The organism is Kineococcus anabasis (genome assembly GCF_054590795.1).
Window position 1 is genome coordinate 358501 of the sequence record NZ_BAAIHU010000002.1, and the last position, 115343, is coordinate 473843.

Annotated in this window: 101 protein-coding genes, 1 tRNA gene and 1 pseudogene (1 of these 103 running past the window's edge); 55 read left to right on the plus strand and 48 right to left on the minus strand. The window is 77.0% G+C overall.

What is annotated here, in order from left to right:
• Window positions 1–51: 51 nt before the first annotated feature.
• The gene (locus tag ACYQBY_RS05100) at window positions 52–1722 is read left to right on the plus strand and encodes a leucyl aminopeptidase family protein (RefSeq protein ID WP_459642742.1); all 1671 of its coding nucleotides are present in this window, start codon (window positions 52–54) and stop codon (window positions 1720–1722) included.
• On the opposite strand, the gene ACYQBY_RS05105 is transcribed toward ACYQBY_RS05100, so the two are convergent.
• Window positions 1719–2366 (minus strand): O-methyltransferase, encoded by a 648-nt coding sequence (locus ACYQBY_RS05105; RefSeq protein WP_459642743.1) that lies wholly within the window; start codon window positions 2364–2366, stop codon window positions 1719–1721. The two genes, ACYQBY_RS05100 and ACYQBY_RS05105, sit on opposite strands and share 4 nt — an antisense overlap.
• A 197-nt stretch (window positions 2367–2563) precedes the next feature.
• Between ACYQBY_RS05105 and sigE the strand changes: the two genes are divergently transcribed.
• The 4 genes from sigE to ACYQBY_RS05125 all read left to right on the plus strand — a co-directional run bounded on the left by sigE (window position 2564) and on the right by ACYQBY_RS05125 (window position 5833).
• Window positions 2564–3247 carry an RNA polymerase sigma factor SigE gene (gene sigE, locus ACYQBY_RS05110; protein WP_459642744.1) on the plus strand — a complete coding sequence of 228 codons (684 nt, stop codon included), beginning with the start codon at window positions 2564–2566 and terminating at the stop codon, window positions 3245–3247.
• Window positions 3244–3816: a zf-HC2 domain-containing protein gene (locus ACYQBY_RS05115; protein ID WP_459642745.1), complete on the plus strand. Its 573-nt coding sequence runs from the start codon at window positions 3244–3246 to the stop codon at window positions 3814–3816. The genes sigE and ACYQBY_RS05115 overlap by 4 nt, the downstream gene beginning before the upstream one ends.
• A gap of 466 nt (window positions 3817–4282) precedes the next feature.
• Entirely contained in the window at window positions 4283–5419 is a 1137-nt protein-coding gene (locus ACYQBY_RS05120; RefSeq protein ID WP_459642746.1) for a S1C family serine protease, read from the plus strand.
• A 9-nt stretch (window positions 5420–5428) separates the two neighbouring features.
• Window positions 5429–5833: a sec-independent translocase gene (locus ACYQBY_RS05125; protein WP_459642747.1), complete on the plus strand. Its 405-nt coding sequence runs from the start codon at window positions 5429–5431 to the stop codon at window positions 5831–5833.
• A 70-nt stretch (window positions 5834–5903) separates the two neighbouring features.
• Here ACYQBY_RS05125 and ACYQBY_RS05130 read toward each other — a convergent pair whose 3' ends face one another.
• The 4 genes from ACYQBY_RS05130 to ACYQBY_RS05145 form a co-directional block, all read right to left on the minus strand.
• A complete protein-coding gene (locus ACYQBY_RS05130; RefSeq protein ID WP_459642748.1) occupies window positions 5904–7040 on the minus strand; it encodes an Mrp/NBP35 family ATP-binding protein in 1137 nt (378 codons plus the stop codon).
• Between the two features lie 83 nt (window positions 7041–7123).
• Complete coding sequence (locus ACYQBY_RS05135; protein WP_459642749.1) at window positions 7124–8854, minus strand: GspE/PulE family protein; 1731 nt, start codon at window positions 8852–8854, stop codon at window positions 7124–7126.
• A 106-nt stretch (window positions 8855–8960) separates the two neighbouring features.
• Window positions 8961–9695, minus strand: a complete 735-nt coding sequence (locus ACYQBY_RS05140) for a DUF1003 domain-containing protein (protein WP_459642750.1) — start codon at window positions 9693–9695, stop codon at window positions 8961–8963.
• Window positions 9688–10998 (minus strand): magnesium transporter MgtE N-terminal domain-containing protein, encoded by a 1311-nt coding sequence (locus ACYQBY_RS05145; protein ID WP_459642751.1) that lies wholly within the window; start codon window positions 10996–10998, stop codon window positions 9688–9690. The genes ACYQBY_RS05140 and ACYQBY_RS05145 overlap by 8 nt, the downstream gene beginning before the upstream one ends.
• 100 nt (window positions 10999–11098) lie before the next feature.
• On the opposite strand from ACYQBY_RS05145, the gene ACYQBY_RS05150 reads away from it, so the two are divergent.
• Entirely contained in the window at window positions 11099–11704 is a 606-nt protein-coding gene (locus ACYQBY_RS05150) for a Dps family protein (protein ID WP_459642752.1), read from the plus strand.
• Between the two features lie 133 nt (window positions 11705–11837).
• The gene (locus ACYQBY_RS05155) at window positions 11838–12680 is read left to right on the plus strand and encodes a YflT domain-containing protein (protein ID WP_459642753.1); all 843 of its coding nucleotides are present in this window, start codon (window positions 11838–11840) and stop codon (window positions 12678–12680) included.
• A 100-nt stretch (window positions 12681–12780) separates the two neighbouring features.
• Here ACYQBY_RS05155 and ACYQBY_RS05160 read toward each other — a convergent pair whose 3' ends face one another.
• Entirely contained in the window at window positions 12781–14418 is a 1638-nt protein-coding gene (locus tag ACYQBY_RS05160) for an aminopeptidase P family protein (RefSeq protein WP_459642754.1), read from the minus strand.
• Between the two features lie 82 nt (window positions 14419–14500).
• Between ACYQBY_RS05160 and ACYQBY_RS05165 the strand changes: the two genes are divergently transcribed.
• On the plus strand, window positions 14501–15178 hold the full coding sequence (locus tag ACYQBY_RS05165; protein ID WP_459642755.1) for a DUF6758 family protein: 678 nt from the start codon (window positions 14501–14503) through the stop codon (window positions 15176–15178).
• A 59-nt stretch (window positions 15179–15237) separates the two neighbouring features.
• Here ACYQBY_RS05165 and ACYQBY_RS05170 read toward each other — a convergent pair whose 3' ends face one another.
• Genes ACYQBY_RS05170 through ACYQBY_RS05180 form a run of 3 tightly spaced genes read right to left on the minus strand, consistent with a single transcriptional unit; the run spans window position 15238 to window position 18190 of the window.
• Complete coding sequence (locus ACYQBY_RS05170) at window positions 15238–16329, minus strand: amidoligase family protein (protein WP_459642756.1); 1092 nt, start codon at window positions 16327–16329, stop codon at window positions 15238–15240.
• The gene (locus tag ACYQBY_RS05175; protein WP_459642757.1) at window positions 16326–17672 is read right to left on the minus strand and encodes a hypothetical protein; all 1347 of its coding nucleotides are present in this window, start codon (window positions 17670–17672) and stop codon (window positions 16326–16328) included. Before ACYQBY_RS05175 ends, ACYQBY_RS05170 begins: the two co-directional genes overlap by 4 nt.
• Window positions 17669–18190, minus strand: a complete 522-nt coding sequence (locus ACYQBY_RS05180; protein WP_459642758.1) for a SigE family RNA polymerase sigma factor — start codon at window positions 18188–18190, stop codon at window positions 17669–17671. The genes ACYQBY_RS05175 and ACYQBY_RS05180 overlap by 4 nt, the downstream gene beginning before the upstream one ends.
• A 229-nt stretch (window positions 18191–18419) precedes the next feature.
• On the opposite strand from ACYQBY_RS05180, the gene ACYQBY_RS05185 reads away from it, so the two are divergent.
• From ACYQBY_RS05185 to ACYQBY_RS05250, 14 genes are all read left to right on the plus strand, one after another.
• Window positions 18420–19115: an SAF domain-containing protein gene (locus tag ACYQBY_RS05185; RefSeq protein ID WP_459642759.1), complete on the plus strand. Its 696-nt coding sequence runs from the start codon at window positions 18420–18422 to the stop codon at window positions 19113–19115.
• A gap of 3 nt (window positions 19116–19118) precedes the next feature.
• Window positions 19119–19982: a hypothetical protein gene (locus tag ACYQBY_RS05190; protein WP_459642760.1), complete on the plus strand. Its 864-nt coding sequence runs from the start codon at window positions 19119–19121 to the stop codon at window positions 19980–19982.
• Window positions 19979–21292 (plus strand): CpaF family protein, encoded by a 1314-nt coding sequence (locus tag ACYQBY_RS05195; protein WP_459642761.1) that lies wholly within the window; start codon window positions 19979–19981, stop codon window positions 21290–21292. The genes ACYQBY_RS05190 and ACYQBY_RS05195 overlap by 4 nt, the downstream gene beginning before the upstream one ends.
• Window positions 21289–22239 carry a type II secretion system F family protein gene (locus tag ACYQBY_RS05200; protein WP_459642762.1) on the plus strand — a complete coding sequence of 317 codons (951 nt, stop codon included), beginning with the start codon at window positions 21289–21291 and terminating at the stop codon, window positions 22237–22239. Before ACYQBY_RS05195 ends, ACYQBY_RS05200 begins: the two co-directional genes overlap by 4 nt.
• Window positions 22236–23162, plus strand: a complete 927-nt coding sequence (locus tag ACYQBY_RS05205; RefSeq protein WP_459642763.1) for a type II secretion system F family protein — start codon at window positions 22236–22238, stop codon at window positions 23160–23162. The genes ACYQBY_RS05200 and ACYQBY_RS05205 overlap by 4 nt, the downstream gene beginning before the upstream one ends.
• Before the next feature lie 146 nt (window positions 23163–23308).
• The gene (locus tag ACYQBY_RS05210; RefSeq protein ID WP_459642764.1) at window positions 23309–23578 is read left to right on the plus strand and encodes a hypothetical protein; all 270 of its coding nucleotides are present in this window, start codon (window positions 23309–23311) and stop codon (window positions 23576–23578) included.
• 5 nt (window positions 23579–23583) lie between these two features.
• Entirely contained in the window at window positions 23584–24012 is a 429-nt protein-coding gene (locus ACYQBY_RS05215) for a TadE/TadG family type IV pilus assembly protein (RefSeq protein ID WP_459642765.1), read from the plus strand.
• Between the two features lie 11 nt (window positions 24013–24023).
• The gene (locus ACYQBY_RS05220; RefSeq protein ID WP_459642766.1) at window positions 24024–24464 is read left to right on the plus strand and encodes a TadE/TadG family type IV pilus assembly protein; all 441 of its coding nucleotides are present in this window, start codon (window positions 24024–24026) and stop codon (window positions 24462–24464) included.
• Window positions 24461–24943 (plus strand): pilus assembly protein TadG-related protein, encoded by a 483-nt coding sequence (locus ACYQBY_RS05225; RefSeq protein WP_459642767.1) that lies wholly within the window; start codon window positions 24461–24463, stop codon window positions 24941–24943. The genes ACYQBY_RS05220 and ACYQBY_RS05225 overlap by 4 nt, the downstream gene beginning before the upstream one ends.
• A 50-nt stretch (window positions 24944–24993) precedes the next feature.
• Window positions 24994–25704 carry a hypothetical protein gene (locus tag ACYQBY_RS05230; protein ID WP_459642768.1) on the plus strand — a complete coding sequence of 237 codons (711 nt, stop codon included), beginning with the start codon at window positions 24994–24996 and terminating at the stop codon, window positions 25702–25704.
• On the plus strand, window positions 25704–26885 hold the full coding sequence (locus ACYQBY_RS05235; protein WP_459642769.1) for a hypothetical protein: 1182 nt from the start codon (window positions 25704–25706) through the stop codon (window positions 26883–26885). The genes ACYQBY_RS05230 and ACYQBY_RS05235 overlap by 1 nt, the downstream gene beginning before the upstream one ends.
• 52 nt (window positions 26886–26937) lie before the next feature.
• Complete coding sequence (locus ACYQBY_RS05240; RefSeq protein WP_459642770.1) at window positions 26938–29964, plus strand: LysM peptidoglycan-binding domain-containing protein; 3027 nt, start codon at window positions 26938–26940, stop codon at window positions 29962–29964.
• A 55-nt stretch (window positions 29965–30019) separates the two neighbouring features.
• Window positions 30020–30859 (plus strand): PHP domain-containing protein, encoded by an 840-nt coding sequence (locus ACYQBY_RS05245; RefSeq protein WP_459642771.1) that lies wholly within the window; start codon window positions 30020–30022, stop codon window positions 30857–30859.
• Window positions 30856–31461 (plus strand): MarC family protein, encoded by a 606-nt coding sequence (locus tag ACYQBY_RS05250; protein WP_459642772.1) that lies wholly within the window; start codon window positions 30856–30858, stop codon window positions 31459–31461. The genes ACYQBY_RS05245 and ACYQBY_RS05250 overlap by 4 nt, the downstream gene beginning before the upstream one ends.
• A 66-nt stretch (window positions 31462–31527) precedes the next feature.
• Here the strand turns inward: ACYQBY_RS05250 and ACYQBY_RS05255 are convergent, their stop codons facing one another.
• Entirely contained in the window at window positions 31528–32484 is a 957-nt protein-coding gene (locus ACYQBY_RS05255) for an oxygenase MpaB family protein (protein ID WP_459642773.1), read from the minus strand.
• Window positions 32485–32635: 151 nt separating this feature from the next.
• Window positions 32636–34492, minus strand: a complete 1857-nt coding sequence (locus ACYQBY_RS05260) for a DEAD/DEAH box helicase (RefSeq protein WP_459642774.1) — start codon at window positions 34490–34492, stop codon at window positions 32636–32638.
• A gap of 274 nt (window positions 34493–34766) precedes the next feature.
• Here ACYQBY_RS05260 and ACYQBY_RS05265 point away from each other — a divergent pair, with 274 nt between their 5' ends.
• Entirely contained in the window at window positions 34767–35474 is a 708-nt protein-coding gene (locus ACYQBY_RS05265) for a ferritin-like fold-containing protein (RefSeq protein WP_459642775.1), read from the plus strand.
• A gap of 38 nt (window positions 35475–35512) precedes the next feature.
• On the opposite strand, the gene ACYQBY_RS05270 is transcribed toward ACYQBY_RS05265, so the two are convergent.
• Both ACYQBY_RS05270 and ACYQBY_RS05275 read right to left on the minus strand, forming a co-directional pair.
• On the minus strand, window positions 35513–35785 hold the full coding sequence (locus tag ACYQBY_RS05270) for a GlsB/YeaQ/YmgE family stress response membrane protein (RefSeq protein WP_459642776.1): 273 nt from the start codon (window positions 35783–35785) through the stop codon (window positions 35513–35515).
• Window positions 35786–35951: 166 nt separating this feature from the next.
• Window positions 35952–36176, minus strand: coding sequence for a DUF3107 domain-containing protein (locus ACYQBY_RS05275; protein WP_459642777.1), 225 nt, complete (start codon window positions 36174–36176; stop codon window positions 35952–35954).
• Window positions 36177–36736: 560 nt separating this feature from the next.
• Between ACYQBY_RS05275 and ACYQBY_RS05280 the strand changes: the two genes are divergently transcribed.
• Entirely contained in the window at window positions 36737–37345 is a 609-nt protein-coding gene (locus ACYQBY_RS05280; protein ID WP_459642778.1) for a DUF3152 domain-containing protein, read from the plus strand.
• Here the strand turns inward: ACYQBY_RS05280 and ACYQBY_RS05285 are convergent.
• Both ACYQBY_RS05285 and ACYQBY_RS05290 read right to left on the minus strand, forming a co-directional pair.
• Window positions 37342–38115: a uridine kinase family protein gene (locus tag ACYQBY_RS05285; RefSeq protein ID WP_459642779.1), complete on the minus strand. Its 774-nt coding sequence runs from the start codon at window positions 38113–38115 to the stop codon at window positions 37342–37344. The two genes, ACYQBY_RS05280 and ACYQBY_RS05285, sit on opposite strands and share 4 nt — an antisense overlap.
• Before the next feature lie 17 nt (window positions 38116–38132).
• A complete protein-coding gene (locus ACYQBY_RS05290) occupies window positions 38133–38654 on the minus strand; it encodes a pyridoxamine 5'-phosphate oxidase family protein (RefSeq protein WP_459642780.1) in 522 nt (173 codons plus the stop codon).
• An 86-nt stretch (window positions 38655–38740) separates the two neighbouring features.
• Here ACYQBY_RS05290 and ACYQBY_RS05295 point away from each other — a divergent pair, with 86 nt between their 5' ends.
• The 6 genes from ACYQBY_RS05295 to ACYQBY_RS05320 all read left to right on the plus strand — a co-directional run bounded on the left by ACYQBY_RS05295 (window position 38741) and on the right by ACYQBY_RS05320 (window position 49064).
• On the plus strand, window positions 38741–39103 hold the full coding sequence (locus ACYQBY_RS05295; protein ID WP_459642781.1) for an MGMT family protein: 363 nt from the start codon (window positions 38741–38743) through the stop codon (window positions 39101–39103).
• A gap of 85 nt (window positions 39104–39188) precedes the next feature.
• Window positions 39189–42407 carry an ATP-dependent helicase gene (locus tag ACYQBY_RS05300; RefSeq protein ID WP_459642782.1) on the plus strand — a complete coding sequence of 1073 codons (3219 nt, stop codon included), beginning with the start codon at window positions 39189–39191 and terminating at the stop codon, window positions 42405–42407.
• Window positions 42404–45802, plus strand: a complete 3399-nt coding sequence (locus ACYQBY_RS05305; RefSeq protein WP_459642783.1) for an ATP-dependent helicase — start codon at window positions 42404–42406, stop codon at window positions 45800–45802. Before ACYQBY_RS05300 ends, ACYQBY_RS05305 begins: the two co-directional genes overlap by 4 nt.
• Window positions 45803–45950: 148 nt before the next feature.
• Complete coding sequence (locus tag ACYQBY_RS05310) at window positions 45951–47870, plus strand: ABC transporter ATP-binding protein (RefSeq protein WP_459642784.1); 1920 nt, start codon at window positions 45951–45953, stop codon at window positions 47868–47870.
• Between the two features lie 44 nt (window positions 47871–47914).
• Window positions 47915–48598 (plus strand): SDR family oxidoreductase, encoded by a 684-nt coding sequence (locus tag ACYQBY_RS05315; RefSeq protein ID WP_459642785.1) that lies wholly within the window; start codon window positions 47915–47917, stop codon window positions 48596–48598.
• Window positions 48599–48662: 64 nt separating this feature from the next.
• Window positions 48663–49064, plus strand: a complete 402-nt coding sequence (locus ACYQBY_RS05320) for an MmcQ/YjbR family DNA-binding protein (RefSeq protein ID WP_459642786.1) — start codon at window positions 48663–48665, stop codon at window positions 49062–49064.
• A 5-nt stretch (window positions 49065–49069) separates the two neighbouring features.
• Here ACYQBY_RS05320 and ACYQBY_RS05325 read toward each other — a convergent pair whose 3' ends face one another.
• Window positions 49070–49855, minus strand: coding sequence for an endonuclease/exonuclease/phosphatase family protein (locus ACYQBY_RS05325; protein ID WP_459643117.1), 786 nt, complete (start codon window positions 49853–49855; stop codon window positions 49070–49072).
• Window positions 49856–49895: 40 nt separating this feature from the next.
• Window positions 49896–50813 (minus strand): phosphotransferase, encoded by a 918-nt coding sequence (locus tag ACYQBY_RS05330; protein WP_459642787.1) that lies wholly within the window; start codon window positions 50811–50813, stop codon window positions 49896–49898.
• A gap of 204 nt (window positions 50814–51017) precedes the next feature.
• Between ACYQBY_RS05330 and nudC the strand changes: the two genes are divergently transcribed.
• Window positions 51018–52052 (plus strand): NAD(+) diphosphatase, encoded by a 1035-nt coding sequence (gene nudC / locus ACYQBY_RS05335; protein WP_459642788.1) that lies wholly within the window; start codon window positions 51018–51020, stop codon window positions 52050–52052.
• Window positions 52053–52074: 22 nt separating this feature from the next.
• Here nudC and ACYQBY_RS05340 read toward each other — a convergent pair whose 3' ends face one another.
• Together ACYQBY_RS05340 and ACYQBY_RS05345 are read right to left on the minus strand one after the other, a co-directional pair.
• Window positions 52075–52608: a nucleoside/nucleotide kinase family protein gene (locus ACYQBY_RS05340; RefSeq protein ID WP_459642789.1), complete on the minus strand. Its 534-nt coding sequence runs from the start codon at window positions 52606–52608 to the stop codon at window positions 52075–52077.
• Window positions 52609–52742: 134 nt separating this feature from the next.
• Window positions 52743–52967 (minus strand): mycoredoxin, encoded by a 225-nt coding sequence (locus tag ACYQBY_RS05345; RefSeq protein ID WP_459643118.1) that lies wholly within the window; start codon window positions 52965–52967, stop codon window positions 52743–52745.
• Window positions 52968–53129: 162 nt separating this feature from the next.
• On the opposite strand from ACYQBY_RS05345, the gene ACYQBY_RS05350 reads away from it, so the two are divergent.
• The 4 genes from ACYQBY_RS05350 (at window position 53130) to ACYQBY_RS05365 (ending at window position 56520) form a co-directional block, all read left to right on the plus strand.
• A complete protein-coding gene (locus ACYQBY_RS05350) occupies window positions 53130–55253 on the plus strand; it encodes an ATP-dependent DNA helicase UvrD2 (protein ID WP_459642790.1) in 2124 nt (707 codons plus the stop codon).
• Window positions 55254–55400: 147 nt separating this feature from the next.
• The gene (locus ACYQBY_RS05355) at window positions 55401–55664 is read left to right on the plus strand and encodes a hypothetical protein (RefSeq protein WP_459642791.1); all 264 of its coding nucleotides are present in this window, start codon (window positions 55401–55403) and stop codon (window positions 55662–55664) included.
• 311 nt (window positions 55665–55975) lie between these two features.
• Window positions 55976–56257: a WhiB family transcriptional regulator gene (locus ACYQBY_RS05360; RefSeq protein ID WP_459643119.1), complete on the plus strand. Its 282-nt coding sequence runs from the start codon at window positions 55976–55978 to the stop codon at window positions 56255–56257.
• Window positions 56258–56337: 80 nt separating this feature from the next.
• Window positions 56338–56520, plus strand: coding sequence for a hypothetical protein (locus ACYQBY_RS05365; protein ID WP_459642792.1), 183 nt, complete (start codon window positions 56338–56340; stop codon window positions 56518–56520).
• A 236-nt stretch (window positions 56521–56756) separates the two neighbouring features.
• Here the strand turns inward: ACYQBY_RS05365 and ACYQBY_RS05370 are convergent, their stop codons facing one another.
• A complete protein-coding gene (locus ACYQBY_RS05370) occupies window positions 56757–57884 on the minus strand; it encodes a hypothetical protein (protein WP_459642793.1) in 1128 nt (375 codons plus the stop codon).
• Window positions 57885–58016: 132 nt separating this feature from the next.
• A complete protein-coding gene (locus ACYQBY_RS05375; protein WP_459642794.1) occupies window positions 58017–58172 on the minus strand; it encodes a DUF5679 domain-containing protein in 156 nt (51 codons plus the stop codon).
• Window positions 58173–58409: 237 nt separating this feature from the next.
• Between ACYQBY_RS05375 and ACYQBY_RS05380 the strand changes: the two are divergent.
• A pseudogene (locus tag ACYQBY_RS05380) lies at window positions 58410–58865 on the plus strand (M48 metallopeptidase family protein); the annotation flags it as partial.
• A 253-nt stretch (window positions 58866–59118) separates the two neighbouring features.
• Here ACYQBY_RS05380 and ACYQBY_RS05385 read toward each other — a convergent pair.
• Complete coding sequence (locus ACYQBY_RS05385; RefSeq protein WP_459642795.1) at window positions 59119–59673, minus strand: NUDIX hydrolase; 555 nt, start codon at window positions 59671–59673, stop codon at window positions 59119–59121.
• 5 nt (window positions 59674–59678) lie between these two features.
• Window positions 59679–61286 carry a zinc-dependent metalloprotease gene (locus ACYQBY_RS05390; protein ID WP_459642796.1) on the minus strand — a complete coding sequence of 536 codons (1608 nt, stop codon included), beginning with the start codon at window positions 61284–61286 and terminating at the stop codon, window positions 59679–59681.
• Between the two features lie 174 nt (window positions 61287–61460).
• On the opposite strand from ACYQBY_RS05390, the gene ACYQBY_RS05395 reads away from it, so the two are divergent.
• Entirely contained in the window at window positions 61461–62510 is a 1050-nt protein-coding gene (locus ACYQBY_RS05395) for a YlbL family protein (protein WP_459642797.1), read from the plus strand.
• 25 nt (window positions 62511–62535) lie between these two features.
• Here the strand turns inward: ACYQBY_RS05395 and ACYQBY_RS05400 are convergent, their stop codons facing one another.
• Entirely contained in the window at window positions 62536–63117 is a 582-nt protein-coding gene (locus tag ACYQBY_RS05400) for a PPA1309 family protein (RefSeq protein ID WP_459642798.1), read from the minus strand.
• A 169-nt stretch (window positions 63118–63286) separates the two neighbouring features.
• Between ACYQBY_RS05400 and ACYQBY_RS05405 the strand changes: the two genes are divergently transcribed.
• From ACYQBY_RS05405 to ACYQBY_RS05420, 4 genes are all read left to right on the plus strand, one after another.
• Window positions 63287–66352 (plus strand): UPF0182 family membrane protein, encoded by a 3066-nt coding sequence (locus ACYQBY_RS05405; protein WP_459642799.1) that lies wholly within the window; start codon window positions 63287–63289, stop codon window positions 66350–66352.
• Window positions 66353–66465: 113 nt separating this feature from the next.
• A tRNA-Met gene (locus ACYQBY_RS05410) sits at window positions 66466–66542 on the plus strand.
• A gap of 149 nt (window positions 66543–66691) precedes the next feature.
• Window positions 66692–67597, plus strand: a complete 906-nt coding sequence (locus ACYQBY_RS05415; RefSeq protein WP_459642800.1) for an ABC transporter ATP-binding protein — start codon at window positions 66692–66694, stop codon at window positions 67595–67597.
• The gene (locus ACYQBY_RS05420; protein ID WP_459642801.1) at window positions 67594–69243 is read left to right on the plus strand and encodes a polyketide antibiotic transporter; all 1650 of its coding nucleotides are present in this window, start codon (window positions 67594–67596) and stop codon (window positions 69241–69243) included. Before ACYQBY_RS05415 ends, ACYQBY_RS05420 begins: the two co-directional genes overlap by 4 nt.
• A gap of 10 nt (window positions 69244–69253) precedes the next feature.
• Here ACYQBY_RS05420 and ACYQBY_RS05425 read toward each other — a convergent pair whose 3' ends face one another.
• Genes ACYQBY_RS05425 through ACYQBY_RS05445 form a run of 5 tightly spaced genes read right to left on the minus strand, consistent with a single transcriptional unit; the run spans window position 69254 to window position 76854 of the window.
• Window positions 69254–70420, minus strand: coding sequence for a VWA domain-containing protein (locus ACYQBY_RS05425; RefSeq protein ID WP_459643120.1), 1167 nt, complete (start codon window positions 70418–70420; stop codon window positions 69254–69256).
• A 56-nt stretch (window positions 70421–70476) separates the two neighbouring features.
• On the minus strand, window positions 70477–72807 hold the full coding sequence (locus ACYQBY_RS05430) for a DUF5682 family protein (protein WP_459642802.1): 2331 nt from the start codon (window positions 72805–72807) through the stop codon (window positions 70477–70479).
• A complete protein-coding gene (locus ACYQBY_RS05435; RefSeq protein WP_459642803.1) occupies window positions 72804–73913 on the minus strand; it encodes an ATP-binding protein in 1110 nt (369 codons plus the stop codon). Before ACYQBY_RS05435 ends, ACYQBY_RS05430 begins: the two co-directional genes overlap by 4 nt.
• A complete protein-coding gene (locus ACYQBY_RS05440; RefSeq protein WP_459642804.1) occupies window positions 73910–75526 on the minus strand; it encodes a DUF5691 domain-containing protein in 1617 nt (538 codons plus the stop codon). Before ACYQBY_RS05440 ends, ACYQBY_RS05435 begins: the two co-directional genes overlap by 4 nt.
• The gene (locus ACYQBY_RS05445) at window positions 75523–76854 is read right to left on the minus strand and encodes an SWIM zinc finger family protein (protein ID WP_459642805.1); all 1332 of its coding nucleotides are present in this window, start codon (window positions 76852–76854) and stop codon (window positions 75523–75525) included. The genes ACYQBY_RS05440 and ACYQBY_RS05445 overlap by 4 nt, the downstream gene beginning before the upstream one ends.
• Window positions 76855–76938: 84 nt before the next feature.
• On the opposite strand from ACYQBY_RS05445, the gene ACYQBY_RS05450 reads away from it, so the two are divergent.
• Entirely contained in the window at window positions 76939–78372 is a 1434-nt protein-coding gene (locus ACYQBY_RS05450; RefSeq protein WP_459642806.1) for a 3' terminal RNA ribose 2'-O-methyltransferase Hen1, read from the plus strand.
• Window positions 78369–80939 carry a polynucleotide kinase-phosphatase gene (locus tag ACYQBY_RS05455; RefSeq protein ID WP_459642807.1) on the plus strand — a complete coding sequence of 857 codons (2571 nt, stop codon included), beginning with the start codon at window positions 78369–78371 and terminating at the stop codon, window positions 80937–80939. Before ACYQBY_RS05450 ends, ACYQBY_RS05455 begins: the two co-directional genes overlap by 4 nt.
• Window positions 80940–81200: 261 nt before the next feature.
• Here ACYQBY_RS05455 and ACYQBY_RS05460 read toward each other — a convergent pair whose 3' ends face one another.
• A complete protein-coding gene (locus tag ACYQBY_RS05460) occupies window positions 81201–83186 on the minus strand; it encodes an anthranilate synthase family protein (protein WP_459642808.1) in 1986 nt (661 codons plus the stop codon).
• A gap of 419 nt (window positions 83187–83605) precedes the next feature.
• On the opposite strand from ACYQBY_RS05460, the gene ACYQBY_RS05465 reads away from it, so the two are divergent.
• The gene (locus tag ACYQBY_RS05465) at window positions 83606–85012 is read left to right on the plus strand and encodes a glucose-6-phosphate dehydrogenase (RefSeq protein WP_459642809.1); all 1407 of its coding nucleotides are present in this window, start codon (window positions 83606–83608) and stop codon (window positions 85010–85012) included.
• A 336-nt stretch (window positions 85013–85348) separates the two neighbouring features.
• Here the strand turns inward: ACYQBY_RS05465 and ACYQBY_RS05470 are convergent, their stop codons facing one another.
• The 3 genes from ACYQBY_RS05470 to hisN form a co-directional block, all read right to left on the minus strand.
• Window positions 85349–86029 (minus strand): PQ-loop domain-containing transporter, encoded by a 681-nt coding sequence (locus ACYQBY_RS05470; RefSeq protein WP_459642810.1) that lies wholly within the window; start codon window positions 86027–86029, stop codon window positions 85349–85351.
• 86 nt (window positions 86030–86115) lie between these two features.
• Entirely contained in the window at window positions 86116–86895 is a 780-nt protein-coding gene (locus ACYQBY_RS05475) for a CPBP family intramembrane glutamic endopeptidase (protein WP_459642811.1), read from the minus strand.
• 38 nt (window positions 86896–86933) lie between these two features.
• Window positions 86934–87752 carry a histidinol-phosphatase gene (hisN, locus tag ACYQBY_RS05480; RefSeq protein ID WP_459642812.1) on the minus strand — a complete coding sequence of 273 codons (819 nt, stop codon included), beginning with the start codon at window positions 87750–87752 and terminating at the stop codon, window positions 86934–86936.
• A 119-nt stretch (window positions 87753–87871) separates the two neighbouring features.
• On the opposite strand from hisN, the gene ACYQBY_RS05485 reads away from it, so the two are divergent.
• Window positions 87872–88498, plus strand: coding sequence for a vitamin K epoxide reductase family protein (locus ACYQBY_RS05485; RefSeq protein WP_459642813.1), 627 nt, complete (start codon window positions 87872–87874; stop codon window positions 88496–88498).
• A gap of 51 nt (window positions 88499–88549) precedes the next feature.
• On the opposite strand, the gene ACYQBY_RS05490 is transcribed toward ACYQBY_RS05485, so the two are convergent.
• The 4 genes from ACYQBY_RS05490 to ACYQBY_RS05505 form a co-directional block, all read right to left on the minus strand.
• Window positions 88550–89068 carry an SRPBCC family protein gene (locus ACYQBY_RS05490; RefSeq protein ID WP_459642814.1) on the minus strand — a complete coding sequence of 173 codons (519 nt, stop codon included), beginning with the start codon at window positions 89066–89068 and terminating at the stop codon, window positions 88550–88552.
• 96 nt (window positions 89069–89164) lie between these two features.
• Window positions 89165–90244, minus strand: a complete 1080-nt coding sequence (rsgA, locus tag ACYQBY_RS05495) for a ribosome small subunit-dependent GTPase A (protein WP_459642815.1) — start codon at window positions 90242–90244, stop codon at window positions 89165–89167.
• Window positions 90245–90258: 14 nt separating this feature from the next.
• Complete coding sequence (aroA, locus tag ACYQBY_RS05500; protein WP_459642816.1) at window positions 90259–91593, minus strand: 3-phosphoshikimate 1-carboxyvinyltransferase; 1335 nt, start codon at window positions 91591–91593, stop codon at window positions 90259–90261.
• A gap of 112 nt (window positions 91594–91705) precedes the next feature.
• Entirely contained in the window at window positions 91706–92236 is a 531-nt protein-coding gene (locus ACYQBY_RS05505; RefSeq protein WP_459642817.1) for a DoxX family protein, read from the minus strand.
• A gap of 88 nt (window positions 92237–92324) precedes the next feature.
• Here ACYQBY_RS05505 and ACYQBY_RS05510 point away from each other — a divergent pair, with 88 nt between their 5' ends.
• The 3 genes from ACYQBY_RS05510 (at window position 92325) to rsrA (ending at window position 94290) form a co-directional block, all read left to right on the plus strand.
• On the plus strand, window positions 92325–93146 hold the full coding sequence (locus ACYQBY_RS05510; protein ID WP_459642818.1) for an SOS response-associated peptidase: 822 nt from the start codon (window positions 92325–92327) through the stop codon (window positions 93144–93146).
• Between the two features lie 92 nt (window positions 93147–93238).
• Window positions 93239–94000 carry a sigma-70 family RNA polymerase sigma factor gene (locus ACYQBY_RS05515; protein WP_459643121.1) on the plus strand — a complete coding sequence of 254 codons (762 nt, stop codon included), beginning with the start codon at window positions 93239–93241 and terminating at the stop codon, window positions 93998–94000.
• Complete coding sequence (gene rsrA, locus ACYQBY_RS05520; RefSeq protein ID WP_459642819.1) at window positions 93997–94290, plus strand: mycothiol system anti-sigma-R factor; 294 nt, start codon at window positions 93997–93999, stop codon at window positions 94288–94290. Before ACYQBY_RS05515 ends, rsrA begins: the two co-directional genes overlap by 4 nt.
• A 102-nt stretch (window positions 94291–94392) precedes the next feature.
• On the opposite strand, the gene ACYQBY_RS05525 is transcribed toward rsrA, so the two are convergent.
• A complete protein-coding gene (locus ACYQBY_RS05525; protein ID WP_371863679.1) occupies window positions 94393–94467 on the minus strand; it encodes a 50S ribosomal protein bL37 in 75 nt (24 codons plus the stop codon).
• Window positions 94468–94625: 158 nt separating this feature from the next.
• Between ACYQBY_RS05525 and ACYQBY_RS05530 the strand changes: the two genes are divergently transcribed.
• Window positions 94626–95726 carry a type IV pilus twitching motility protein PilT gene (locus tag ACYQBY_RS05530; RefSeq protein WP_459642820.1) on the plus strand — a complete coding sequence of 367 codons (1101 nt, stop codon included), beginning with the start codon at window positions 94626–94628 and terminating at the stop codon, window positions 95724–95726.
• 38 nt (window positions 95727–95764) lie between these two features.
• Here ACYQBY_RS05530 and ACYQBY_RS05535 read toward each other — a convergent pair whose 3' ends face one another.
• Window positions 95765–95911, minus strand: coding sequence for a hypothetical protein (locus ACYQBY_RS05535; protein WP_459642821.1), 147 nt, complete (start codon window positions 95909–95911; stop codon window positions 95765–95767).
• Window positions 95912–96011: 100 nt separating this feature from the next.
• Here ACYQBY_RS05535 and ACYQBY_RS05540 point away from each other — a divergent pair, with 100 nt between their 5' ends.
• Together ACYQBY_RS05540 and ACYQBY_RS05545 are read left to right on the plus strand one after the other, a co-directional pair.
• On the plus strand, window positions 96012–97031 hold the full coding sequence (locus ACYQBY_RS05540) for a GlxA family transcriptional regulator (RefSeq protein ID WP_459642822.1): 1020 nt from the start codon (window positions 96012–96014) through the stop codon (window positions 97029–97031).
• Complete coding sequence (locus ACYQBY_RS05545) at window positions 97028–97894, plus strand: YihY/virulence factor BrkB family protein (protein WP_459642823.1); 867 nt, start codon at window positions 97028–97030, stop codon at window positions 97892–97894. Before ACYQBY_RS05540 ends, ACYQBY_RS05545 begins: the two co-directional genes overlap by 4 nt.
• A gap of 22 nt (window positions 97895–97916) precedes the next feature.
• On the opposite strand, the gene ACYQBY_RS05550 is transcribed toward ACYQBY_RS05545, so the two are convergent.
• From ACYQBY_RS05550 to ACYQBY_RS05585, 8 genes are all read right to left on the minus strand, one after another.
• Entirely contained in the window at window positions 97917–98702 is a 786-nt protein-coding gene (locus ACYQBY_RS05550) for an amino acid ABC transporter ATP-binding protein (protein WP_459642824.1), read from the minus strand.
• Window positions 98699–99676, minus strand: a complete 978-nt coding sequence (locus ACYQBY_RS05555) for an amino acid ABC transporter permease (RefSeq protein WP_459642825.1) — start codon at window positions 99674–99676, stop codon at window positions 98699–98701. The genes ACYQBY_RS05550 and ACYQBY_RS05555 overlap by 4 nt, the downstream gene beginning before the upstream one ends.
• Entirely contained in the window at window positions 99673–100593 is a 921-nt protein-coding gene (locus ACYQBY_RS05560; protein ID WP_459642826.1) for an ABC transporter substrate-binding protein, read from the minus strand. The genes ACYQBY_RS05555 and ACYQBY_RS05560 overlap by 4 nt, the downstream gene beginning before the upstream one ends.
• 39 nt (window positions 100594–100632) lie before the next feature.
• Complete coding sequence (locus ACYQBY_RS05565; protein ID WP_459642827.1) at window positions 100633–102480, minus strand: DUF7800 domain-containing protein; 1848 nt, start codon at window positions 102478–102480, stop codon at window positions 100633–100635.
• Between the two features lie 62 nt (window positions 102481–102542).
• Window positions 102543–103166, minus strand: a complete 624-nt coding sequence (locus ACYQBY_RS05570; protein WP_459642828.1) for a GDSL-type esterase/lipase family protein — start codon at window positions 103164–103166, stop codon at window positions 102543–102545.
• 252 nt (window positions 103167–103418) lie between these two features.
• Entirely contained in the window at window positions 103419–107213 is a 3795-nt protein-coding gene (locus ACYQBY_RS05575; RefSeq protein ID WP_459642829.1) for a multifunctional oxoglutarate decarboxylase/oxoglutarate dehydrogenase thiamine pyrophosphate-binding subunit/dihydrolipoyllysine-residue succinyltransferase subunit, read from the minus strand.
• Window positions 107214–107347: 134 nt separating this feature from the next.
• Window positions 107348–108436: a sensor histidine kinase gene (locus ACYQBY_RS05580; RefSeq protein ID WP_459642830.1), complete on the minus strand. Its 1089-nt coding sequence runs from the start codon at window positions 108434–108436 to the stop codon at window positions 107348–107350.
• Window positions 108433–109218, minus strand: coding sequence for a response regulator transcription factor (locus ACYQBY_RS05585; RefSeq protein WP_459642831.1), 786 nt, complete (start codon window positions 109216–109218; stop codon window positions 108433–108435). The genes ACYQBY_RS05580 and ACYQBY_RS05585 overlap by 4 nt, the downstream gene beginning before the upstream one ends.
• 156 nt (window positions 109219–109374) lie before the next feature.
• On the opposite strand from ACYQBY_RS05585, the gene ACYQBY_RS05590 reads away from it, so the two are divergent.
• The 4 genes from ACYQBY_RS05590 (at window position 109375) to ACYQBY_RS05605 (ending at window position 114541) form a co-directional block, all read left to right on the plus strand.
• A complete protein-coding gene (locus tag ACYQBY_RS05590) occupies window positions 109375–110820 on the plus strand; it encodes a GuaB1 family IMP dehydrogenase-related protein (RefSeq protein ID WP_459642832.1) in 1446 nt (481 codons plus the stop codon).
• A 187-nt stretch (window positions 110821–111007) separates the two neighbouring features.
• Entirely contained in the window at window positions 111008–112432 is a 1425-nt protein-coding gene (locus ACYQBY_RS05595) for a hemolysin family protein (RefSeq protein WP_459642833.1), read from the plus strand.
• Window positions 112429–113472 carry a hemolysin family protein gene (locus ACYQBY_RS05600; protein WP_459642834.1) on the plus strand — a complete coding sequence of 348 codons (1044 nt, stop codon included), beginning with the start codon at window positions 112429–112431 and terminating at the stop codon, window positions 113470–113472. Before ACYQBY_RS05595 ends, ACYQBY_RS05600 begins: the two co-directional genes overlap by 4 nt.
• Before the next feature lie 142 nt (window positions 113473–113614).
• Window positions 113615–114541 (plus strand): hypothetical protein, encoded by a 927-nt coding sequence (locus ACYQBY_RS05605; RefSeq protein WP_459642835.1) that lies wholly within the window; start codon window positions 113615–113617, stop codon window positions 114539–114541.
• A gap of 3 nt (window positions 114542–114544) precedes the next feature.
• Here ACYQBY_RS05605 and ACYQBY_RS05610 read toward each other — a convergent pair whose 3' ends face one another.
• On the minus strand, window positions 114545–115343 hold the 3' portion of the coding sequence (locus ACYQBY_RS05610; RefSeq protein ID WP_459642836.1) for an NAD(+)/NADH kinase. 122 nt of this gene lie beyond the right edge of the window; the window shows 799 of its 921 coding nt (coding positions 123–921); its start codon lies off the right edge, out of view; the stop codon is at window positions 114545–114547.

The following is a 115343-nucleotide window of genomic DNA, read 5'->3' on the forward strand; positions in this document are numbered from 1 at the left end:
CCCGCACCACCTGAGCGCGCCCGCACGCCCCCGACCGGCTGGAGACCTCCCGTGCCCATCGCCAAGGCAGCCCCTCCGCAGGTGCGCCGCTGGACCCCGCCGTCCGTCGAGGCCGTGCGCACGTCCCTGCCGGAGGCCGACCTGGCCGGGGTCGCCGTCCTGGCGGTCCCGGTGGCCCCGGCCCCGCCCGGGGACGCGGGCGGGGCGGGGAGCGCCGACGGGCCCGGCGTGCAGCCGCGCCCCGGTGCGGCCGACGCCGCGCTGCGCTACGGCCTGCGCTTCGAGGAGGCCTGTGCGGCCGAGCGCGTGAGCGGAGCGGCCGGCCAGGTGGTCCGCCTGCCGGTGCAGGCACCGGAGGGCTCCCCCCGCGCGCTCTACGCCGTGGGGGTCGGGGAGTCCGCGCCCGCCGACCTGCGCCGCGCCGCGGCCGCGCTCGCGCGTGCCGTGCGGGCCGAGGACGACGTCGCGACCACCCTCGCCGACGGCGCCGGGCCCGAGGGGGTGCGCGCCGTGGTCGAGGGTTTCCTGCTGGCGGCGCACACCCCGCCCAGGGCGGGCCTGAAGGTCGCCGAGGAGCCCGCCCGCACGCGCCGCCTGCTCCTGCTGGGCGAGGTGGCGGACGCCGACGTGCAGCACGCCCTGGCGCGGGCCGGCGCGACCCTGCTGGCCCGGGACCTGGCCGCCACCCCCTCCAACCTCAAGGACCCCGCCTGGCTCGCGGAGGAGGCCCGCGAGGTCGCCGCCACCCGCGGCCTGGAGATCGAGGTGCTGGACGAGCGGCGCCTGCGCGCCGAGGGCTTCGGCGGGCTGCTGGCCGTCGGCGGCGGTTCCTCCTCACCGCCGTGCCTGGTCCGCGTGGCGTACCGGCCGCGGGGGGCCGGTTCGCGCACGGCCCCGCACGTCGTCCTCGTCGGCAAGGGCATCACGTTCGACTCCGGCGGGCTGTCGCTGAAGCCGCGGGAGTCGATGGTGCCGATGAAGACCGACATGGCCGGGGCCGCGGCCGTGCTCGCCGCGGTCGGCGCCTGCCCGGCGCTGGGGGTGCGGGCGCGCGTGACGGCGCTGCTGCCGCTGGCGGAGAACTCCCTGGGGGCCTCCTCGTACCGTCCCGGTGACGTGGTGACGCACTACGGCGGGCGCACCAGCGAGGTCGCCAACACCGACGCCGAGGGCCGCATGGTCCTCGCCGACGCCCTCGCCTGGGCGGACGCGACCCTCGAGCCGGACGTCGTGGTGGACGTCGCGACGCTGACGGGCGCGGCGAGCCTGGGCCTGGGCAAGCGGCACGGTGCCCTCTTCACCGACGACGAGGACCTCGCCGCCGGGCTGCTGGCCGCGGCCGGCACCAGCGGGGAGCGGCTGTGGCGCCTGCCGCTGGTGGAGGACTACGCGCCGCTGGTGCGCTCGGAGATCGCGGACGTCCGGCAGGTCACGGCCGACCCGGACGCCGGGGGCGGGGCGATCGTCGCGGCGCTGTTCCTGCGCGCGTTCACGGCGGGGCGCCGCTGGGCGCACCTGGACGTCGCCGGGCCCGCGCGGGCGGACTCCGCCGAGCACGAGGTGAGCCGCGGGGCCACGGGTTTCGGGGCGCGGCTGCTGCTGGACTGGCTGCTGGACGCGGCCGTCCCGCCCGCCCGCCGCACCCCGCGGCGCACCCCGCCGCGCAAGCCGGGGCCGCGCGGCGGTGACCTGCCGGCCGCGGGGACCGGCGCCGGGGACTAGCCGCGCTTGACGGCCAGCAGCAGCCCGTCCCCGCTGGGCACCAGCGCCGGCTGCAGGCGCTCGTCCTCCAGGACGGCCTGTGCCATGGCGCGGATCGCGACGGTCTGCGCGTCGCGCTGGGCGGGGTCGGCGACGCGTCCCTTCCACAGGGCGTTGTCCACGGCGAGCAGCCCCCCGGGGCGCAGCAGCCGCAGGGCCTGCTCCAGGTACGCGGCGTACTCGGTCTTGTCGGCGTCGACGAGCACGAGGTCGTAGGCGCCGTCGGTCAGGCGCGGCAGCACCTCCAGGGCGCGGCCGGCGATCATCCTGGTGCGGCCGCTGCGCACGCCCTCCTCGGCGAGGGCCTCCTTGGCGGCCCGCTGGTGCTCCACCTCGATGTCGATGGTGGTCAGGACGCCGTCCTCGGGCATCCCGCGCAGCAGGTAGACGGTGGACACGCCCGTGCCGGTGCCGATCTCCACGGCCGTGCGGGGCCGGACGGCGGCGGCCAGGACGCTCAGCACGGCCCCCACCCCGGGCTGGACGGGGGTGCAGCCCAGCACGTCGGCGCGGGCCCGGGCGCGCTGCAGCACCTCGTCCTCGGGGACGAAACCCTCGGCGTACACCCAGCTCGCGGGCTGCTTGGCGCTGCTCTGTGACACCACGTTGCGCACCCTAGTCGTTGAGCGACGGGGCGGTCAGCCGAGCGATGCGCCGCCGCCCGGCTCCGAGCGCGCTCACGGCCCGCTCACAGGGACCTCCCAGGCAGCAGGGGGAACCTGGGGTTCCCAGGGTGCGTTGTCCAGATCCGGAGCCGGTGCCCACCGGTCCCGGTTCGTCGGGCGAGAGGACGTACGACACCATGGGTTCGTTGGCGGTGCCCTTCGCGGTGCCCTTCCCCGCGGTCCCCAGGAGGCGAGCGGTGCGCGAACGCGGTCAGGAGGACCGGTCCGCGACGAGCGCTGCCCCCGCGGCGGCGGACGTCGTGGCCCCCGAGGCGGCGTGGGTGCCCCCGACCTGGGACGAGGTCGTGCGCGACCACTCAGCGCGCGTGTACCGCCTCGCCTACCGCCTCACGGGCAACCAGCACGACGCCGAGGACCTCACGCAGGAGGTCTTCGTCCGGGTGTTCCGCTCCCTCTCCAGCTACGCGCCGGGGACGTTCGAGGGCTGGCTGCACCGCATCACGACGAACCTCTTCCTGGACCAGGTGCGCCGCAAGCAGCGCATCCGCTTCGACGCCCTCGGGGAGGACTCCTCCGAGCGGCTGCCGAGCACGGACATCGGGCCCGAGCGCGCCTACGAGCACCGCAACCTCGACGACGACGTGCAGGCGGCCCTGGACTCCCTGGCGCCGGAGTTCCGCGCCGCGGTGGTCCTGTGCGACATCGAGGGGCTGAGCTACGAGGAGATCTCGGCGACGCTGGGGGTGAAGCTGGGGACGGTGCGCTCGCGCATCCACCGCGGCCGCGCGCAGCTGCGCCAGGTCCTGGCGCACCGCGCCCCCCGGCGGCCGGCCGCCGCGGTCGTGGAGGAAGCGTGGTGAAGGGCGTCTCGGGTCCGCACCTCGGCGCGCGCGTGAGCGCGCTGGTGGACGGCAGGCTCCGGGCGGACGCCGCGGCGCGCGCCGAGGCCCACGTGCGCTCCTGCCCGGAGTGCGCCGACGCCGTCGAGACCGAGCGCCTCGTCAAGGCGAGGTTGCGGTCGCTGGCCGGTCCGGAGCCCTCGGAGGACCTGCTGCTGCGCCTGCGGGGCCTCGGTGGTCCCGTCGGGCCGCTGCGCCCGCGCGAGCGGCCCATGCCGGGCGGGTCCCAGCGTCCCCCGGTGGCGCCGCCCCGCATGGCCGACGCCTCGCGCCGTCCCGCGGGCCGGCCCGCGCGGGACAGGCGCCGCCGCGTGGTGCGCCGCCCGCTGGCCGCCGTGCTGGTGAGCGCGTTCTCCCTCGTGGGGGCGGGCCTGGCGGGGGCGGTGCTGCTGTCGAGCCTGGACGAGACGCCGGCGCTGCCGCTGGCGCAGCTGACGTGGTGGAACTCCTCGCCCGCCGTGACGCAGCCGGTCTCCGCGTCCCCGGACGCGCAGGAGCCGGGTGCGTCGCAGGACGGGCGGGGCCGGTGACGGAGGGGACGTCGGGTCGGTGACGACGGATCGGGCGGGGGCGGACCCCGCGCCGGTGGACGGCGGTGCAGCCGGTCCCGGCAGGCCGCGCTCCGCTGGGTGGCACAACCCGGGCGGTCCGGGTGGTGGCGCGACCGACCCGACCGACGCGGCCGGGCGCTTCCCGCCGGACGGGTCCGCGCCGGTGCAGGACCCTGCCGGGCCGGACCCGTTCGCGTACCGGGACCCCTCCGCGCAGCCCGACCCGTTCAGGCCTCCCGCTCCGCCGGCCGAGCACGACGGGCTCACGGACCCGCCGCTGCCCCCGTCGTGGCAGCGCGCGCCCGGTGCACCCGCCGGGCTGCCCGCGGGGCCCCCACCCGGTGAGCCGGGACCCGGGCAGCCCCCGCCCGGCACCCTCCCGCCCGGCACCCTCCCGCCCGGCACCCTCCCGCCCGGTGGACCGGCGGGAGACGGGCTGCCACCTGTGCCACCCGCGCCGGGTCGCGGCGCCGGGACGTCCACCCGCGCCCGCACCGCCCGGCTGCTGGCCGCCGGCACGGGTGTGCTGGCGCTGTCCGTCCTCGGGGGCGCCGTGGGTGGCGCGCTGCAGGACCGCGTGGACGAGCCGCAGCCGCGGCGCCACCCCGGCTTCACCGTGCCACCGGCGCCGTCCGGGTCCACCGAGCGGACCGCCGGCTCCGTCGCCTCCATCGCCCGCGCCGCCCTGCCCGCGGTGGTGGACATCCAGGTGCGGACCGAGGAGGGGCGGGGCACCGGCTCGGGCTTCGTCTTCTCCGTCCAGGGGCCGGACCAGGCGTTCCTCGTCACGAACAGCCACGTCGTGGCGGGCGCCGGGCGCGACGACGTGCGCGTCGTGTTCTCCGACGGGGTGGAGGCCGTGGCGCGCGTCGTCGGCGCGGACCCCTCCTACGACCTCGCGGTGCTGGCCGTGGAGCGCGCCGGGCTGGCGCCGCTGCCCCTGGGTGACTCCGAGTCCGTGGTCGTCGGGGACCGCGTCGTCGCCGTGGGCTCCCCGCTGGGCCTGGCGGGCACGGTGACGGAGGGCATCGTCTCCGCCGTCGACCGCCCGGTCTCCGCGGGCGCCTCGCAGGAGGAGCAGTCCTTCCTCAACGCCATCCAGACCGACGCGGCCATCAACCCCGGCAACTCCGGCGGGCCGCTGCTCAACGACCGCGGGGAGGTGGTCGGGGTGAACAGCGCCATCGCGCAGCCCCCGGGCGCCGAGGCGGTCGGCGGCAGCATCGGCCTCGGTTTCGCGATCCCGAGCGAGCAGGCCCGCCGCACGGCGCTGCAGCTCATCACCGAGGGCCGTGCCGTCCACCCGGTGATCCGTGCCTCCCTCGACGTCGCCTGGGAGGGCGAGGGGGTCCGCGTGGGCGGCGACGGGGACGCCCCCGCCGTGGCGCCCGGTGGCCCGGCGGACCGCGCGGGCCTGCGCGAGGGCGACGTCGTGCTCGCCGTCGACGGGCGGCCGGTGACCACCCCGGAGGAGCTGATCGTGGCGATCCGCTCCCGCGAGCCCGGGGACACGGTGCGGCTGCTGGTCCGGCGGGGGGGCACGGAGCAGGAGCGGGCCGTGGTCCTGGATCCCGACAGCTAGTCTGCGACGGTGTTCGGCATCAACGGCGGCGAGCTCGTCGTCCTCCTCCTCGTGGCCCTCGTCATCCTGGGTCCCGAGCGGCTGCCCCACTACGCCGAGCAGCTCGGCCGCCTCGTGCGGCAGGCACGCCGGTTCGCCAAGGGCGCGCAGGAGCAGATGCGCGAGGAGCTGGGCCCGGAGTTCGATGACATCGACTGGCGCAAGCTGGACCCCCGCCAGTACGACCCGCGCCGGATCGTGCGGGACGCCCTGACCGACGTGTGGGACGACGACGAGGACGAGCCCGCCCGCCGGCCCGCCACCGGCTCCAGCGCCGCGCCGGCCCCCTCGGGGTCGGGCATCTCGCTGAACAAGAACACCTCCCGCCGGGACACCGGCGAGCAGGCGACGCCGTGGGACGAGGACGCCACCTGAGCCCAGGGGCCTGGGTTCCCGGGGCCTGGGTTCCCGGGCCCTGAACCCCCGGCCGCGGCCGGGCGGTGCCTCAGGACCCGGCGACGGACAGGTTGAGGCGGCGTCCGGACAGGTCGGCGCGGGAGCGCACCAGCCGGCGGGCCACCTCCCGCAGCGCCACCGCCGCGGGGGAGCCCGGGGAGGACATCACCACGGGCGTGCCGGCGTCCCCGCCCTCGCGCAGCGCCACGTCCAGGGGCACCTGCCCGAGCAGCGGCACGTCCGCACCGAGGCGCCGGCCCAGCGACGCCGACACCGCGGCCCCGCCGCCGGAGCCGAAGACCTCCAGGCGCGAGCCGTCGGGCAGCGTCATCCAGGACATGTTCTCCACCACGCCCACGACGCGCTGACGGGTCTGCTCGGCCATCGCCCCGGCCCGCTCGGCGACGTCCGCGGCGGCCTGCTGGGGGGTGGTGACGACGAGGACCTCGGCGGAGGGCAGGAGCTGGGCGACGCTGATGGCCATGTCGCCGGTGCCGGGGGGCAGGTCCAGCAGGAGCACGTCCAGGTCGCCCCACCACACCTCAGCGAGGAACTGCTGCAGCGCCCGGTGCAGCATGGGCCCGCGCCACGTCACCGGCTGGTTGCCGTCGACGAACATGCCGATCGAGATGACCTTGATGCCGTGCGCGGCCGGCGGCAGGATCATGGTGTCGACCTTCGTGGGGCGCCCCGCCACGCCGAGCAGGTGCGGCACCGAGAAGCCGTGCACGTCGGCGTCGAGGACACCCACGGACAGCCCGTCGGCGGCCATCGCCGCGGCGAGGTTCACGGTCACGCTGGACTTGCCGACGCCGCCCTTGCCGGAGGTGACCGCGAGGACCCGCGTCAGGGAACCCGGAGCGTTGAACGGGATGGTCGGGGCGGCGCCGGTGGTGCCGCGCAGCTTCACGGTGAGCGCCTGGCGCTGCTCGGTGCTCATGACGCCGAAGGTGACCTCCACGGCCGCCACGCCCTCCACCCGCGACACCGCCGCCGTGACGTCCCGCGACAGGGTCTGGCGCAGGGGGCAGCCGGCCGTGGTGAGGAGGATGTGCACCGCCACGGCGCCGGCGTCGCCGACGCGGACGTCCCCGACCATGCCGAGGTCGGTGACGGGCCGGTGCAGCTCGGGGTCCTGCACGGACGCGAGCGCCTCGCGCACGGCGTCGACGGTGGGAGCAGCCATGGCGCAAGGCTACGTCGGGACGCGCCCCCCGCCCGCCGGGTGCGGGCGGCGCGGCGCCGGGCGGGGAGCGTCGGTGGGGAGCGTCAGCCCGCGGTGACGCGGACGACCTCCTCGAAGGTGGTCTCCCCGCGCATCGCCTTGATGAGGGCCGAGTCGCGCAGGGACTTCATGCCCGCGCGGCGGGCCTGCTCCAGGACGGCGGTCTCCGACGGCTCGCGCATCAGCACGGTGCGCATGTCGTTGTCGACGTCGAGGACCTCGTAGACGGCGGTGCGGCCGCGGTAGCCGCTGCCGCCGCACTCGGGGCAGCCGGTGCCCTTCAGCGGGGTGGCGTCGAGGATGTCCTCGATGCCCAGGCCCAGCAGGCCCAGCGTCTGCTCGTCCGGGATGTAGCCCTCCGCGCAGGAGTCGCAGGGCTTGCGCACGAGGCGCTGCGCGATGGCCGCGGTGAGGGAGGAGGCGACGAGGAACGGCGCGGCGCCCATGTCGATGAGGCGCGTCAGGGCCGCGGGGGCGGAGTTGGTGTGCAGGGTCGTCAGCACCAGGTGACCGGTGAGGGAGGCCTTCAACGCCAGCTCGGCGGTCTCGGTGTCGCGGACCTCACCGATGAGGACGATGTCGGGGTCCTGGCGCAGGATCGAGCGCAGCCCGGCCGCGAACGTCATGCCGACCTTGGCGTGCACCTGCACCTGCGTGATGCCGGGCAGCTGGACCTCGACGGGGTCCTCCAGCGTGACGATGTTCTTGTCCGGGGTCATCGTCGCGTTGATCGCCGCGTAGAGGGTGTTCGTCTTGCCGGAGCCGGTGGGGCCGGTGATGAGGACCAGGCCCTGCGGCACGGACAGCGCCCGCTCGAACGTCGCGAGCTGCTCGGGCTCGAAGCCGAGGGAGTCCAGCGCGGGCACCGCGTCGCCGCGGGTGAGCAGGCGGATGACGATCTTCTCGCCGTGCAGGGACGGCAGGGTCGAGACGCGGCAGTCGATCTGCGCGCCGTCGACGCTGATGCGGGTGCGGCCGTCCTGGGGGATGCGGCGCTCGGAGATGTCCAGCCCCGAGATGATCTTGACGCGGCTGATGACGGACGACGCGACGCGCTTGGGGGCCTGCATGACGTCCCGCAGCATGCCGTCGACGCGGAAGCGGACGCGCAGGGCGTCGCGCTGGACCTCCAGGTGGATGTCGGAGGTCCGCAGGCGCACCGCGTCGGACAGGATGCGGTTGACGAGCTTGACGATGGGGGCGTCGTCGTCGCCGGCGTGCTGGTGGGAGCTGTCCTGCTCCTCGTCGTGGGAGACGTCCTCGACCATGGCGCTGACCTGGGAGGAGTCCGCCGAGAGGGACCAGGCGCGGCCGATGTGGTCGCGGATCTGGCTCTCCATGCCGACGACGACCTGCAGCTCGGGCGTGCGGGTGTAGAGCTTGACGTCGTCCAGGGCCAGGACGTTCGTCGGGTCGGCGGCCGCCACGAGGAGGAAGTCGGCCGTCTTGTCCAGGACGAGCACGCAGGTGCGCTCGGCGACCGCGCGGGGCAGGAGCCGCACCACGTCGGGCGCCGGGACCATGCGGGAGAGGTCGACGCTCTCCAGGCCGAGCAGCTCGGCGAGGCACTGGGCCAGCTCGGCCTCGCTGACCAGGCCGAGGGAGACGAGGATCTGCCCGAGGCGGCGGCGCGGGCCGGTGCCGTTGCGCTGCTCGGTGAGGGCCAGGTCGAGGTCCTCCGGCAGCACGAGGCCCTTCTCCACGAGCACGTCGCCGAGCCGGCGCCGGGAGGGGGCGGCCGGGGCCGGGGAGGAGGGCGTCTCGAGCGTCGTCACGGGTCCGTTGTCGGCAGCCGCGGCTCCCGGGTTGAGCCTTCCGGGTGACGAACCGTGCGGGCGACCCCCGGCGGCGGGATCGCCCCCGGCACGGCGGGGACGTCGCTCAGGCCCCGTCCCCGGTGGTCCCCGCGCCCTCACCGGCGCGCCCCTTGCGGGGGCGTTCCGCCTTCTGCGCGCCACCGCCGTCGGGGCCGTCCTCGACCGGGCCGTCCTTGACCGGCTCGCCCTTCACGAGGGACGTCCTGCCGGGGGCCGTCCTGTCGGGGCCGGGCCTGTCGGCGCCGCCCTTGCCCTGCCCGCCCTTGCCCTTGCCCTTGCGCTTGGTGGTGGGGGAGTCCTCGTCGTCGCGCAGCTCCTCCAGCACCGCGCGCAGCTCCGCGCGCACGAAGTCCCGGGTGGCCACGTCCCGCAGCGCGATCCGCAGCGCCGCCACCTCCCGGGTCAGGTACTCGGTGTCGGCCAGGCCCCGCTCGTCACGGGCGCGGTCCTGCTCGGAGATGACCCGGTCCCGGTCCGTCTGCCGGTTCTGCGCCAGCAGGATCAGCGGCGCCGCGTAGGAGGCCTGCAGGGACAGCACCAGGGTGAGGAACGTGAAGGAGTACGGGTCGAACCGCATCCGCTCCGGTGCCAGCGAGTTCCACGCCACGTACGCGAGGACGAAGGCCGTCATGTAGACGAGGAAGCGCGCCGTGCCCATGAACCGCGCGAACTTCTCCGAGACCCGGCCGAAGGTCTCGGGGTCCACGCTGGGGCGGGAGAACCACGGCCGCCGCGCCTCCTGCGGGGTGTCCAGGCCCACCGCGGGGCGCCGGTCGGCCCAGGTGCCGCGCTCAGCCACGGCGCACCTCCCGGGCCACCCTGCGGCGCTCGGTGCGCAGCTCCTGCTCGTCGTCGTCCTCCCGCCAGTCGTCCGGGAGCAGGTGGTCGAGCACGTCGTCGACGGTGACCGCGCCGAGCAGGTGCCCGGCGTCGTCCACCACGGGGACGGAGACGAGGTTGTACGTGGCCAGGTGCCGGGTGACCTGCTGCAGGGTGTCCTCCGGCGCGAGGGGCTCGATGTCCTTGTCGAGGACCTTGCCCACGGCGATGTGCGGGGCCTCGCGCAGCAGGCGCTGGATGTGGGCCATGCCGAGGAACTTCCCCGTCGGGGTCTCCAGCGGCGGGCGGCACACGAACACGGCCGCCGCCAGCGTGGGCGAGAGCTCCTGGCGGCGCAGGTGCGCCAGCGCCTCGGCGATCGTGGCCTCCGGGCCCAGCAGCACCGGGTCGGTGGTCATGAGCCCGCCCGCGGTGCGCTCGTCGTAGGCGAGCAGGCGGCGCACCGGGTCGGCGTCGTCGGGCTCCATCAGCTGCAGCAGCCGCTCGGCCTGCTCCGGCGGCAGCTCCGAGAGCAGGTCCGCGGCGTCGTCGGGCTGCATCGCCTCCAGGACGTGGGCGGCGCGGTCACCGCCGAGGTGGGAGAGGATCTCCACCTGGTCGTCCTCGGGCAGCTCCTCCAGGACGTCGGCGAGCCGCTCGTCGTCGAGGGCGGCGGCGACCTCCTTGCGGCGCTTGGCGGTCAGCTCGTGGATGACGTCGGCGAGGTCGGCGGCCTTGAGCTCGTCGAAGGCGGCGAGGAGGTTGGTGGCGCCCTGGTCGGCGGAGGGGGAGGCCAGCCCCACGACGGCGTCGACGTCCACGACGACCGTCTCCCCGCGCCGGCGCAGGCGCCCGGTGAGGCCGCGGGTGTGCACGCCGCGGCGCACGAAGAGCTTCGTCAGGCGCCACTCGCGCAGGCGCGCGGGCTCGATGGCGAGGTCCTCGATGGTGGCCTGCCCGCTGCCGTCGGCGAGGGTGACCGTGCGGTCCAGCATCTCCGCCAGCAGCAGCGTCTCGGTGGGCCGCTGCTCGAAGCGGCGCATGTTGACCAGGCCGGTGGTGATGACCTGCCCGGCGTCCATGCTCGTCACCCGCGTCATGGGCACGAAGACCCGCCGCCGGCCGGGGACCTCCAGGACGAGGCCGATGACGCGCACGGGCTGCTTGCCGGGGCGCACGGTGGCGACGACGTCGCGCACGCGGCCGACGGGGTCGCCCTGCGGGTCGAACACGGCGGTGCCCGCGAGCCGCGCCACGAACACCCGGGACGGCGCACCAGTCATGGACGTCAGGCTAGTGCGGCGCACGGGCACCGGTGGCCGGGGAGCGGGGTCGCGGCGATCTCGGACTGCGGCCTCGCCGGGGCGCTCCTACGGTGTGGGCATGGCCAAGGCGAGCGACATCACGACCGCAGCGGGCGTGCCCGCTTACACCGTCCCCGGGCTGACCCCGGAGCAGGGGCTGCGCGTCGCGGCGATCCTGCAGAACCGGCTGACCGCCCTGACCGACCTGCACCTGACCCTGAAGCACGTGCACTGGAACGTCGTGGGCCCGCACTTCATCGCGGTGCACGAGATGCTCGACCCCCAGGTGGACACGGCGCGGCAGTTCGCCGACGAGGTGGCCGAGCGCATCGCGACGCTCGGGGTCGCCCCGGTCGGCACGCCCGGCGCGGTCGTGGCCGACCGCGACTGGGACGACTACTCCATCGGCCGCGCCGGTGCCATCGAGCACCTCGCGGCGCTGAACCTGGTGTACACGGGCGTCATCGAGGACTACCGCTCGGCGATCGAGGAGACCGAGGAGCTGGACGGGGTCACGGAGGACCTGCTGACCGGCCAGGTGGGGCAGCTGGAGCAGTACCACTGGTTCGTGCGGGCGCACCTGGAGACGGCGGGCGGGCAGCTGACGTCGGCGGGGGCGCACACGGAGAAGGAGGCCACGGCCGCGGTGGACGCGGCCGTGGACTCCGCCGGCAGCGCCGCCTGAGGTCCCGCCGGCCGCGCCCGGCGCGGCCGGCGGGCACCACCGGCGCTCCCGCCTCGTTGGACGGGGCGGGACCGCGGACGGCGGCCGCCGTGCCGGTGGCCGCCGCGGGCGCGGGATCGAGGAGGATGGGGAGATGTCCAGCTTCAGCCCGATGGGTTCGCGCCCGACGCTGCCGACGCCGCCGCAGGGCGAGCCGATCGGCAGGTACGCCACCTACGAGGAGGCGCAGCGCGCCGTCGACTTCCTCTCGGACGAGCAGTTCCCCGTGCAGAACGTCACCATCGTGGGGACGAACCTGCAGATGGTGGAGCGCGTCACCGGGCGCCTGACGTACGCGCGGGCCGCGGGTGCGGGCGCCGCGTCCGGCGCGTGGTTCGGGTTGTTCGTCGGGGTGCTGCTGTCGGTGTTCGGCAACGGCGGGGTGCCGAGCCTGCTGACGAGCCTCTTCATCGGTGCCGGTTTCGGGATGCTGTTCGGCGTCATCTCCTTCGCCCTGACCGGCGGGCGGCGGGACTTCACCTCCGCCAGCCAGATCGTGGCGGGGGAGTACACGGTGCTGTGCGCGCCGGCGCTGGTGGGCCAGGCGGTGGAAGTCCTGGACCGGCTGCCCGGCGGGCGCGGGCGCGGTGTGCACCAGGTCCCCGCGCACCAGCGCCCGGGCGGGCCGTGGGGCGTGGGGCCGGGCGGGCAGGGGCCCTCGGGTTCCTCCCCGGCGCCGTGGCCGCCGGCCCCCGGCCGGTACGGGCCCCCGCCGCTGCCGGGCACGGGCGTGGACCCCGCCTCGGCGCCCCCGCCGCCGCCGGGCCACGTGCCCGGGCAGGTGGCCGGGCAGGGAGCCGGGGAGGACGCGCCGGCGCCGGTGCCCACGGGCCCGACGTACTCCGAGCAGATCGAGCGGCAGCGCCGCGAGCGCCGCGAGCAGCAGGAGCGCGAGCGCCGCGAGCAGGAGGAGCGGGAGCGCACCGCCGGCGGCTGAGCCGTTGCGCCGCACCGGGGACCGGCCCGCGCGGGCCGGTCCCCGGTGCGCGTCCGGGCGCGTTCCCGGTGGTGCTCCCGGGGATGCGCCGGAGCGGGTGTCAGGCGCGGCCGCTCCACAGCGCGGCCATCCACCGCTCCACGGCGTCGGGCTCGCGCGGCAGGGCCGCGCTGAGGTTCTCGCACCCGTCGGCGGTGACGAGGACGTCGTCCTCGATGCGCACCCCGATCCCCCGCAGCTCCTCGGGGGCCAGCAGGTCGTCGGCCTTGAAGTACAGACCCGGCTCGATGGTGAACACCATGCCGGGGCGCAGTTCCGCGTCCAGGTACATCTCCCGCCGGGCCTGGGCGCAGTCGTGGACGTCGAGGCCGAGGTGGTGGCTGGTGCCGTGCGCCATCCACCGCCGGTGGTACTGGCCCTCGGGGTCGAGGGACTCCTCGGCGCTGACGGGCAGCAGCCCCCACTCGGCCAGACGGGCGGCGACGACGCGCATGGCGGCCTCGTGGACGTCGCGGAACCTGCGGCCGGGGCGGGCCTCGGCGAACGCGGCGTCCGCGGCGTCCAGCACCGCCTGGTACACCTTGCGCTGGGCCGGGGTGAACCGGCCGGTGACGGGCAGGGTGCGGGTGATGTCGGCGGTGTAGAGGGAGTCGACCTCCACCCCCGCGTCGAGCAGGAGCAGGTCGCCCTCGCGCACGGGCCCGTCGTTGCGGATCCAGTGCAGGGTGCAGGCGTGCTCCCCGGCGGCGGAGATCGTCTCGTAGCCCACGCCGTTGCCCTCGGTGCGGGCGGTGCCGTCGAAGGCGGCCTCCACGACGCGCTCCCCGCGCGGGTGCGCCGTGGCGGCCGGCAGGCGGCGCACGACCTCCTCGAAACCGCGGACGCTGGCCCCGACGGCCAGGCGCACCTGCCCGATCTCCCACTCGTCCTTGACCAGCCTGAGTTCCGAGAGCGCCACGGCCAGTTCCGAGTCGGCCTCCACCAGGGCCTGCGCGCGGGCCTGGGCGAGAACCTCGGCGGGTGCCTCGGCGCCGTCCGGGCCGCCCCCGGCGCGCAGGCGGTCGGCCAGGGCGGTGGTGCGGGCGTCGGCGTCCCGCACCACCCGCAGGCCCTTGGCGGCGGGCTCGGCGAGCCAGGCGGCCAGGTCGGCCTCCAGGGTCGCGGTGTCGCGGCACTCCACGCCGGTGGCGGTGCCCATCTGCGCGAGCGTGGGGCGCGGTCCCACCCACAGCTCCCCGTAGCGGGCGTCGGCGAAGAACTCCTCGCTGCTGCGCTCGCCCTGCGGGCGCAGGTACAGCACCGGCCGGTGCCCGTCGGCGCCCGGGGCGAGGACCAGCACCGCGTCGGGCTCGCGGTCGGTGCCGAGCCCCGTCAGGTGCGCGAAGGCCGAGTGCGGCCGGTAGCGGTAGTCCGTGTCGTTGGAGCGCACCGACAGCCCGCCCGCGGGCACCAGCAGCACCTCCCCGGGGAAGAACCCGGACAGCACGGCGCGGCGGGAGGCGGCGTGGGCGGCGGCGGGCTCCGCCCCGGTGGGGCCGGCCGGGGGCGGTCCCCAGCCGGAGGCGATGAAGCGGCGGAAGGCCGCGGAACGGGGCACGGAGCGGTGGCTCTTCGCCTCCGGCTCCCCGTCCCGGCCCGGTGCCGCGCCGGAGGAGGCGGGGGCGACCTCGGGGGGCAGTCCCTCGCTGGCGGGGACCTCGCTGGCGGGTGCGTCGCTCACGGCTCCAGTCTCGCCCATCCGGCCCCCTGCGCGCCGTCCAGGTCACAGATCGATCACCGCTGGTGTTGACGGTTCCGCAGGAGCCGTAGGACGGTGGAGCATGAGCGGTCAGGCAACCTGCCCGAGGTGTGACGCCGTCCTGCGTCCACCGAGCATCTGGCGCAGCTCGTGGTCCTGCGCCGTCCACGGTGACGTGGTCCCCCTGCATCCGGCCCACGCCGCGGACACCGAGCACCTGGAGTGGCTGGCCGGGTGCTCCGACGTCCCCATCTGGCTGCCGTGGCCCCTCCCGGACGGCTGGCTGGCCACGGGCGTGCGCTGCGCCCGCGACGGCAAGAGCGACCGGGCCCAGGCGGTGGCCATGTCGGTCAGCGGCCCGAACCCGCTGCGCACGGTGGACTCCCACCAGCCGGTGGCCGACGCCCTGCTGGTCTCGGAGGTGCCCGGCGTCGGGCTGGGCGCGCACCTGGCCGGGCGCGCCGACCTCGACCCCGGTGACGGGCTGCTGAGCGGCCCGCCGGTGGCGAAGCTGCACGCCGCCGGCGTGTGCGCGCCGCTGTGGGAGGTCGACGGCCACCCCGGCGACCGCGCGGTGTTCCTCGGCGAGGCCGGCGGGGTGTGGCTGTGGGTCGTGCTGTGGCCGGCCTCGGCCAGCGCCCTGCTGGACCTCGGTGTCCACCTCGTCGACGCCCGCGACCCCGGCCACACGCTGGACGTGCCGTGCGGGGCGATGTCCCCGCACCTGCGCTGGGAGCAGCGGGAGCCGCAGGCCTCCTAGGCCGGGGCCGGTGGCGCCCCGCCGCGCCGGTCGCGACGGCGGGTGCGGCGGCCCTCGCCTCAGCCCGCCAGGGCGAGCAGTTCCGCGTCGGCCGCGGCGCCGGTGCCGCGCGGCCGCGGCAAGGGCGCCGCGGAGCGGCAGCGGCGCAGCAGCGCCTCCACGAGCGCGGCGCGGCGCACGACCTCCGCCCCGGACAGGCTGCCCGGCAGGATGCGCACCTCCAGGGTGTCGCGGTCGGGGTCCTCCGCCAGGACCTTGGTGAGGTTCACGTCGAAGAACTTCGTCAGCCCCGTGGCCCGCGCGGCCTCCCGCAGCGCCGGCCAGCCGCCGCGTCCGGCCCAGGGCCGCTCCACGAGCTCCACGAGCGCGGTCGGCAGGGGCTGCAGGCGCGTGCAGGCGGGGTTCGTGGCGAGCACCCGCCGCAGCGGTCCGCGCCAGTGCGCGAACAGGCGGACCACGTTGCAGAACGCGCTCACGTCCCGGTAGGGGGAGCCGTCGAGGTGCAGGTGGACGGCGGCCTCGTGCGGCACCGTGAAACCCAGCTCCCGCGCGGGTTCCAGCAGTTCCTCCAGCGCCGCGAGGTGGTTCCCCACCAGCGGCGGGGTGACGATCTCGCAGGGCCGCTCGCGCTCGCCCGGCAGGGGGGCGGCGAGGGCGACGGTGGCGCCGGCGGAGTCGTTGAGCCGGCGGACGGGCCCGTGCACCTCGACGTCCACCCCGAACGCGGCGGCGACCGGGTCCAGGACGTGCGCGAGACCCACGGCCGGGTCCGCCAGGTGCTCGACGAGGCGCAGCAGCCGGGCGTCGTCGGACAGGACGCGGTACCAGCCGGGCACCGGCGGGGTCCGCGGTTCCAGGTCGGCGCGGATCGTGATGTCGTCGACGAGGGTGCACAGGGGTTCCCCGCCGCGCCGGTGGACGGCGAAACCCTTCGTCAGGTGCAGGAAGTGGCCCATGCCGGGCACGAGCGAGGGCTCGGCGTCGGCGTGGAAGACGGGGGTGTACGTCCCGCCGCAGCGCCGGGCGAGCTCCCCGGCGAGGGTCTCCCGGCTCGCGCCGCGCGGCGCGAGCAGCTCCAGCTCCACACCGGTGCGCTCGTGCAGGACGGAACCGTCCAGCACGAGCGCACCGGCCGCCGTGGGCTGGGTCACCTCTTCCCCGGCGCGGGGGTCCCGGTGCCGGGCACCTCGCCGAGCTCCTCCGGGGTCGGGTCGCCCTCCAGGAGGGGGGCGGGCACCTGGCCGAGCTCCTCGGGGGTGGGGTCGCCCTCGAGGTACGGCGCCGAACCGGCGGGGGCACCGCCCGGCGGGACGGGCGGGGTGGCCCCGTCGAGGATCATCCGGCCGGCCTTGACCTTGGCGTCGGAGGGGTCCTGGAGGTTCCACAACGCCGCCAGCTCCACGGCGTCGTCCCAGTCGTACCCCTTCTCGAAGAAGGCGTCCAGAGCCCGCTGGTCGTCCACGGGTGCCGCGGGGCTGCTGCCGGGTTCCACGGGCAGATCCACCCCGGCGAGGAGCTTGAGCCCGGCGATCGCCTTCACCGACGGCACGTACCCGACGTTCCACGCCTCGTCGAGCGCGACGGCGTCGTCGTAGGTGTGCTCGCTCTCCGCCCACGCCTGCAGCGCACCGGCCGGCAGGCCCTCGGCGTCCTCCGGCCGGCCCGGCCGGACCGGCAGCGCGGTGTCCGCCAGCAGCTTCTCGCCGGCCGCCACCTTCACGTCGGAGAGGAGGTTGCCGGCACGGGACGGCACCTCACCCACCCACAGCGCGGCCAGGTGGTGCGCGTCGGCGGAGGTGTAGCCCTCGTCGAAGAAGGCGTCGATCGCCCGCCCGACCGCCGGGTCGGTGGACCCGTCGCCCGGGTCGGAACCGGGCGCGGCGGGCTGCGCGACGTCCGGCAGGGTTCCGCCCGCCAGCAGGACGCCGCCGGCCTTCACCTTCGCGTCGACGGGCTGCGGCAACTGCCACAGCTCCTGCAGCGCCACCGCGTCGTCGTAGTCGTACCCGCTGTCCCAGAACGCGTTCATCGCCTTCTGGTCCGGGGTCTGGCCGTAGTCCTCCGGGGTGCTGCCCGGCGCCACGGGCAGCGCCATGCCGCGCAGCAGCTTCTGCCCCCCGACGGACTTCGCCTCGGCGGCGTCCGCGCTGTTCCACAGCTCGGCGAGCTTGAGGGCGTCGGCGTAGGTGTACCCCTCGGCGAAGAAGGCGTCGACGGCGCGCTGGTCGTACGCGGTGGGGACCGGAGCGGGCGCCGAGGTGATGGCCGGCTGGACCCGCTGCCGGTCGGTGCCGAACGCGCCGTTCGTGCTGAGCAGGAACGCGGCGCCCACGCCCGCGGCGAGGGTCGCGCCCCCGGCGGCGCGGGCGAGGCGGCGGCGCCGGCGGTGGCGCACCACGGTGCGCTCGATCCCGGCGAGCACCGAGGTGGTGTCGGGGGCCAGTTCCTCGGCCGCGGTGAACGCGCGGCGCAGGTCGTCGGCGGTGGAGGTCATCGCGCTTCTCCCACGGTGGTGAGGCGGGCAAGGGGCTCGGAGTCGACGCGCAGCGCCTTGAGGGCGCGGGAGGCGTGGCTCCGGACTGTCGCGGGGGCGCACTGGAGGAGATCGGCGATCTCCTCGTCCGAGCAGCCCTCGTAGTAGCGCAGGACGAGCACGGCGCGCTGCTTGCGGGGCAGGGTCGCCAGCCGGTTCCACAGGTCCTCGCGCAGGGCGTGGTCGTCGGCGTGGTCGCGGCCGGTGCCCCGGGCGTCGCCGAGGTCGGTGAGGCGCTCGGAGGCGGCGGTGATGTTGCGCACCGACCAGCGCCGGCGCCAGGACAGGTACTCGTTGAGCACCATGCGGCGTACGTAGTGCTCCGGGGAGTCCGAGGCGGCCACGGAGCGCCAGCGCACGTGGGCGCGGGCCATCACCTCCTGCACCACGTCCTGGGCCAGGTCGCGGTCCCCGGTGAGGGCGGCGGCGTAGCGCAGCAGCGCCGGCAACCGGGCGGTGGCGAATTCCTCGAAGGTCACGTCCTAGTAGACGCACGCCCGGGCCGTTCCGTGCAGTTCCCCCGGCAGGAGATCGCGACGGGACGTGCCTGTCACTCTGCGTTGCTCCGGTCGGGGGGAGGAGCCCCCCTGACGGGTCAACCGTGCACGCAGAGCGATGACGGGGGCGGGGTCGCTGCCTACGTTCGGGGAGTGCCCCGGCGTCGCAGGCCGCACGGGCACCCCCCGATCCCGCTCCCGGAGGAGTTCCATGCCCCGCTCCGCCACCCTCCCGGTGCCCGACGCGCCCGCGGCGCTGCGCCGGCCGCCCGCACCGGTGCGCGACCGCCGCCCGGCGACGGCCGCCCTCGCCGCGCTCCTCGTCGTCGGCGGCGGCCTGGGCAGCGCCCTCGTCGTGCACCGCAGCGGGGACCGCGTGGACGTCCTGGTGGCCCGCGACACCATCGAGCCCGGGCAGCGCGTCAGCGCCGAGGACTTCTCCGTGGCCCGTGTCGCCGCCGACACCGGCGGGGTCGTGCCCGCCGCCGCGCAGGCGAACTTCGTCGGCACCCACGCCACCGCGCGCATCCCCGCCGGCACCCTCGTCCACCGCGCGATGTTCCTCGCGGGTGGGGTGGTGCCCCCCGACGCGGTCGTCGTCGGCGCCGTGCTCGGCCCCACCCAGCGGCCCGCGGAGCAGCTCACCACCGGCGACGTCGTGCGCGTCTACCTCGTCGTGCAGGGCGACGCCGGCGGCACCCTCGGCGGCGCACCCGGCGAGGTGCTCCTGGAGGCCGCCCGCGTCGTGGCCGCCACCGCGGCGGGCCCGGCGGAGAACGCCACGGTGTCGCTGCTGGTGCCCGCCGCCGCCTCCGGGGAGGTCGTCTCCGCCGCGGCCGCGGGCCAGGTCGCCCTGGCCGAGCTGGCGGGGTCCACCCCGCCCGCCGTCGATCTGCTGCGGGGCTGAGCCGTGGCCCTGGTCTCGTTCTGCTCCGCCAAGGGCTCCCCGGGGGCCACCACCGCCGCGGCGCTCGTGGCGGCGCTGTGGCCCGCGCCGGTGCTCCTCGTCGACGCCGACCCCGCCGGCGGCGACCTGTCGCTGCGGCTGCCCGCCGCGGACGGGCGGCCCCTGGACCCCGAGCGCGGCGTCCTGCAGCTGCTGGCCGGGGCACGGCGCGGCCTGCGCCCCGACGCGCTGCTGGGCCAGGTGCAGACCGCCGCGGGCGGCACCGAGGTGCTGTGCGGGGTCCCCGGCCCCGAACAGGCCCACGCGGCGGCCGCGTCCTGGCCGGTGCTGGCCGACGCCTGCGCGGCCCTGGCCCGGCCCGGTCGCGCCGCCCGCCGGGACGTCGTCGTCGACGCCGGCCGCGTCCACGCCCGCTCCCCGCACCTGCCGCTGCTGCAGGCCTCCGACGTGGTCGTCCTGGTGTTCCGCCCCACCGTCTCCGGGACCGTGCAGGCCCGCGAGCGCCTCCGCGTCCTGGCCCCTCTGCTGTGCCCGTCGGCGGGCTCCGGACCGCGCCTGGCGCTGCTCGCGGTCGCCACGCCCGCCGAGTCCACCGCGCTCGCCGGTGCGGTCGCCACCGTGGGGCAGGGCGCCGGGCGCCTCGCGGACCTGGGCTGCCTCGCGTTCGACCCCCGGGGCGCGGCCGTCTTCGACGGCGCCGGGGTGCACCGCCCCGAGCGCACCCTCCTGGTGCGCTCGGGCCGGCCCGTCGTCTCCGCGCTCGCCGCCCTGGCCACCGGCCCGCGGCGCACCGGCGAGGCCCCCGCGGACACCGCCGGGCCCGGCGGCGCGCTGCGGGAGCCGCTGGCCGCGGGGGTGCCGCGGTGAGCGCCGCCGTCGACCACGTCCTCGTCCGCGCCCTGCGCACCCGGGTCGCCGAGCGCCTCAACGCCCAGCGGCGCCGCGACGACCTCGCCGGGCGCGCCCCCATGAGCGGGGAGGACGAGCGGCAGTTCGCGCGCTCCCTCGTCGTGCAGGTGCTGGAGGACCACGCCCGCGGTGAGATCGAGGCCGGGCGCACCCCGCCGGGCGCGGAGCAGGAGGAGGCGCTGGCCGCGGCCGTCAACGCGGCCCTGTTCGGCGTGGGCCGCCTGCAGCCGCTGCTGGAGGACCCCGACGTCGAGAACATCGACATCAACGGCTGCGACCGGGTGTTCGTCAGCTACGGCGACGGGCGGGAGGAGACCCACCCGCCCGTCGCGGACTCCGACGACGACCTCGTGGAGCTCGTGCAGATCCTCGCCGCGAACGTCGGTCTCACCTCCCGCCCGTTCGACTCCGCCAACCCCCAGCTCGACCTGCGCCTGCCCGACGGCTCGCGCCTGTCCGCCGTCATGGGCGTCTGCCAGCGCCCGGCGCTGAGCATCCGCCGCTCCCGCCTCGGTGCCGTGGGCCTGGCCGACCTCGTCGCGGGGGGCACCATGACCCCCGACCTGGCGCGGTTCCTGCGCGCGGCGGTGCTGGCCCGCAAGAACATCATGGTCGCCGGGTCCACGAACTCCGGGAAGACGACCCTGCTGCGGGCGCTGGCCAACGAGATCCCCGCGCACGAGCGCCTCATCACCGTCGAGCGCGCCCTGGAGCTGGGGCTCGACCAGTTCACCGACCTGCACCCCAACGTCATCGCGTTCGAGGAGCGGCTGGCGAACTCCGAGGGCGTCGGTGCGGTGACGATGGCGGAGCTGGTGCGGCGCTCGCTGCGCATGAACCCCAGCCGCGTCCTCGTCGGCGAGGTCCTCGGCGACGAGATCGTCACGATGCTGAACGCGATGAGCCAGGGCAACGACGGCTCGCTGTCCACCATCCACGCGAACTCCTCGCTGGAGGTGTTCAACCGCATCGCCACGTACGCGCTGCAGGCGGAGGAGCACCTGCCGGTGGAGGCGACGCACATGCTCATCGCCGGCGCCGTCGACCTCGTCGTGTTCCTGCGCAAGCGCACCACCGCCTCCCCGGGGGTGCGCCGCGTCGTGGAGAGCGTCCGCGAGGTCACCGGCATCGACGGCCGCGTGCTGTCCACCGAGGTGTTCGCCCTCGGCGCCGACGGGGTGGCGCGCGCGCACTCCCCGCTCAGCTGCGCCGACGAGCTCGCCGCCCACGGCTACGAGGCGCCCGTCGTGGCGCGGTGGTCGGCGTGAGCGGCGCGGGTCCGGCCACCGGGTTCGCGGCCGCACCGCCCGCGCTGCTGCCGGAGGCGCTGGCGGCCGCGCTGGTGGCCTCCCCGGCGCTGGCGGCCCTGCCGGGGGCGGTGCTCGGCGCGGGCCTGTTCGCCGCGGTCCTCGCCGTCACCGGCCTGCCGGCCCGCGACGCGGCCACGCCCCCCGCCCCGCGCCGGCGGCGCGGGACACCGTGGCGCCGGCGCTGGGTGCGCGCCGCCCTGGTGGGCCTGGCCGCCCTCGTGCTCACCCGCTGGGTGGTGGCCGGGGTGGGGCTGGGGCTGCTGGCGGCGAGCTGGGAGCGGCTCGTCGGGGGCGGTGCGGACGAGACCCGCGGCATCGCGCGGCTGGAGGCGCTGGCGAGCTGGACGGAGTCCCTGCGCGACACCATCGCCGGGGCCGTCGGCCTGGAGCAGGCGATCCCCGCGACCGCCGGCACCTCCGCGCCGGTGCTGCGCCCGTCGCTGAACCTGCTCGTGGACCGGCTGCGCGTGCGCGAGCCGCTGCCCGAGGCGCTGATGTCGTTCGCCGAGGACGTCGACGACGCCGCCGCGGACGTCGTGTGCTCCGCGCTGGTCCTCAACGCCCGGCTGCGCGGCCCCGGTCTGCGGGACGTGCTGACGGCGCTGGCGACCTCCACCCGCGAGGAGCTCGACATGCGCCGGCGCGTGGAGGCCTCCCGGCGCAGCATCCGCCGCAGCGTCCGCATCGTCCTGGTCCTCGTGCTGTCGGTGATGGGCGGCCTGGCGGTGTTCAACCGGCCCTACGTCGAGCCCTACGGCACCGTCACGGGACAGCTCGTCCTGGTCGCGGTGGGCGGCCTGCTGCTGGTGGGCCTGTGGTGGCTGCGGCGGCTGTCGGCGCCCGTGCGCGCCGGGCGCCTCCTCGTCGGCTCCACCCGGGCGCCGGTGGCGGAGGCCGCGGCGTGAGCGCGGCCGTCCTCGCCGGGGCCGCCGCCGGCCTCGGCTGCCACCTCCTGCTGCGCCTGCTGCTGCGCCCGCGTCCGCCGGTCGCGGTGCTCGTCTCCCGCCTCGACTCCGGGCGCCGCTCGATGCGCGGGGAGACCCTCAGCGAGGCCGAGGCCGCCCGCGGCCTCACCACCACCGCCCGCGGTGGCCTGGCGCGCCTGGCGGAGGTGCTGGAGACCCAGGCCGCCGAGCAGGGCTGGCAGCTGCGCCGCACCCGCCGGGACCTCGCGGTGCTGGGCCGCACCCTCGGCACGTTCCTCGCCACGAGGCTCGTCTGCGGTGTCGGGCTGTTCCTGCTCGTGCCGCTGTGCTGGGCGGGGTTGCGCGCCTCCGGGGTCCCCCTGCCCGGCGGGGTGCCGCTGCTGCTGGCCGCGGTCCTCGGCGCGGGCGGTGCGTTCCTGCCGGACCTGGCGCTGCGCGCCGAGGCCGAGCGGCGCCGCCGGGACCTGCGCCGGGTGGTGGGGGTGTTCCTGGACCTGGTCGCCATGAACCTCGCGGGGGGCCGGGGCCTGCCCGAGGCGCTCCTGGCGTCGGCGACCGTCAGCGAGCACTGGGCGCTGGTGCGGATCCGGCAGGCCCTCGCGAACGCCCGGCTGTTCGGCACCACCCCCTGGGAGGCCCTGGGGGAGCTGGGCCGGGAGGTCGGCGTGGAGGAGCTGGAGGACCTCGCCGGCGCCCTGTCCCTCGCGGCGGACGACGGCGCGAGGATCCGGGCCTCGCTGTCCGCGCGCGCCGCGACGATGCGCCGGCGGCAGATGTCGGAGTCGGAGGGCGAGGCGGGGGAGCGCTCGCAGTCGATGCTCGTGGCGCAGCTGCTGCTGTGCTCGGCGTTCCTGCTGTTCCTGGCCTACCCGGCGGCCGCCGGTCTGCTGGCCCAGACGTGAGGCACCTGCCGGAGGTGCTGCCCCGCAACGCCTCCCGCGGGGAGGGGCGGCACGAGAGCCCTCCGCACGGGAACCCCCCGCACGAGAACCGCCCGCACGGAGCCCGCGCCACCACGGTGCGGGCACGAGAACCCAGGAGAGACGACATGAGCCCGCACCTGATCGGCCGGCTGCTGCACACCGCCCGCCGGCGTTCCCGCGCCGCGCGCGCCCGCGGGGAGCGCGACCTCGGCGCCTCGGCGCTGGAGTTCGCGATCATCGCGGCGGTGGTCGTGGTGGCCGCCTCCGTGATCGGCGGGATCATCTACAACATCGTGCAGGCCAAGAGCGCCCAGCTGCAGACCTGCGCGAACCAGCCGATCGGCGCGGCCGCCTGCGGCACCGGTGCCGGCGCCGCGACCGGCGCGAGGCCCTGACCGACGTGCGGTCGGCGGCCCGGCGCGAGGAGGGCAGCGCCGCACTGGAACTGGCGTTCGTCGCCCCGGCCCTGCTGCTGCTCGTGTTCACCACCATCCAGGTGGGTCTGTGGTACTCCGGGCGCAGCGTCGCCCTGCAGGCCGCACGCGAGGGCGTCTCGCAGCTGCGCCTGGCCGGGACGGAGGCCCAGGCGGCGGCCCTGGAGCCGTTCGTGACCGAGCGGGTGCTGCGGTTCTCGCAGACGGTGGGCCGCGAGTCGCTGCTGGCCCCGGCCGCCACGGTGCGCTGGTTCGTGGTGCCCGAGGACGGCGGCAACGCCCGCGTGGAGGTCGTCGTCACCGGGCGGGTCGTCTCCCTCGTGCCGGGTCTGGACCTGCGCACCACGCAGCGCGCCCAGGGCGAGGTCGAGCGGTTCGAGGGGGCCGTGCCGTGACGCCCCGTGCCGTGACACCCCGAGCCCTGGTGTGCCGGGCCGCAGCGCGCCCCGACGCGGGCAGCCTGTCCCTGGAGGTCACCTTCCTCGCGCCGGGCCTGCTGCTGATGCTGCTGTTCCTCGTGGCGGCCGGGCGTTTCACCGACGTCAGCGGGGCGCTCGACGCGGGGGTGCGCGACGCCGCGCGGGCCGCCACGCAGGCGCGGTCGCTGACGGAGGCGCAGCAGCGCGCCCAGCGGGTCCTCGCCGACGCGGTGGGCACGGCCTCCCAGCGGTGCCGGGACACCCTGGCCGTGGAGCCGATCGCGACGTTCCGGCCCGGCGGCGCCGTGACGGTGAACGCCTCCTGCCGCTACCCGCTGGCGGACCTCGGCCTGCCGGGGGTGCCCGGGGAGCTGACGGTGCGCGGCACGTTCGCCAGCCCGCTGGACCCGAACCGGGAGGTGCGGTGAGCGGGTTCCGCCGGCACGCCGGCCCCGGCAGGGACGCCGGCTCGATCGCGGCGGCCGTCCCGGTCCTGGCGATGGTGCTGCTGCTGCTGGCCGGGCTCGTCCTCGACGGCGCCCGCCAGCTGGGCGCCCGCGCGCGCGCCGTGGCCTACGCGGAGGAGGCCGCCCGGGCGGGCGCGGCCGCCGTGGACCTGACCGTGGACGAGCTGCGCCTGCTGCCCGACGACGTCGTCGCCGAGCGGGTGCGCGGCTACTGCCGCGACGCGGTGGCGGGCGGTGCGCCCCTGACGGATGCGGAGCGGTGCTTCGTCGGGGTCGAACCCTGGCGCGGGGACGCCGCCCGCCGGCTCGTCGTGGTGACGCGCGTGGAGATCGCCGTACCCGCCGGACTGCTCGGGATCGTCGGGGTGCGCGAACTGCGCGCCAGCGGCGAGGGCAAGGCGCGGCCCTGGCAGGGCCTGGACGCCACGGACGTCCGGTGAGGAACGGGCGTGCGGTGCGGGACGGACGGGTGGACGTGAGAGGGGGAGCGGTGCAGAACTCCGGGACGACGCAGAACTCCGGAACGACGCAGAACTCCGGAACAACGCAGAACTCCGGAACGGCCCTGCGGCGGCGGGCGGCGGCCGTCGCCCTGCTCGGGCTGCTGTCGGCCGGTTGCGGCGCAGAGGGTTCGGACGTGGCGCCGCCACGTGCGCCCGTGCCCGCCGCCGGGCCCGCCACCGTGCCCGCCGCCGGGCCCGCCACCGGGCCCGCCACCCCCGCACCGGCTCCGGCCGGCGGTGCGGAGACCCCCGGGACCGCGGCGGAACCCGCGGCCGGTGCGCTGCCCGACGGGGGCGACCCGGCCGTCGCGGCGCTGCGCGCCTACCTGCGCGAGCAGGCCCGCGCCGTCAACGCCCGCGACGAGGCCGCCCCCGCCTTCCGCGCCACCCTCACCCCGGAGGCGCTGGACTGGGCGCTGCCGCTGCTGCGGGAGAACTTCGGCGACCTCATGCCCGGCCCCTACCCGGTGGGCGTCCTGGAGTCCGCCCGGCCCACCGCGGACTCGGCGGTGGTGCGGTTCTGCCTGCGCTCGCGCGGCTGGCAGGTGGACCGCGCGACGGGCTCGCCCGTCAACGCCCCCCGGCACACCACCGGGCACGCCGAGGTCCGCAGGGTCGGCGGGACGTGGCTCGTGGCGGACGTCGTCGACGACGGCGGCACCTGCGACGCCTCCGCCGTCGTGGAGGAGAGGTTCTGATGGCCCGCCCGCGTTCCGCGCGCTCCCTGCTGGCCGTGGTGCTGCTCGCCGCGACCGCCCTGTCCTGCCCACCCGCCGCCGCCCGCGAGGCCGGCGCCGGGCGCCCGGGGACCTCCGGCGCCCAGTACCGGGGCGCCGGCAGCTGCAGCATGTACGCCAGCGGAACCACCGGCAGGTTCGGGGCGCGGTGCCGGACGACGACGCGCTCCGTGAGCGACCCCGCGGAACTCCTGCGCGGTTCCCGGGTCCCGCCGTGCTGGCTGCTGCCCTGGCGGTTGCGCGGCGGGGACCCCACCCCCGAGGGTTTCCGGCCGCTGCCCTCCGACGAGCCGCCGAGGCTGGTGCCCGTGCTGCCGCCCGTCCCGCCGGTGCCGACGGTCCCGGTCCCCCCGCCGGGGAACGGTTCCGGACCGGCCGTGCCGGGCGCCGGTGTGCCCGGGGCGGTGGCCCCGGCCGCGGTGGCGACCGCACTCCCCACGGCCGCGCCGACCCCTGCGCTCCCGCCCGCCGCGCCCGCGGTCCCGGTTCCCGCTCCCCTCCCGGTCCCCACGCCGACGATGTCCCCGGAACCGCCGGAGGTGTACTGGAGGGTGTGCGTCACCGGGTTCACCGCGGACGGCCACCAGGACGGCGACGTCCAGTACGTGGACTCCAGCGAGACGGTCGTCTGGGACGCCGGGCACACCGTCTTCTGGTGGGACCTCGAACCCGGCCAGCAGGACTTCCTCGACCTGGTGGACGAGGAGGGCCGGATCCTCGAGGAGCCGACCCTGGACATCAGCCCCACGCAGCTCCCCCGCGTCCGGCAGGACGTCGCCTTCTCGGTCGGCGACGACGCCCCCGAGGAGGTCCGGCGCGGGACCCTCACCATGCGGGCCGTCGAGGAGAGGCTCGACGTCGACCCGGGCGAGCCGGGGCGGGCGGCGGTCTCCTGCACGGGTCGCGGCCGCGCACCCCGCGCGGGGGAGGAACCCGGCACCACGGGCCGGGAGGTGTGCTGGTTCCGGTACCGGCGCTCCTCCGTCGGCGAACCCGGCCGCGACTTCGCGGCCGACGCCACCGTGACGTGGCGCATCGAGTACCGGATCGGCGCCGGGCCGTGGCAGCTCTTCACGACCATCACGCGGTCCCAGCCCACCGGTGTGGCGGTCACCGAGGTGCAGACCCTGGTCGTGCCGTGAGCACCGCGCACACCCCCCGACACCCGCAGTTCCCCGACCTGGAGGCGGCAGCATGACCAGCGCCACCCGCAGCGCCACCCGCAGCGCCCCGGCGCCCTCCCGCCTGCCCGCGCCGGCACCGGTGCCCGGTCAGCGGCGCCGGGAGGTGCTGCACGGCCTCGCCTCGGCCGTCGTCCTGCTGGCCCTGCTCGCCGGGGTTCCCGCGGCCCTCGCGCTCCTCGTCGGCAACCCCCTCCCCACCACGGCACCCGGCCGGGAGTGGCTCGGCGCGGAGCTGTCCACCGGTGCCGTGGTCGACGTGCTCGCGGTGGCGCTGTGGCTGGCGTGGCTGCACTTCGCCGCGTGCGTCGGGGCGGAGTTCCGCGCCTGGCGCCACGGCGGCCCGGCCCGCACCGGCTGGGGCGGGGGCAGCCAGGCCCTCGCGCAGCGCCTCGTCGCCGGGGTGCTGCTGCTGAGCACCACGGTCGTCGTCGTGCCCTCGGCGGGCGCCCACCCGCTGCCCCCCGACCGCACCGTCGCCGCCGCCTCCGTCGCCGCGGGCACCACCGCCCTGCCGGCACCGGCCGCCGTCGCGGTGGAGCAGCCGGCTTCCGCGGCCGCACCCGTCGCGCAGGTCCCGGCCGCGTCCGCGCAGGCCACCAGGTGGTACGAGGTGCGACCGGCGAACGGCCGGCAGCACGACTGCCTGTGGGACATCGCCGAGCGCACCCTCGGGGACCCGCTGCGGTACAGGGAGATCTACGAGCTGAACCGGGACCGCGTGCAGGCCGACGGCCGGCGGATGGCCGACGCCGACCTGATCCGCGCCGGGTGGACCCTGCTGCTGCCCGCGGACGCCGCCGGTGAGGGCGTCGTCGAGCAGGTCGGCGTCCTCGGTGCCGATCCGGCCGAGGTTCCGCAGGTGACAGTTCCGCAGGCGGCGATCCCGCACGTGGAGGCCCCCCAGGCGGAAACCCCCCAGGCGGAGACCGCGCAGGCGGAAACCCCCCGGGCGGACATTCCGCAGGCGCAGACCCCGCAGCCTGCGGCACCGCAGCCCGCGGTCGTGCAGGCGGCATCCCCCCGGCCCGGGGCCGAGCCGCCCACTCCGCAGCCCGGCACGTCCGGGGTGGTCGCCGCCGACACCACGCGCGACGCGCCGGACACCGGCCCCGGGTGGGCGCCGACCTCCCCGGTCTCGTCCCCCGCCGCCGACCTCCCCACCGCCACCGTGGACCTGTCCGCGACCGGGGGCGGCCTCATCGGTGGCGGGGTGCTCGCCTCCGGCCTGTTCCTCGCCCTCGCGCGCCGCCGCGGCGCCTACGGGACGCCCGGCGCCGCGGAGGAGCGGCTGCGCGCGGGCGCCGACCCGGACCGCACGCGCTTCCTCCAGGAGGCCCTGCGCTCGCTCGCCGAGGCCTGCGAGGCCGACCGGGCGCCCCTGCCCCCGGCCGTCGCCGTGCGGCTGGGCGACTCCGAGCTGCACCTGCACCACCTCGGTGCCGCCTGCCCGCCGCCCTCGCCCTGGCGCGTGGACGAGCGCGTGCCCGGCGGGCGGGTGTGGACCGTGCGCCGCGAGGACCTGCCGGGATCCGCACCGGGGGCCGCACCGGGGGCCGCACCGGGGGCCGCACCGGGGGCCGCACCGGGGGCCGCACCGGGGGCCGCACCGGGGGCCGCACCGGGGGCCGCACCGGGGGCCGCCGCCCCGTACCCGGCGCTCGTGGAGGCCGGAGCCACCGCGGGCGGCGCGTCCGTCCTGCTGGACCTGACCGCCGCGGCCGGGGCCGTCGCCGTCGGCGGGGACCTCGACCGCGCCCGCGAGGTCGTCGCCTCGCTCGCGGTGCAGCTCGCCACCAACCCGTGGTCGCGGGGTGTGCGGATCTCCCTCGTCGGCTTCGCAGCCGACCTGGCCGCCGCCTGCGCGGCCGGCGGCGGCGACGTCCGGCCCGTCGCGTCCCTCGACGAGCTGCTCGCCGTGGAGCCGGCGGGAGCCCTCCCGCACGTCGCGGTGCTCTCCGGGCCGGCGACCGCCGCGCAGGTGGCGCGTGCGCGGCAGCTCGCGGCGCGGGAGCCGGGGTTCGTCCTGCTCTGCGTGGGGGACAGCTCCGAGGCGGCCTGGCGTCTCACCGCCGGCGAGGACGGGCGTGTCGACCTCGGTCTGCTCGGTGGCAGCGTGCGGGCCTCCCGGCTCGACGCGGCGTCCCTGGCGGCGCTCGGCGGTGCGTTCCGCCGCGCCGGCGCCTCCTGCCGGGAGGGGGAGCGCGACGCCCGCGCCGGCGCCCTCCTGCCCGGCGGGTCCGAGCTCGCGCCCGGTTCCGTCCCCGCCGGTGCGACGGCCGGCTGCACCCTGTCGCTGCTCGGCCCGGTGGTGCTGGACGCGCCCGGCCCGGTGGAGCCCGCCCGCCGGGACCTGCTCACCGAGCTGGTGACCGCGGTGGCCCTGCACCCCGGCGGCGCGCCGGAGACCGTCCTGCAGGCCGCGCTGTGGCCCCGCGGCGCCGGCGGGGGCGAGCTGCGCGACGCGGTCGGGGAGGCCGGCCGCTGGCTCGGCACCACGCCGGACGGCGCTCCCCGCCTGCACCTCACCGGCGACGGCACCGTCCGCCTGCACGACGTCGCCACGGACTGGGCGCGCTTCTGCAGGGCCGTGGAGGCCGCGGCCACGGCGACCCGCCCCCTGGAGGAGCTCACGAAGCTGCTGACGGCGCTGGACCTCGTCCGCGGTCCCGCCCTGGACGGTGACGGCACGCCCCGCTACGGCTGGCCGGCCGCCGCCGGGTTCGCCCGCGCCGCGCGCGCCGCGGGCACGGCGGTGGCGCTGCGCTCGGTGGAGCTCGCCACGGCCGCCGGCCTGCCCGAGACGACGGTGCGGATCCTCGACCACGGGCTGCGGCTGGCCCCGCAGTCCCAGCTGCTGTGGCGCGCGCTGCTCGGCACCCTGCGCGCGGGGCAGGGCGGTGCGCCCGCCGACCAGGACGCGGTGGCGGCCTGCGTCGCCCACCTGCACACCGCCCTCGCCGGTCAGGAGCTGGAGCCGGAGACCGAGAGCCTCGTCGCCGAGCTCCTGCCGCGGCGGGACCGCGGGGCCGCGGCGTGAGGGCCCCGGGGCCGTCGTGCCGGGGCACCCGCCCGGGGCACCTAAGCTGACGAGAGTGCGTATCGACCTGCACGCCCACTCCAGCGCCTCGGACGGGACGCAGCCACCGGCGGACGTCGTGGCCTCCGCAGCCGCCGAGGGGCTCGACGTCGTCGCCCTGACCGACCACGACACCACCTCCGGCTGGGCGGAGGCGACCGCCGCCGGGGAACGGCTGGGCGTGCGGGTGGTGCCCGGCACGGAGATCAGCTGCCGGGCCGACGGCGTGTCGGTGCACCTGCTGTCCTACCTGCACGACCCCGCCGCGCCCGCCCTCGCGGAGTCGATGCTGGACGGGCGCACCTCCCGGGTGCACCGCGCCCGGCTGATGACGGAGCGGCTCGGGCCGGAGACCGGCATCACCTGGGAGGACGTCCTGGCGCAGACCAGCGAGGGCGCGACGATCGGGCGCCCCCACATCGCCGACGCCCTCGTGGCCGCCGGGATCGTGCCGGACCGGCAGACGGCGTTCGAGACGTGGCTGAGCGCGCGGGGCAGGTTCTTCGTCCCGCACACCGCGCCCGACCCCGTCGAGGCCGTCGCCCTGGTGCGCGCCGCCGGTGGGGTGCCGGTGTTCGCGCACCCCATGGCCTCCGCGCGCGGATCCTGCGTCAGCGTCGCCGTCATCGAGGCGATGGCGGAGGCGGGGCTCGCGGGCCTGGAGGTGGAACACCGCGACCACGCCGACTCCGAGCGCCGGACCCTGCGGGACGTCGCGCGGCGCCTGGGGCTGTTCACCACGGGCTCCAGCGACTACCACGGCACGGGCAAGCCGAACCGGCTGGGGGAGAACACCACCGACCCCGAGGTGCTGGAGCGGCTGCTCGCGGCGGCGGTACCGGTGCCGCGCCCGTGAACTGGCAGCTCCTCGGGGAGACGTTCGTCACCCTGTTCGTCATCATGGACCCGCTGGGGACCGTGCCGATCTTCCTGGGGCTCACGTCGCGGCTGGCGGCGCACGAGCGCGCGCGGGCCGCCCGGCAGGCGGTGCTCGTGGCGTTCGGCGTGATCGTCGCCTTCGCCGTGTTCGGCCAGCGCATCCTGGACTACCTGCACGTCTCGCTGCCGGCGCTGCAGACGGCGGGCGGGCTGCTGCTGCTCCTGGTGGCGCTGGAGCTGCTGACGGGCAAGACGGACGAGCCGACGTCCACGGTGGGCGTCAACGTCGCGCTGGTGCCGCTGGGCACACCGCTGCTGGCCGGGCCGGGCGCGATCGTCGCCACCATGGTGTTCGTCCAGGGCGCCCGCGGCGCGGGGGACCTGCTGGCCGTGGCGGCCGGCATCGTGCTGGTGCACCTGGCCCTGTTCCTGAGCATGCGCTTCGCGGACGTGGTCCACCGGGTGCTCGGCGAGGGCGGGGTCATCCTCGTCACCCGCATCGCGGGTCTGCTGCTGTCCGCGATCGCGGTGCAGCTCGTGGCGGACGCCGTGCGGGTGTTCGTGACCGGCGGGGCCTGACCCGGCCGGACCGGTGGTGCGGGCCCGCTCGGGGCGTGGGGTCCCGGGTCGCCGGAGGGGCCGGGCTCAGTCGTCGGGGGTGTCGGTGACGAGCCTGAGGTGCCGCAGGGGCTGGCCGTCACGGGCCTCGCTCAGCGCGGTGCGCAGGGTCCGCAGCCCGACCGCCAGGGTGGCGCCGCGCAGCCCCGCCACCCCGCCCGGCTCGGGCACCCCGTACAGCTCCCGCGCCCAGCCGGGCAGCACCGCCACCGCGAGTCCCGCCACCGGCGCCCACGGGGGCAGCGCGGGACCGCGGCGGCCCGTGCCGGGGTCCCCGGCCAGCGCCAGGACGTGCTCGCGCCCCCCGGGAGGGCCCTGCAGCAGGGCGCGGCCCGCGTCCAGGCAGCCGTGCAGCTCCGCGGCCGTGGCCGGGACCTCGTCCGGCTCCAGGCCCAGCAGCAGGGCGGCGGTGAGCTGCTCGCCGACGTACGTGTCGGTGTCCGCCTCGCTCAGCTCCACCCCGGCGGCGCGGGCCACCAGCAGCCGTGACGTCACCGCCGCGCAGTGCCGCCACGCCAGCAGGTCCGGGTCGTCGCCGCGGAAGACGCGATCGCTCCCCGGGTCGTACCCGGCGACCATGCCCGCCTCGGCGCGCAGCCGCGCGGCGCACGTCAGGGCCGCCATGCGGCTGCCGTACGTGGTGGTGCCGAGCACCCGCGCGTCCCGCTCCAGGCGGTGCCACGTCCCGACCCCCTCCTCGGCGGCGGCCGCGGCCGCGACGGGGTGCAGGTCCTGCAGCAGGACCGCGACCAGACCGGCCAGGCCCGTCAGGGGATCGGCGTGCAGGCGCCAGCTGACGCTGCCGGGGCCGAAGAAGCCGGGGTCGGCCTCCTCCGCGCGGTTGCGGTGGTGACCGTCGGTGCCGTCGCGCCGGGTGCGCTGCTCCGGAGGTGCGGCCGCGCCGGCGGGACCGGTGAACACCGGCTCCGGGGGCAGCGACGCGACGCTCCGAAGAGGTCGCTCCGGGTTGCGGGGCACGTCCACAGGATTACCTCCTGCCCGGGAGATCGCAGCTCGAGCGCCCGGACGGGCGAGTCGCAGGTGCCTGCGCGGCCCCCGTCGCGGCGGGCGGCACCCTGCTCCCGCGGGGTGGGAGGAGGGAGCCGGTCCGCCGCGCGACGGGGGTCACGGGTGATCAGCCCTGATCCGCCGCGGGAGCGCCGGCGGGGGCGTCGGTGCTGCCGGCGCCGTCGGAGGCGTCGGCGCCGCGACGCGTCCGGGACCGCCGGCGACGCGGCTGGCCGCCCTCGGCGGGACCCGCGCCCTCCGCCGCGTCCCCGGCGGGCTCGCGGTCCGGGGCCTGCGGTGCGGAGGCCTGCGGTGCGGGGGCCTGCGGTGCGGAGGCGTCCGGTGCGGAGGCCTGCGGTGCGGAGGCGTCCGGGCCGTCCTCCACCGGCTGCCCGTTGCGCGTGCGGCGGCGCGTGCGGTTGCGCTGGCGGGCGGGAGCGCCCTCCTCCTGCGCGGGGCCGGTGGTGGGCACCTCCTCCGCGGGAGCGCCACGGCGGCCCTCACCGGCGCTGCGGCCCTCACCGCTGCTGCGGGTCTCTCCCGCGCCACGGCTCTGACCGCCTCCGCGGCCCTGGTCGCTCCCGCGGCCCTGACCGGCGCCGCGGCCCTTCGGGCGCGCACCCCGGCCCACCTCGCCGAGGTCCTCGACCTCCTCGGCCCCCAGCCCGGCCCGGGTGCGCTGGGTGCGCGGCAGGCGGCCCGTCGTCCCCGCCGGGATGCCCAGGTCCTCGAACAGGTGCGGGGACGTGGAGTAGGTCTCCACCGGCTCCCCGAACCCGAGGTCCAGGGCCCGGTCGATCTGGGCCCAGCGGTGCATGTCGTCCCAGTCCACGAACGTCACGGCGACACCGGTGTTCCCGGCCCGGCCGGTGCGCCCGGTGCGGTGCAGGTACGTCTTCTCGTCCTCGGGGCACTGGTAGTTCACGACGTGGGTGACGTCCTCCACGTCGATGCCGCGCGCCGCCACGTCGGTCGCCACGAGGACGTCCACCTTGCCGTTGCGGAACGCGCGCAGCGCCTGCTCCCGGGCGCCCTGGCCGAGGTCGCCGTGCAGGGATGCGGCGGCGAAACCCCTCTCCTGCAGCTGTTCCGCCACGTTCGCCGCGGTGCGCTTGGTCCGGCTGAACACGATGGTCAGCCCGCGGCCCTCCGCCTGCAGCAACCGGGCCAGCACCTCGATCTTGTCCATCGCGTGGGCGCGGAACACGAACTGGGTGATGGCCGCGACCGTCGCACCGTCGTCCGTGGGGTCCACCGCGCGGATGTGCGTCGGGTGGGTCATGTACGCGCGGGCCAGGGACACCACGGCGCCCGGCATCGTCGCGGAGAACAGCATCGTCTGCCGGGCCGGGGACGTCTGCGCGAGCAGTTTCTCCACGTCGGGCAGGAACCCCAGGTCCAGCATCTCGTCGGCCTCGTCGAGGACGACGCACCGCACGCGGGACAGGTCCAGGTGCTTCTGCTGCGCCAGGTCGAGCAGGCGGCCCGGGGTGCCGACCACGGCGTCGACACCCTTGCGCAGCGCCTCGATCTGCGGCTCGTAGGCACGCCCGCCGTAGACGGTGAGGATGCGGGTCTTGCGGATGCGGCTGGCGGTGGTGAGGTCGTGGGCGACCTGGACGGCGAGCTCGCGGGTGGGGACGATCACGAGGGCCTGGGGCTTGCCGGGGGCGGGCAGCGCCTCGTAGGCGGCCTCACCGGGCACGGCGGTGCGCTGCAGCAGCGGCACCCCGAAGCCGAGGGTCTTGCCGGTGCCGGTCTTGGCCTGGCCGATGATGTCGTGCCCGGACAGCGCCACGGGCAGCGTCATGGCCTGGATCGGGAACGGCTTGACGATGCCCGCCCCGGCGAGCGCCTCGGCGATCTCCGGGAGCACGCCGTGGTCGGCGAACGTCTCCTTCTGCGGGCGGTGCACCGTGAGGGCGCCGGCCTCGTCGGAGGCGGGGAGGGTGCTGTCGAGGTCGGTGGTGCTGGTGTCGGTCATGCGTCTCCGTACGTGGAGCGGCGCCCGCCTGGCCTCGCGCGCGGGACCCGACTGGGGTCCTCCGGCGCTGGGCGCGGGCCGCGTCGCGGCGGTCGGCAGCCGATCGTGACTGGCGACCGGGCAACCATGAACACCTTTCATGGTAGCCGTGGGTAGCGGCGGGCGGCGCCCGCCCGGGTCCGGCGTGCCCCCGGGCCGCTCCGGAGCGGACCGGCGAAGGCCCCTGCGGCATCGCCCCGGCGGACCCGGGAAGCCCGCCCACTAGCCTCTCGGGGTGACAGGTGACTTCACCCGAACGGCTCAGCAGGACGAGGGTGGGACGGCGGGCACGGCCCGGGAGGCTGTCCGGGACCTCTTCGGGGCGATGGCCTACGGCCAGCTCGTCGCCTTCTCGCAGCTCGCGGCGGACGCCCGTCGCGCGCCGACGCTGCGGGAGGGGCTGGGGCTCTCGCGCCTGGCGGCCTCCGAGCTGGCCAACGCCGAGCTCCTCCTCGCACGCCTGGAGGAGCTCGGTTTCGGCGCGGAGGAGGCGATGGAGCCGTTCACCGCCGCCGTCGACGACTTCCACGCCCGCACCACGCCCTCGGACTGGGCCGAGAGCCTCGTGAAGGCGTACGTGGGTGAGGGCATCGCGGGGGACTTCTTCTCCGAGATCAGCGCCTACGTGGACCCGGCCAGCCGTGAGCTGGTGCGACGGGTCGCCACGGGCACGGAGCGGACCGCGTTCGTCGTCGCGGCGGTCCGGAACGCGATCGAGCGCGAGCCGCGCCTGACGGGGCGGCTCGCGCTCTGGGGGCGCCGGCTCATGGGGGAGGCCCTGAGCCAGGCGCAGCGCGTCGCGGCGGACCGCGACGCGCTGTCCTCGTTGCTGGTGGGGGACGGCCGCTCACCGGGGGCCGATCTGCTGGAGGTGAGCCGCATGCTCACCCGCATCACCGAGGCCCACACCCACCGGATGGGGTCCCTCGGGCTGGAGTCCTGAGGGACCGGCGCCCCGCGTCCGCGGGGCGCCGGACCGCGTCAGTGGTGGGTCAGGGCGCGGTTGCGACGGCCGGCGGTGCCGCCGACGATCGCGACGCCGACCGTCGCGAGGACGACCTGCAGCAGGATCGGGACGATGCCGCCGCGGAAGCCGAGGGCGTGGGCGATGAAGCCGCCGATGAAGGCCGCCACGATGCCGACCACGATGGTCAGGACCCAGCCCATGTTCTGGCGACCGGGGGCGATGGCGCGGCCGATGACGCCGAGGATGGCGCCGACGATGATCGCAGAGATGATTCCGCCGATGGTCACGTGTGCCTCCGAGCTGTCGGGCCGGGCTTCGGGGTGAAGCGCCGGCGTGATCCGAATTCCCCGAGAGCGTGGCATGCAAACAACAGCCCCGCCACACGAGAAGTCTTGTGGCGGGGCCCCTGCGAGTGGTAACGAATCCGTCTCGGGAAACCGGTGTGCGACAGCCTCAGGCGAGCGTGAAGCCCACCTGGCGCACCTCCGAGGCCCCGATGTCGATGTAACCGATCGTGCGGCCGGGAACGATGACCTCGCGGCCCTTCACGTCCTTCAGGCGCAGCGTCCCGCCGTCCGCCAGGGCGGCCGTCACGGCCTGGGCGACCTCGTCGGCCGTCTGGGACGACTCGATCACCAGCTCTCGCGCCACGTCCTGCACTCCGATGCGAACTTCCACCACGGGTCCTCTCGAGGAGTCGGGCAGTGCCGGCGCCGCACGGCACCCGCACAGGGCTGTGATCGAGGTTAGTGCTCCCCGCCTCCCCGGGGGCGGGGGGTTCGCCCGCAGCGGAGCGCGGGACGCCGCTCCGGTGGGCGGACACGGGCGGGGACACGGGCGGGGACACGGGCGGGGACACGGGCGGGGACACGGGCGGTGCTGCGATGCTTCGCCGCATGAGGGAATCCGTGCGCGCCTCCACCCCGGGCCCCGGCCCCGCGCGGACCCACCGGGCCGCAGCCGCGGCGGTGCTGGCGCTCGCCGTCGCAGCGGCCGGTGGGTGCACGTCCGCGGGGGAGGAGGTCGTGTTCGGTGAGCGGGGTCCGGCCACCTCCACCACCCCGGCACCCGCTCCCACCACGCCGGCACCCGCTCCCACCACGCCCACCCCGACGCCCCCGGCCCCGACGCCCCCGGCTCCGACGCCCCCGGCCCCGACGGGCACGGCGCCGGTGCCCGCGCCCTCCGGCACGTCCGGGCCGGAGGCTCGTCCCGCGGCGCCGGTGGACGCGGCTCCGGTGGACGCAGCGCCGACGCCCGCGGCGCCTGAGGGCGCGGCGGGGGTCACCGACGCCGACCGGGCGGCCGGGGTGCGCACCCTCACCGTCGCCCAGAGCGCGTCCGGGGAGACGGACGTCGTGCCCGGCGGTTCCCCCGCCCCCGGTCCGGGACGCACCCGCACCGTGCGCGTCGAGGTCGAGCGCGGCCTCGACGTCGACCACCAGGCCTTCGCCGGGTTCGTCCTGGCCACCCTCAACGACCCCCGCGGCTGGGGCGTCGGGGACGGCGTCACCTTCGCCCGCACCGACGGCCCGGCCGACATCCGCCTCGTGCTCGCCAGCCCCGACACCTCCGCGCGCATGTGCCGCCCGCTGCGGACGTTCGGGAAGCTCTCCTGCCGCAACGGCGACCGGGTGATCCTCACGAACCACCGCTGGACCCTCGGCATGGACGGCTACGGCGAGGACCGCACCGGCTACCGGCAGTACCTCGTCAGCCACGAGGTCGGGCACGCCCTGGGGCACGGGCACGTCTCGTGCCCGGGGCCCGGCGAGCTCGCGCCGACGATGATGCAGCAGACCAAGGGCCTGGACGGCTGCCGGCCCAACCCCTGGCCGAACCCCTAGCGCGGTTCCCCGCCGGGACCCTCCCCGGAACCCTCGCCCGAGGCGCGGCCGGGCCACCCCAGCCCTGGTGCGCTCCCCGGGGCCACCACCACCTCGTGCCCGGGGTCGTGCGGCAGCACGGGAGTTCCGCAGACGGTGAGGACCGCGCGCTCCCAGGGCCGGTCCGCGGCCAGGAACGGGCGTTCCTCGGCCTCCCACTCCTCCCAGAACCCCACGTCGCCGCCGTCGCGCTCGATGCCCCGGCGCTCGGCCTCCGGCCGGTCCGACTGCACCCACACCACGGCGTCCAGCCACGGCGAGAACGCCCGCCGCCCGGAGCCCACGCCCTCCACCAGGAGCAGCCGCGCGCCCGCCGGGACCTCGATCGCGCCGGGGCGGGCGCGCTCGTCCCACGCCGGCGGGCGGAACGCGACGGCCTCGCCGCGGTGGACGGGGACCAGGACGCCGTCGACGAGCAGGTCCTCCCAGCCGAAGAACGAGACGTACCAGGCGATGTCGTCCGTGTGCACCACGGTGCTCCCCGGGACGGCGGCGGCCAGCCGCGCGGCGAAGGTGGACTTGCCGTTCGCGGAGCGCCCGTCGACGGCCACGACCGCGGGGCGGCCCGCGGGCTCGCCCACCACCGCGAGCAGCCACGCCGCCAGGTCGGTCAGCGCGTGCACCTGCCAGGGCCCCGCTTCCGGCTCCCCGTCCGGCAGCCGCATCGGTGCGGCCCCGCGCCCGTCCCCCGCCACGTCGTCCCCCGCCACGTCGTCCCCCGCGTTCCGCACGGCAGGAGCCTGCCGGGTCAGGTCCGCACGACCTCCCGCAGCCCCGCCCGCGGCGTCCACCACCGCACCAGCAGCCCGCTGCCGTCCGGCGCGATCGAGGTGTGCACCACGTCCGTCGGGTGCAGGCGGAACAGGTGGAACGGCCCCGGCACCGGCTCCTCCAGCGTGGCGGCGAACTCCGCCAGCTCCGCCGGGTCGGTCACCTCCACCGCCACCCCCGACAGCTTCGCGTCGCCGCCGGACATGGACCCGTCCCCGGTGTGGGCGTGCAGCGCGAAGCGCGGGTCGCGCAGCAGGTCGCGCGCCTTCGCCGAACCCGGCATCGACCCCAGCGCCAGGTCACCGCGCCACCGCGAGACCTCCGTGCCGCTGACGCGCGGGGAGCCGTCCCGGCGCAGCGTCGCGAGCACGTGGTGCTTGTGCGCACGGAGGCGGGCCTCCACCGCCGCGGCGAGGTCGGGGGCGGCGGCCTCGACCTGCGCCCAGGACGCGGGAGGGGGCCCGCCCGGAACGGCCGTGCCGCGGGTTGCGCTGCTCATGACGTCATCGTGGCGCGCGGCTCCGACAGCCCGCGGGTGCGCAGGCTCCGACGGCCCCCACGGGCGCGGGCTGGCACCCTGGAGGGGTGACAGCCCCGCCGGCGCCCAGCGGCGGCGGTGCGCTGCCCGGGCCGGTGGAGGACGTCCTCGACGTCGTCGCCGCGATCCCGCCGGGGTGCGTCCTCACCTACGGGGACGTGGGCGAGCTCGCCGGGGACGGGCACCGCCGGATCGGCCCGCGGTTCGTGGGGATGGTGCTGCGCCGCTACGGCGGCTCCGCGCCGTGGTGGCGGGTGCTGCGCGCCGACGGCAGCGCCGCCCCGCAGCTCGCGGGGGCCGCGGTCACCCGCTGGCGCGCCGAGGCCACACCCCTGCGCCGCACCGCTCCCGACCCGGCCGACGTGCGCGTCGACCTGGCCGCCGCCCGCTGGGACGGGGTGCCCCGGTGAGCGCCCGGGCGCGCCGCACCGCGCGTTCCGCGGCCCGCCCGCCGGGACCGGCGCGGTGTCGGAGGCACCTGGTCCCATGAGCGGCGTGAGACTGCAGCACACCGGCGCCCCCGCGGCCTCCGTCCCGCGGGTGCCCCGCCTGCGCCGGCGCGCCGGGACGCCCGCGACCGCGGTGGAGCCGGACCCCACCCAGCGGCAGGTCGTCGGCGCCCGCACCGGCAGCGGCCCCCTCGTGGTGCTCTCCGCGCCCGGTACGGGGGCGACCACGACGCTGGTGGAGGCGGTCGCCGCGCGCGTCGAGCGCGACGGGATCGACCCCGACCGCGTCCTGGTCCTGGCACCCTCCCGCAGGGCGGCGGGGCGCTTGCGCGACCGCATCACCGACCGGCTGCGCCGCACGATGGCCGAGCCCGCCGCGCGCACCCCGCAGTCCTACGCGTTCGGTCTGCTGCGCCGCGTGCGGGCTGCCGCGGGCGAGGCGCCGCCGCGCCTGATCACCGGTGCCGAGCAGGACCTCGTCCTGGCGGACCTGCTCCGCGGGCACCAGGAGGGCGCGGACCCCGGCTGGCCCGAGGACGTGCCGCGCGAGGCGTGGACGCTGCGCACGTTCCGCACCGAGCTGCGCGACCTGGTCATGCGCGCCACCGAGCGGGACGTCCCCCCGGCCGAGCTGGCGGAGCTGGGGCGCCGGCACGCGCGGCCGGAGTGGGTCGCCGCCGCCCGCACCATGCAGGAGTACCTCGACGTCAACGCGCTGGGGCGCGCGGACGGCTACGACCCCGCGGGCGTGGTCACCGAGGCCACCGCCCACCTGCAGGAGTCCGCCGAGCTGCTGCGCGCGGAGCGGGAGCGCTGGGCCCTGGTCGCCGTCGACGACGCCCACGACGTCTCCGAGGCCGGCTTCCGGCTGCTGGACGAGCTGTGCGGCGGCGGGCGCGACCTGCTGCTGTTCGCCGACCCCGACGCCGTCACCGAGGGTTTCCGCGGCGCCGACGCCCGCACCGTCGCGCTGCTGCCCGAGCGCTACCGCCGCGCGGACGGCCGGCCCGCGCCCACGGTCGTGCTGTCCACGTCCTGGCGGCAGCCGCCCGCGCTGCGCGCCGCGACCGGCCGGGTCGCGGTCCGCATCGGTGCCGTCGGCGGGGGCGGCCACCGCGCCCCGGTCCAGCCGGCGTCCCGTCCGCAGGGGGCGCCGGGCGCCGTCGGGGCCGTGGTGCTGTCCTCCCGGACCCAGGAGGCGGCCTGGGTGGCGCAGCGGTTGCGCGCCCGCCACCTCCTGCACGGGGTGCCGTGGGAGGAGATGGCCGTCCTGGTGCGCTCCGGCGGCTCCACGGAGGCCCTGCGGCGCGGCCTGGCCACCGCCGGGGTCCCCGTCACCGTGCCCCTCGCCGAGCTGCCCGTGCGGGACGAGCCCGCGGTGCGCCCGCTCTGCACGGCGCTGCGCGCGGTGCTGCAGCCGCAGAGCCTCACCGCCGAGACGGCCCGCGAGCTCGTCACCTCGCCGCTCGGCGGGGCCGACGTGGTCGGCCTGCGCCGGCTGCGGCAGGCCCTGCGCCGCGAGGAGCGCGCCGGTGGCGGCACCCGCTCCAGCGACGTGGTCCTCGCCGCCGTCCTCGCCGACCCGGTCGGGCTCGTGGCGCTGCCCGACCCCGCGCTGCGTCCCGCGCACCGGGTGGCGGCCGTCCTGCAGGCGGGCCGTGCCGCGGCCGCGGCACGCGGCGCCTCCGCCGAGACGGTGCTGTGGGCGATGTGGGAGGCCGGTGGCCTGGGGCCGCGCTGGCAGCGCACCGCCCTGGCCGGTGGCCGCGACGGCGCCCGCGCCGACCGCGACCTCGACGCCGTCGTGGCGCTGTTCGAGGCGGCGGGACGCTTCGTCGACCGCTTCCCCGGCAGCGGCAGCGCGCTGCGCTTCCTGGACCAGCTCCAGGCCGAGGAGGTGCCCACCGACACCCTCGCCGAGCGCGCCCCCGGCACCGGGGCGGTCACCCTCACCACCGCCCAGGGGGCCGTCGGCCGGGAGTGGGACGTCGTGGTCGTGGCCGGCGTGCAGGAGGGCGCGTGGCCCGACCTGCGCCTGCGCGGCTCCGTGCTCGGCTCCCAGGCGCTCGTCGACCTCCTCGCCGGTCGTGACGCCGACGGCCCGGGAGCCCGCCGTGCCGTGCTGGAGGACGAGCTGCGCCTCTTCCACGTCGCCGTCTCCCGCGCCCGCCGCGAGCTCGTCGTGACGTCCGTGCGCACCGAGGACGAGCGGCCCTCGCCGTTCCTGGACCTCGTCGACCCCCGCGGCGGGGACGAGGAGGGGGAGCGCCCCCTGGCGGAGGTGCCCCGCGCCGTCTCGCTGCCCGCGCTGGTGGCCCGGCTGCGGCAGGTGGTGTGCGCCCCGGCCGAGGTGGAGCCGCCCGTGCGGCGCGCGGCCGCGGCGGCGGTCCTGGCGAGGCTGGCCGACGCGGGGGTGCCGGGCGCGGACCCGGACGACTGGTACGGCGTGCCCTCGCTGTCCGACCCGCGCCCGCTGCGCGAAGCCGGTGAGCAGGTGGACGTCTCCCCCTCGCGGGTGGGGCTGTTCGAGCAGTGCCCGCTGCGCTGGCTGCTGGAGTCGGTGGGCGGCACCGGCGCCGACAGCGGCGGGCAGTCCCTGGGCAGCCTCGTGCACGCCGTGGCCGCCGAGGCGCCCGACGCCGGGGCCCACGAGCTGCGCGCCCGCCTCGACGAGCGCTGGCCCGAGCTCGGCTTCGCCCCCGGCTGGATCAGCGACGCCGCCCGCCGCCGCGCCGACCGCATGCTCGTCAAGCTCGCCGACTACACCCGCACCGCCGCCGCGCAGGGCCGCGAGCTCGTGGCCGTCGAGCAGGACTTCACCGTCGCGGTGGGCCGGGCCCGCCTGCGCGGGCGCGTGGACCGGCTGGAGCGCGACGCGGACGGGCGCCCGGTCGTCGTGGACCTCAAGACCGGCGCCGCCAAGCCCCGCAGGGACGAGCTGGCCCGCAACGCCCAGCTCGGCGTCTACCAGCTCGCCGCGGAGCAGGGCGGGTTCGAGGGACAGCCCGCCGCGACCGGCGGGGCGGCGCTCGTGCAGCTCGGCACGGCGGAGAAGTCCGTGGCCGTGCAGGCGCAGGCACCCCTGGGCGAGGACCCAGAGCCGCACTGGGTGCACGACCTGCTGGAGCGCACCGCCGAGGGCATGGCCGCGGACCGCTTCGACGCGGTCGCCGGGCCGCACTGCCGCACCTGCCCGGTGCGCAGCAGCTGCCCCGTGCAGGAGGAGGGCCGCAGCGTGCTCGACGGCGAGGGGGGCGCCCCGTGAGCGCCGCCGCGGCGCAGGCCCCGCGCGCGCTGCTGTCGGCCGCCGCGATCGCCGAGCGGCTGGAGCGGCCGCAGCCCACCCCCGAGCAGGCCGCCGTCATCGAGGCGCCCGTCGAGCCGCTCCTCGTCGTCGCCGGGGCCGGCTCCGGCAAGACGGAGACCATGGCGGCGCGGGTGGTCTGGCTCGTCGCCAACGGTCTCGTCGAGCCGGAGCAGGTCCTGGGCCTGACGTTCACCCGCAAGGCCGCCGGGGAGCTCACCGAGCGGGTGCGCCGTCGCCTGCGCACGCTGCGGGCCCGCGGCCTGGCCGGCTCCGGCGCGCACGACCTCGACGCGGGCGAGCCGACGATCGCCACGTACAACGGCTACGCCGCCTCCCTCGTGGCCGACCACGGGCTGCGCCTGGGCGTGGAGCCGCAGTCCGGTGTCCTCGGCGAGGCCGGTGCCTGGCAGCTGGCCACGGAGGTCGTGGAGGGCTGGCGCGGGGACCTCGGCGACGTCGACGCCTCCCCGGAGACGGTGACCCGCGCGGTGCTCGGCCTGTCCGGGCAGTGCGCCGAGCACCTGCTGGACCCGGCGGACCTCGCCGCGTGGAGCGACCGGGTCCTCGCCCACGTGGCGCGGCTGCCCCGCGACGACCGCAGCGTCGCCAAGCTCGGCGCCCGGGTGGCGGGGGAGCCCTACACCAAGGTGCGCGAGGTGCTGGCGAGCCTGCGCACCCGCCGGGCGCTGGTGCCGCTGGTGCAGGAGTACGCCCGGCGCAAGGCCGAGCGCGAGCAGCTCGACTTCGGCGACCAGATCCGGGTGGCCGCCCGCCTGGCGCAGGAGGTGCGCGTCGTCGGCGCGGGGGAGCGCACCCGCTTCCGCGTGGTCCTGCTGGACGAGTACCAGGACACCAGCCACGCCCAGCTCGTGCTGCTGCGCTCGCTCTTCGGCGGTGGGCACCCCGTCACCGCGGTGGGCGACCCCAACCAGTCGATCTACGGCTGGCGCGGGGCGAGCGCGGGGAACCTGCGCAGCTTCCCGGCGCACTTCCGCCGCGCCGACGGCACCCCGGCCGCGGTGGCCGCCCTGTCGACGTCGTGGCGCAACGACGAGGCGGTGCTGGCGGTGGCGAACGTCGTGGCCGCGCCCCTGCGGGAGGAGGCGGGCACGGTGCCGCGCCTGCGGGTGCGCCCCGGCGCCGGTCCCGGGGTGGTCCGGACCGCGTTCGTCGCGACCGTGGAGGAGGAGGCCGCGCACGTCGCCGCCCGCCTCGCGGAGGTGTGGGCGGTGGACACGGAGGCGCTGGCGCGGGGCCGGCGCACCGAGCGGCGCTCCACCGCGGTGCTGTGCCGCAAGCGCAGCCAGTTCGTGCCGCTGCAGCGGGCGCTGCGCGCCGCGGGCCTGCCGGTGCAGGTGGGCGGCCTGGGCGGGCTGCTGTCCACCCCGGAGGTCGCCGACCTCGTCTCCTGCCTGCACGTCCTGCACGACCCCGCGCGCGGTGACCACCTGGTGCGCCTGCTGACCGGTGCCCGCTGGCGCATCGGCGCGCGGGACCTGGAGGTGCTGGCGCGCTGGGCCGTGGAGCTGGACCGGCTGCGCCTGGCGCGCCCGGGCCGGGACGCCGACACCGTGCTGCCGGACACCTCCGACGGCGTCAGCGTCGTCGAGGCGCTGGACGTGCTGCCCCGGGGGGCGTGGGCGGCGCCGGGCGGGCGGGGTTTCTCCGCCGAGGGCAGGCGCCGGCTCGAGGCCCTCTCGCGCACCCTGCGCCACCTGCGCACCCGCACCCACTCCGCGCTGCCGGACCTGGTGGGAGAGGTCGAGCGGGCCCTGCTGCTGGACATCGAGGTCGCGGCCCGCCCGGGCAGCTCGCCCGGCTCGGACCGGGTCCACCTGGACGCCTTCGCCGACGCCGCCGCGTCCTTCGCGGCCACGGCGCAGCGGCCCACCCTCGGGGGGCTGCTGGCGTGGCTGGACGCCGCGCAGACCCGCGAGCGCGGCCTGGAGCCCGGAGCGGTGGAGGTCGACCCGCACGCGGTTCAGCTGCTGACGGTGCACGCCGGCAAGGGCCTGGAGTGGGACGTGGTCGCGGTGCCCGGCCTGGTGGAGGGCGTGTTCCCCGCAGCCTCGGACACCGCCCCGGGGTGGCTGAGCGACATCGGGGCGGTGCCGTTCCCGCTACGCGGGGACCGTGCGCACCTGCCGGTGTGGGGGCTGGGCGCGGCGGGCACGCAGAAGGAGCTGGACGTCTCCCGGGAGGAGTTCCGCGCGGCGTGCGGTGCGCACGAGGTCGCCGAGGAGCGCCGCCTGGCGTACGTGGCGTTCACCCGCGCCCGCGAGGAGCTGCTGCTGACGGGGGCGTGGTGGGACGAGCCGAACACCCCGCGGCAGCGCTCGCGGTTCCTGCAGGAGCTGCTGGAGGTGCCGGCGGCGCAGGTGCCCGGCCTGGTGAGCGTGCCGGCGGCCCCGCGGCCCGCGCCGGGGACCCCGAACCCGCGCACGGCGGAGCCCCAGCGCGTGGTGTGGCCGGTGGACCCGCTCGCGGCGCGGCGCGAGGAGGTCGAGCGGGGTGCGGCCGCGGTGCGCGCGGCGGTGTCCGCGGGCACCGCCACCGCCCCCGTGCCGGCCCCCGTGCCCGGCCCCGGGGTGGTGTCGTACCCCGGCGGTGGGGAGCACGGCGGCGACCGGGAGGCACCGGAGTGGGCGCTGCAGGCGGAGCTGCTGCTGACCGAGCAGGCCTCCTCCACCGCCGCGGAGGAGGTGCTGCTGCCCCCGCACCTGTCGGCCTCGCGGCTGGTGGCGCTGGCGGAGGACCCGGAGGCCCTCGCCCTGGCGCTGCGCCGGCCCATGCCCTCGGCGCCGCAGCCGGCGACGCGCCGGGGCACCGCCTTCCACGCCTGGCTGGAGCGCCGCTTCCGCGCAGGGGCCCTGCTGGACCTGGAGGAGATGCCCGGGGCGGCCGACGCCGACGCCGACCCGGACGCCGACTCCGGTTCGGCGCTGGCCGCCCTGCAGGCCAACTTCCTCGCCTCGCCGTGGGCCTCGCGCGACCCGGTGGCGGTGGAGGTCGCGGTGGAGACGCCCGTGGCGGGGGTCGTGGTCCGCGGCCGCATCGACGCCGTGTTCCGCTCCACCGGCGCCGACGGCACCGTGCACCACGACGTCGTGGACTGGAAGACGGGGCGCCCGCCCGAGGGGGAGCGCGCCCGGGCCCGCGACGTCCAGCTCGCGGTGTACCGCCTGGCGTGGTCGAGGCTGCACTCGGTCCCGGTGGAGCAGGTCAGCGCCGCGTTCTTCTACGCCTCCACGGGGGAGACGGTGCGTCCCGTGGACCTGCACGACGCCGCGGCGCTGGAGGCCCTCGTGGCGTCCGTGCCCGCGGCGGCGGGGACGGAGGTCGTGGTGCGCTGATCCCGCCGCCGGCCGGGAAGGCGGGAGCCCGCCGCCACGTTGACCTCCACCGCGGTCGAGGTCCTACCGTCCCCGGAGGGCGGACCCGTCCGGGGCCCGGCCCCGCGACCCGCTCCCCGCGCTCCTCCCCACGAACAGGCGGTCACCCATGGACATGCAGGGCACGGCCTGGCACTCGCTCTACAGCGTCATGCACGCCAAACAGGGCAGGCGGCCCATCTCCTGGGCCACCGTCCGCCGCATCGGCGGTTTCGCCGCCCCGCACCGCCGGCGCCTCGTCGCCTTCGTCCTGCTGAGCGTCGTGACCTCCGCCCTCGCGGTGGCGACACCGCTGCTCGCGGGTGACGTGGTGGACGCCATCGTCTCCGGCGCGGACGTGAGCCTCGTGGTGCGCTACTCGCTGCTGATCGCGGTCATCGCCCTGGTCGAGGCGGCCCTGGGCCTGCTGGCGCGCTGGCTGTCGGCGACCATCGGCGAGGGCCTCATCGAGCAGCTGCGCACCGCCGTGTTCGACCACGTGCAGCGCATGCCGATCGCGTTCTTCACCCGCACCCGCACCGGTGCCCTCGTCAGCCGCCTCAACTCCGACGTGATCGGCGCCCAGCGGGCCTTCGCCGGAACCCTGTCCGGGGTCGTGGGCAACGTCGTCACCCTCACCCTGACGCTGGCGACGATGCTGAGCATCTCCTGGCAGATCACCCTGCTGGCGCTGCTGCTGCTCCCCGTGTTCGTCCTGCCCGCCCGGGCGATGGGCAGCCGGCTGGCGCAGCTGGAGCGGGAGTCCGCCGGCCACAACGCGGCCATGAGCACCCAGATGACGGAGCGGTTCTCCGCTCCCGGCGCGACCCTGGTGAAGCTGTTCGGCCGCCCCCACGAGGAGTCCGCGGAGTTCGCGCGCCGGGTGCTGCGCGTCCGCGACATCGGGGTGCGCCGCGCCATGCTGCAGACGGTGTTCGTCACCGCGCTGACGACGGTCTCCGCGCTCGCCCTGGCCCTGGTGTACGGCCTCGGCGGTCTCTACGCGCTGCGCGGTGCGCTCGACGCCGGCGCGGTGGTGTCGCTGGCGCTGCTCATCACCCGCCTGTACGCCCCCCTCACCGCCCTGGCCAACGCCCGGGTGGAGGTGATGAGCGCGCTGGTCAGCTTCGAGCGGGTCTTCGAGATCCTCGACCTGGAGCCCCTCATCCGGGAGAAGCCGGACGCCGTGGCGGTCCCCGAGGGGCCGGTGGCGGTGGAGTTCGACGACGTGCGCTTCACCTACCCCACCGCCGACAAGGTGTCGCTGGCGTCCCTGGAGGACGTCGCGGTCCTCGACGACCGCGCGGGCGTGGAGGTGCTGCACGGGGTGTCGTTCCGCGCCGAGGCCGGCCGGCTCGTCGCGATCGTCGGCTCCTCCGGGGCGGGCAAGTCCACCATCGCCCAGCTCCTGGCGCGCCTGTACGACGTCGACTCCGGTGCGGTGCGCCTGGGCGGCGTGGACGTGCGGGACCTCACCGCCGAGTCGATCCGCCGCACCCTCGGCGTGGTCACCCAGGACGGGCACCTGTTCCACGAGTCGCTGCGCGCGAACCTGCTGCTGGCCGCCCCGGACGCCGACGAGGAGGAGCTGTGGGACGCGCTGCGCCGCGCCAGGATGGCCGACCTCGTCGCGGACCTGCCCGAGGGGCTCGACACCGTCGTGGGGGAGCGGGGCTACCGGTTCTCCGGCGGGGAGCGCCAGCGCCTGACCATCGCGCGGCTGCTGCTGGCGCACCCGCGGGTGGTGGTGCTCGACGAGGCCACCGCCCACCTGGACTCCACGTCGGAGGCCGCCGTGCAGGAGGCGCTGGGCGAGGCCCTCGCGGGGCGCACGGCCGTCGTCATCGCCCACCGGCTCTCCACGGTCCGCTCCGCCGACCTCATCCTCGTCGTGGAGGCCGGGCGGGTCGTCGAGCGCGGCACCCACGGCGAGCTGCTCGCCGCGGACGGGCGGTACGCGGAGCTGTACCGCACCCAGTTCGAGGGGGCCCGCGCCGGTGCCACCGCCGCGGCGCTGCCCGAACAGGCGCCCGCCGAGGCCGGGGCGTGAGGGGGGAGGCCCCCACCGCCGACCCGGCCCCCGGAGTCCTCCTGGTGACCGGTGCCTCCGCCGGCATCGGGGCGGCCACCGCCCGGCTCGCCGCCGCGCGCGGGTGGCGGCTCGTGCTCGCCGCACGCCGCGCCGGGCACCTGCGGGCGCTCGCGGCGGACCTCGGCGGCCCGGCCGTCGCCGTCGCCGTGCCGTGCGACGTCGCGGACGAGGACGCCGTCGCGGCCCTGCCGGGCGCCGCCCTGGAGGCGTTCGGGCGGCTCGACGCGGCCTTCGCCAACGCGGGCGTCTTCGCCCCCACGTCCTTCCTGCACGGCACCGGGACCCCGGCGCAGTGGCGCGAGATGGTGCTCACGAACGTCCTGGGCACCGCGCTGCTCGCCCGGGCCGTCCTGCCGCACCTCGTGGCCTCCCGCGGGCACCTGCTGCTGACCGGCTCGGTCGCGGGGAGGGTGACGGTGCCGGGGCAGCTGTACTCGGCGACGAAGTGGGCGGTGACGGCGGTGGCGCAGTCCGTCCGCGCCGAGGTCGTCGGCACCGGGGTGCGGGTGACGCTCGTGCAGCCGGGTCTGGTCGAGGCGGGGACCGCGGCGCCGGGGCGGGAGGACGAGCCGAGGCTCGCCCCGCCCGACGTGGCCCGCGCCGTGCTGTTCGCGCTGGAGCAGCCCGCGCACGTGGACGTCGGCGAGGTCGTCGTGCGCCCCACCGGCCAGCGCCCCGACCGCTGAGGAACCCCGGCCGGTGGTGGGCCGGCCCGTGACAGGCACCGGTCCGGCCAGCACACTGGTGGCCGTGCCGGTCAGCGGGCGGGACGTCAGCGGGCGAGGGGTCGACGAGGACGACGTGCGGGCCGTGGCGCTCGCCCTGCCCGCGACCGCGGAACGCGTCTCGTGGGGCACGCCCGCGTTCTTCGTGAAGGACAGGCTTCTCGCCCGCGTCCACGAGCGTCCCGCCACCCTCGTGGTCCCGGTGGCGGACCTGACGGAGAAGGAGGCGCTCCTCGCCGCCGACCCGCGGGTGTTCTCCACCACCGCCCACTACGACGGCAAGCCCTACGTCCTCGTCGCCCTCGACGCCGTCACCGCGGAGGAGCTGCGCGAGCTCCTCACCGACGCCTGGCGCGCCCGCGCCCCCCGCACGCTCGTGCGCCGGCACGCGCAGGACGGAGAACCCCCTGCGCCCCGCCCGGTGTGAGGAGCTCAGCCCAGCTCCACGACGAGGGCCCGGTGGTCGCTGACGGGCAGTTCCACCGCCCGCACGTCCCGCACGGGTGGCACGGGGTCGGCGGCCAGGGCGTGGTCGAGCTGCAGCCGCGGCGCCCCCACCGGGAACGTCGCGACCTCCGCCAGCCGGTGCCACCCGCTCACCAGGGCCGGCAGCGGGCCGGGCAGGTTCAGGTCGCCCAGCAGGACCACCGGCCCCGGCAGCCCGGCCGTCCAGCGGCACACCTCGCGCAGCTGCGCCACGGCACGGGCCGGGGAGAACGACAGGTGGGTGGAGACGACCGTCACCGCTCCGCCCGGGGCGGCGACCACCGCCGCGAGCGCCACCCGCGGCTCGTCCGGCACGAGCAGCACCCGCCGTCCCGAACCGGGTGGCAGCGGCAGCGGCAGCACCGCCCGGCCGGGGGCCAGCCGCAGCTCGTGCCAGGAGAGCACCGGGTACCGGCTGAGCAGCGCCACCCCGTAGAGCGGCCCGCCGGCAGGCTCTGCGCCCGTGGCGGCGGTGAAGTCCTCGCGCCGGCCGGGGACCCCGCTCAGCGCCGCCGCGAACCGGTGCTCCCAGGGGGAGCCGTCCGCCGCCGAGCACGCCGCGGCCGCCAGCGCCGCCTGGTCCGCCCGGCCCGAGCGCTCCTGGCCGGCGTCGACCTCCTGCAGCGCCAGCACGTCCACCCCGAGCGCCGCCGCGCACGCCGCGAGGGCGCCGTTGCGGACCCGCCCGTCCGGCCCGCGGCCCGACGCGGCGTTCCACGTGGCCAGGCGCAGCGGGGCGGGGCTCACCGGCCGCTCCGGCACAGAGCCGCGCTCAGGGCGCCAGCGGGACGGCGTCGGCGTGCTCGTCGAGGTCGAGGAGCATCCGCCGCGCGTCGTCCACGATCGCGTCGTCGTCGAGCCGGACGCCCAGCAGCAGCCAGCGCGCCAGCGCCAGCTCCCCGGCCAGGCGCGCCCGCGTCAGCAGGTTCGGGTCGGGCGCCTCGCCGCGGGCGTGGGCGTACGCCTCGAGCACGGACTCCAGCGCGTCGGCGTCGGCGCCGACCGCCAGCCACGCGAAGTCGTCGGCGGGGTCGGCGACCTTCGCCTCCGTCCAGCCCTGCACGGCCACCACGGACGTGCCGTCGGTCAGGACGTGGTCACCCATGAGGTCCCCGTGGACGGCCAGCGGCACGAAGCGCCAGCGGGGCACGTCCTCCATGAGGACCTCCCAGCGCGTCAGCAGCCGCGGGGGGACGTGACCGGTGGCGGCGGCGCGGTCCAGCTCCGACAGCCGCCGCAGCCGGTACTCCTCCGGCTCGTAGACGGGGGTCCCGGCGTCCGCGAGCACCGCCGGGTCCAGGGAGTGGACCGCCGCGAGCGCCGCGCCCAGGGCCGCCGCGAGCCCCGGGCCGGGCTGCAGGTCCTCCGGCTGCAGGGGGGAGCCGGGCAGCCTGCGGTGCACGAGGCAGCGGCCCCCCTCCGGGAGGTCACCGGTGCCCTCGTGGACGGGGACCGCGAACGGGAAGCGGCCCGCGAGCCGGCGCAGCAGCTGCAGCTCGGCGTCGAGCGCGGCGCCCGCGGCGGCCCGGGCCGGGGCCCGCACGACCCAGTGCCGGCCCTCGGTGTCGAGCAGCACCGCCACGTCGAAGTCGCCGCCGTCGCCGTCGCCCGACCCGGCCGCCACGACGTCGAGGCCGCGGACGGCGGCTGTCGCGAGGGCTGCGAGGGCGAGCGGGGAACGGTGCGGCACGCCCCCACGGTATTGGGCCGCGCAACCCGCGCGGGGCCGCCGTGGCGGATGTCGTCGTGCACCCGGGGCGCGGGGGCGCGCCCGGACCCCTCGCCCGGCCGTCGCCTCCCCGTCGCCTCCCCGTCGCCCCGGCGTCCCGCGGGCACCCGGGCCCCGCCCGCGGCGGTGGTGCCCGCCCGGTGCGCGCTGTCTAGGGTTCGGGGCGTGGACGACCTCCGGCCCGACCGCTTCGCCGACCGCCCGGCCGACAGGGCCCCAGAACCCGCGCCGATGCCCGGGCCGCCGCTGCGGGGGCTCGCGCTGTCCCGGCACGCGCTGGACCGCAGCGCCCACCGGCGCGCCGAGCCCGGTCTGCTGGAGGAGCTGTGGGCGCGGCAGGACACCCGGGTGCTGGAGGTGCGGGCCGGGCGCGCCCCGGTCTCCCCGGGACCGGCGGGGACCCGGCTGGTGCTGCGGGCGCCCTCGCAGGTGAGCGCCGGCGAGGACGACCTGCGGCTGTACCTGGGCGGCGACGCCCGCACCGAGTACGTGGCCCTCGTCTCCGCCGACGAGCCGCCCGAGGACGGCGCGGCGCCGGAGGAGGACGGCGCGCAGGTGCGCTGGTGGGGGCTGCGCCAGGCCGGTGTCCTGCTCGACGACCGCGACGCGGGGATGCTCACCGAGGCCGTGGCGATGGGCAACTGGCACGCGGTGACGCGCTTCTCCCCCCGCACGGGCAACCCGCTGCGCCCGGCGTCCGGGGGCTGGGTGAAGGTGGACGTCGAGGACGGCACCCAGCACTTCCCGCGCACCGACGCCGCCGTGATCATGGGGGTGCTCGACCCGGACGACCGGCTGCTCCTCGGGCACCAGGCGGTGTGGCCGGAGAACCGCTGGTCGGTCCTGGCGGGTTTCGTGGAGCCGGGGGAGTCCTTCGAGGCCACGGTGCGGCGCGAGGCGTCCGAGGAGGCCGGCGTCGTGATCGGGCACCGCGCCGAGGACGTCGTCTACCTGGGCAGCCAGCCCTGGCCGTTCCCCGCCTCGATCATGGTGGCGTTCGTGGCGCGCGCCGTCTCCACCGCCCTGGCGGTCGACGGGGAGGAGATCGAGGTGGCGCGCTGGTTCTCCCGCGCGGAGCTGGCCGAGGAGGTTGCCGCGGGCAGGGTCCTGGCGCCGACCCCGCTGTCGATCGCGCGGCGCATCATCGAGGCCTGGTACGGCGGGCCGCTGCCGGAACCGGAGGACGGCCCGCGCTGGTGAGCCGCGCGCTCGTGCGCGGCGTTCAGCCCCGGAGCACGAGCGCGGGGTGGCGGGGGTCCTCGAAGCGCAGGACCGCGGCGGCCGCCGCCTCGGGGGAGACCTCGGCGCAGTACCGGTGCCAGGCGCCGAGCACCTGCCCGGTCTGCCCCTCGGGCACGCGCCGGCGCACCGCGGCGTCGGAGGTGCGCAGGTGCACCACGGCGTCGAGGGCGCCGTCCAGCTCCGGGCGCAGCAGGAACGGCCCGTCGAGGACGACGACGGTGCCGGGCGCGGCCCGCACGCGGGCGGCGCGGCTGGCGCGGTCGCGCCCGGCGTCCCACAGCGACGGCAGCCACGTCCCCGGCCCACCGGGGCCCATCGTGTCCAGCACCTCCCGGCGCAGCCCCGCCACGTCCGTCCAGAGGTCGTAGTACGAGTCCGGGTCGTCGCGGCCGTGCTCCAGGCGCAGCGAGCGGGCGCGCCAGAACCCGCGCCAGCTCACGCGCGCCACGGGGCGCCCGGTCGCGGCCAGCGCGTCGGCCACGAACCCGGCCAGCCACGCGGTGTCGGCGTCCACGGCCCCGTCCACGCCGACCCGCGCGGCCCCGCTGAGCGAGGCGGCCCAGCGGTGGGCGAACGCCTCCGGCGTCGTCGGCTCGAAGCGGCCTGCGCCGGACCCGGGGGTCCGGGCGGGGCCGCGGGCGGGGCGGCTCAGCCGGCCAGCCGCTGCTTGACCTGGGCCAGCGACGGGTTCGTCGCCGCCGAGCCGTCCGGGAAGAGCAGCGTGGGCACCGTCTGGTTGCCGCCGTTGACCTGCATGACGAAGTCCGCGGCCTCGGGGTGGTCCTCGATGTCGACCACGGAGTAGGGGATGCCCTCGCGGTCCATCTGCGACTTCAGGCGGTGGCAGTAACCGCACCACGTGGTCGAGAACATGGTCACGGTGCCTGCGGCGGGAGCCTGCACGGCGCTCTCCTTCTGCTCGCTCCTGTGCACCCGCCACCGGGGTGCGCGGGCCCTGTGGACGGGCCCCTCCGGGGCAACTCTCGCACTCGCCGCGCTCTTCCCGTCGGTGCCGCCTGCCACACTGGCCCGGCCATGGCTGAGACGACCACCGCCCCCGCCGCAGGACGCCCCCCGACCGCGGACGGCGTCCTCGAGGGGCTCGACCCCGAGCAGCGCCAGGTCGCCACCACCCTGTCGGGGCCGGTGTGCGTGCTGGCGGGCGCCGGCACGGGCAAGACCCGGGCCATCACCCACCGCATCGCCTACGGCGTGCACAGCGGTGCCCTCGTGCCCCAGCGGGTCCTAGCGGTCACCTTCACCGCCCGCGCCGCGGGGGAGATGCGCACCCGCCTGCGCGACCTCGGCGTCTCCGGGGTGCAGGCGCGCACCTTCCACGCGGCGGCGCTGCGGCAGCTGCAGTTCTTCTGGCCGCAGGCCATCGGCGGCACGCTGCCCTCGATCGCCGAGCACAAGGCCCCCCTCGTGGCCGACGCCTGCTCACGCCTGCGCCTGCAGGCCGACCGCGCCCGCGTGCGGGACCTGTCGGCGGAGGTGGAGTGGGCCAAGGTCATGCTCGTCGACGTCGACGACTACGTGCGGCAGGCCGCCCAGCGGGGCCGCGGGGAGCCGGGCGGCCTGGACCTGGCCGCCGTCGCCCGCGTCCTGCGGACCTACGAGGACGTCAAGGCCGACCGCGGCGTCATCGACTTCGAGGACGTCCTGCTGCTGACCGTGGGCATCCTCGACGAGCGGCCGGACGTGGCCGCCGCCGTCCGCCAGCAGTACCGCTCCTTCGTGGTCGACGAGTACCAGGACGTCTCCCCCCTGCAGCAGCGCCTGCTGGACCTGTGGGTGGGCGGGCGCGAGGACCTGTGCGTCGTCGGGGACGCCAGCCAGACCATCTACTCCTTCGCGGGCGCCACGCCGGAGCACCTGCTGGAGTTCCCGCGCCGGCACCCCGGCACCACGGTCGTCAAGCTCGTGCGCGACTACCGCTCCACCCCGCAGGTCGTCGCCCTGGCCAACGGCGTCCTGGCGCAGGCGAGCGGCGCGCACGCCCGCGCCCGGCTGGAGCTCATCGCGCAGCGGCCCCCGGGGCCGGCGCCCACCTTCACCGGCTACGACGACGACGTGGCCGAGGCCACCGGGATCGCCGCCCGCATCGCCGCGGCCGTGCGCGCCGGGCGGCCCGCCCGGGAGATCGCCGTCCTGTTCCGCACCAACGGGCAGTCGCAGGCGCTGGAGCAGGCCCTGGCCGACGCGGGCGTCCCGTACGTCCTGCGCGGCGGGGAGCGGTTCTTCTCCCGCCGCGAGGTCCGCGACGCGGTGCTGCTCCTGCGGGGCGCCGCCCGCGCCCAGGCCCCGGGCAGCTCCCTGGGGGAGGAGGTGCGCGCGGTGCTGTCCTCGGCGGGGTGGTCGGAGCGGGCGCCGGGCGCGACGGGGGCGGTGCGCGACCGCTGGGAGTCCCTGCAGGCGCTCGTGGTCCTCGCCGACGACCTCGCCGCCAAGCGTCCCGGCGCCGACCTCGCGGAGCTGGTGACCGAGTTGGACGAGCGCGCCTCCGCCCAGCACGCCCCCACCGTGGACGGCGTGACCCTGGCCTCGCTGCACGCCGCCAAGGGCCTGGAGTGGGACGTCGTGCACCTGGTGGGGGTCTCCGAGGGCCTGCTGCCCATCTCCTTCGCCGACTCCGCCGAGGACGTGGAGGAGGAGCGGCGCCTGCTCTACGTCGGTGTCACCCGCGCCCGCGAGGAGATCCACCTGTCGTGGGCCTCCGCCCGCACCCCCGGCGCCCGGGCCTCCCGCTCCCCGTCGCGGTTCCTCGACGCCGTGCTGCCCGGGGCCGGGGTGTCCGCGCCGGGCAGGCGCACGGCCGCGGCCGGCGGGTCGGCCAGGGCGCGCACGAAGACCCCGGCGCGCTGCCGCACCTGCCAGACGCTGCTGTCCTCCGGTGCCGAGCGCAAGCTCGGCCGCTGCGAGAACTGCCCGCCCACCTACGACGAGGCGGTGTTCGAGCGGCTGCGCACCTGGCGCAGCGGGGTCGCCAAGGAGGCCTCCGTGCCGGCGTACGTGGTGTTCACCGACGCCACGCTGACGGCCATCGCGGAGACCGCCCCCGCTGACCTCGCGGCCCTCGGCCGGGTCGCCGGCGTGGGGCCGGCCAAGATCGAGCGCTACGGGCAGCAGGTGCTCGACCTGCTCTCGGCGTCGGACTGACTGCGGCGCAACGCCTCTCGCCACCCGCGGCGGTGTCCGCGGAAGGCGCGCCGTAAATAGCGTTGTAACGGCTCCCGCGTTGGGTCTAGCCTCGACGTCATCGCTTCGCGCGCCTCGCGCGGTGCCGCACCGGAAGGAGGGGTCCCCGTGGACATCATGACCATGCCGGGCGGCACCTCCTCCGCTGCCGCCGATCTGTCGTTCCTGCGCGCCCGCGTTCCCGCGACCACCCTCGCCCCCACCGGGGGAGAAGTGCGTCCGCTGAACGTCTCCGGGCGTACGCAGGCGACCACCCTCATCGGTACCTGGGGACGGGTGCGTCCGCTGCACGCCCGTTACGGCAGCCACACGGTCACCTCCTTCCCCAAGCCCTCCTCGGGCACCCGTCTCTCTCGGGGCGCTCCGGTCTAGCACCAGCTGACCGGAGCCCCCAGAGGCCGCGGACCCGAGACACCGGGTCCGCGGCCTCTGGCGTTTCCGCGGACCTGGCGGCACCACCGCACCACCGCCAGCAGCACCCGCAGGAACCGGCACCCGAGAAGGCGACGACAGCGATGACGGCCACGGCCACCACCCACCCTCCCCATCGACGCGCGGCCGCGCACGGCAGCACCTGCACCTCCGCGCAGCACCCGACCGCACCCGGCACCACCCGGACGAGCGCCCGTCCGGACCTCGGTGCACAGACCCAGCAGGAGGTGAGCGGCATGCCGCTCGTGGCGATGCTCGACCTGGCCCCGCCCGAGGAGGCCACCCGGACCCGCACCACCGCCACGGACCTGCCGTGCCGTCGCTTCGACGCCGAGCTCTGGTTCGCCGAGTCCCCGGCGGACGTGGAGCGCGCCAAGGCGCTCTGCGGCGACTGCCCCCTGCGGGCGCAGTGCCTCGAGGGTGCGGTGGCCCGGCGCGAGCCGTGGGGCGTGTGGGGCGGTGAGCTCCTCATCGCCGGCGTCGTGGTCCCGCGCAAGCGCCCCCGGGGCCGTCCCCGCAAGGTCGCCGCCTGAGCTCCACCAGGCACGGCAACGCAGTTCTTCCCGGTTCCGACCAGCAGCGGGCGAGCGCCCGCAGGACACAGGAGTTCCCGATGTACTCGATCCACACGCACCTCGTCGCCGACCGCGCGCTCGAGGAGGAGCGTTTCGCCCGCGCCAGGCTCGCCCGTGCGCTACGCGCCCAGCGCCGCGCCCGGTCCGCGGCCAGACGCGCCGAGCGGGCCGCGTCCAGGCTCGCCGAAGCCGAACGGAGATTACGCCTCGTCGAGGTCTGATCCGTTGCGGCGCAGGTGATCGGCCTGCCCGAGTCCGCCCATCTCCGGGTTTCGGCGCGCCATCCGGCCCGCGGTGCGCCGAAACCCGGAGATGGGCGGGAATCCGCCGTCCGTGGTGCGCCGGAACCCGGAGATGGGCGGGAACCCGCCGCCCGCGGTGCGCCGGAACCCGGAGATGGGCGGGAACCCGCCGTCCGCGGTGCGCCGGAACCCGGAGACGGGCGGGCTCGCACGCGTCAGCCCGCCGGGGCCGCCACCGGCAGTTCCGCGCAGCCGCACTCCGGGTGCACCGGCCACGGCCGGGCCCGCACCACGCCCTCCGGGACGAGGAGTTCCAGCGTCGTCCCGGCCGAGCTGACCGGCGCGCCGTCGAGGTGGGCGAGGACCTGCAGGGCCGCCAGCCCCGCCGCGGCCGTCGCCGTCGCCGTCTCCTCACCCCCCGCCCGCTGGGCCGCGGCGGCGAGGACCTGCGTCAGCACGTGCGGCCAGCCGGGATCCCCGTCGGTGCGGTGCAGGTCCAGGCAGCGCAGGCACGGCGTCCGGCCGGGCAGCACGAGCGGCCCGACGAGCACGTCGGTGTCGCGCACGACCACCGACAGGTGCGGCGTCCCGTCCGCCAGGAGGGCGTCGGCGGCGGAGGAGTCGGCGGCGCCGCTGTGCACCAGGACCACCAGGTCCGCTCCGGCGCCGTCCGCGCCCGGGCCGGTCCCGTCCGCGACGGGCGCGGGCCGGGCACGCCGCACCGCCTGCCCGGCGGCGGCGCCGCGGGTGGCGCCGGTGTCCTGCTCCGCGAGCGCGACCGGTGCCACGTCCCCGGGGCCGGCGGGGGCCCGGTCCACCACGAGCACGTCCCCCACCCCGCACGCCGCGAGCGTCGTCGCGATCCCCGCACCGGTGCGCCCGCCGCCGACGACGGCGACCCGCCGCCCGCGCCGGGAGGTGAAGCGCAGCACCGGGTCCGGTCCCGCCGGGTGCGCGGCGGCCCAGACCTCCGCGTCGGGCGCCCAGCGGGCCGCCTCGCCGGGGAGCAGGTCCGCCGGTGCGGGGCCGCCCGGGCGGGCCGCCGCGGCGCGGTCGAGGGCCGGGGACAGAACCCCGCCGTCGCGCAGCACCGACAGCAGGCCGCCCGCCGCGCGGGACCGCGGACGCGGCGGCGGTGTGCCGGGGAGGGCGCAGGGGACGTCGTGGCGCTGCACCAGCTCGCCCAGGGCGGCGGTCTCGGCCGGGCCGAGCCCGGCGAGGCGGAGGCTGGAGCGGGGGCTGGTGCCGAGCTGCACGCTGCCGTCGGGCCGCCAGCTCACCACCAGCCCGGGGCGCAGGGAGTGCTGCTGGGGCGCCCGCGCGGGCGTCCGGGGGGTGCTCACTGCTGGCTCCTTCCCGTCGGTGGACGGGAAGCCTGTCAGCGGCGGCGCGCCGCCCCGCCGGGCCGTCCACAGGGGAGCGGGCCGGGGGTCGGGGTGGGGCGCCGCGCGGGGCGCCTGCGTGGGCGCCCCGGATCAGGCCTTGCCGAGGATGCGGTTGAGGTTCGTGCCGCACACCGGGCACTGGCCCTTGGCCATGCGGCGCCCGTTCGTCTCCACGACGTCGCCCTCGGCCTCGCGCTTCTCCTTGCACTTCACGCAGTAGAACTCGCCCTTGTACGTCTCGGCCATCTCGTGCTCCTCGCTCTCGCCGTCTGGGTCGACGGGTCCTCACGGCCGGATCACCGTCGGCACCGGCCCGGTCACATTAGCGAAGCGGCACGCTCCGGGCCTGCGGACGTGCCCGGGGCGGTGCGGGGAACCCCTCCGGCGGGCGCCGGGGCGCAGGTGCGGGCACGCTGCCGGAGCGGGCGCCCGGGTTCCGGGCGGCGCGCAGGGTAGCGTACGTGCGTGGACGAGGGTGTGGAGGTGCGTCGCAGCCGCCGGCGCAGCCGCACGGTGTCCGCCTACCGCGACGGCGGGCGGACCGTCGTGCTCATCCCCGCCCGGTTCACGGTGTCGGAGGAGCAGCTCTGGGTCGGGCGGATGCTGGACCGGCTGGCGGCCGCGGACCGCCGGCGGCGGCCGGTGGACGAGGAGCTCGCGGCCCGCGCGTCGGAGCTCTCGCGCCGCTACCTCGACGGTCGTGCCCGCCCGCGCAGCGTCGCGTGGGTCGACAACCAGCAGACCCGCTGGGGTTCGTGCACGCCGGGTGACGGCACCATCCGGCTCTCCAGCCGCCTGCAGGGGATGCCCGGGTGGGTGCTGGACTACGTGATCCTGCACGAGCTGGCGCACCTGCTCGTCCCGGCGCACGGCCCGGCGTTCTGGGCGCTGCTGGAGGGCTACCCCCGCACGGAGCGGGCGCGCGGCTTCCTGCTGGGCATCGACTTCCGGACCGGGGAGGGCGGCCGGGGCGCGCCCGGGGAGGGCGGGGAGCAGGGCGCGGACGCCGAGGGGGGGCTCGCCGACGACGTGACCGACGGCGAGGACGACGAGGTGACCAACGGCGGGGACGACGAGGTCACCGGCGGCCAGGTGCCCGGCCAGGTGACGGCCGAGGTCGCCGACGGGGGGCCCCTCACCGGTCACGACCTCGACGCGGCGCCCACCCGGGCGGGAGCGGCGCCCCCGCGCCTCAGGTACCGCTGACGGCCGCCGCGGCCAGCGCCACGATCTCCTCCACGCCCGGCGCCAGGTCCGCCGGCAGCCGCGCCACGTCCCACCACGCCACCTCGAGGGACTCGGAGCTGACCGACGGGGCCCGCTCCTCGGCCACCACCAGGTGCTGCACGTCCAGGTGCCAGTCGACCTCCGCCGGCCGGCACGGCGCGCGGTGGCGGGAGAGCACCAGCGGCTCCGCCGTGACGGCGCCGCTCAGGCCCGTCTCCTCCAGCAGCTCCCGGGCGGCGGCGCCCGCGAGGGTCTCGTCGCCCTCCTCCAGGTGACCGCCGGGCTGCACCCACATCCGCAGGCGCCGGTGCAGGACCAGGCAGGTGCGGCGCCCGTCCGGCGTCACCAGCAGCGCCGAGGCCGTCAGGTGGGCGGGCGCCGCGCCGCGCGTCAGCAGGGCGGGGCCGACCGTGTCCAGCAGCGACGTCCACGCCAGGCGCTCGAAGCGCTCCTGCGGGCAGCGCCCGGGGGACGCCGCCAGCCGGGCGCGGGTGTCGGCGACGAGGTGCGCGGGTGGCACCCAGCTCACGGGAGGGCCGGGCCGTCCGGCCGCCCCCCGTCCCCGTCCTGCCCGTCCTCCCCGCGCGCGTCGCCCTCCTGCTCGAGCCTGTCCCGCGCGTCCTCGTCGGTCAGCAGCTGCGCGAGGGCGGCGTCCATGGCGTCGCCCTGCGGCGCGCTCGACGTGCCCGTCTGGCGGGAGACGAAGCCCTCCGCCGCGGCGAGGTCCTCCGCCGTGGGCAGCAGGTCCGGGTGCTGCCACACCGCGTCGCGGGCGTCCCGCCCGCCGCGCTCCTCCAGCAGCGCCCACAGGGCCGCCGCCTCCCGGGCCCGGCGCGGGCGCAGCTCCAGCCCCACGAGCACCCCGAGGGCGTGCTCGGCGGGTCCGCCGCTGGCGCGGCGGCGGCGCATCGTCTCCCGCAGGGCGGGGGCGTGCGGCAGGGCGCGGCGGGCCGCGAGGTCCACGACGTGGTCCACCCAGCCCTCCACCAGCGCCAGCGCCGACTCCAGCCGGTCCAGGGCCACCTGCTGCTCCGGGGTGTTCTCCGGCTCGAAGACCCCCGAGGACAGGGCCTCCTGCAGCGACTCGGGGTTGGCCGGGTCGATGTCCTTGGCGGCCTCGGTGATGCGCTCGACGTCCACGCGGATGCCGCGGGCGAAGGCCTCCACCGAGCCCAGCAGGTGCGACCGCAGCCACGGCACGTGCGCGAACAGGCGGTTGTGGGCCGCCTCGCGCAGCGCGATGTAGCGGCGCACCTCGTCGAGGGGCACCTCCAGGCCGTCGGCGAACGCCGCGAGGTTCGCGGGCAGCAGTGCCGCCCGGCCCGCGGGGGCCAGGGGCAGGCCGATGTCGGTGGAGCCGAGGACCTCCCCGGACAGGGCCCCGACCGCCTGCCCGAGCTGCATGCCGAACACCCCGCCGCCGACCTGGCGCAGCATGCCGCTGGCCGAGCCGATCATGGCGGCGAGCTCCGGGGGCGCCTGGGAGGTGAGGGCGTCGGCCATCGCCGTGGAGATCGAGACGGCCACCGGCTCGACGAGCCGGCTCCACACCGGCATGGTCCGCTCGATCCACTCCGCGCGGCTCCACGACTCGGTGCTCGTGCCCGCCGCGGCGAAGTCGGTGACGCCGTCCAGCCACAGGTCCGCGACGCGCAGCGCGTCCTCCACGGCCCTGCGGTCCGCCGCGCCGGGGGAGGGGTCGCCCTGGCCGGCGGCCGCCTGGCGGGCGATGTCGCGCGCCAGCTCCCAGTTCACCGGGCCGTCGCCGGAGGAGGCGAGGAAGCGCTGCAGCTGCGCCAGCACCTGGCCCATCGCCGCCGGGTCCATCGGCGCGCCGCCGAAACCGGGCAGGCCCGGGGGCATCCCACCCGGCAGCCCGCCGGGGAAGACGCTGTTCAGCAGGTTCGGGTCGAAGCCGCCGCCCCCGCCGAGGAGGGGGCCGAGGAGGTCCTCCAGGGGGTTGTCCCCGCCGGCGGGGCGGGGGGGCGGGGTGCTGCCGCCGGGGCCGAAGCCGGTCTGGTGGAACCCGCGCCGCTCCGGCTCACCGCCGGGCTGCTCGCGGTCGCCGCCGCCGGGCTGCTCCCGCTCGCCGTCGCCGAGGTCGTCCTTCTCGTCGTCGCGCCGCTCGTCCACGCCAGGCCTCCGTTGCTCGCCGTCGTCCGCTCAACCGCCGACGGGTCCCCCCGGTTCCCGCCCGTGCCGCACGTGCCGTCTCCCGACCATGATGACGGCTGCACCCGCCGCGTGGGCACGGGGTCCGGGGCGGGCCGCGGGAGCGCGCCCGCCCCGCCACCCTAGGCTGCCGGGATGGACGCAGCGCGGGCGCCGCGGGGGGAGCTCCTCGCCGGGTCCGCCCTCGCGCTGGCCGCGCTCGTCGCCGTGACGTCCCTGCTGCCGGTGCCGTACGCCTCCCTCAGCCCGGGCTCGGCGTTCGACACCCTCGGGGAGCGCGACGGCAAGCCGCTGCTGCGCGTCACCGGGATGCCGACCTACCCGACGTCGGGGTCGCTGGACATGACGACGGTGTCGGTGGCGGGGGGACCGGGCACGGACCTGACGGTCCCGGAGCTGCTCGTGGCGTGGGCGGACCCCGACACCTCCGTCTTCCGGCGCGAGGACCTCTACCCGCCGCAGCAGACCGAGGCCGAGGCCGAGGCGGAGGGCGAGGCGGAGATGACGTCCTCGCAGGAGGCGGCGAAGGTCGCGGCGCTGCGGGAGCTGGGCGTGGAGGTGGCGCAGGCGCCGACCGTGGCCGACCCGGGACCGGCGGCGGGCAGCGGCCTGCGCGCGGGCGACCGCGTCACGGCGGTCGGCGGGGTGCCGGTGCGCGAGGCGGAGGAGCTGCGGGCGCAGGTGCGCCGGGCCGGCGCGGACGCGGAGCTGCGGCTGACCGTGGAGCGCGACGGCCGCGCCGAGGAGGTGGCCCTGCGCACGCGCGCGGGGGAGGACGGCACGCCGCGCCTCGGCATCACCCTGTCCCCCTACGACCTGCCGGTGGACGTGGACTTCTCCCTCGCCGACGTCATCGGCCCGAGCGCGGGGATGGTGTTCGCCCTCGCCATCGTGGACGAGCTGACGCCGGGGTCCCTGACGGGCGGGGAGCACGTCGCCGGCACGGGCTCGATCACGCCGGACGGGCGGGTGGGGGTCATCGGGGGGCTGCGCCAGAAGCTCGTCGGCGCCCGGGAGGCGGGGGCGGAGTGGTTCCTCGCCCCCGCCGAGGAGTGCGCCGAGGTGCGCGGGCTCGTCCCCGAGGGGCTGCGCCTGGTGCCGGTGCGGACCCTGCACGAGGCGCGCCTGGCGGTGGAGGCGCTGGCGGCCGGGCGGGTGGCCGACCTGCCGACCTGCCCGGGCTGAGCGCGGGGCCCGCCCCGGTGCCGTGTCAGTCGCCGAGGGTCGCCTGCAGGGCGGCGACGAGGCCGGGCACCAGGTCTGCGCCCGTGGCGACGTCGGTGTCCCGGTCCCTGGACCGGCTGCGCACCACGCACTCGTGCCGGCCGTCGCGCAGGACGCCCACCGCGATGCGCACGTCCTCGGCGGCGGGGTGGGCGGCGAGCGCCTCCAGGCGCGCGTCGTCCTCGGCGGGGGTGCTGGCGCGGACCTCGGCCTCGGCGTCCGGCGGGAGGAGGACCTTCTCGACGACGACGGCGGCACCGTCCACCGCGGGGGGCCAGGAGAGCCCGCCGAGGAAGCCGTCGAGGTCGCCGACCGGCGGCAGGTCGTCCTGCTCCACGGAGGTCAGGTGGCCGGGGTCGGCCTCGGCGGCCTCGACGACGTCGGCGGGCAGCCGGTCGGCGAGGGCGGGGTCGCGGCGGATCGCCTCGGCGGTGCGCACGAGGGCGAAGAGGCGGACGGGGGAGCCCCAGCCGTTCCCGGCGACGTGCCGCTCGATCTCGGCGACGGTCTGCCACAGCGCCCCGGTGGGGGGCGAGAGGAAGGTCGGTGCGGGACGGGGATCGATCACGACGGCATGGTGGCACGGCGGGGGAGTCGCCTCCGTCCACCCAGCGTGAAGATCTCGCAACGGTGGGGCACCGGGCAGGGGCCCGGCGGGCGCCGGTCGCGAGATGTGACGATATGAATACGTCTCGTCCTGGCGGGCACTCGCCCGGCGGCTTGTAAGTTCGTGTGTCGTGAGCTTCGAGTCGCGCGGGCCCTCCTCCCGCCCCGTCCTGCGGCGGCGCCGCCGCGGGCCCCTGGTCCCCACCGTCGCCGTGGTCGCAGGCGTCCTGATCGCCGCCGTCGTGGGGACCAGGATCCTCACCGACGTCTGGTGGTTCGACCAGCTCGGCTTCCTGCAGGTGTTCACCAAGCGCGTCTGGCTGCAGATCGGGCTCTTCCTGGCCGGCGGTGCGCTCATGGCGGCCGCGGTGGGCGTCACCCTCACCCTCGCCTACCGCGCCCGGCCCATCTACGCTCCCATCTCCACCGAGCAGGCGGGCCTCGACCGCTACCGCGAGTCCCTGGAGCCGCTGCGCCGGCTGGTGACCCTGGTGCTGTCCCTGGCCGCGGCGCTGTTCGGCGCCACCGTGGCCAGCGCCCAGTGGCAGACGGCGCTGCTGTGGTGGAACCGGCAGCCGTGGGGGCAGGCCGACCCGCAGTTCCAGCTGGACTACGGCTTCTACGTCTTCACCCTGCCCTGGCTGCGCTTCGTCGTCGGCTTCCTCAGCGCCGCGGTGGTCCTGGCCGGCATCGCCGCCCTGGCCACCCACTACCTCTACGGGGGCCTGCGGCTGTCCGGCGGGGGGCCGCGCACGACCCGCGAGGCCCGCGTCCACCTGGCCCTGCTGGGTGCCGCGTTCCTGCTGATGCGCGGGGTCGGCTACTGGCTGGACCGCTACCAGCTCATGACCGACGAGTCGGCCAACGTCTCCATCCGCGGCGTCGGCGTCGTGGGCCCGACGTTCACCGACGTCAACGCCGTCCTGCCCGCCAAGGCCATCCTGACGGTGGCGTCCATCTTCGTGGCGGTCCTCTTCATCGCCACGGCCGCGGGCGCCTCCTGGCGGCTGCCGGCCGTCGGCACCTCCCTGCTCGTCGTCTCCGCGGTCGCCGTCGGCGGCATCTACCCCGCCGCGGTGCAGCGCTTCCGCGTGCAGCCGAGCGCCGCCACCGTCGAGGCCGAGTTCCTCACCAAGAACATCAACGCCACGAGAGCGGCGTACGACATCGCCGACACCGACGTGCGCGAGTACGCGGCGACGACGGACGCCACCGCGGGACAGCTGCGCCAGGACGCCGAGACGATCCCCGGCATCCGCCTCCTCGACCCCGCCCTGGTCAGCCCCGCCTACCGCCAGCTCCAGCAGCAGCGGCCCTACTACGCCTTCCCCGACGCCCTCGACGTCGACCGCTACCAGGTGGGCGAGGACGTCCGCGACACCGTCATCGCGCCCCGCGAGGTGTCCCTGGACGGCCTGAACCCCAGCCAGCGCACCTGGCTGAACGACCACACCGTCTACACCCACGGCTACGGGATGGTCGCTGCCTACGGCAACGAGCGCACCCCCGACGGCCGGCCGGTCTTCTTCGAGCAGGGCCTGCCCTCGGACAACACGGCCGCCCAGCCGCTGCTCGGCGAGTACGAGCCGCGCATCTACTTCGGCGAGCAGTCCCCGGCGTACTCGATCGTCGGCGCCCCCCGGGGTACCAACCCGACGGAGCTGGACTACCCGAACAACTCCCCGGAGGGCTACGCCCGCAACACCTATGCCGGGGACGGCGGGGTGCCCATGGGCTCCTTCGTGCGCCGCGCCGCGTACGCCGTGAAGTTCGCGGACCAGAACCTGCTGCTCTCGGACCGGGTCAACCCCGCCTCGCGCATCATGTACGACCGGTCCCCGCGCGAGCGGGTGGAGAAGGTCGCCCCGTGGCTCATCCCCGACGGCGACCCGTACGCGGCCGTCGTGGACGGCCGCATCGTGTGGATCATCGACGGGTACACGACCACCTCGTACTACCCGTACTCCGCCACCACGGAGCTGGGCACGGTCACCCGCGACGCCCGGACCGGTACCGCCCAGAGCGTGCAGGCGCTGCAGCGCCGGACGGTCAACTACGTGCGCAACTCCGTCAAGGCGACGGTCGACGCCTACGACGGCAAGGTGACGCTGTACGCCTGGGAGGAGGACGAGCCGGTCCTGAAGGCCTGGCGCCAGGCGTTCCCCGGCTCGGTCAAGCCGCTGTCGGAGATCAGCGGCGAGCTGATGTCGCACCTGCGCTACCCGCAGGACATGTTCAAGGTCCAGCGCGACGTGCTCGGCCGCTACCACGTCACGGACCCGCAGTCCTTCTACACCCAGCAGGACTTCTGGCAGGTCCCCAACGACCCGACGCCGGTGGGCGGGCAGGCGATCGCGCCCGAGCCGCCGTACTTCCTGACGCTGAAGATGCCCGGCCAGGAGGAGCAGTCCTTCAGCCTCACCTCCACGTACATCCCGCGGCAGACGGGCGCGAACGTGCGCAACGTCCTGACGGGGTACGTGGCGGTGGAGGCCGACGCCGGCGACGAGGACGGCCGCAAGCGCGAGGGGTACGGCACGCTGCGCCTGCTGCAGCTGCCGCGGCAGACGACCGTCGCGGGCCCGGGGCAGGTGCAGGCGACGATCAACTCCAACCCGACCGTGGCCGAGCAGCTCCGCCTGCTCGGGCAGGGCGAGTCGGAGGTCCTCTACGGCAACCTGCTCACCCTCCCGGTGGGCGGCGGCCTGCTGTACGTGGAGCCGATCTACGGCCAGAGCCGCACCGGCACCACGTACCCGCAGCTGCGCCGCGTCGTCGCGGTCTTCGGCGACCGGGTGGGCTTCGCCGAGACGCTGGACGCCGCGCTCGACCAGGTGTTCGGCGGTGACGCCGGCGCGGCGGCCGGGGACTCCGGCGGCGCGCCGGCCCCGGGTGGCGCACCGGACGCCCCGGCTCCGGCCGCCACCGCGCAGGTCGAGCTGGACCGGGCGCTGCAGGAGGCCCGGCAGGCGATCCAGGCCAGCGCCGACGCGCTGCGGGCGAACGACTTCGCCGCCTACGGGCGGGCACAGGAGTCGCTGCGCGCCGCGGTGGACCGGGCGATCGCCGCCGAGCAGCGGATCGAGCAGGAGTCGTCCGCGGCGCCCGCGCCGTCCGCCCCGCCCTCGGCGCCGGCCGCCTCACCTCCGGCACCGACGTCGACGGTCGCCTCGCCTGCGCCGCCGGCCACCCCTTGACCGGTGCCTCCCGCGGGGCCGCAGGGCCCCGCGGGAGGACGGTGCGGGAGGTGCGGTGGGGGGCGATTTGGTCCCTCGTTCGCCATGACGTAGTCTTATGCCTGTCAACGCGACGCGGGGTGGAGCAGCTCGGTAGCTCGCTGGGCTCATAACCCAGAGGCCGCAGGTTCAAATCCTGCCCCCGCTACCAGATCGACGAAGGCCCGGACCACACGGTCCGGGCCTTCGTCGTGTCCGGGTACTCGTGCGCGCGGCCCCGCAGGAGTAGCGTTCCCGCCAGGTGCGCCGGGAAGCCTGGTCGGCAGTCCGTGATGACCCACGACCGCCAGAGGTGCCGCGATGACCGCCGCCGACCACACCCAGCCCGCCGTCCGCGCCGACGGCCTCACCAAGCGGTACGGCCGCACGCTGGCCGTCGACTCCCTCGACCTGCACCTCGCCCCCGGTGAGGTGTTCGGCTTCCTCGGCCCCAACGGTGCGGGCAAGTCCACGACGCTGAGGATGCTGCTCGGCCTCGTGCGGCCGAGCGCCGGGACCGCCTCCGTGTTCGGGATCCCCGTCGCGGACGTCGCCGCCCACCGCCACCTCGCCTCCGTGCCCGCGGACGTGGCGCTGTGGCCGGACCTGACCGGTGCGGAGGTGCTGGAGCTGCTGGGAAACCTCGGCCCGGGCACCGACCGCGCCCACCGCGCCGAGCTGGTCGAGCGGTTCGGCCTGCGCCCCGACCGGCCGTGCCGCACGTACTCCACCGGCAACCGGCAGAAGGTGGCCCTCGTCGCCGCCTTCGCCACCCGGGCACCCCTGCTCGTCCTCGACGAGCCCACGAGCGGGCTCGACCCGCTGGTGGGCCGGGAGTTCCGCAGGTGCGTCACCGAGGCCGCGGAGCGGGGCCAGGCGGTGCTGCTCAGCTCCCACGTCCTCGCGGAGGTGGAGGCCGTCTGCTCGCGGGTCGGCATCCTGCGGGCCGGGCGGCTCGTGCAGGTCGCCGAGCTCGCCACCCTGCGCCGCATGCGCCGCAGCGAGATCACGCTCACCTTCGCCGGGGACGTCCCGGCCGGCCTGGCGTCCGTGCCCGGGGTGCGGGACGTGCGCCCGGAGGGTCCCGGGCGCGTCGGCCTCACCCTCGCCGGGCCACCCGCACCGCTGCTGCGGGCCGTCGCGGGTGAGGACGTCGTCCACCTCGACGTGCGCGAGCCGTCCCTGGAGGAGATCTTCCTCGGCTGCTACGGGCAGGAGGCGCGATGACCTCCGTGCCGCGGACGGCCCCGCGGACGCTCCCCGGCAGGGCCGCCCCCTCCCGCGCCGCGGACCCGCGCCGCGCCGTCACCTCCCTGCTCGTGCGGCAGTGGCGCCGCGGGACCCTCACCGTCGCCGCCGTCGTCGCCGTCCTGCCCGCGGTGACCGTCGTGCAGTACCGCGGCGCCGTGGCCGGCTCCCTGGATCCCGGCGCTCTGCGGGCCCTCTCCCTCAACCCGGCGGTGCGCGTCCTGTTCGGGGAGCCGCTGGCCCTGGAGGACCCGGGAGGTTTCACCGTGTGGCGCACCGGCCTGTTCACGGCGGCCCTCGTGGCCTCCTGGGCCCTGCTGGCCACCGTGCGCACCACCCGCGGGGAGGAGGAGGCCGGACGCTGGGAGCTGCTGCTGTCGGGTGCCCTGACCCGCCGCGCCCTGCTGGCCCGCGTCCTCCTCGTCGCAGCCTGCGCGCAGCTGCTCGTCGGGGCCTGCCTCGGCGCGGCACTCCTCCTGGCCGGCGCCCGCGCCCCCGGGGCGCTGCTGCACGGGGCGGCCACCTGCGGGGTCGGGCTGGTCGCCGCGGGCGCCGGTGCCCTGTGCGCGCAGCTCCTGCCCGACCGGCGCCGCGCGGCGGGACTGGGCGGGGCGCTGCTGCTGGTGTCGCTGCTGACGCGCATGGCGGCGGACGGGGCGGCGGCGCTGGACCCGCTGCGCTGGCTCGGGCCGTTCGGCATCGCGGGACGGACCCGGCCGTTCGCGGTCGACGACCCACGTCCTCTGCCCGTCCTGCTCGCGCTGGCGGTCGTGCTCGCCGGGTGCGCCCTGGCCGTGGCGGGCCGCCGCGACCTCGGCTCCGGCGTGCTCCCCGCGCAGGAGGGCCGGGCGCCGCGACGGGTGCTGCTGGGCTCCGCGGGGCGGTTCCTGCTGCGGCAGGGCCTGCCCGGCTGGGCGGGGTGGGCCGCGGCCGTGGGCGCCTACTACCTCCTGGTCGGCCTGCTCGCGGTCTCGGTGACCGACCTGCTGCGGGAGAACCCCGTCTTCGCCGAGGCCGCCGGCCGGGCCGGGTTCACCGGGCTCGGCAGCGCGGAGGGTTACGCGGCGGCGACGTTCACCCTGCTCGCCGTGCCGCTGGGCCTGTACGCCACCACCCGGGTGTCCGCCCTGGCCGCCGACGAGAGCGCCGGCCGCCTCGTGCTGCTGCTGTCCCGGCCCGTCCCGCGCCGGCGCCTCCTCGCCGCGCTCGCGGCGCAGGCCGTCCTGGCAGCCGCCGCGCTGGCCGTCGTCGCGGGCACCGCCACGTGGGCGGGCACGGCGCTCGCCGGGGCGGGGCTGTCCTGGGGTGCGGCGCTGGCGGGCACCCTCAACGTCGTGCCGGTGGCGGCGGTCTCCCTGGGCGCGGCGGTGCTCGCCCTCGGCGTGGCCCCCCGGCTGGTCGTGCCGGCCGGCGCGCTGCCCGCCGTGGGCGGGTTCCTGCTGCTCGTGCTCTCCGAGAGCCTCGGCTGGCCGGGCGCCGTGCGCTCGCTGTCCCCGTTCGCGCACCTGGCCACCGTCCCGGTGCAGGACTGGGACGCGCCCGGTGCGGCGGTGCTGCTCGTCGTGGCGGCGGCGCTCACCGCCGCCGGTGTCGCCGGGTACGGGCGCCGCGACGTGCGGGCGTGAGCCCGGCCCCTCAGCCGCGCCGCGCGGGCGTGCCCAGGGTGCTCTCCGCCCACGCCGCGACGTCCCCGCGGGCCAGGGCCACCGCGAGCAGCCCGGGGAAGGCGTCGGGCGTGCACGCGAAGGCCGGCACGCCGAGGCCCGCCAGCGCCGCGGCGTTGTCCCGGTCGAACGCCGGGGCGCCGGAGTCCGACAGCGCCAGCAGCACCACGACCTGCACCCCCGCGGCCGTCATCGACGCCACCCGCCGCAGCATCTCCTCGCGCACCCCGCCCTCGTAGAGGTCGCTGACGAGCACGAACAGGGTCTCCGCGGGCCGGGTCACGAGGGACTGGCAGTACGCGAGGGCGCGGTTGATGTCGGTGCCCCCGCCGAGCTGGGTGCCGAACAGCACGTCCACCGGGTCCGCCAGGTGCGCCGTGAGGTCCACGACCTCCGTGTCGAACACCACCAGCGACGTGCGCAGCGACCGCATGGACGCCAGCACCGCCCCGAACACCGAGGCGTACACCACCGACTCCGCCATCGACCCGGACTGGTCGACCGCCACCACCACGTCGCGCGCGACGCTCCGCTGCCGGCGGCCGCGGCCGACGAGGCGCTCGGGGACGACCGTGCGGTGCTCCGGGAGGTAGTGGGCCAGGTTCGCCCGGATCGTCCGGTCCAGGTCGAGGTCCCGCAGTTTCGGCCGCGAGGTGCGCGCCGCCCGGTCCAGCGCCCCGCCCACCGCTGCGCGCGTCCGGTCGGCGATGCGCCGCTCCACCTCCGCCACGACCTTCGCCACCACCTCGCGGGCGGTGGCCCGGGTCCGCTCCGGCAGCACCCGGTTCAGGGACAGCAGGGTGCCCACGAGGGAGACGTCGGGCTCCACGGAGCGCAGCAGCTCCGGCTCCAGCAGCAACCGGGTCAGGTTCAGCCGCTCCAGGGCGTCGCGCTGCATGACCTGCACGACGGACGTGGGGAAGTACGTGCGGATGTCGCCGAGCCAGCGCGCCACCCGCGGCGCCGAGGCGCCCAGCCCGCCGCCGCGCCGGCCCCCCGCCTCCCCGGCCTCGTCGTACAGGGCCGCCAGGGCGCCGTCCACCGCCGCCGCCTCGCCCTCCAGGGCCACCCCCAGCGGCCCGGCGGCCGGTGCACCCAGCAGCAGCCGCCAGCGCCGCAGCCGCTCGGCCTCCGGCACCCCGCCGCCCGCCGGGACCCCCTGCGCGCCGGCCCCTTCCGCGGGGTCCCCGGTGCTCACGCGCCCACCCCCAGCAGCAGCGCCGCCGTGCGCACCGCGGGCGCGGCGCGCTCGTCGTCCACGGCACGGCACGACCCGGCCCCGGGGCGGGCGGGACCGCGCCGCACGGCTTCGGCGACGGTGCGGCGCTCGGCGGGGGAGAAACCCCCGAACGTGCGCCGCAGCAGCGGCAGGACGTCGAGGAACTCCCGCTGCCCCAGGCCCGCGAGCCACCCGTCGAGCATCGCGAGCAGCTCGCCGTCGTGCACCAGGACCGTGCCCCCGCCGCCGGCGAGGAAACCCTCCACCCAGCCGGCCGCCGCGGGGGCGGGGGTTCCGCGCGAGAGGGCGAACGCCAGGCGCCGTGCCGCCTCCTCCGCCTCCAGCGACCCGCCGTCGCGCAGCAGCCGCACCAGCCGCCCGGCCAGGACCCCGTGCAGGTCGCTGCGCGCGGCGAGGCCGGTGAGGGTGGCGGTCCACAACCGCGTCGCGGCGGCGTCGTCGAGCAGGACCACCGCGTCGTGCACGCCGTCCACGGCCGTGCGCAGGGCGCGCGCGGCGTCGTCGTCCAGCGAGGTGGCGGCCGCGGGCAGCACCGCGCAGATCCGCGCCAGCAGCGCGTCGCCCACCCGCGCCAGGTCCCCGGCGCCGGTGCCGCGCACGTCGGAGTAGCGCCGGGCCCGCACCAGCGGGGGCAGGGCCGTCATCAGGTGCGCGGCGTCCGGGTCGGCGGCGGCGCGGCCGTCCAGGGCGTGCAGGACGGCGCCGAGGGCCCCCGGCAGGTCCGCCAGGAGGCAGCGCTCGGCGAGGCGGGTGAGCTCCGGCAGCGCCCCGGCCCCGGCGAGATCCGCGGCGCGGGCGGTGGCCGCCGCCTCCACGGTGGTGCCCCACACCGAGGCCTCGACCACCGACACCGACACCTCCGGCTGCCACGCCAGCGACCACGCCTCCCGGAACGTGCCCGAGCCGCGGGCGCGGGCCGGTGCCGGGGCGGCCCAGCCGATGCCCAGCAGCACCAGCCGGTGCAGGAACCGGGAGCGCGCCAGGTCCGCCTCCCGGCGCAGGTCCAGCTCCAGGGTGCGCTGCAACGGGTCCAGCTTCAGCCGCAGCGCGCGGGCGGTGGCGCGCAGGTCCGCGTCCAGCGGCACGGTCGGCGCCTGCGGCGGGACGCGGCCCAGGGCCTCGCCGACGACCAGCCGGTCCGTCACCAGGGCCAGGGCGGTCGCGTCGCCGTCGCACAGCACCGCGCGGGTGGCGTCGGTGACCTCCGCCAGCCCGGCCAGGGGGCGCCCGCGCAGGACCGCGAGGGCCTCGGCGAGGCGGACGGCCTCGATGACGGAGGCGCTGGAGACGGGCAGGTCCTCGGCGCGCAGGACGCCCGCCACCGCCGTCATCCACCGCACGACGGGCCGGTCCGGGGCGGTGAACAGGTGCCGGTACCAGCCCGGGGAGGTGATCCCGGCGCCGTAGCCGGAGGCCGACCTCAGCCGCGAGTGCGTCCACGGCACCCACGTCAGCGCCACCTTCCGCTTCGGCAGGCCCCGCAGCAGGCGGGTGTCGGCGGCGGCGGGCGGCAGCGGGGCCGCCAGCGCGGGGGCGTGCCAGGCACCGCAGACGACGGCGACGCGGCGGGCCCCGGCGCGCAGGGCGGCGCGCAGCACCTGGCGCATGTGCGCCTCGCGCCGCTCCTCGTGCTCCTGCTCCCGCTCCGGCAGGGCGCCGGCGTGCTCGCGGACGGCGGCCATGGCCTCCGCGAGGACCGCGAAGGGGGCGGGGCCCTCGAGGCGGGACTCCACCACGTCGTCCCACCAGCGCTCGGGGTCGTCGTAGCCGCCGGCGGCCGCCAGGGCCGCGACGGGGTCGGTGCGCAGCAGGTGCGCCTGGTCACCAGCCGCGCCCTCCCCGCCGGGTGCGATGTCCTCGCCGCCGGGTGCGGTGTCCACACCCGGTGCCGTGTCCTCCCCGGGAGGTGCCGTGCGGGCGGCGAGGACCGCGGCGGCGGGCAGGTCGCAGAACCGCACCGGCACCGAGTGCTCGGCGGCCCACCGCAGCGCCTGCCACTCGGGGGAGAACACCGCGAGGGGCCAGAACGCGCTCACCGCCGGCTCCCCGACGGCGTACGCCAGCAGCGCCACCGGTGGCTCCATCCCCTCCGCCCCCGCCAGCGCCAGCAGCGGGTCGGCGTCCGCCGGGCCCTCCACGAGGACCACGTCCGGCCGCAGCGCCTCCAGCGCGGCCACCACCGCCCGGGCGGAGCCGGGACCGTGGTGGCGCACCCCGCAGACCTGCACCACCGGCGCGTCCGCCCCCACCGGCGCGTCCGCCTCCGCCGGGGTGTCCGCCGTCATCCGGTGACCGCCCGGCACGCGCGGTAGAAGTCCGCCCAGCCGTCGCGCTCCCGGGCGACGGCCTCCAGGTACTCCACCCACACCACCCGGTCCGCCACGGGGTCCTTCACCACCGCGCCGACGATGCCCGCGGCCACGTCGGCCGCGCGCAGCTCCCCGTCGCCGAAGTGCGCGGCCAGCGCCAGCCCGTGCGTGACCACCGAGATCGCCTCGGCCGTGGACAGGGTTCCCGACGGCGACTTCAGCGCGGTGCGCCCGTCGAGGGTCGCGCCGGAGCGCAGCTCCCGGAAGACGGTGACGACGCGGCGGATCTCCTCCAGGGCGGCGGGCACGTCCGGCAGCTCCAGCGCCGCGCCGAGCTGCTCGACCCGCCGGGAGACGATCTGCACCTCCTCCTCCGCCGTGGCGGGCAGCGGCAGCACGACCGTGTTGAACCGCCTGCGCAGCGCGGAGGACAGCTCGTTGACCCCGCGGTCGCGGTCGTTGGCGGTGGCGATGACGTTGAAACCCCTGGCGGCCTGCACCTCCGTGCCCAGCTCCGGCACCGGCAGCGACTTCTCCGACAGGACCGTGATGAGGGCGTCCTGCACGTCCGAGGGGATGCGCGTCAGCTCCTCCACCCGCGCGATCTGCGCCTGCTGCATCGCCACCATCACGGGGGAGGGCACGAGCGCCGCCGCGCTGGGTCCCTCCGCGAGCAGCCGCGCGTAGTTCCACCCGTAGCGGATCGACTCCTCCGCCGTGCCGGAGGTGCCCTGCACCACGAGGGTGGAGCGCCCGCAGACCGCCGCGGCGAGGTGCTCGGCGACCCACGTCTTCGCGGTGCCCGGCACCCCGAGCAGCAGCAGCGCGCGGTCCGTGGCGAGGGTGGCCACGGCGACCTCCACGAGCCGGCGCGGGCCGACGTACTTGGGCGTGACCACCGTCCCGTCGGGCAGGGTGCCGCCGAGGAGGTAGGTGACGACGGCCGCCGGGGAGAGCCGCCACGCCGGCGGGCGGGGCCGCTCGTCCGCCGCCGCCAGGGCGCTCAGCTCGGCGGCGAACAGCTGCTCGGCGTGGGGGCGGAGCAGCTCGGCGCCCGGCGGGGTGGCGTTCTCGGTGGTCAACGGAGCTCCTCGTGCAGGTGGCGGCGGAACGTGAGGGTGTCGGCGGCGGCGGCGACGTCGGGGGCCAGGGGCGCGCCCTCGGGCAGGGCGGCGAGGACCTCGCGCAGGTCGACCTCGGTGCCCTCGTCGCAGGGCAGGCGCAGCCCCGCCAGGTGCACCACGGGCCGGTCGTACCAGACGGCGGCGCGGCGCACCCGGCGCAGCCACGCCAGCAGCGCCCCGGCCAGGGGCCGCGGCCAGGGCGCCGGGCAGCCGGAGAGGACCTCCAGGACCTCCGCGGCGGGTGGGCCGGAGCCGCGGGGGTCCCGGCCGTCGTCCGCGGCCAGGACCGCTTCCGCGCCCGCGGCCCGCTCGGCCTCCGGCAGCACGTGGGTGAGGCCGATGCGGTGGCGGGTGCCGACCAGGGGCAGCAGGGCGCGCGCCCACGCGGCGTTGTGCTGGGTCCGCGCCGCCTCCGCCCACGCCTCCCGCAGCACCGGGCCCAGGTCCCCCGCGACGGGCAGCGCGAGGACCTGCTCCGGCGCCAGCGCGAGGGCCTCCTCCCAGCACGCCAGCGGGGCCGAGGCGAGCAGGTGCCGCAGCTGCCACTGCCGGGCGCCGGTCCCCGGTGGGGTGGGCGGGACGCCCAGGGCCCGCGCGCCGGCGGCGTCGAGGTCGGGCAGCGTCACGGCGAGCGCGGGGCCCGTCGCCCCCGGTGCGGGTGTGACGTGCCGCAGCGCCACCTCGGCCGCCCGCCGGCCGTGGGTGCTGCCGGGCAGGGCGGTCAGCAGCGCCGCCGCGCACGTGCGGACCGCGGCGCGGCGGTCGCCCAGGGCGCGCTCGAGCAGCGGCTCGTCGTCCGGGCCGAGCCCGTCGGCCAGCAGCGGCAGCAGCGCCTCCCGGTCCTCCCCGCCCTCCGCCGCCCAGGTCGCGGCCAGCGCCTCGCGTCCGGTGCGGGGGTCGCGGGCGCGCACCGCCTCCAGCCACGCGCGCCGCTCGGCGGGGGCGCCGTGCAGCCAGACGGGGTCCTGCGCCGTCCGGGCCGCCGCGCCCTCCCCGGGCCCCGGTGCGCCGTCCTCCCCGGCGGGCCCGCCGGGAGCACCCGGCACGTGCCGGGCGAGGGCGGTGGCCCACGCGGGCCGGGCCGCGGCCAGCCACCGGCCGCGCTCCCCGGCGACGGCCGCGACGCGCGCCGCCGTCGAGCGGGAGCGGGTGGCCACCTCCAGCAGGTCCGGCAGCAGCGCGGGCGGTGCGAGCAGGCCCGCCGCGGCGGCGGTGTCCAGCCACAGCGCCAGCAGGGCGGCGCCGTCCTCGGTGGAGGCGCGCGGCAGCAGCCCGGCGAGGCGGGCGGCGGCCGCGGGCCCGGCCACGCGCCGCGTCTCCGCCCCGGCGGGCGCGACGGGGTGCTGCCCGTGCAGCGGCACCGCCCCGGCCCGCTCCCGCACGGTGGCGAGGGCGGCGGCGCCCAGCAGCCGGGCGGCGGGGTCCTCCCCGGGCAGCGCCGCGGCGGGATCCGCGAGGGAACCGGGCAGCGCACCGAGGTCCACCGGGCGGCGCGCGGTGCCGAGCAGCGCCGCGCCCACGAGGGCGTCCAGACCCGGCGCGGCCCCCGCGGCGTCGGCGTCGGCGCTCACAGCGTCACCAGCCCGTGCCCGGTCAGGGCCGAGAGGGGACGCAGGCCCGCGGGGGTCAGCTCGGCCACCACGGTCGTGGGCGCACCCCCGGAGACGGCCAGCAGGTGCCAGGGCTCGGCCCCCGGCGCCAGGGGCAGGGCCTCGCCCGCGGCGTCGAGGAGGCTGCCCGGCACCCCGCCCGGGACCGCCGCGGCGGGCACCACCCCCGTCAGGACCACGGGCCACGCCGTCAGCCACGGGTCCGCCGCGAGGGCGCGCGCCCAGGAGTCCAGGGCCTCGCGCACGCCGCCGCCGGGGACGTGCCCCAGCGGGCCGGGCTCGCCGGAGCGCGCGCCGACCACGGCCCGGGGCGCCGCGCCGGGCCAGGGGTGCAGCTCGGCCTCCACCGCGGTCCCGGGCACGAGGGAGGCGTCCAGCGGCTGCCCGGGCGGGGCGAAGGACAGCACGAGGGCGGGCCGGCCGCTGCGCTCGCCCACGAGCACGACGCGGCGGGCCACGAGCCGCTCCTCCGCGGTGTCGTGCAGGGACAGCACGTTCCAGCGGTCCCGCATGCCCTCCCCGGCCAGGACCTCTTCGGTGCGGCGGGGGTAGCCGATGCGGGTGCGGACGGTCTCGGCGAGGTCCTGCGGCAGGGCGTCCAGCCGGGCGTGGCCCGCCGTCAGCAGGTGCAGCAGCGCGTACTCCGCCAGCAGGCGCGAGGGCCAGCCCTCCCCGGAGGCGGCGACCCCCGCCAGCCGGCGCACCGAGCCGGCCAGCGCGGGGGCCTGCGCGTCGACCAGGCGCGCCGCGACGGCGTCGACCTCCCCGTAGCCGCCGCGGTCGGCGCCGGCCAGGCCCGCCCTGACCCGGTCGCGCAGCCAGCGCTCCAGGTCCGCCACGCCCGCCCCGATCCGCCCGGCGCGCTGCCGCGCCCGCTTCTCGGCGCCCGCCCGCTCCGCCTCCGTCCAGGCCTGCTCGGCGCCCGCCCTCGCCTGCTGTGCCCGCTCGGCGCGACCGGCACGCTCGGCGAGCCAGGAGGCGGCGAAGTCCGCCGGTGCGTCGGCGTCCGGGACCCCGCCGGCCGCCCACAGCAGCAGCAGCGCCAGGGCGTGCTTGCAGGGGAACTTCCGGCTCGGGCAGGAACACCGGTACGCGGGGCCGCCGAGGTCCACGACGGTCTGGTACGGCGTCGCGCCGCTGCCCGCGCACAGCCCCCACACGGCCGCCGGTTCGCTGCTCGCACCGGTGGCGGACCAGGGGGAGGGGGCGGCGAGCCGGCGCGCCGCCGCGGCCGACGGCGCGTCCGGGGCCAGGGCGAGCACCTGCTCCGGAGCCCAGCGCTGCGACACGTCCAGCACGCTAGCGGCGGGTGCCGACAGGAGGCCGCCGGAACGGGCGCGCGCCGCGGTGCCCCGGTGTGGTGGTGTGGGGCGGTGCTGCTCACCATCACCACCACGGGAACGGCGGGGTTCCTGGCGACCGACCTCGGGCACCTGCTGCACAAGCACCCCGACCGGCCGCAGTCCAGCGCGCTGGCCGCCGGCACCGCGCACGTCCTCTACCCCGAGGCGACGCCCGGGCGGTGCACCGCCGCGCTGCTGCTGGAGGTGGACCCCGTCGCGCTGGTGCGCGGGCCGAAGGCCGCACCGGAGGGTTTCGCGCTGGGCCGCTACGTCAACGACCGCCCCTACGCCGCCTCCAGCCTGCTGGCGGTGGCGCTGGCGTCGGTGTTCCGCACCGCCCTGGCCGGCCGCTGCGCGAGCCGCCCGGAACTGGCCGCCACCGCCCTGCCCCTGGAGCTGCGGGTCCCCGTGCTGCCCTGCCGCGGCGGCGCGGACCTCGCGCACCGGCTCTTCGCGCCGCTGGGCTGGCGCGTGGAGGCGGCGGAACTGCCGCTGGACGAGCAGGTCCCCGCGTGGGGGACCTCCCCGTACGTGGACCTGCGCCTGAGCGGCACGGTGCGCCTCGCCGACGCCCTGAGCCACCTGTACGTGCTGCTGCCCGTCCTCGACGACGCCAAGCACTACTGGGTGGGACCGGAGGAGGTCGACAAGCTGGTGCGCGCCGGTTCCGGCTGGCTGGCCGCGCACCCCGAACGCGAGCTCGTCACCGCCCGGTACCTCGCCCACCAGCGCTCCCTCGCCTCCTCGGCGCGCGGGCTCCTCACCGACGCCGACGACCCCGACGCGGCGGGGGAGGCCGCGGCGCTGGCGGCGGCGGGGGAGGCGGGACCGGCGACGACGCGGCCCTCCCTCGCCGTCGAGCGCCGCGCCGTGATCCTGGACCTCCTGCGGCGGGCCGGGGCGGCGCGCGTGGCCGACGTCGGCTGCGGGGAGGGCGCGCTGCTCGCCGAGCTCCTGGCCGACGAGCGGTTCACCGAGGTCGTCGGCGCCGACGTCTCCCCCCGCGCGCTGGAGGCCGCCGAGCGCCGGCTGCGACCGGAGCGGATGCCGGAGCGCACCCGCGCACGGCTGCGGCTGCTGCAGACGTCGCTGACGTACCGCGACGACCGGCTCGCCGGGTTCGACGCGCTCACCCTCGTGGAGGTCGTCGAGCACGTCGAGCCCGCGCGCCTGCCCGCGCTGGAGCGCGCCGTGTTCCGCTCCGCCGCACCGCGCACCGTCGTGGTCACCACGCCCAACGCCGAGCACAACGTCCGCTTCCCCTCCCTCGCCGCGGGCCGGTTCCGCCACCCCGACCACCGGTTCGAGTGGACCCGCGCGCAGTTCCGGAACTGGGCGGGCGCGGTGGCGGTGGCGCACGGCTACGAGGTCGGGTTCACCGGCGCCGGCCCCGACGACCCCGCGGTGGGCCCGCCCACCCAGGTCGCGGTGTTCACGAGGACCGGCGCGGGAGGTGCGGCGTGAGCGACCTGGAGATCCCCGCCCTCGCCCTGGTCGCGCTCGTGGGCGTCACCGGATCCGGCAAGTCCACGTTCGCGCGGGAGAGGTTCGGCCCGCACGAGGTGCTGTCCTCCGACGCGTTCCGCGCGATGGTGTCCGGCGACGAGAACGACCAGGCCGCCACCGCCGACGCCTTCGAGGTCCTGTTCGCCGTGGCCGCGAAACGGCTCGCGCGGGGGCTGCTCACCGTCGTCGACGCCACCCACGTGCAGCCCGACGCGCGGCGCAAGCTCGTCGCCCTGGCGCGGGAGCACGACGTGCTGCCCGTCGCCGTGGTCCTCGACGTCCCGCAGGGGGTGTGCGCCGAGCGCAACCGCGCCCGCCCCGACCGGCAGTTCGGTCCCGGGGTCCTGAAGCGCCAGTCCGACCAGCTCCGCCGCGGCCTGCGCGGCCTCGCCAGGGAGGGTTTCCGCGCCGTCCACGTGCTGCGCTCGCCGGAGGAGGTGGACGCCGCGCGGATCGTGCGCGTCCCGCTGTACACCGACCGCCGCGGCGAGCACGGCCCGTTCGACGTCATCGGCGACGTGCACGGCTGCCGCGAGGAGCTGCAGCTCCTGCTGGTGCGCCTGCGCTACGAGCTGCGCCGTGACGAGCGGGGTCGCGCCGTGGGCGCCTCGCACCCGGACGGCCGGCGCGCGGTGCTGCTCGGTGACCTCGTGGACCGCGGGCCCGACACCCCCGGTGTGCTGCGCCTCGTCATGGGGATGGCCGCCGACGGCGACGCCCTCGTGGTGCCGGGGAACCACGACGCGAAACTCCTGCGCGCCCTGCGGGGCAGCCGGGTGCAGGTGACCCACGGCCTGGCGGAGTCCCTGCACCAGCTCTCCCTGCAGGAGGAGGGTTTCCGGGCGCAGGTCGTGGAGTTCCTCGACGGCCTCGTCTCGCACCTGGTGCTGGACGACGGGAACCTCGTCGTCTGCCACGCCGGGCTGCCCGAGCGCTACCACAACCGCTCCTCCCGCCGGGTGCGGGAGTTCTGCCTGTACGGGCAGACGACGGGGGAGACCGACGAGTTCGGCCTGCCCGTGCGCCACCCGTGGGCGGAGGAGTACCGGGGCGCCGCGACGGTCCTGTACGGGCACGTCCCGACCCCGCGGGTGGAGGAGGTGAACCGCACGACGTGCCTGGACACCGGGGCGGTGTTCGGCGGCCACCTCACCGCGCTGCGCTGGCCCGAGCGCGAGCTCGTCGACGTGCCCGCCGCCGCGGTGCACTACGAGCCGGTGCGGCCGTTCCCCGTGGCCGGGCAGGACGCGGCCGCCCCCGCCGTCCGCGACCCCGACGTGCTGCAGCTGTCCGACGTCACCGGCCGGCGGGTCGTGGAGACCCGCCTGCACGGCCGCATCACCGTGCGGGAGGAGAACGCCGCCGCGGCCCTGGAGGTCGTCAGCCGCTACGCCGTCGACCCGCGCGTCCTGCTGTACCTGCCGCCGACGATGAGCCCCGTCGCCACCTCGACCTCCCCCGGGCTGCTGGAGCACCCCGAGCAGGCGTTCGGCGCGTACCGGGCCGACGGGGTGCGGCAGGTGCTGTGCGAGGAGAAGCACATGGGCTCGCGCGCCGTGGTGCTGGTGTGCCGCGACGCGGAGGCCGCCACCCGGTTCGGCCCCGCCGCCGCCCCGGCGCTGGGGCAGGTGTGGACCCGCACCGGCCGGGCGTTCCTGCCGCCGGACCTCACCGCCGCCCTGCTGGCCGAGGTGCGCGCCGCCTGCACCGCGGCGGGGCTGTTCGAGGAGCTGCCCGACGGCTCCGGGACGGGTTGGCTGCTGCTGGACGCGGAGCTGCTGCCGTGGAACGCCAAGGCGCAGCAGCTGCTGCGCGAGCAGTACGCCGCCACGGGGGCCGCCGCCTCCCACGCCCTCGGCGCGGCGGGAGCGGTGCTGGAACAGGCCGCCGCACGCGGGCTCGACGTGGCGGACCTGCTGGGCCGCACCCGCTCGCGAGCGGCGAACGCGGAGGCGTTCCGGGCGGCGTACCGGCGCTACTGCTGGCCCACCGACGGCCTGGACGGGGTGCGGCTCGCGCCGTTCCAGGTGCTCGCCGCCGAGGGCGCCACGTTCGCCGAGCGCCCCCACGCCTGGCACCTCGACGTGGCCGACCGGCTCGTGGCCGCCGCCCCGGGCCGGTTCACCGCCACCCGGCGCCTCGCCGTGGACGTCGCCGACCCGGGGTCCGTCGCGGCCGGGGTCCGCTGGTGGGAGGAGCTCACCGCCGCCGGCGGGGAGGGGATGGTCGTCAAGCCCGCCGCGAACCTCGTGCGCGGGCCGAAGGGCCTGGTGCAGCCGGGGCTGAAGGTCCGCGGCCGGGACTACCTGCGGCTGATCTACGGCCCCGACCACACCGAGCCGGGCAACCTGGAGCGCCTGCGGGAGCGCAACCTCGGCCGCAAGCGGTCCCTCGCGGCGCGGGAGTACGCCCTGGGCCTGGAGGCGCTGGAGCGGGCCGCGGCGGGAGAGCCGCTGTGGCGGGTCCACGAGTGCGTGTTCGCGGTGCTCGCGCTGGAGTCGGAGCCCGTCGACCCGCGGCTGTGAGGGGTGGCGCTCTCCCTTCCCCGCGCCCCTGTCTTCCCCGCCCATCTCCGGGTTCCGGCGCCCGGGAAGCCCTCTCCGAGCGCCCGAACCCGGAGATGGGCGGGCGGGAGCCGGCCCCGGCGCGCCGAAACCCGGAGATGGGCGGGCGGGAGCCGGCCCTGGGGCGCCCGAACCCGGAGATGGGCGGGCGGGAGCCGGCCCCGGCGCGCCGAAACCCGGAGATGGGCGGGCGGGCCGGGCAGGAGCGGAGGGGGCCCCGGCTCAGCCCTGCAGCAGCAGCGGCTCCACCACCGAGCGCAGCACCCCCGGCCCGTCCAGCGTCAGCACCGACTCCGGGTGGAACTGCACGCCCGCGAACCCCGGCCCGCGCAGCGCCAGCAGCTCCTCGCCCGGGGCCCGGCACACCTCCACGCCCTGCGCGGCGAGCTCGGCGACCCGGGCGTCGTCGGCCCGCGCCGTGTAGGAGTTGTAGAACCCGACGGTGGCGGAGCGGCCGAACACCTCGACCTCCAGCTGGGCGCCCTGGAACGGGGAGTCCTTGCGCCGCAGCGGCAGCCCGAGGGAGCGGGAGATCATCTGGTGCCCCAGGCACACCCCGAGCACCGGGTTGCCGCCGGCGCGCGCGGAGTCCGTCAGCGCCGCGGCGAGGTCCTGCAGCCGCCTCAGGCGCGGGTCGGTGGAGTCCTCCGGGTCGCCCGGGCCGGGACCGAGCACCACGAGGCCGCGGTGCCCGGCGAGCGCCGCGTCGAGACCGGGGTCGTCGTAGCGCAGCACCCGGGACGGCAGGCCACCGGCGGTGAGGACGTGCGCGAGCATCGCGGTGAAGGTGTCCTCCGCGTCGACGACGAGCACGTCCCCGAGGACCTCCCCGGGCTCCTGCGCCTGCGCGTCCAGCCAGAACGGGGCGAGGCGGTCGCGGCGGGAGGCCAGCAGCGTCGCCACGCGCGGGTCCGCGACGAGCGGGACGCGCCGGGCGGGCGGCGCCCCGGCGGGCCCGCCGGTGGGCGCGGGCGGCAGGGCGCCGAGCGCGCGCAGGACCCCGGCGGCCTTGGCGTGGGTCTCGGCGACCTCGCCGGCGGGCTCGGAGCCGCGCACGAGGGTCGCGCCCACCGAGACGCGGACCCGCCCGTCGTCGGACACGTCGGCGGTGCGGATGAGGATGGGGGAGTCCAGGGTCTGCCCGCCGTCGGCGTCGCGGCCGAGCAGGGCCAGCGCCCCGGCGTAGTAGGCCCGCCCGGACGGCTCGTAGCGGCGGATCACCCGGCACGCGCTCTGCAGGGGGCTGCCGGTGACGGTGGCGGCGAACATGGTCTGCCGCAGCACCTCCCGCGCGTCCAGGGTGCTGCGCCCGCGCAGCTCGAACTCGGTGTGCGCCAGGTGCGCCATCTCCCGCAGGTACGGGCCGTGCACGGTGCCGCCGAGGTCGCCGACGGAGCACATCATCTTCAGCTCCTCGTCGACCACCATGAACAGCTCCTCGACCTCCTTGGGGTCGGTGAGGAACTCCACGATGCCGTCGGCGTCCGGGCCGGTCGCCGGGTACCGGTAGGTGCCGGAGATGGGGTTCATGACGACCTCGCCGCGCGCCATCCGCACGTGCACCTCGGGGCTGGCGCCGACGAGGGTGCGGCCGGCGGGCCCGTCGGCCCCGGCGGGCACGTGCACGACGAACGTCCAGTACGCACCGGTCTCGGCGACGAGGAGGCGGCGGAACAGGCTCAGGGCGGTGCGGGGGGTGAAGGAGTTGATCCGGGCGTCCACGTCGCGGCGGATGACGAAGTTGGCGCCGGTGCCCTCGGCGATCTCCTCGGCGAGGATGCGGCGGACCACGTCGGCGTACTCGTCGTCGCTCAGGTCGGGGGCGACGTCGCGCAGGTCCACGTCGTCGTCGGGCAGGGCGGAGAGCACGTCGTCGAGGTCGTGCAGCTCCAGCGCCCCGGTGACCTGCAGGACCCGCAGGGGGGTGCCGTCGTCGTGGACCTCGAAGCCGCGCTCGGCGAGCTGGCGGAACGGCACCAGGGCCAGGGCGTCGCGCCGCGGCCCGTCCTGCGGTGCGCCGCCGGGCAGGGGGACGTCGGCGAGCCGGTCCACGGTGGTGACCGGTCCCGTGAGCACCTCCACGGGGCCGGGGGAGCCGGTGGCGGGATCGAGCCGGCGCAGCAGCGCGAAGGGCCCGGCGCCCTCGCGCAGCAGTCCTGCGATCACGGATCGGGCGTCCGGTGCGGCGTCGGGTGTGGGGGTGCTCATCGGTCCTCCTCGGCGGGGCGGGTCGGCGGGAGCCGGTCGGCGAGGGGAGCCGGGAGGCGCCACCTCGCGGCGGCCTCCCTCGGTGCGTGGGGAGTCAGGCGGCCGCCGGAGTCGCCCACCACCACGCACGGCCGAGCGCGCCACCGGCGACGGTGACGGCAGCGGCGGGCGCGGTGCTCACGTCCGCACCCTAGCGCCTGGCCGGGTGTCGCGGCGGGGGCGGCGCGGGTGCGGGGAGGGGAGGGCCCCGCCCCGGGCGCGCCGGGCCGTCGGGGGCGCGATGATGGGAGCGCTCCCGGTCGGGAGCGCGCCGGGACGGCCCGGGCGGGCCCGCGGGAGGCCCCGCCGGGGGCGGTCGCGGCGGGAGCGACGACGAGACGAGCGCGCGGCCGGACGGGCGCGGCGGGACAAGGTGGGTTGTGAGCCAGAACGTGCAGGATGCCCGGCCGACGGTGTTCGTGATGTACGGCTCGACGGGCGACCTCGCCCGCCGCCTCGTGCTCCCGGCGTTCTTCGAGCTGGCGCGCCGCGGCCTGCTGCCGCAGCGGTGGCGCCTCGTGGGCACCTCCCGCGGGGACCGGGACGACGCCTGGTTCCGCGACCACGTGCGCGGGGCGCTGGAGGAGTTCGGCCCGCAGCCGGCGGACGGCCCCTGGGACGACTTCGCCGGGCGGCTGTCCTACGCCGGGGGCGGTTTCTCCGCCGAGGACGCGGGCCTGCTGCCGCAGCGGATCGCCGAGGCGCGCGAGGAGCTCGGCGGGGACGTGCAGCTCGTGCACTACCTGGCCGTGCCGCCGGGGGCGTTCCTCGGGCTGACGAGGGCCATCGACACCCACGGCCTGGCCGAGGGCTGCCGCATCGTCTACGAGAAGCCGTACGGCACCGACCTGGACACCTTCGAGGAGCTCGACGCGGAGGTGCAGCGGGTCTTCGCCGACGAGCAGGTCTTCCGCATCGACCACTTCCTCGCCTTCGAGACCGTCCGCAACATGATGGCCGCCCGCCTGGGCAACCCCCTCGTGGGCGCGATCTGGTCCGCCGAGCACGTGGAGGAGGTGCAGATCGACATCGCCGAGACCCTCGACGTGGCCCAGCGCGCCGACTTCTACGACGCGACCGGCGCCTTTCTCGACATGATCGTCACGCACCTGTTCCAGCTCGCGGCGACGGTGGCGATGGAGGTGCCCCGGGACCTCTCGCCCGGTGAGCTGCGCGGCGCCCGCGACGCCGCGATCGCGCACTTCCGCGAGATCGACCCCGCCGAGGTGGTGCTCGGGCAGTTCGAGGGCTACCGCGACATCGAGGGCGTGGCGGAGGGCTCCACGACGGACACGCTGGCCGCGGTGCGGCTGTGGGTGGACTCCGAGCGCTGGCGGGGCGTGCCGTTCCTGCTGCGCAGCGGCAAGAGGATGGCCGCCGACGAGCAGCGCATCACCCTGGTGCTGCGCCGGCCGGAGGGCCCGCTGCTGGAGCTGCTGCCGCAGGAGCCGAGCGCGCTGAGCTTCTCCCTGCTGGAGGGCGGGCGCATCGAGATGCGGATCGTGCTGAAGAAGCAGGGCGTCGGCCGGGAGTTCACCACCGGGACCGCCGCGATCGCGCTGGACGAGCTGCCCGGCGCGGAGGCCCCGCCCTACGCCAAGCTCATCCACGACGTCCTGGCCGGGGACCAGTCGTTCTTCACCGGCGTGGCGGGCCTGCGCGACGCGTGGCGGGCGATCGAGCGCTTCCAGCGGGACCGGCCCGAGGTGCTGCCGTACGCGCCGGGCACCTGGGGCCCGGACGCGGTGGAGGCCCTCGCCGAGCCGCGCCAGTGGTTCCTGCGCTGACGCGCTGACCGCCCCGGACCGGGTGCCCACCCGGGTGCGCCCGTGGGTGGGTGCGCCCGTGGGTGGGTGCGCCACGTGGGTGGGTGCGCCACGTGGATGGGTGCGCCACGTGGACGGGGACGTTCTGCACGCGACACGCGGGCGTGTCGCGGTGGAACGTCCCCACCCACGGGCGGCCGGCGCTGAACGGGGACGTCCTGCCCCCGACACGCGGGCGTGTCGGGGCATAACGTCCCCGCCAGAGGAGGCCCCGTCAGAGGAGGCTCCGTCAGAGGAGGCTCCGTCAGAGGAGGCCCCGTCAGAGGAGGCTCCGCCAGGGGAGGCCCCGCCCGGGGTTCAGGCGGCCAGCGCCAGCACCGGGCGCACCAGGACCCGCCCGGGCGCACCCCAGCGACCGGCGTGCAGGGCGAGCACCACCCGGCGCGGCGGGCACCGGCGGGAGAGCACGAACGCGGACAGGACCGCGCTGATCGCGGAGCAGGCGATGACCGAGCCCTGGCCCAGGGCCAGGCCGTAGACCGTCCAGAGCACCGCGGCGACGGTGGCCAGCAGGTACGTGCCGGGCGAGAGCGCCGCCAGCGAGCCGCCGCGCAGCACCACCCCGATCTGCGGGGCCATCTTGACCAGCGACACCACCGTGGCGGCGATCCCGACGCCCTGCACACCGGCGAGGAACCACACCCCCGCCAGGGCGAGGGCCCACGCCGCGGTGAGCACCTGCCCGTGCGCCTGGCGCAGGCCCGTGCGCCGGTAGACCAGCGCGGCGGTCAGCACGGCGCCCAGCAGGCCCGGCACGTTGCCGACGAGCTGGGCGGGGTCCAGCAGCAGCACGCCGTACGTCAGCCACGAGCCGGCGGCGAGCACGCCGAGGAGGCTGGAGGCGGGGGACAGGCCCTCCGCGCGGGGGTCGCGCAGGAGGCGGGCGACCTGCGGGACGGAGGTGAGGACGCCGAGGGTGGCGGCGGTCAGGCCGACGGTGTGGACGAGGGTCTCGGGGGTCAGGGCGGCGACGGGCACGTGCCTGTCCATCGGGCAGTTGCCCGGGGACACCTGACCCCTGACCCCGTGAGAGGGATCTCACACTTCCCGCAGGGTCCCGCGGCTCAGGACGGCAGCCAGTCCACCCTGCCCGCCAGCAGCGCGAAACCCACGAACGCGCCGACGTCGATCGCGGTGTGCGCGACCACCAGCGGCATGCAGCGTCCCCAGCGCTGGTACAGCCAGCCGAACACGAACCCCATGAGGACGTTGCCGAGGAAACCGCCCGCGCCCTGGTACAGGTGGTAGGAGCCGCGCAGCAGGGCGCTCACCACGAGGGCGCGGCCGCGGCCGACCCCGAGCTGGGCGAGGCGGTGCAGGAGGAAACCCGCGACCAGCACCTCCTCCAGGATCCCGTTCTGCGCCGCCGCCAGGACCTGCACCGGCACCGCCCACCACACCTCCGGCAGCGCGGACGCCACGACGGTGCGGTTGATGCCGAGGGCCACGGTGGCCAGGTAGAACACCAGCCCGGTGGAGCCGATCGCCGCCGCCAGGGCCAGACCGCGACCCAGGTCCCCCGCGGGCCGGCTGCGGTCGAAGCCGATGTGCCGCAACGACTCCCCGCTGCGGGCCAGCAGGTACGCGACCAGCACGACCGGCGCCAGGCCCACCGCGACGGAGACGAGCTGGTGGGCCAGGTCCAGCCACGGCCGGTCCGGCGCCCAGGAACCCAGCACCGTCGCCCGCTGCGCCGACATCGGCTCCGGGGCGGTGACGGCCCCCACGTACGTGACGAGCGCGCGCACCCCGCGGGCGCCGAGGGACACGGCGAGGACGGCGACGACCTCCCAGACCAGCAGCCGCCGGTCCAGCCCGGCGGGCAGGGGCGCGGGGACCTTCACGGGCGGGTCCTCACGGGCACGTCCTCACGACCGGGCGCTCACTGCGAGGCCGCCCCGTCCGTGCCCAGGTAGCGCAGCACCTCGGTGTGCAGGTGGCCGTTCGTGGCCACCGCGTTCCCGCCGCCGCAGCCGTCCACCCCGTCGCGGGAGGTGAAACGCCCCCCGGCCTCGGTGACGATCGGCACGAGGGCGGCCATGTCGTACAGCGCCAGCTCCGGCTCGGCGGCCACGTCCACCGCGCCCTCCGCCAGGAGCATGTAGGAGAAGAAGTCCCCGTAGGCGCGGGTGCGCCACACCCGCCGCGACAGGGAGAGGAACTGCTCCAGCCGCCCCGCGTCCTCCCAGCCGGTCAGCGAGGAGTACGAGAACGAGGCGTCCGAGAGGGTCCGCACGCCCGAGACGGACAGCCGCGTGGCCGAGGCCAGGCTGCGCCCGCTCCAGGCCCCGGAGCCGGTCGCGGCCCACCAGCGCCGTCCCAGCGCCGGGGCGGAGACCACCCCGAGGACCGGCTCGCCGTCGTCCAGCAGCGCCAGGAGCGTCGCCCACACCGGCACACCGCGCACGAAGTTCTTCGTGCCGTCGATGGGGTCGACCACCCACTGCCGCTGCCCGTGCCCGACGAGGCCGAACTCCTCCCCGAGCACCGCGTCGCGCGGGCGGGTGCGCTTCAGCGTGGCGCGCACCAGCTCCTCGGCGGCCCGGTCGGCGTCCGTGACGGGGGTCAGGTCCGGTTTGGTCTCCACGTGCAGGTCCCGCGCGCGGAAGCGGTCCGTCGTCAGCCCGTCCACCGAGTCGGCGACGACGTGGGCCAGGCGCAGGTCGTCGTCGTAGCGGGGGCGGTCCGCGGCAGGGGGCACGGGCGGGACGCTACCGGCCGCCCCCGCCGGTGCCGCCGCGCCCCGCCGCGCGGCTCCCAGACGGCGTCCAGGATCGCGCGCGACGATGGGACGACCGGCACGACGGGGGGAGGAGCACCGTGGGCACCGTGGGCACGGGTGGGGAACGGCTGTCGGCGCTACCCGTGACGCCCCGGCGCCTCGGGCTGCTGCTGGGCGCGGGCGGCGCGCTGGGGCTGCTGGCCGCCTTCGTGCTCACGGTCGAGCGCTTCCGCCTGCTGCTGGACCCGGACTACGTGCCCTCGTGCAGCCTGAACCCCGTGCTGGCGTGCGGGTCGGTGATGACGCAGCCGCAGGCGGCGGTCCTGGGTTTCCCCAACCCCCTGATCGGCATCGCCGCGTTCGCCGTCACCACCACCCTGGGGGTGCTGCTGCTGGCCGGGGTGGTCCTGCCGCGCTGGGTGCGGGTGGGGTTCTGGGCGGGCACCGCCGCGGCCGCCGCGTTCGTGGGGTGGCTGGTCGTGCAGAGCGTGTACGTGATCGGCGCGCTGTGCCCGTACTGCATGGTGGTGTGGGCGGTGGTGGTGCCGCTGTTCTGGACGGCCACCGCGGACGTGCTGGACACCCCGCGCCTGCCGCGGGCGCTGCACCCGCTCGCGCGGGCGCTGGTGGAGTACCGGCTGCTGCTGGTGCTGCTGACGTACGCGGCCGTGGCCGCGCTGGTGGGCGTGGAGTTCTGGGCGTACTGGCGGACCCTGCTGCCCTGAGGTGCCGGACCGGCCCGGGGGACGGTCCCGGCGGGGGCGCGCTCCCGGGCGTCAGCCGGCCGGTGCGGACCCGCCCCGCCGCACGGCCGGCAGGCCGCGGGCGCGCCGGAGCAGGCGCACCCACGCCGACCAGCGGGCCGGGCGCGCGGGGAGGCGCCCGGTGGCGGCGGACTCGGCGTTGTCGAACAGGTCGTGCACCAGTGCCTCGTGCAGCCAGCGGACGACCAGCGGCCACAGCAGGAGCATGCGGCCGCGGCAGCGGCCGGCGAGGGTGTGGACGAGGCGGCAGCGGTCGGGTCCCTCGGCGGTGACGAGGAGCTCGTGGTGCCCGGTCAGCCCCCGCCGCGGGTCGAAGGCGAAACGGATGCGCCGGCCCGGCTCGTGCTCCACCACGCTGTACCGGATGGGGCCGTGCCCGCCGCGGGAGCCGGGGGCCAGGCCGGCGTCGAGCCGCAGGCGGGGCCACGCCGGGCTGGGCCACAGGCGGTCGCGGGGGGTGGCCAGCTCCGCCAGGAGCTCCGCCAGCCGTTCCGCCGGTGCCTCGATCCGCCGTTCCTGGACGTTGAGCACCGGGACCTCCGGGTGGGCAGGGGGAGGGCGCCGCGCCCGCGCGCGCCAGCGCTGGCGCGGAACGTACCAGCCCGCCGGGACCCGCAGGCGCGGCGCTCAGTCGTCGCCCTGCGGGGAGCGGGCGCGCAGCAGCCGCCGCAGGGACTCCAGCCGCACCTGCCCGGCCGCCCCCGCCGCGCCGGAGGCCACCCACGCGTCCAGGCCGCACTCCTCCTCGTCGTGGGTGCAGCCGCGGGGGCACGCCCCGGCCCCCCGCTCCAGGTCCGGGAACGCCAGCAGCACCCGCTCGGGGCTCACGTGCGCCAGGCCGAAGGAGCGGATGCCGGGGGTGTCGACCACCCAGCCACCTCCGACCAGTGGCAGCGCCGCCGCGGAGCTGGAGGTGTGCCGGCCGCGGCCGGTGACGTCGTTGACCCGTCCCGTGGCCCGCCCGGCGCTCGGCACCAGGGCGTTGACCAGCGTGGACTTGCCCACGCCGGAGTGCCCGACGAGGACGCTGACCCGCCCCGCGAGGCGCTCGCGCAGCGCGTCCAGGCCCACCACCCGCGGCCCGTCCGCCGTCTGCTCCCGGTGGGTGCTCACCGCCTCCAGGCCGAGCGGGGCCCACGTGGAGAGGACCTCCTGCGGATCGCGCAGGTCCGCCTTCGTCAGGCACAGCAGCGGTGTCATGCCGGCGTCGTACGCCGCGACCAGGCACCGGTCCACCAGCCGCGCGCGCGGCTCGGGGTCGGCGACGGCCGCCACGACGACGAGCTGCTCCGCGCCCGCCACGACCACCCGCTCCACCGGGTCGGTGTCGTCGGCGGTGCGCCGCAGCACCGAGCGGCGCTCCTCGATCCGCACGATGCGCGCGAGGGTGTCGGGGCGCCCCGTCACGTCCCCCACCAGGGCCACCCGGTCCCCGACGGCCACCCCGGTGCGCCCCAGCTCCCGCGCCCGCATCGCCAGCACCCGCCGCCCCGGCCAGCCCTCCTCGGGTGGCAGCGCGCCGGCGGGGGCGTCGCCCTCGTCCAGCACCAGGACCGTGCAGCGGCCGCGGTCGACGGCCACCACGAACCCCGGCACGGCCGCGGTGTGCGCGGGGCGCTCCTTGGTGCGCGGGCGGGAGCCGCGCGGGTTGGGACGGACCCGCACGTCCTCCTCGTCGTAGCGGCGCGGGCGGCGCTCGGCAGGCACGGCGGGGGTGCTCCTCAGCCCCGCGCCGCCGGGTCCGCCGACCCGTCGAGCATCGCCCGCCACATCCCGGGGAAGTCCGGCAGGGTCTTGCGGGTGGTGGCGACGTCGACGACCTGCACCCCCGGCACCCGCAGCCCCAGGACTGCCGCGGCGGTGGCCATCCGGTGGTCGGCGTAGGTGCGGAACACCTCCCCGTGCAGGGCGCGCGGGCGCACCAGCAGGCCGTCCTCCGTCTCGCGCACGTCGCCGCCGAGCCGGTTCAGCTCCGCCGCCAGCGCCGCGAGGCGGTCGGTCTCGTGGCCGCGCAGGTGCCCGATGCCGCGCAGCTGCGAGGGGGAGTCGGCCAGGGCGGCCAGCGCGACCACGACGGGGGTGAGCTCCCCGGCCTCGCGCAGGTCCAGGTCCAGGCCGTACAGCTCGCCGGTGCCCTGCACGAGCAGGCCCTCGCGCTCCAGGGACACGTCGGCGCCCATCTGGTCCAGCACGTCGCGCAGCAGGTCACCGGCCTGCGTGGTGCTCTGCGGCCAGCCCGGCACACGCACCCGCCCGCCCGTGACGGCCGCCGCGGCCAGGAACGGCGCCGCGTTCGACAGGTCCGGCTCGACCTGCACGTCGAGGCCGTTGAGCTCGCCGTGCTCGACGTGCCAGGAGCCCTCGGTGGAGTCGTCCACGACGGCGCCGACGTCGCGCAGCACCTCCACCGTCATCTGCACGTGCGGCCTGCTGGGCAGCGGCCCGCCCTCGTGGCGCACCGTCAGGCCCTGCTCGCAGCGGGAGCCGACCAGCAGCAGCGCGGAGACGAACTGGCTGGAGCGGGAGGCGTCCAGCACCACGGTGCCGCCGCGCAGCCCGCCGGTGCCGTGCACGGTGAAGGGCAGGGTGCCGCGGCCGTCGTCGTCCACCCGCACCCCGAGGTCGCGCAGGGCGCCCACGAGGTCCGACATGGGGCGCTCGCGGGCCCGGGGGTCGCCGTCGAAGCGGACCGGGCCGGAGGCGAGCGCCGCCACCGGCGGCAGGAACCGCATGACGGTGCCGGCGAGGCCGCAGTCGACCTGCGAGCCGCCGCGCAGGCCGTCGGGACGCACGATCCAGTCGGCGTCGGCGTCCTCCACCGCCACACCGAGACTGCGCACCGCGGAGGCCATCAGCTCGGTGTCGCGCGAGCGCAGGGGATCCCGCAGCCGGGAGTCGCGCGCCGCCAGCGCCGCCACGACGAGGTAGCGGTTCGTCAGCGACTTCGAGCCGGGCACCGCCACGACGGCGTCGACGGGGCGCTCCGCCACGGGCGCCGGCCACAGCTCGCCGGCGGTGGGGGGGACGGCGGGTGAACTCGGGGTGGGTGAACTCACGGGCCCATCCTTCCAGCGTCCCGGCCCCCGCCCCGGCAGCGACCCCGCCGGGGCGCGCGCCGGGGCCCGCGGCAGGGCACGGCGCGGGACGCGGGGTCGGGCACGGCGGCGCTCAGGACATCCGCTCCACGGCGAGCTGCACGTCGCGGGTGCCGACCGCGGCGACGTGCCGGGCCTGGGCCCCGGCCAGGCGGGCGGCGCGGCGCGCGTCCTTCGCCAGGCGCCGCCCGCGCCACGTCACGCCCGGCTTGCCGTCGGTGTCCACCGCGGCGAGGACCGCGGCGCCGAGCAGCCCGGCGTGCTTGAGGAAGTCGCCCAGCTCGTCGGTGCGGCGCACCCCGTCCCGGGTGGCCCAGAAGGGGTGCGCGGCGTAGGTGGTGGGGGCCAGCGTGGCCGCCATGACGAGAGCGGAGACCCGCGGGAGGCGCCCGAGGGCGAACAGCGTCGCGGCGGAGGCCATCGCGACCCCGTTGAGGCGCACCAGCAGCTCGGCGTCCTGCGGCAGCCCGAGCGGGCCGGCCACGGCGTCGGTGACGGGCTCGGCCTGCGGCGCCAGCTCGGCGGCGCGGCGGACCTGGTCCACACCGCACTTGACGAAGTAGGCGGCGATGAGGGGACGGGCGAGTCGGCGCACCAGAGTCATGGCCCGTTGCCTACCGCATGCACGCGATCACCGCACCCGGGCCCCCGCCCGGTGCGCGATCGGCACCGGCGGTGGCAGGCTGTGCCGCGTGTGCGGGAGGTATGCCCTCAAGGCCGGTGCGGCCGACCTCGTCGAGGAGTTCGAGGTCGACGACGACGCGGTCGGCGGCGAGCCCGGGACCGACCGGGGCGCGCCGGGCCTCAACGTCGCCCCGACGACCTCCCCGCCCGTCGTCCTGGAGCGGGTGCCGAAGGACGACCCGGACGCGCCGCCCGTGCGCTCGCTGCGCGCCCTGCGCTGGGGCCTGGTGCCGAGCTGGTCCAAGGACGCCTCCGGTGCCGCGCGGATGATCAACGCCCGGGTGGAGACGCTGCTGGAGAAGCCCTCGTTCGCCAAGGCCGCGCTGGCCCGACGCTGCCTGGTGCCCGTGGACGCCTGGTACGAGTGGCAGCGCAGCCCGGTGGCGCGCACGGAGACGGGCAAGCCGCGCACCCAGCCGTTCGCGGTGCACGCGCGGGACGGCTCGCGCCTGTCGCTGGCGGGGATCTACGAGTTCTGGCGCGACCGCGCCAAGGCCGACGACGACCCCGGGCGCTGGCTCGTCACCTTCGCCGTGGTCACCACCGAGGCCGAGCCGGGCCTGGACCGCCTGCACGAGCGGATGCCGCTGGTCGTGCCCGCGGACCTGCGCGACGCCTGGCTGGACCCCTCCCACGACCAGCCGGAGGAGATCCGCGAGCTGATCGCGGCCGTGCCGCGCGACCTGTTCGACACCGTCCTGGACGCCCACCCGGTGCCGCGCCGGGTGGGGGACGTGCGGGTGCGCGACGCCGGGCTGCTCGACGCCGCGCCCGAGGCCGAGCTCGAGGGCGTGGTGGACCTGCGCACGGGTGAGGTCCTCGGCGGCTGAGCCCCGGCGCGGGGCCGTGCGGGCTCCGGTGTGTGCACGGGCTGTGCACGGGCCGTCGGAATGGTGTGCCGGTGGCCGGTGTTCAGGCGGACATGCAGCTGTTGCGCGACGCGCGGACCGCGTCCCGGCACGGCGCCCGGTTCTCCCGGTGCGCGCCGACACGGCCCCGCTCCCGGGCTCTCCCCACCGGCCCCGCCACCGCCCCGTCCGGCGGCAGGGGCGGCGAGCGACTACCCTCGGGGGTGATGACAGAGCAGACCTCCCGGGCGCCGGAGGCGGAGAGCGCCGAAGAGCGCGCGGCCCGCTTCGAGCGCGATGCGCTGCCCTTCCTGGACCAGCTGTACTCGGCGGCGCTGCGCATGACCCGCAACCCCGCGGACGCCGAGGACCTCGTGCAGGACGCCTTCGCCAAGGCGTACGCCGCGTTCCACCAGTACGCGCCGGGCACCAACCTCAAGGCGTGGCTGTACCGGATCCTGACGAACACGTACATCAACACCTACCGCAAGAAGCAGCGCGAGCCCCAGCAGTCGCACAGCGACGAGATCGAGGACTGGCAGCTCGCCCGTGCGGAGTCCCACACCTCCTCCGGCCTGCGCTCGGCGGAGACCGAGGCGCTGGACCACCTGCCCGACTCCGACGTGAAGAGCGCGCTGCAGCAGATCCCCGACGAGTTCCGGATGGCGGTCTACCTCGCGGACGTCGAGGGTTTCGCCTACAAGGAGATCGCGGAGATCATGGGCACGCCGATCGGGACCGTCATGTCGCGCCTGCACCGCGGCCGGCGCCAGCTGCGGGACCTGCTCTCCGACTACGCCCGGGACCGCGGCATGGTGGCCGGGGGCACGTCGTGAGCGGCGGGTTCACCCCCGACCCGGGTGCCGCGATCCCCGGGGTGAAGCACGTCTGCCACGAAGTGCTGGACCGGACGTTCGAGTACATCGACGGCGAGCTGGACACCTTGGACTGCGAGCGCATCCGGCAGCACCTGCTGGACTGCCCGCCCTGCATGCACGAGTACACCCGCAGCGAGCACCTCAAGGCGCTCGTGCGGCGCAGCTGCGGCTGCGACTCCGCCCCGGTGGAGCTGCGCCAGAAGGTCCTCATGCGCATCACCGAGGTCCGCGCCACCTTCGGCCCCTGAGCGGGCACGCGAGGTCCGGCCGCTGAGCGGGCGGGCGACGACGGCAGGGCCCGGCAGCCGAGGCTGCCGGGCCCTGCCGCGTGTGCCCGCGGGGACGGGCTCTCAGGCGTTGGGGCGGTTGCCGTGGTTGGCGGCGTTGCCCTTGCGCGAACGGCGCTTGCGGCCTCGCTTGCTCATGCGCGGGTGCTCCTTCCTGCGTGCGGTACCTGTGCTTGGCCCATCGTCCCACGCCCGGCGGGCGCGGGTGCCCGCCCCGCCCCCGGTGCGAACCATCTGCGACGCGGGAGGCGGTGCGCACCGTCAAGGCGCGGGCGGGAGCTGCCGATCCTGCGGGGGTGACCCTCCTCGACACCGGCGCGGCCGTCAGCATCCAGCCGTACCTGCAGGCCATGGTCCAGCTCCGCGGCTCGGACCTGCACCTGAAGGCGGGCTCCCCGCCGCGCATCCGCATCGACGGGAAGCTGCGGGCGCTGCAGGCGCCGACCCTGACGGCGGCCGACACCGAGGCGATGGTCGCCGAGGTCATGCGCGCGGACCTGCGCGAGGAGTTCGCGCGGACGAACGAGGCGGACTTCGCGTACAGCCCGCCGGAGGGTGGCCGCTTCCGCGTCAACGCGTTCCGCCAGCGCGGTTCCTGCGCGATGGTGCTGCGCCGCGTGGCCGTCGGGGCGGTGGGGCTCGACGACCTCGGCGTGCCGGACGTGCTGCGGTCCCTGTCGCTGGAGGCGCGCGGCCTGCTGCTGGTCACCGGGCCCACCGGCTCGGGCAAGACGACGACGCTGGCGGGCATGATCGATCACATCAACTCCACCAGGGAGTGCCACATCGTGACGATCGAGGACCCCATCGAGGTCCTCCACAAGGACAAGCTCTCGATGATCAACCAGCGCGAGGTCCGGCTGGACACCAGGGACTTCACCACCGCGCTGCGCGCGGCGATGCGCCAGGACCCCGACGTCATCCTCGTCGGTGAGATGCGTGACCAGGAGACGGTCAAGGCGGCGCTGTCGGCGTCGGAGACGGGTCACTTCGTGATGTCGACGCTGCACACCATCGACGCGGCGGAGACGATCTCCCGCATCATCGACTTCTTCCCCCCGCACGAGCAGAAGCAGGTGCGACTGGCCCTGGCCGGCTCGCTCAAGGGCATCGTCTGCCAGCGCCTGGTGCCGCGCGCGGACGGTCAGGGGCGGTGCGTGGTCATGGAGATCTGCGTGAACACCGGCCGGGTGGCCGAGGCGATCGTGGACCCGGACAAGACCCACGACATCACCGACCTCATCGCCCAGGGCGGCTACTACGGGATGCAGACCTTCGACCAGCACCTGGTGACCCTGGTGCGCGACGGGGTCGTGGCGCTGGACGACGCGCTGCACGCGGCCACCAGCCCGCAGGACCTGCAGGTGGAGCTGCGCCGCGTCGGCCTCATCGTCTGAGGCCCGTCGGTCCGGGCCGCTCCGCCGGCGTCCGCCGCTCAGCGGCCGGGCCCTGGTGACCCCGGGTAGGACTCGTTCCAGACACCCGGGTCGTCCCAGCCGCCGGCGCGGCGGGAGTCGGCCCCGAAGAGCAGGGTGGCGGGGGTCAGCAGCAGGAGGAAGACCAGCAGCAGCAGCACGTCCATGCACACAGCGTCACCGGAACGGGCCGGCGTCACGAGTGGCAGGATCGCCATCCTGCGTCGGGATCCTGCCAACTGGGGCGGAGCCTGGCAGACTGCCGCCATGACCCCGCTGCGCGACGTCGTCGTCGTCGTCGACGACGGCGTCTCCCCGTTCGAGCTGGCCGTGCCCTGCGAGGTGTTCGGCATCGACCGCAGCGCCCAGGGCGTCCCGCGGTTCGACTTCGCGGTGTGCTCGGTGCGCCCCGGCCCCCTGCGCACCAAGGCGGGGTTCACCGTCGTCGCCGACCACGGCCTGGAGCGGCTCGCCACCGCCGACCTCGTCATCCTGGCGCCCAGCCGCGACGACGGCGCCGACCCCGGCCGCTGCAGCCTCGGCCCCGACACCACGCCCGCCCTCGCCGGCGCCCTGCGGGCCGCCGTCGAGCGCGGCGCCACCGTCGCCAGCCTCTGCGCCGCCTCCTTCGCCCTGGCCCGCACCGGGCTCCTCGACGGCCGGCGGGCCACCACCCACTGGATGTACACCGACCGCCTCGCCCGGGAGTTCCCCGCCGTCGAGGTCGTCCCCGACGTCCTCTACGTCCAGGACGGCCCGCTGGCCACCAGCGCCGGCACCGCCGCCGCCGTCGACCTGTGCCTGCACCTGCTGCGCTGCGCCCACGGCACCGCCGTGGCCAACGCCGTCGCCCGGCGCATGGTCGTCCCCCCGCACCGCGACGGCGGGCAGGCGCAGTACGTCCAGGTCCCCGTGCGCCCCTGCACCGACGACAGCCTCCAGCAGGCCCTGGAGTGGGCGCGGACCCACCTCGCCGACGACATCGACGTGACCGGCTGGGCGCGCCAGGCGCTCATGGCTCCCCGCACCTTCGCGCGCCGCTTCCGCGACGAGACGGGTCTGTCCCCGCACCGCTGGCTGCTGGAGCAGCGGGTCTCCCTGGCGCGGCTGCTGCTGGAGGAGGGCGACGAGAACGTCGACGAGGTCGCCCGCCGCTGCGGCTTCGGCTCGGCGGCCATGATGCGCCAGCACTTCACCCGCCTGACCGGCACCACCCCCACCGCCTACCGGCGCACCTTCCGCGGCGCCGTCGCCCGGGGACCCGAGCGCCTCGTCCAGCCCGCGTGAGCCCTCCCGGCGCCCAGCGGGCCCGCGCGCCGCGGTGGCCCGCCGCGGCGCGCGCCCTCCTCGACCGGGTGCGCCGCCGCACCCGCTCGCACGACATGGCCCTGCTCACCGCGGGGGTCACCTTCTACGCGGCGACGGCGCTCGTGCCCTCCCTCGTCGTCGTGGTGCGGCTGCTCACCGCCGTCGTCGGCCCCGAGCGCGTGCAGGCCCTCGGGGCGGCCGTCGCCGCGGCCCTGCCCGACGCGCAGGGCGCCGGGGGGGTGCTCTCCGCGTTCCTGGACTCCACCGCCACCGCGTCGTGGGTCGCGGTCGCCGTCGCGCTGCTGCCCGCCACCGTCTACGGCGAGGGGCTGCGGCGGGGTTTCGCGCGGGTGGGCTCCACCGCCCCCGAGGGACTGCCGCCGCTGCCGGGCAGGGCCGGTGCGTGGCGGGTGCGCCTGACGGCCCTGCCGCTGCTCCTGCTGGCCCCCGCCGGGCTCCTCGCCGTGCTCGCGCTCGGGCCGTTCCTCGCGGACCGCTTCGCCACCGGGGACCTCGGCGACGGCGCCCTCGCGGTCTGGGCCGCCCTCACCGTGGACTGGCTCGTCGTCTCCCCGGCCCTGGCCTACCTGTACCGGGTGCTCGGCCCGGCGCGCCCCTCGTGGCGCTCCACGCTCCTCGCCGCCTACGGCACGGGCGCGTTCTTCTCCGGGTTCGTCCAGGGGTTCGTGGTGTTCCTCGCCATCCCCGTCGACCTCGGCGCACCGTTCGGCGGGTTCACCGAGGTCGGCGCGGCGGTCGCCGTCTGCCTGTGGCTGTGGCTGTTCACCGTGCTCACCGTGTACGGCTACGTCCTGGCCCTGGTGCTCGACGAGCGCGGCTGACCCGGCGGGCGCGGCCGCCGGGTCAGCTGTGCTGCTCGGTGCGCATCCGGGCCAGGAACGTGCGCGTGCGCTCGTGCCGCGGGGCGCCGATGACCTCCGCCGGCGAGCCGGACTCCACGACCACGCCGGCGTCCATGAACACCACCTGGTCCGCGACGTCCCGGGCGAAGGCCACCTCGTGCGTCACCACGATCATCGTGGTGCCCTCCGCGGCCAGCTCCCGCATCACCGTCAGCACCTCCCCGACGAGCTCCGGGTCCAGCGCGGACGTCGGCTCGTCGAACAGCATCAGCTTCGGCCGCATCGCCAGCGCCCGCGCGATCGCCACCCGCTGCTGCTGCCCGCCGGAGAGCTGCGCGGGGTAGTGGTCGGCGCGGTCGGCCAGGCCCACCCGGTCCAGCAGCGCCAGGGCCTGCTCCCGCGCCCGCGCCGCCGGCTCCCGGCGGACCCGCACGGGACCCTCCAGCACGTTGCCCAGCGCCGTCATGTGCGGGAACAGGTTGAACCGCTGGAACACCATGCCGATGTCGCGGCGCTGCGCGGCGATCCGCCTGTCCGGCAGCCGGTGCAGCCGCCCCGCGCGCTCCTGGAGGCCGACCAGCTCGCCGTCCACCCAGATGCGGCCGCCGTCGTAGGTCTCCAGCTGGTTGATGCAGCGCAGGAACGTCGTCTTGCCCGAGCCGGAGGGACCCAGCAGGCAGACGACCTCCCCGCGGGCGACCTCCAGGTCGATGCCGTCCAGCACCACGACGGACCCGAAGGACTTGGTCACGTTCAGCGCCCGCACCAGGGGTTGTGCCCCGCTCACGCCGCACCCCCTCCACCCGCGCCGGGCACGACGGTGATCTTCCTGGCGGTGGTGCGGGCGCCGAACCCGCGGCCGAACCGCTTCTCCAGGAAGTACTGCCCGGCCATGAGCACGCTGCAGGCGGCGAGGTAGTAGAGCATCGCCGCCACGTACACGGGGATCAGCTGGTAGGTCGTGCTGCCGATGTTGCGCAGCTGGAAGAACAGCTCCACCGTCACGGGGATGCCGATGAGCAGGGAGGTGTCCTTCAGCATCGCGGTGAACTCGTTGCCCGTGGGCGGGACGATGACCCGCATCGCCTGCGGCAGCACCACCCGGCGCATCGCCTGCGAGCGCGTCATGCCCAGGGCCTCCGCCGCCTCCGCCTGCCCCTTGTCGACGCTGAGGATGCCGGCGCGCGCGATCTCGGCCATGTACGCGGCCTCCGACAGCCCCAGGCCGAGGATCCCGCCCGCCAGGCCACCCGCCAGCGCGTTGACCTGGTTCTGGCTGAGGGTGAGGACGCGCAGCTCCGGGGTGCCGAACCACTGGGTCAGCAGGAAGTCGAACGGCACGCCGAGGGACAGACCCGTCGAGAACACCGCGCCGATGCCGCCGACGAGGGTCAGCAGCACCAGTCGCGGGACGCTGCGGAAGAACCACGTGAACGCCCACGACACCGACGCCAGCACCGGGTTCGAGGACAGGCGCATCACCGCCAGCAGCGTCCCGAGGGTGATGCCGAGGGCCATCGCGCAGACCGTGACGAACAGCGTCCCGAGGAGGAAGCCGCGGATGACGGCGTTCTGGTTCATCGCCTCGAAGACGAACGGCCAGTTGAACACCGGGTTCGTCACCAGCAGGTGCAGGAACATCGCGACCAGCACCGCGATGACCGCCACCGCCACCCACCGCCACGGGTGGCGGACGGGTACGGCGTCGACCGGGCCGGGCCGGCCGCCCCCGGTGAGCCCGGGGGCGGCGCGGGAGCTCACGGGTTCACGGCGAAGTCGTCGATCGCCCCGCCCTCGTTGCCCCACTTGGCCAGGACCTGCTCGTACGTGCCGTCCTCGGCGATCGCCTGCAGCGCCTGCGCGATGGCCTCGGCGGTCTGCGTCTGCTCCTTCGGCACGACGACGCCGTACGGCGCGGAGTCGTAGATCTCCCCGACCGCCTCCAGCTGGCCCTGGGTCTGCTGCACGGCGTAGGCGACGATGGGGGAGTCCGCCACGGTGGCGTCGGCCCGGTTGGCGACCAGGGCCGCCGTGGCGTCCTGCTGGCTGGCGAAGGAGAGCACCTCGATGGCCGGCTTGCCCGCGGCCTGGCACTCCTGCTGCCGCTTCGGCAGGTCCTCGTCGGCCTGCACCGTGCCGGTCTGCACCGCGACCCGCTTGCCGCACGGGTCGGCCGGGTCCAGCCCGGAGGGGTTGCCCTTCTTCACGGCCCACTGGGAACCGGCGGTGAAGTAGCTGACCATGTTGACCTGCTGCTTGCGCTCGTCGTTGACCGTGAACGAGGAGACGGCCGCGTCGTAGCGGTTGCCGGTGACGCCGATGATGAGCGTGTCGAACGGCGCGTTGGTGTACTCCGTCTGCACGCCCAGCTTGGCGGCGACCGCGTCCATCACGTCGATGCCCATGCCGGCGGGCCGGCCGCCCTCGAGGAACTCGTTCGGCGGGTACTCCGCGTTCGTCCCCACCCGCAGCACCCCGGAGTCCCGCACGGACTGCGGCAGCATCGCCGTCAGGGCCTCGTCCGCGCTGGGCGTCGCCGCGGGCGCCGTGCTGGAGGAGCCGGAGGAGGTGCCGCCCCCGGGGGTGCCGCTCAGGGAGTCCGAGCCGCAGCCGGCGGCGGCCAGGGCCGTCGCGGCCAGCGTGCCGCACAGGAGCAGGAACGAGCGGCGCTGTCTCACGGGAACCTCCGGGGTCGGGGCGGGCGTGGACATTCTGGACTACGGGACCGCCCGGGCGTGCTCAGACTGCCCAGCGCCACGCGGCCGGGATCCCCCCGCCGGGCGCGGGGGCCGTGCGCGCCCCGCCGTCAGCGGCACGTCCGCGGTGCGCTGCAGCACCTGGTGGGAGCCGACCACCAGCGCGTGGTCCACCTCCACGGCCGCCTCCTCGCCCCGCAGGTCCAGCGTCATCACCCCGTTGGAGAACCACGGGCCGTGCGCCACGTCCCACGACACCGGCGGCTCCACCACGCCCGCAGCGCGGGCCAGCCGCGCCAGCAGCGCCCGCAGCGGCCGGGACTCGAAGGCCAGGTTCGCGGCCCGCAGCGCCCGCTCCAGCTCGTTGCGGAAGGGGGACATCACCAGCTGGTGCACGGCCGTGCGGGCCGGGTCCACCCCCGGCAGCGAGACCTCCGCCGTGTAGCTGCAGTGCACGTCGCCGGAGAGCACCAGCACGCTGCGCGGCGCCTCCGGGCGCGCCGGGTCGCAGGTCTGCGCGAGGAGGTCGACGAGCTCGGTGAAGGAGCCGCGGAACGCCGACCAGTGCTCCAGGTCCGCCGCCTGCCGCAGCTTCTCCCCGGCCCAGGCCCACCGGCGCCCCCACGCGCCCTCCGCGACGGCCTCGTCCCAGCCCTCCAGGTCGTGCAGGGCGTGCAGCAGGAACACCGGCAGCGTCGTGGCGAGCAGCACGTGCCGCGGCGCGCCGCCCCCGCCGTCGCCCGGGGCGTCCCCCGTGCCGCCCGCGGGGTCGGTGTCCAGGACCTGCTCGCGGATCCACGCCCACTCCGCCTCGTCGACCATCCGCCGCGCGTCCGGGTCCAGCACCCGCGAGCAGCGGGAGTCCACCGCGACGAGGCGCACGTCGCCCAGGTCGCGCCGGAAGCTCCACCGCGCCGAGGAGGGCTCGGCGTCCGCGTCCCAGGCGAAGTCGTCGATCACCCGGTCGCGCTCGTCGTCGTCCGCGATGGCGTGCAGGACGTTCCAGAGCGGCTCCTCCTCGATCGCCTCGGGGGAGAGGTTGCCCAGGTGCTGGTACACCCAGTAGCTGGCGAACGCGCCGACGACCCGGTCGCGCCACCACGCCTCACCGGTGACCTCCCGCCGCCACGTCAGGGAGGTGTTCCAGTCGTCCCGCAGGTCGTGGTCGTCCAGGAGCATGCAGGTCGGGACCGTGGACAGCAGCCAGCGCACCGCCGGCGTGCCCCAGGTCTCCCGGTAGAGCCAGGTGTACTCCTCGAACGTGCCGATCTCGTCGCGCACGGCGGGGTCCGCCTCGGGGTCGTCCCGGTGGACCCGGCGCAGGCGGGCCAGCAGGTCGGGGGAGGGCATGTCGGCGTAGACCTGGTCGCCGGTCAGCAGCAGCAGGTGCGGCCACTGCCCGGTGTCCGTGGCGGCCATCCGCAGCGCCAGCGCCGCCAGGGCGTCGGCGCCCATGCTGCGCAGCTCCGCCGGGGAGTCACCGCCCGCGCGCCGGCAGGAGCCGAAGGACAGCCGCAGGTGCGCCGTGTCGTCGGCGGCGCCGCGGGTGCGGATCGTGCTCGGGGGGAAGGGCCCGGCCCCGCCGGTGGGCCAGACCCGGTGACCGTCCAGGCCCACCGAGTACGGCAGCACCGCACCCCGGGGCAGGCCCCGCGCCACGACGAGCGCGTAGTGGTGCCCGTGCACGGAGAACGTGCGGGCGACGGCCCGCACCACCCGCCCACCGGGCGCGCCAGGGTCGGGGCCGACCAGGACCTCCACCTCGCACGGGCGGTCCGTCTCGACCCACACGCTCGCGCGGGAGTCGTCCACGTAGCGCAGCAGGGGACCGAGCAGCAGGACTGGTGCGTTCTCGGTCGCCGGGGCCATGGGCGGACCCTAACCCCGCGCGGGCACCGCCCGGGAGGGCGTGCGGGCCGCCGCTGGGCCGCTCAGGGCTGCGGGACGCCCAGCCAGTCGTACCAGCCGCTGTGCAGCACCAGCCACGCCAGGAGCCCGTAGCCGGACTGGCCCGGGTGGACACCGTCACCGGCCCCCAGGTCCGCGTACCAGTCCTCGTGGTCCGACAGCGGGCCGAAGGTGTCGACGTAGGCGACGCGCCGGCGCGCGCACACGTCCGCGAACGCGTCGGCCAGGTCCCCGATCCGCTCGTTGCGCGCCTCGTCCGTCACGGGCGCCGGGCCCACGACGAGGGCGGGCAGGCCCCGCGCCTCGCACTCGTCCAGCACGTTGGCCAGGTTGAGGCGGCTGCGCGCCAGGGTCGTGCCGGAGTCCAGGTCCGCGTGCCCGAGGCCCACGACGAGGCGGTGCTCGTCGCCCCCCGCGAAGCGCCGCGCGGTCTCCTCCCGCCAGCGCGCCGCCAGGTCCGACGTCGTCTCGCCCGGCACCCCGAGGGGGAAGAGGGTGACCTCCCGGTCCTCGCGGGGGGTGCGGGCCGCCACCCGGCCCACCCAGCCCAGGGAGCGCGGGTCGCCGACACCGGTGACGAACTCGTCGCCGACGACGCAGACGCGCACGTCGTAGCGGTCCTCTGGGAAGACGCGGTCCTCGCTCACGCCGGGGGCGCTCCTGTCTGGGCTCGTTCGCTGCTGGGCCGACCGCCGCCGGTGCGGTCGCTGCTGGTGCGCTCGCGGCCGGCACGGTCGCTCGCCCGGCCGCGCTGTCCGGCGCGGGCGCTGCGAGGATAGCCGCCCGCCCCACCGGTCCGTCGCGCACCGTGGCGGACCGTAGCCGCGGGGTGGCTCCCGTGCCCGGGCGCACCGGTGCCCCGCGACCACGGGCGGCCGCGGGGCACCGGGACGGGCGTCTCAGCGGGCGAAGGCCGACTCCACCAGCGCCGCCTGCTCCGCCTGGTGCTTCTTCGCCGAACCGGCCGCCGGCGAGGCCGACGCCGGGCGCGAGACCAGCCGCATCCGGTCGCTGAGGTCGTTCGGGGTGTTCATCGCCACGAACTGCCAGGCGCCCTGGTTGGCCGGTTCCTCCTGCACCCACACCAGCTGCGCGCCCGGGTACCCGTCCGCGACCTGCCGCAGCAGCTCCACCGGCAGCGGCGCGAGCTGCTCCACGCGCACGATGGCCGTGCTGCGGTCACCGCGGGCGGTGCGGGCGGCCAGCAGGTCGTAGTAGACCTTCCCGCTGCACAGCAGCACGCGGTCCACGGCACCGCGGTCCAGGGGCTCCACCTCGTCGATGACGGGCTGGAACCCGCCGGTGGTGAAGTCCTCCACCGCCGAGGCCGCCGCCTTCAGGCGCAGCATCGACTTCGGCGTGAAGACGACCAGCGGCCGGCGCGGGCGGGCGTACGCCTGCCGCCGCAGCAGGTGGAAGTAGCTCGCCGGGGTGGAGGGCATCGCCACGGTCATGTTGTCCTCCGCGCACAGCTGGAGGAAGCGCTCCGGGCGGCCGGAGGAGTGGTCCGGGCCCTGCCCCTCGTAGCCGTGCGGCAGCAGCAGCACCACCGAGGAGCGCTGGGCCCACTTCTGCTGACCCGCCGCGATGAACTCGTCGATGATGGTCTGCGCGCCGTTGAAGAAGTCGCCGAACTGCGCCTCCCACAGCACCAGCGCGTCCGGGCGCTCCACGGAGTACCCGTACTCGAAGCCCATCGCCGCGAACTCGCTCAGCAGCGAGTCGTAGATCCACAGCCGCGCCTGGCCCTCCGCCAGGTGCGTCAGGGGCGTCCACTCCTCACCGGTCACCCGGTCGATGAGCACCGCGTGGCGGGAGACGAACGTGCCGCGGCGGCTGTCCTGGCCGGCCAGGCGCACCGGGACCCCCTCGATGAGCAGGGAGCCGAACGCCAGCAGCTCGCCCCAGCCCCAGTCCACGCCGCCCTCGCGGGACATCTGCTCCCGCTTCTCCAGCAGCTGGCGCAGCTTCGGGTGGACCGTGAAGCCCTCCGGCGGGTTGTTCTGCACCCGGCCGATGTGCTCCAGCACCTGGGTGCCCACCGCCGTCTGGCGCGCGGCGGAGCCCACGAGGTCGTCGGCCTCCTGGGCGCTCGGGCGCTCCAGGCCGCCGCGGCTGTCCCCGTCGGCCTCCGCGGTGCCCGCCCCGGCCTCGCGCGTCTCCGCGAAGGCCCGCTCCAGCTGGGCGGAGTAGTCCCGCAGCGCCTCCTCGGCGTCCTCCACCGTGATGTCCCCGCGGCCGATCAGCGCCTCGGTGTACTGCTTGCGGACGCTGCGCTTCTTCTCGATCAGCGTGTACATCAGCGGCTGCGTCATCGAGGGGTCGTCGCCCTCGTTGTGCCCGCGGCGGCGGTAGCAGACGAGGTCCACGATGACGTCCTTGTCGAACGCCTGGCGGAACTCGAAGGCCAGCTGCGCCACCCGCACCACGGCCTCGGGGTCGTCGCCGTTCACGTGGAAGATCGGCGCCTGGATCATGCGGCCGACGTCGGTGGAGTACACGGAGGAGCGCGCCGAGGCCGGGCCCGTGGTGAAGCCGACCTGGTTGTTGATGACGATGTGCACCGTGCCGCCGGTGCGGTACCCGCGCAGCTGGGAGAGGTTCAGGGTCTCGGCGACCACGCCCTGCCCGGCGAACGCCGCGTCGCCGTGGAGCAGGACCGGCAGCACCGGGAAGGAGCGGCCGGCCAGGTCCAGGCGGTCCTGCTTGGCGCGGACCACGCCCTCCAGGACCGGGTTGACGGCCTCCAGGTGCGAGGGGTTCGCCGCCAGGTACACCTTCGTCGTCTCGCCCGTCTCGGCGGTGAACGTGCCCTCGGTGCCCAGGTGGTACTTCACGTCCCCCGAGCCCTGCACCGTGCGGGGGTCCTGCACGCCCTCGAACTCGCGGAAGATCTGCCCGTAGCTCTTGCCCGCGATGTTCGCCAGGACGTTGAGCCGGCCGCGGTGCGCCATGCCGATGCACACCTCGTCCAGGCCCTCGCGCGCGGCGTGCGAGAGCACCGCGTCCAGCAGCGGGATGACGCTCTCGCCGCCCTCCAGGCTGAAGCGCTTCTGCCCGACGTACTTGGTCTGCAGGAACGTCTCGAACGCCTCCGCCGCGTTGAGGCGGCGCAGGATGCGCAGCTGCTCCTCCGCGCCCGGCTTGTTCCACGGCCGCTCCACGCGGTCCTGGATCCAGCGGCGCTGCTCCGGGTCCTGGATGTGCATGTACTCGATGCCCGTGGTGCGGCAGTAGGAGTCGCGCAGCACGCCGAGGATCTCGCGCAGCTTCATGTGCGGGCGGCCGCCGAAGCCGCCGGTGGGGAACTCCCGGTCCAGGTCCCACAGCGTCAGGCCGTGGCTCTCGATCTCCAGGTCCGGGTGGACGCGCTGGCGGTACTCCAGCGGGTCGGTGTCGGCCATGAGGTGGCCGCGGACCCGGTAGGCGTGGATCAGCTCGACGACGCGGGCCGTCTTGTTGATCTGGTCGTCGTGGTGGATCGAGATGTCCCGGACCCAGCGGATCGGCTGGTACGGGATGCGCAGCGACTGGAAGACGCGGTCGTAGAAGCCGTCCTCGCCGAGCAGCTTGGCGTGCACGACGCGCAGGAAGTCGCCGGACTGGGCGCCCTGGATGATGCGGTGGTCGTACGTCGACGTCAGCGTGAGGATCTTGCTGATGGCCATCCGGGCGAGGGTCTCCTCGCTGGCGCCCTGGTACTCCGCCGGGTACTCCATCGCGCCCACGCCGACGATCGCGCCCTGGCCCTTGACCAGGCGCGGCACCGAGTGGTTGGTGCCGATCGTGCCGGGGTTGGTCAGGCTGATCGTCGTGCCCGCGAAGTCCTCGGTCGTCAGCTTGCCCGCCCGGGCGCGGCGCACCACGTCCTCGTAGGCGGCCCAGAACTCAGCGAAGTTCTTCGTCTCCGACTCCTTGACGGCGGGGACGAGGAGCTGGCGGGAGCCGTCCGGCTTCGGCAGGTCGATCGCGATGCCCAGGTTGACGTGCGCCGGGTGCAGCACCGCGGGCTTGCCGTCGTCCACGACGTAGGCGGCGTTCATCGCGGGCATCTCCCGGCACGCCTCGACGACGGCGAAGCCGATGAGGTGGGTGAAGGAGACCTTGCCGCCGCGGGCCCGGCGCAGGTGGTTGTTGATGACGATGCGGTTGTCGACCAGCAGCTTGGCGGGGACGGCGCGCACGCTCGTCGCCGTCGGCACCTCGAGGCTGGCCTCCATGTTCGTCACGACCCGCGCCGAGGGGCCGCGCAGCCTCTCCACCGTGTCCCCGGCGCCCAGGGGTGCGGGTGCCTTCACCGGTGCCGGGGCGGCCTTCGCCGGTGCCTTCGCCGGTGCTGCGGGGGCCTGCGCCGCCGGCGCCTGTGCCGGGGCCTGCGCTGCCGCAGGGGCCGGGGCGGAGGCTGCGGGGGCCGCGGTGCGGGCGCCGTCGCCCGAGCCGTTCGACGAGCCGCCGTTCGCCGGTGCGCCCCCGGGGGCCGCGGTGCCGCCGTTGCGGCCGCCGTCGGCGGCGGGTGCGGAGGCGCTCGACGTGGCACCGGGGTTCTCCGCGGGCTGGTAGTCCGCGAAGAAGTCCCACCAGGCGGGGTCCACGGACTGCTTGTCGGCGAGGTACTGCTCGTACAGCTCGTCGACCAGCCACTCGTTGGGGCCGAAGGTCGTCAGGGGGTCCTCGTGGGACGGGTGCTGAGGCACGACGATGTCGCCTTCTTCCGCGGGATGCCAGGACGCCCGGCCAGCCTAGACCCGACGTCCCCGCCGCAGCGGCCCGGCGTGGCAGCGCGTGCCACACCGCCCGCGCCGCCGGGGGACGGCAGGGCACCCCGCCCTCAGGCGACGGGCACGGCGCCCGCCTGCCGCGGCGCGTGCAGCGGCAGGTGCACGTCGATCCGGCAGCCCGCCCCCCGCGGCAGCGGCGCCACGGCGATGCTGCCGCCGTGCAGCTGCACCGCCCAGCGCGCGATCGCCAGGCCCAGGCCGGTGCCCCCGTCCGGGCGGGAGGTGCCCCGGTGGAAGCGCTCGAACACCCGCTCGCGGTCCTCGTCCGCGATGCCCGGGCCCTCGTCGGCCACCGAGATGCGCACCACGTCGCCCAGCGCGCGGCCCGACACCGTCACCGTGCCCCCCTCGGGGGAGTGCCGGGAGGCGTTGTCCAGCAGGTTCGCCACGACCTGGTGCAGCCGCTCCGCGTCGGCGCTGACCACGATGCCCGGCGGCTCGACGTCCACGACGAAGTCCACCCCCCGCCCCGCCAGCGACATCGCGTCCACCGCCTCCTGCAGGAAGGGCCGCAGCACCACGTCGTCGCGCACCAGCGCCGTCTTGCCCGCGTCCACCCGGGACAGGTCCAGCAGCTGCTCCACCAGCCGGCCCAGGCGCTCCGTCTGCGCCAGCGCCGTGCTCAGCACGTGCGGCTCCGGTTCCGTCACGCCGTCCACCACGTTCTCCAGGACCGCGCGCAGCGCCGAGACCGGCGTGCGCAGCTCGTGGCTGACGTTCGCGACGAGCTCGCGCCGCTCCCGGTCCACCGCCTCCAGGTCCTCCGCCATGCGGTTGAAGGCCACCGCCAGCTCGCCCACCTCGTCGGAGCTGGTCGAGCGGACCCGGCGGCTGTAGTCGCCCCGGGCCATCGCCCGCGCCGCCGCCGCCATCTCCCGCAGCGGCGACGTCATGCCCCGCGCCAGCAGCTGCGTCACCACCAGCGCCGCCACGATCGCCGCGGGCAGCGTGTAGCGCGGGCCGATGTGGTTGCGCAGGCCCACCCACACCAGCAGCGAGGAGACCGTGACCGTCACGGCGACGAGCACGCCCAGCTTCACCTTCAGGGAGCGCAGCGGGTCCAGCGGGCGGACCTCCGTCCACGGGTGGCGGCCCGGCGCGCGCCCGGCCGCGGGCAGCGGGGCCCGCTCCGCCCTCACGGGGCGCCGGCCGGCTCGAACGCGTAGCCGACGCCGTGCACGGTGCGCACCAGGTCCGCGCCCAGCTTGCGGCGCAGCGCCTTGACGTGGCTGTCGACGGTGCGGGTGCCGGAGGCGTCCACCCAGTCCCACACCTCCTCCAGCAGCCGCTCGCGCGTCAGGACCGTGCGCGGGGAGGACGTCAGGCACACCAGCAGGTCGAACTCCGTGGGCGTCAGGTGCACCTCCCGGCCCGCGCGGCGCACCCGCCGCTGGGCGCGGTCCACCTCCAGCTCCCCGTCGGAGACGGGGAAGCGCAGGGTGTCGTCCTGCTCCGGGGCCGCCCCCGCGAGCTGCCGCGCGCGCTCCACCCGGCGCACCAGGCCGTTGACGCGGGCGGACAGCTCCCGCATGGAGAACGGCTTGGTCATGTAGTCGTCGGCGCCCACGCCGAGCCCGATCAGCTTGTCCGTCTCGTCGTCGCGCGCGGTGAGCATGAGCACCGGGACCGGGCGCACGGCCTGCACGCGGCGGCACACCTCCAGGCCGTCGAAGCCGGGCAGCATCACGTCGAGGACGACGACGTCGGGGTCGAAGCGCTCGCACAGCGCCACCCCGGTGGGGCCGTCCCCGGCGACCTCCACGGAGTAGCCCTCCGCCCGCAGCCGCGTCGCGACGGCCTCGGCGATGGTCGGCTCGTCCTCCACCACGACCGCCCGGCGGGCCGCCTGCTGCCTCCCGGCGCCGCCGGCGCCTGCGGGGACGGGGGCGGGCTGCGGGCGGCGGGGGTCCGGCGTGCTCATGCACGCAGGTTAGGACGCCGCCCGGCCGGCCACGCCCGGCGCCGGGTCCGTGCGCGAGTCCTCCGCGAATCCTGCGCGAACCGCGGCCGCACCCGGCGCGCCGCCGGGCCGGGCCGTTCCGCGGCGCGCCGCCGCGGGCCCGCCTACGATCGCCGGGTGCGGTTCCTCCCCGGGCACCACCCCAGCGGTGACCTGACCTACAGCGACGTCTTCCTCGTGCCCTCCCGCTCGGCGGTGACCTCCCGCCTCGACGTGGACCTGGCCAGCGACGACGGCACCGGGACCACCGTCCCCGTCGTCGTGGCGAACATGACGGCCGTGACCGGCCGCCGGATGGCCGAGACGGTGGCGCGCCGCGGCGGCCTGGCCGTCCTGCCCCAGGACGTCCCGCTGGAGGTGGTCGCCGAGGTCGTCGGCTGGGTCAAGCAGCGCCACCCCGTCTTCGAGACCCCCGTGCGCCTGGCGCCCACCGACACCGTCCACGACGCGCTGCACCTGATGCCCAAGCGCTCCCACGGCGCGGCCGTCGTCGTCGCCGGGGAGGCCGTCGTGGGCGTCGTCACCCCCGCCGACTGCGCCGGCGTCGACCGCTTCACGCGCGTGGAGCAGGTCATGAGCGCCGCGCCCGTGGTCCTCGACGCCGACGAGGTCGAGCGCGACGGCCTGGAGTCCGCGTTCCTGCGGCTGCACGGCGCCCGGCGCCGCTACGCCCCCGTGGTCCGCGACGGCCGCCTCGCCGGGGTCCTCACCCGCACCGGGGCGCTGCGCTCGACGGTGTACCGGCCCGCCCTGGACGACACCGGGCGCCTGCGCGTGGCGGCGGCCGTGGGCATCAACGGCGACGTGCAGGGCAGGGCCGCGGCGCTGCTCGACTGCGGCATCGACGCCCTCGTCGTCGACACCGCCCACGGGCACCAGGAGAGGATGCTCGACGCCCTGGCCGCCGTGCGGGCGCTGTCGCCGTCCGTGCCGGTGGTCGCCGGCAACGTCGTCACCGCCGAGGGCGTGCGCGACCTCGTCGCCGCGGGCGCCGACATCTGCAAGGTCGGCGTCGGGCCCGGCGCGATGTGCACCACCCGGATGATGACCGGCGTCGGCCGCCCGCAGTTCTCCGCGGTCCTGGAGTGCGCCACCGCCGCCCGCGAGCTGGGCGCGGCGGTGTGGGCCGACGGCGGCGTGCGCCACCCGCGCGACGTGGCCCTCGCGCTGGCCGCCGGCGCCGCCCAGGTGATGGTCGGCTCCTGGTTCGCGGGGACCAACGAGAGCCCCGGCGACCTCATCGTCGGCACCGACGGGCGCGCCTACAAGGAGAGCTTCGGGATGGCCTCCGCCCGCGCCGTCGCCGCCCGCACCCGCGGCGACAGCCCCTTCCAGCGCGCCCGCAAGGGCCTGTTCGAGGAGGGCATCTCCTCCTCCCGCATGCACCTGGACCCCGAGCGGCCGGGGGTGGAGGACCTGCTGGACCAGATCACCGCGGGGGTGCGCTCGGCCTTCACGTACGTCGGCGCGCGCACCGTGGCGGAGTTCGCCGAGCGGGCCGTCGTGGGGGTGCAGTCCTCCGCCGGCTACGACGAGGGCAGGCCGCTCCCCGCGGGCTGGTGAGCCGCGGCGCCGCGCCACCCGCCCGCGCGCGGCGCCGGTGTCCCGTCGTGCTCCCGGCTCGGCGCCGCCGTACCATCGGCAGGGCCATGAGCTCATCTGCCACCTCCTCCGCCGGTTCACCTCCGGGGCCGCGCCGCGGCCACCCCCCGCATCGACCGGGTCCCTCCTCCCGCCGCGGAGCCGGCGCATGACGGAGTGGCTCCTCCTCCTCGCCGCGGTCCTGCTCACCGTCGGCACCGCCGTCTTCGTCGCGGCGGAGTTCTCCCTCGTCACCCTCGACCGGCCCGCCGTCGAGCGGGCGGCCGAGCGCGGTGAGCGCGGCGCCCACGCCGTCCTGCCGGCCCTGCGGACCCTCTCCACCCAGCTGTCCGGCGCCCAGGTCGGCATCACCCTGACCACGCTGCTCGTCGGCTACCTGGCCGAGCCGTCCCTCGCGGCGCTGCTGCGCGGCCCCCTCGCCGCCGTGGGCGTGCAGGGACCCAGCGCCGGCTCCGTCGCCGTCGTGCTCGCCGTGGTCGTCGCCACCGTGTTCTCCATGCTGGTGGGCGAGCTGATCCCCAAGAACCTCGCCCTCTCCCTGCCGCTGGCCACCGCCGGTGTCGTCTCCGGGCCGCAGCGCGCGTTCACCTGGGCGATGCGCCCGCTCATCACCGTCCTGAACGGCAGCGCCAACAGGTTCCTGCGCGCGGTGGGCGTGGAGCCGCAGGAGGAGCTCTCCAGCGCCCGCTCGGCCTCCGAGCTGGCCTCCCTGGTCCGCCGCTCCGCGGAGCAGGGCACCCTGGACCCCGGCACCGCCAACCTGCTGGCCCGCACCCTGCTGTTCGGGGACCAGACCGCCGCGGACGTCATGACCCCCCGGGTCCGCGTGCAGGCCGTGCGCCGCGAGGACACCGTCGCCGACGTCGTGGCCCTGGCCCGCTCCACCGGGCACTCCCGCTTCCCCGTCATCGGCGACGACCTCGACGACATCGTCGGCGTCGCGCACCTGAAGACGGCCGTCTCGGTGCCCCCGGAGCGCCGCGCCGACGTGCCCGCCGCCGCGATCATGGTGGAGGCCCGGCGGGTGCCGGACACCCTGCGCCTGGAGCCGCTGCTGCTGCAGCTGCGCGAGCGCGGCCTGCAGCTCGCCGTCGTCCTCGACGAGTACGGCGGCACCGCGGGCGTGGTGACCCTGGAGGACCTCGTCGAGGAGATCGTCGGCGAGGTCGCCGACGAGCACGACCGCGACCGCGGCGGCGTGCGCCAGCACCGCGACGGCACCTGGTCCGTGCCGGGGCTGATGCGCCCCGACGAGGTCCGCGACCGGCTCGACGTCCCCGTGCCGGACGACTCCGCCTACGAGACGCTCGGCGGGTTCGTCATGGCCCGCCTCGGCCGCATCCCCACCGCGGGCGACGAGGCGCGGGCCGGTGACTTCGTCCTGCAGGTGGTGCGGATGGAGGGCCGCCGGGTGGACCGGCTGCGCGTGCGCCGCGCACCCGCCACCGCCGCGGAGGCCACCGGGGACGGCGCCACCACCCAGCACGTCGACCTGCGGACCCGCCACGCCGCCGGCTCCCGGAGCGGGAGCCGGGAGCGGCTGGTCCTCGACCCCGAGGGGGTGCGCCGGTGAGCGAGCTGACCGGTCTCGGCATCGGCCTGGCCCTGCTGCTGGGCAACGCCTTCTTCGTCGGCGCGGAGTTCGCGGTGCTCTCCGCCCGGCGCAGCCAGATCGAGCCCCTGGCGGAGACCAGCGGCCGCGCGCGCAAGACGCTCGCGGCCATGGAGCAGGTCTCCCTCATGCTCGCCACCTGCCAGCTCGGCATCACGCTGTGCTCCCTCGGCCTCGGTGCCGTGGCCGAGCCCGCGCTGGCCCACCTGCTGGAGCCGGTCTTCGCGGCCGTCGGCGTCCCTGAGGCGCTGCTGCACCCGGTGGCCCTGGTACTGGCCCTGACGGTCGTGGTGTACCTGCACGTCGTGGTCGGCGAGATGATCCCCAAGAACCTCGCCATCGCCGGCCCCGAGCGCTCCGCGCTGCTGCTGGCGCCTCCGCTGCTGGCGCTGGGCCGCTTCCTCGGCCCGCTCATCCGCCTGCTCAACGGCATCACCAACGCCGCCCTGCGCGCGGTGGGGGTGGAGCCCAAGGACGAGGTGGCCTCCGCCTTCACCGCCGAGGAGGTCCAGTCCATCGTCGCGGAGAGCCGGCGCGAGGGGACCCTGGAGGACACCCAGGGCCTGCTGTCGGGGGCCCTGGAGTTCTCCGACCGGACCGTGGGGGACATCGCGGTGCCGCTGGGGCGGCTCGTGACCGTCCCCGCCGGGGCCACCCCCCAGGACGTGGAGGCGCTCGTCGCCCGCACCGGCTTCAGCCGCTTCCCCGTCCTGGCCACGGGCGGGGACCTGCTGGGCTACCTGCACGTGAAGGACATCCTCTACGCCGACGACGAGCGGTACACCCAGCCGGTGCCCGACAAGCGCGTCCGCGCCCTCGGCACCCTCGGCGTCGTGGAGGAGGTCGAGGACGCCCTGGCGAGCATGCGGCGCAACGGCTCGCACCTGGCCCGCGTCGTGGACGGCACCGGCCGCGTCACCGGTGTCGTCTTCCTCGAGGACGTCCTGGAGGAGCTCGTCGGCGAGGTCCGCGACGCCACCCAGCGCGCCGCCGCCCGCTGAGCCCCACCCGTCCGCCGAGCCCCGCCCCTCCGCCGGGCCCCCGTCCCACCGGGCGGGGGTGCACGACCTCCACAGGGGTTCCACACGAGGGCCCGCGCCCGTGCGCGGGCCCTCGTCGCGGGTTTGCGACGATGGGCAGGACATGAGTGAGCAGACACCCAGGCCCACCCTGACCATCAACTGGATGCAGATCCTCGGCGGCGCCCTCGCCGCCGTCACCGCCGCGGTGCTGCTGTCGACCCTGAAGTCCCTGGGGTCCGTCGGGACCCTGCTGGGCGCGGGGCTCGGCAGCCTCGCCGCCTCCACCGCCGGCGCCGTCTACACCTACTACCTGGACCGCAGCCGCCAGCGCCTCGCGGAGGCCGCCCGGCGCGCCCGCGGGCGCCGCGACCCCGCCGACCCCGCGGATCCTGCCGACCCTGCGGATCCCGCCGACCCCGCGGATCCCGCCGACCCGGCTGACCCCGCGGCTGACCCCGCGGCCGGGCAGCCGCCCGCCGATCCGCCCGCCGGCTCGACACCCGTGCCGGGACCGCCGGTGCCCGGCCCCCGCCGCCTGCGGCAGGTCGCCGGCCTCGCCGCCGCCGCCTTCGCCGTGGCCGTCGTCTCCATCGCCGGGTTCGAGTTCGCCACCGGCGAGTCCGTCGCGGCCCGCACCCAGGGCGTCGCCTCCGGCAGCGCCCCGGGCAGCGCCTCCGGCGGCGACGCGCCGCAGGCCGACCGCGGTGTCCTCGGCGTGCCGCTGGCGCAGGCCCCCGCGCCGGAGCCCGTCCCCACCGCGACGCCGGACGGGTCCCCGAGCGCTCCCGGCACGGACGAGCCCACCGGGGCCGCCACCCCGAGCGGGGAGACCAGCACGACGTCGGGCACGTCGTCGAGCACGTCTTCGGCCACGCGGGAGCCGGATCCGACCACCACCACCCCGGCCGGACCCGGCACCACCGACCCCGGCGCGGAGGGTGGAGCCGGCACCGCCCCGACGCAGCGCAGCACCCCACCCCCGGCCGACCGCCAGGACGCCCCGGCCCCCGGCGCCGGGCAGGCCGCCGGCGCGACGCCCGCCCCCTGACCCCTAGCGGGTGCCGCTCGTCGGGTCCCCCCGCAGCAGCTCCTGCGGCAGCAGTTCGCGCAGCTCCTCGGGCAGCAGCGGCAGGTCCAGCAGGGTCAGCCGCGCCCTGCTCCTCCTGCCCGGGGAGTCGCCGCCCATCCGGATCACCCAGCCGGCGTCGCGCTGGACCGACACGTCCACCGCCGCGCCCGGCTCCAGGCGGCCGCCGACCGTGCCGTCCACCTCCGCCACCAGCGGGGAGCTGCCCGTCAGCAGCTCCAGCCGCACCGTCTCGTCCGTCCCCAGCACCAGCGTCCGGGCGATGCCCGAGATCGGCGCGACCGGCGTGACGAGGAAGCTGTCGGCGGCGGGGGAGACGACCGGCCCGCCCGCCGCGTAGTTGTACGCCGTCGAGCCCGTCGGGGTGCTCAGCACCACCGCGTCGCACCGGTAGTACCCCAGGCGGTGCCCGTCCACCGCCAGCGCCGCCGCGGCCGAGCCCTGCCCGGGGGTGCGCGCCAGCGCGAGGTCGTTGAACGCCACCGCCTCCAGGTGCGGCGCCCGCACGCGCAGGCAGCTGTGCGGCTCGAGGCTGTAGTCGCCGGCGGCCACCCGCTCCAGCGCGACCGGCAGCTCCCGCGGCTCCAGCTCCACGAGGAAGCCCAGGTGCCCCAGGTTCACCCCGAGCACGGGGACCGAGGAGCCGATGAGCAGCCGCAGCGCCCCGAGCATCGTGCCGTCACCGCCCAGGCTCACCACCGCGTCGCAGGCCGTGGCCAGCTCCTGCGGTGGGACGCAGCGCACCTCGCGGGGCAGGCGGGGG

Excerpts from the sequence above, each read along its gene's own strand:
- ACYQBY_RS05210 (WP_459642764.1), top strand. The coding sequence starts at position 23,309 with ATGAGCCCGCACCTGATCGGCCGGCTGCTGCACACCGCCCGCCGGCGT.
- ACYQBY_RS05260 (WP_459642774.1), bottom strand. The coding sequence starts at position 34,492 with ATGACCGACACCAGCACCACCGACCTCGACAGCACCCTCCCCGCCTCC.
- ACYQBY_RS05160 (WP_459642754.1), bottom strand. The coding sequence starts at position 14,418 with ATGGGCGAGACTGGAGCCGTGAGCGACGCACCCGCCAGCGAGGTCCCC.
- ACYQBY_RS05595 (WP_459642833.1), top strand. The coding sequence starts at position 111,008 with ATGACGGAGTGGCTCCTCCTCCTCGCCGCGGTCCTGCTCACCGTCGGC.
- ACYQBY_RS05165 (WP_459642755.1), top strand. The coding sequence starts at position 14,501 with ATGAGCGGTCAGGCAACCTGCCCGAGGTGTGACGCCGTCCTGCGTCCA.
- ACYQBY_RS05430 (WP_459642802.1), bottom strand. The coding sequence starts at position 72,807 with ATGACGGCGGACACCCCGGCGGAGGCGGACGCGCCGGTGGGGGCGGAC.
- ACYQBY_RS05185 (WP_459642759.1), top strand. The coding sequence starts at position 18,420 with ATGCCCCGCTCCGCCACCCTCCCGGTGCCCGACGCGCCCGCGGCGCTG.
- ACYQBY_RS05605 (WP_459642835.1), top strand. The coding sequence starts at position 113,615 with ATGAGTGAGCAGACACCCAGGCCCACCCTGACCATCAACTGGATGCAG.
- ACYQBY_RS05505 (WP_459642817.1), bottom strand. The coding sequence starts at position 92,236 with ATGACTCTGGTGCGCCGACTCGCCCGTCCCCTCATCGCCGCCTACTTC.
- ACYQBY_RS05420 (WP_459642801.1), top strand. The coding sequence starts at position 67,594 with ATGACCTCCGTGCCGCGGACGGCCCCGCGGACGCTCCCCGGCAGGGCC.
- ACYQBY_RS05290 (WP_459642780.1), bottom strand. The coding sequence starts at position 38,654 with ATGAGCAGCGCAACCCGCGGCACGGCCGTTCCGGGCGGGCCCCCTCCC.
- ACYQBY_RS05585 (WP_459642831.1), bottom strand. The coding sequence starts at position 109,218 with ATGAGCACGCCGGACCCCCGCCGCCCGCAGCCCGCCCCCGTCCCCGCA.
- ACYQBY_RS05415 (WP_459642800.1), top strand. The coding sequence starts at position 66,692 with ATGACCGCCGCCGACCACACCCAGCCCGCCGTCCGCGCCGACGGCCTC.
- ACYQBY_RS05130 (WP_459642748.1), bottom strand. The coding sequence starts at position 7,040 with ATGGCTGCTCCCACCGTCGACGCCGTGCGCGAGGCGCTCGCGTCCGTG.
- ACYQBY_RS05360 (WP_459643119.1), top strand. The coding sequence starts at position 55,976 with ATGCTCGACCTGGCCCCGCCCGAGGAGGCCACCCGGACCCGCACCACC.
- ACYQBY_RS05375 (WP_459642794.1), bottom strand. The coding sequence starts at position 58,172 with ATGGCCGAGACGTACAAGGGCGAGTTCTACTGCGTGAAGTGCAAGGAG.
- ACYQBY_RS05175 (WP_459642757.1), bottom strand. The coding sequence starts at position 17,672 with ATGACCTCCACCGCCGACGACCTGCGCCGCGCGTTCACCGCGGCCGAG.
- ACYQBY_RS05565 (WP_459642827.1), bottom strand. The coding sequence starts at position 102,480 with ATGGCCCCGGCGACCGAGAACGCACCAGTCCTGCTGCTCGGTCCCCTG.
- ACYQBY_RS05515 (WP_459643121.1), top strand. The coding sequence starts at position 93,239 with ATGCAGCTGTTGCGCGACGCGCGGACCGCGTCCCGGCACGGCGCCCGG.
- sigE (WP_459642744.1), top strand. The coding sequence starts at position 2,564 with ATGGGTTCGTTGGCGGTGCCCTTCGCGGTGCCCTTCCCCGCGGTCCCC.
- ACYQBY_RS05345 (WP_459643118.1), bottom strand. The coding sequence starts at position 52,967 with ATGTTCTCGACCACGTGGTGCGGTTACTGCCACCGCCTGAAGTCGCAG.
- ACYQBY_RS05150 (WP_459642752.1), top strand. The coding sequence starts at position 11,099 with ATGGCCAAGGCGAGCGACATCACGACCGCAGCGGGCGTGCCCGCTTAC.
- ACYQBY_RS05145 (WP_459642751.1), bottom strand. The coding sequence starts at position 10,998 with ATGACTGGTGCGCCGTCCCGGGTGTTCGTGGCGCGGCTCGCGGGCACC.
- ACYQBY_RS05350 (WP_459642790.1), top strand. The coding sequence starts at position 53,130 with ATGGCTGAGACGACCACCGCCCCCGCCGCAGGACGCCCCCCGACCGCG.
- ACYQBY_RS05540 (WP_459642822.1), top strand. The coding sequence starts at position 96,012 with ATGACCCCGCTGCGCGACGTCGTCGTCGTCGTCGACGACGGCGTCTCC.
- ACYQBY_RS05240 (WP_459642770.1), top strand. The coding sequence starts at position 26,938 with ATGACCAGCGCCACCCGCAGCGCCACCCGCAGCGCCCCGGCGCCCTCC.
- ACYQBY_RS05460 (WP_459642808.1), bottom strand. The coding sequence starts at position 83,186 with ATGAGCACCCCCACACCCGACGCCGCACCGGACGCCCGATCCGTGATC.
- ACYQBY_RS05155 (WP_459642753.1), top strand. The coding sequence starts at position 11,838 with ATGTCCAGCTTCAGCCCGATGGGTTCGCGCCCGACGCTGCCGACGCCG.
- ACYQBY_RS05365 (WP_459642792.1), top strand. The coding sequence starts at position 56,338 with ATGTACTCGATCCACACGCACCTCGTCGCCGACCGCGCGCTCGAGGAG.
- ACYQBY_RS05310 (WP_459642784.1), top strand. The coding sequence starts at position 45,951 with ATGGACATGCAGGGCACGGCCTGGCACTCGCTCTACAGCGTCATGCAC.
- ACYQBY_RS05535 (WP_459642821.1), bottom strand. The coding sequence starts at position 95,911 with ATGGACGTGCTGCTGCTGCTGGTCTTCCTCCTGCTGCTGACCCCCGCC.
- ACYQBY_RS05235 (WP_459642769.1), top strand. The coding sequence starts at position 25,704 with ATGGCCCGCCCGCGTTCCGCGCGCTCCCTGCTGGCCGTGGTGCTGCTC.
- ACYQBY_RS05395 (WP_459642797.1), top strand. The coding sequence starts at position 61,461 with ATGGACGCAGCGCGGGCGCCGCGGGGGGAGCTCCTCGCCGGGTCCGCC.